Source organism: Pseudomonas sp. NPDC088414 (genome assembly GCF_044753325.1).
Taxonomy (GTDB): domain Bacteria; phylum Pseudomonadota; class Gammaproteobacteria; order Pseudomonadales; family Pseudomonadaceae; genus Aquipseudomonas.
Map to the genome: position 1 here is coordinate 1 of NZ_JBIVMY010000016.1, position 113,203 is coordinate 113,203.

The following is a 113,203-nucleotide window of genomic DNA, read 5'->3' on the forward strand; positions in this document are numbered from 1 at the left end:
TCAGTCCGACCACCGAACTGCCGTAGAAACCCGACTGGAGTCGCGTGCGCATCCCGGTTTCGCCGGAAGTCGACCGGATCAAGAGCCTGCTGCGCAAGCACAAGCTGCACAGCGTCTGCGAAGAAGCGTCCTGCCCGAACCTGGGCGAGTGCTTCTCCGGCGGCACCGCGACCTTCATGATCATGGGCGACATCTGCACCCGTCGTTGCCCGTTCTGCGACGTTGGCCACGGTCGTCCGAAACCACTGGACGTCAACGAGCCGGAAAGCCTGGCGATCGCCATTGCCGACCTCAAGCTCAAGTACGTGGTGATCACCTCGGTTGACCGCGACGACCTGCGTGACGGCGGTGCCCAGCACTTTGCCGATTGCATCCGCGAGATCCGCAAGCTGTCGCCGAATGTGCAGCTGGAAACCCTGGTCCCGGACTACCGTGGCCGCATGGACATCGCCCTGGAAATCACCGCCGCCGAGCCGCCGGATGTGTTCAACCACAACCTGGAAACCGTGCCGCGCCTGTACAAGGCTGCGCGTCCGGGTTCGGACTACCAGTGGTCGCTGACCCTGCTGCAACGCTTCAAGCAGATGATGCCGCACATCCCGACCAAATCCGGCCTGATGCTGGGGCTGGGCGAGACTGACGAAGAAGTCATCGAAGTCATGAAGCGCATGCGCGAACACGACATCGACATGCTGACCCTCGGCCAGTACCTGCAACCGTCCCGCAGCCACTTGCCGGTGCAGCGTTTCGTGCACCCGGACACCTTCGCCTGGTTCGCCGAAGAAGGCTACAAAATGGGCTTCAAGAACGTTGCTTCCGGCCCGCTGGTACGTTCTTCGTATCACGCTGACGAGCAGGCGAAACTGGTCAAGGCTGAACTGCTCGGTTCCTGATTCAGCGCTGACAGCCTGCAGAAAATACCCGCTTCGGCGGGTATTTTTGTTTCGGCCTGAGAAAACCTGTGGCGAGGGAGCTTGCTTCCGCCAGGGTGCGACTCAGTCTCAAAAAACTTGGGGTCGCTGCGCAACCCAGCGGGAGCAAGCTCCCTCGCCACAGTTTATTGGTGATCCCGCCTCTTTTGTTTGTCTTTGTACCTGACTACTGTGTGTGCATGATTTCACAGGGAGCCCCACGGATGACTGTTCGACCGACTCACACCCTCTTTGCCCATAAACCCGTGCCGGCGCTGCCGTCCGAAGGGCTGATCGGCGTGATCGCCCCCGCCGGCCCCGGCGCGCTGGACACCGACAAGGCTGTGCAGTGGATGCGTGCCCGCGGCTATGCGCTGAAAGTGTTTCCGGGTGTCTACGCGAAGGAAGGCTATCTGGCCGGCAGCGATGACGTGCGCCTCAACGACCTGCACGCCGCTTTCGCCGATCCCGAAGTCGACGCGATCATCTGCCTGCGCGGCGGCTACGGTACGCCGCGCCTGCTGGACCGGATCGATTACGATCTGCTCAGCCGCCACGCCAAGCCGTTTGTCGGCTACAGCGACATCACCGCGCTGCATCTGGCGATCAGTCGCTACGCCGGGTTCGTGACCTTCCACGGCCCGCTGCTCAACGCCGATTTGCTGGGCGACAAGGAGCCGCCGACTGTCACTTCATTCTTCGCCATGCTGCGCGGTCAGTTGAAGGCGGGGAGTGTGTTGAGCCATCCGGTGGCTTATCCGTTGACCACGGTCGAACCGGGCATCGCCCATGGGCGGCTGCTGGGCGGCAATCTGGCAATGATTGCCTCGACATTGGGTACGCCTTACGAGATCGACGTGGAAGGCGTAATCCTGTTAATCGAGGATGTCAACGAGCCGCTGTACAGGATCGACCGCTTGCTCACGCAGATGCGTCTGGCCGGCAAACTGGCGAGATTGCGGGGCGTGCTGGTCGGGGATGTGGCGGGAGTGGATGTCGATGCACTGAATCGTTTGCTCAAACAGACCTTCGAACCGTTACGGATTCCGGTGCTGTCGGGATGGCGCAGCGGCCATTGCGACCCGAACCTGACGCTGCCGATGGGCGCGCTGGTGCGGCTGGATGCGGGGAAAAAGGAGTTGATGCTGGAGCAGGATGTAGTCACCCGATAAGAAAGCAAAAAAGATCGCAGCCTGCGGCAGCTCCTACATGGGATGGGTGTTTACCCTGTAGGAGCTGCCGAAGGCTGCGATCTTTTGATCTTGCTTTATTGAGTACGCAGGCTCTCAAGCAATTTATGCGTCGGATACCCGTCCGCCGGCCAGCCAAACGCTTGCTGCGCGCTGCGAATCGCCTTGCGCGTATTGGCGCCGATAATCCCGTCCGCCGTGCCCGCATCGTAGTTACGCGCGCTCAGCAGGTTCTGCAATTCAATACGCTCGGTGCGGCTCAATGGCAGGTCGTCTTTCGGCCAGGTGCCGTTGATCAGGCCTGCGCCATTGAAGCGCTCGGACAACAGACTGACTGCCAGTGCATAGGACGACGAGTTGTTGTACTTGAGGATCGCCCGGAAGTTATCGAGGATCAGGAACGCCGGGCCACGGTAGCCGGCCGGCAGCAGCAGGGCGGCGGACAGTTGATCCGAGCCGGCCGGGGCCTGACCGCCATTCGGCAGAATCACCCCCAGTTGACGCCATTCGGCAACAGTCTTGCGCATCGCGCCATCGGCCAGGGTGTAGTTGAAGCCGCTCGGCAGCTGCACTTCAAAGCCCCACGGTTGACCACGCTGCCAGCCCGAGCTTTGCAGGTAGTGCGCGGTGGAGGCCAGGGCGTCGGCCGGGCTGCCCCAGATGTCTCGGCGACCGTCGCCGTCGAAATCCACGGCATGGGTGTTGTAGGTGGTCGGAATGAACTGGGTCTGGCCCATCGCGCCGGCCCACGAGCCCAGCATCTTCTCAGGCGTGATGTCGCCCTGTTGCAGGATCTGCAGCGCCGCGATCAATTGCGCATGGGCAAAGCCCGGACGCCGGCCTTCGTAGGCCAGGGTCGCCAATGAGTTGATCACCGACTTGGTGCCCTGGAACTGACCGAAGTTGCTTTCCATGCCCCACACCGACACCAGCGCCTGACGATCAACGCCATAGCGCTGCTCGATGCTTTGCAGGATGTCGGCGTACTGACTGATCAGCGCCTGACCTTTGCGCACCCGCAGCGGTGACAGGGCGCCATCGAGGTATTCCCACACCGGACGGGAGAACTCCGGCTGGCTGCGGTCGGCTTTGATCATGCTGGCATCGAAGCTGACATTGGCAAACGCGCGGTCGAACAGATCGGCGCGGATCCCGGCCGCCAAGGCATCCTTGCGGAAACCCGCCTGCCATTCGGCAAAGGTCTGGGTGGGCTGAAGATCAAGCGGGTCGGCGGACGGCACTACCGGCGGGATGATTGCCGGGGCTGTTGCGACAGGGGCGGCTTGAAGAGGTTGCGCATCGGCAGCGGTAGGTTTTTCCGCGCAGGCGACAAGCAGAATGAAGCTGGAGGCAGCGATCAGTTGGCGAACGGGCCAACGACGGGAAAGACTAAAGGGCATGCACGGTTCCAGGGGATACGATTCAGGTACAGACCTTAACATGCCCGGGGGGTAGTGTGCTTCAGGCAGCCAGAAAGTAAGAAGCCTCCCAGCTTTTAGACTGGAAGGCTTCGCGGCGGTAGCTGCCTTTGCCCTTGGTCGGTCGTTCCTGGCGACTGCGGAACAGGGGTTGGGCGATGATGGATTTGGCCTTGTTCGGGCCATGTTTCGATGGCTTTTTGCGCATGATGGATCTCTCGGTGAGTGGGTGTTGCGGGGGCAATAATCTGCCGATGTCGGGCATCTGTCTATAGGACAGTTGGCGAGGCGATGTGTGGGAAAAAAGATCAAAAGATCGCAGCCTTCGGCAGCTCCTACAGGGATCGGTGTAGGAGCTGCGGCACGCTGCGATCTTTTGCTTTTATTCAGCAGGAAGAGTCAGACGCTGCCCCGCCATCAACAACGCCAATCGGCTCAGGCTCATCCACGGCGAACCGGCGGCCTGGCCTTTGATCTGCGCATCGATGCGCTGGGCTTCGAGCAGCAACTGTGCCCAGCGTTGCGCTGTGTAGCGCTGAAGGGCTTTGCTCATCAACGGTTTGCGCTTGTCCCAGACCGGCGGTTTCGCCTGGCTGAAGCACTTGTCCAGCGGTGTGCCCTGGCTGTACTGCAGCGAGATGTTGGCCAGCAGGCGCAACTCCCGCGCCAGTGCCCAGAGGATCACTGGTGGCTCGACGCCTTCACCGCGCAGGCCTTCGAGCATGCGCAGCGCATGAGCCGGTTCGCCGTTGAGCACGGCATCGGTCAGGCCGAACACGTCGAAGCGCGCACTGTCGGCCACGGCGGCCTGCACGGTTTCGACGGTGATCTGCCCACCTTCGGCCATCAGCTTGAGCTTTTCGATTTCCTGCGCGGCGGCGAGCAGGTTGCCCTCCACGCGTGCGGCGATCAGTTCGACCGCGTCCTGGCTGGCCGACAGCCCGGCCTGTGAGAGACGCTGACGAATCCAGCTCGGCAACTGGTTGGCATCCACCGGCCAGATCTGGATGAACTGGGTCTGCTGCCCTTCGACCAGCGCCTTGCCCCACTTGGTCTTCTGCGCACTGCCGTCGAGCTTGGGCAAGCTGATCAGCAGTACCGTGTCTTCAGCGGGGCGCGAGCAATATTCGATCAGCGCGGCAGCGCCCTTGTCACCGGGTTTGCCAGAAGGCAACCGCAGTTCCAGCAGGCGCTTTTCAGCGAACAACGACATGCTGGCGCCGGCCTGCAACAAGGTACCCCAATCGAAATTGGCGTCGGCGGCGAACACCTGGCGTTCGTCGAAACCTTGCTGGCGGGCAGCGCTGCGGATAGCGTCGGCGGCTTCCTGGCACAACAGCGGGTCATCGCCGCTGATGATATAGACGGGCGCGAGCGCGCCTTGCAGGTGTTTGCCGAGTTGAGCGGGAGCGAGCTTCATAAGAGAGGGCGAACGGGGCGCCTGAGCGCCCCGTACGTCTTACTGCTGCGGCAGTTCGAGCGGCGACTGACGCGGGGTTTCCGCTTCAGCCTTCTGTGCCGCCTTCAGCGCGTCGGCTTCAGCCCGGGCACGGTCGTTGGCCGCTTGCTGCAATTGCTGCAGTTGGCCCGGCGTCAGCTGTTGCAGGCGCAGCATCATGCGCTGAACCAGTTCGCGACGGGTTTCGCGACGGGCGTCGTTGGCTTCCTGATCGGAGCCGATGAGGTTGTTGCCGTCGTGAATGAACACTTTCTGTACTTCAAGCTTGTCGCTCAACAGGTTCAGATTGTGTTCGCCTACGATGTCGTAGTTCAGCACGGTGGTCACTTGGTACTCGCCCGTACGACCGGCACCGGCGTAGCTGAGGATGCGCTGGTTTTCCTGCTCGTCAGCCAGATACAGCTTGTACGGTGCGCCGCTGTAAACCTTGACGCCGCTGGACTCGAGCACCTGACGCAGCTGGGTGACGGTCTCGCCATAAGCGTTACGGGCGCTCAGATCGAGCTCCTTGATCGACAGTTCGTTGGTGCCGGTGCCACGCAGCTGGAAACCGCAGGCGCTCAGCAGAACGGCGAGGCCCATCACCAGCAGATTGCGTTTGATCATTGTGTTGCTCCCCTTGAAACCAGGTGGGCCGACCCTGCGGCCCGAAAGGTTTTACAGGGCGTCAGGCGAACCTGACGCCCAATCCAATTTAGCTGGCGACGATGTTGACCAGTTTCCCCGGTACAACGATCACTTTGCGAATGGTCAGACCGTCGACGAAACGCAGCACGTTTTCGTTGGCGCGGGCAGCCGCTTCGACTTCTTCACGGGTGGCGCTGGCCGGCATTTCGATCTGGCCACGCAGCTTGCCATTCACTTGAATGACCAGTTGCAGGCTGTCCTGTACCAGTGCGCTTTCATCGACCGCAGGCCAGCCCGCATCAATCACCGGGTCAGCGTGGCCCAGTTGATTCCACAGCTCATGGCTGATGTGCGGCGTGATCGGAGCCAGCAGCAACGTCACGGCTTCCAGACCTTCGTGAATCAGCGCGCGGTCCTGCTCGGTGCCTTGCGCAGCTTTTTCCAGCACGTTCATCAGCGTCATCACTTGAGCGATGGCGGTGTTGAATTTGTGGTTCTGGCCGACGTCATGGCTGGCCTGTTTGATGGCCAGGTGGATGGCGCGGCGCACGGCTTTCTGCTCGTCGTTCAGGCCGGCGATGTCCAGCTTGCCCGGCAGGCCCTGGGTGACGTGGGCCTGCGCCAGACGCCAGACGCGCTTGAGGAAGCGGTGCGAGCCTTCAACGCCGGAGTCCGACCATTCGGCGCTCATGTCAGGCGGCGAAGCGAACATCATGAACAGGCGGCAAGTGTCGGCGCCGAACTGATCGATCATCGACTGTGGGTCGACGCCGTTGTTCTTCGACTTGGCCATTTTTTCGGTGCCACCGATTTCCACCGGCAAGCCGTCGGATTTCAGTTTGGCGCTGATGACCTTGGCCTTGCTGTCACGCTCGAGTTCCACGTCCGCCGGGTTGAACCAGGTGTAGGCACCGTTGGCTTCGCGGCGGTAGTAAGTTTCGGCGATCACCATGCCCTGGGTCAGCAGGTTCTTGAACGGCTCGTTGGAGCTGACCAGACCTTCGTCACGCATCAGCTTGTGGAAGAAACGCGCGTACAGCAGGTGAAGAATGGCGTGTTCGATACCACCGATGTACTGATCCACCGGCAACCAGTGGTCGGCCGCGGATTTTTCCACCAGGCCACCTTCGAAGTGCGGCGAGGCGTAACGGGCGTAGTACCACGAGGACTCGACGAAGGTGTCCATGGTGTCGGTTTCACGCTTGGCAGGCTGGCCGCATTTCGGGCAGCTGCACTCGTAGAATTCCGGCATGCGCGCCAGCGGCGAACCGGCGCCGTCCGGCACCACGTCTTCCGGCAGCACCACCGGCAACTGGTCTTCCGGCACCGGCACGTCACCGCAGGTGGCGCAGTGGATGATCGGGATCGGACAGCCCCAGTAGCGTTGACGGCTGATGCCCCAGTCGCGCAGGCGGAACTGGGTGCGCGAGGCACCGAGGTTTTTCTTGATCAGGGCGACTTCCATGGCGTCGAAGGCGCCGCTGAAGTCCAGGCCGTCGAACTCGCCGGAATTGATCAGCGTGCCGTGCTCGCCGTAGGCGTCTTGCCACGGAGCCGGGTTGCTGTCACCGGAGCTGGTGCGCACCACCGATTTGACCGGCAGGTCGTACTTGTGGGCGAATTCGAAATCGCGCTCGTCGTGCGCCGGGACCGCCATCACCGCGCCGTCGCCGTAGTGCATCAGCACGTAGTTGGCGACCCACACCGGGAGTTTTTCGCCGGTCAGCGGGTGCTCGACGAACAGGCCGGTCGGCAGGCCTTTCTTCTCTTGAGTGGCGACGTCGGCTTCAGCGACGCTGCCGCCCTTGCATTCGGCGATGAACGCTTGCAGCTCGGGGTTGTTCTGCGCGGCCTGGGTCGCCAGCGGGTGCTCGGCAGCCACGGCAACGTAGGTCGCGCCCATCAGGGTGTCCGGACGGGTGGTGAAAACCTTGAGGGTGCCTGCTTCGCCGATCGAGTCGACGTTGTACGGGAACTGCACTTCCATGCCGCGGGATTTGCCGATCCAGTTGCGCTGCATGGTCTTGACCTGTTCCGGCCAGCCAGTCAGTTCGTCGAGGCTCTCCAGCAGTTCATCCGCGTAAGCGGTGATCTTGAAGTAGTACATCGGGATTTCGCGCTTTTCGATCAGCGCGCCGGAACGCCAGCCGCGACCGTCGATCACCTGCTCGTTGGCCAGTACGGTCTGGTCGACCGGGTCCCAGTTCACGGTGCCGTTCTTGCGGTAGATCACGCCTTTTTCGAACAAGCGAGTGAACAGCCATTGTTCCCAGCGGTAGTAGTCCGGCTTGCAGGTGGTCACTTCACGGGACCAGTCCACCGCCAGGCCCAGGCTGCGCAGCTGGGACTTCATATAGGCGATGTTTTCGTAGGTCCACTTGGCGGGTGCGACGTTGTTCTTCATCGCGGCGTTTTCCGCCGGCATGCCGAAGGCGTCCCAACCCATCGGTTGCAGAACGTTCTTGCCTTGCATGCGCTGGTAGCGGGAGATCACGTCGCCGATGGTGTAGTTGCGCACGTGCCCCATGTGTAGCTTGCCGCTGGGGTAAGGGAACATCGACAGGCAGTAGTAGGTTTCCTTGCCTGGCTGTTCACTGACTTCAAAGGACTTTTGCTCGTCCCAGAACGACTGGGCGGCGGCTTCGATTTCACGGGGCTGATATTGTTCGTGCATGGCTACTTTTGTACTGGATAGGGGTGGCCTAATCCTCTTCAACGCGCCTTCCGGGGATGCTCCGGACAAGCTGGAAGTGGAATGACAGGAAGCGCCGTAGCATACATGACCGCGCTTGGCCTAGGGAAACCCTGATTACAGCTGTCTGGCCCCGGAAACCCGTGGCGAGGGCCGTTGGTCGCGGCGTTCAGCCGGTTTGTGCAGCGAAGCTAAGCTCTTATTGGGGAGTGAGTCTTATCTTCAATGAGGTGAGGGATGGTGGAGCAACGGCAGAAAAACGTGACGAAACCCGAGTTGTACGAACGGTTGATGGATCGTCTGGGCATGGCGCTCGACGCTGCAAAAACCGCTGGCCGGCTGCGCGACGAGCGCCCCGTGGAACTGGAATTGCGTGGCTTGAGCCCCGCCGAGTTCAAACTGGTCAAGGCCTATCTGGATCGTAGTGAACGTGAGTCGCATGGCAGCTTGTCACAGGCAGTGAAGCAGCTCGATGCACCACAATCGGCCAAGGTCATCTGGCTCAAGGACAAGGCGCCCGGCAAAGACACCGTCAAGGTTCGCTCTTTGCAGGCCAAATAAGCGCAAGGCGGCAAGAAACGGATCTTTTTCAACAGGATCCGACCCTATCGGTTGTAACGCTCTATTAACACTCTTAGGCTTCGGGCATCTCTGGAGATGCCCCGATGCCTTTGCGTTACTTCATCAAACAACTTCTATTGCCGCCTGGCATTCTTTTACTGCTGTTACTGGTCGCCTGGTGGCTGCGCCGCTCCCGGCCGCGGCTGGCCGCTGCGTGTTTCGCCCTTGGCCTGGGTGGTTTCTGGCTGATGAGCTTGCCGGTGGTGGTGCAGTGGGGGGCCAAGGCGCTGGAGCGCGAGCCGCCGCTGCCCCGTGACGCCTGGTCGATGCTGGCGCAGCGCGCCGATGCCATCGTGGTGCTGGGTTCCGGGCGCGAGCGCGGCGATCTGGCCTGGGGCGAGGACCAGCCAACCGGCGTGGGGCTGGAGCGTCAGCGCTATGCGGCGCGATTGGCCAAAGCCTCCGGGCTACCGATTCTGACCAGCGGTGGCCTGCATTACGGCACGCCGCCGACCGAGGCGAAGCTGATGGCCGATTCGTTGCGCGATGATTTTGGCGTGACCACGCGCTGGCAGGAAGGCGAGAGCCGTACCACCTGGGAAAACGCCAAATTCAGCGCCGACATCTTGTTGCCCCAAGGCATCAAGCGCGTCGTGGTGGTGACGCAGGCCTGGCACATGCCGCGTGCCGTGTGGTGTTTCGAGCAGGCAGGGTTTGAAGTGGTGCCGGCGCCCGTGGGTTTTCTCGGGACCGACAATGCACGACCGTTTGGTGGCTGGCTGCCGGAATTCAAATCGATCTGGCAGAGCGGGCAGTTGCTGAATGAGGCGGTGGGGCAGGTGGGGTATTCGCTTTTTTACCGCTAAATCACTCAGTGGCAGTGCGGCCTTTTGTGGCGAGGGAGCTTGCTCCCGCTGGCCTGCGCAGCAGGCCTGATCCAGGTAAACGCACTGTCTTGGACAGATCGCGTGCGCTGGATTTACGACTGCTTCGCAGCCGAGCGGGAGCAAGCTCCCTCGCCACAGGTCAGTGACCTGCTTTTAAAGGGTTTTCGACATCCGGCTCGCCATCAGCGCCCAGCCGAACAGCAGCACACAGACGATGATCAGCGGCCACGAACGCCATTCAAGATAAGGCGTCAGGTTGTGCATCGGCACCACTTCGCCATACAGGATGCCTTGCTCGAACTGCGGGATCTGCTCGGTGATCTGCCCGAACGGGTTGATCAGTCCGGTCACGCCGTTGTTGGTGGCGCGGATCATCCAGCGGCCCGCTTCAAGCGCGCGCATCTGCGCCATTTGCAGGTGTTGCAACGGGCCGATCGAGGTGCCGAACCAGGTGTCGTTGCTGATGGTCAGCAGCAGGTCACTGCGTGCCGACAGACTGGCAGCGAACTCCGGGTACACCACTTCGTAGCAGATGAACGGCGCAATCTGATAACCCTTGGCCTGCAGCAACGCTTGATCCGCCGGCCCACGAGCGAAGTCGGACATCGGCAAGTCAAAGAACGCGATCAAGCCGCGCAACAGATCCTGCAAAGGCACGTACTCACCGAACGGCACCAATTTCTGCTTGAGGTAGGTGCCATCGCCTTCGCCGACCACGGTGATGCCGTTGAAGAAGCGTTTTTCATGGCGGACCGTCTCGCGGATCGGCACGCCGGTGATCAGCGCCGATTTACGCTCGGCGGCGAAGTTGCCCATCATGTTCAGGTAGCCCTCAGCGGACTCCTTGAGCACCGGCACGGCGGTTTCAGGCCAGATCAGCAGATCCACCGGCTTGGAGCGAAAACTCAGATCGCGATACAGCGCCAGTTGCGCATTGAGCTGCGCCGGATCCCACTTCATGCTCTGTTCGACGTTGCCCTGAATCGCGGCGACGCTCAGTGCCGGGCCGGACGGACTGGTCCAGGCATGGCCCTTGAGCGCAATACCGGCTACCCAAGGCCCGACCAGTAACAGCAAACCGGCCGCGATAAAGCCTTTGCGACCGGATTGCAGCAAGCGCGGCGCGTTATAGATCAGTGCCGCAGTCAGCGCCAGAACGAACGACACCAGCCACATGCCACCGACCGGCGCGAGCCCGGCCAACGGGCCGTCGAGCTGACTGTAACCGGAATACAGCCAAGGGAAACCGGTGAGGAACCAGCCGCGAAACGCTTCCTGACCGACCCACAGCGCGGCGAACGCCAGTGCATCGGCCAGCGGTGCTTCATTTCGGCGCAACCAGCGCGCCCAGACCCAGGCGGGCAGGGCGAAGAAAAACGCGATCGCTGCGGTGAACAGCAGCATCAGGAACCCGGCCAGCAGCACCGAGGCGCCACCGAAGTGGTGAATGCTGTAGTAGATCCAGCTGGTCCCTGCGCCGAACAGGCCGAAACCGAAACACCAGCCACGCCCCAGCGCCTGACGCGGTTTCAGCTCGCGCAGCCCGGCGTAGAACAGGCCGACCGCGAGCAAGGCCAGCGGCCAGATGTTGAACGGGGCGAGGGCGAAGGTGGTGATTGCACCGGCCGCCACGGCCAGCAGGTTACCGGGCCAGCCGGGGCGGGTTGTCCAGCGCAGGGGGTATGTCATCAGCTATTTCCTGTATCGCGCCGGGTCTGCTGTTACGCAGGGCAAGGCGCGAGGAGTGAAGTTTGGTTTTTCAAATGAACGACGAGCAACGCAGCCCTGCGTAACAGCAGGCCCGGCCCTCCGGGTTGCGCCTGAAAGCGGGCCATGCTGCGTTGCAGTCCTTGGAAAGGGAATGCCATTCCCTGCGGACTGCGCCTTGCCTGGCCCGCTTTCAGGCGCAACGCGATACAGGAAATAGCTGATGACATACCCCAATCCTTAAATTTACCGGGCGATAGGGGTCAGTCGCAGCAAATGAATCCGACGGCTGTCGGCGTTCAGGATGCGGAAACGATAGGCGCCGATTTCAGTGATTTCGTTGCGTTTTGGCAAGTGCCCGAACGCGCTCATCACCAGACCGCCAACGGTGTCGAACTCGTCGTCGGAGAATTCGCTGTCGAAGAACTCGTTGAAGTTCTCGATCGGCGTCAGGGCCTTGATCAGGAAGTCACCGCTGGGCAGCGGCTTGATGTAGCTGTCTTCTTCGACGTCGTGCTCGTCTTCGATGTCGCCGACGATCTGTTCCAGCACGTCTTCGATCGTCACCAGACCGGCCACGCCGCCGTACTCGTCGATGACGATGGCCATGTGGTTGTGGTTGGCGCGAAATTCACGCAGCAACACGTTCAGACGCTTGGACTCCGGCACGAACGTGGCCGGGCGCAGCAGGTCCTTGATGTTGAAGCTGTCGCCGTTCTCCTTGAGGATCAGCGGCAGCAGATCCTTGGCCAGCAGCACGCCCATCACGTCGTCGTGGCTTTCGCCGATGACCGGGTAGCGCGAGTGGGCCGAGTCGAGCACGGCGGGCAGGAATTCACGAGGGGTCTGGGTCGCCTTGATGCTGATCATCTGCGAGCGCGGGACCATGATGTCGCGCACTTGCAGGTCAGCCACCTGAATGGCGCCTTCGACGATTGCCAGCGCTTCGCTGTCCAGCAGTTTGTTCTGATGTGCATCACGCAGCAGCTCAAGCAGCTCCTGACGGTTCTTCGGCTCGTGGGCAAAAGCCTGGGTCAGTTTACCCAGCCATGACTTCTGCCCGTTGCTCGATCGATCTTCGCTCATAGCGATTACTCTGAATCCTTTGTTGTAACGATAGGGGAGGTTTCGGTTTCGTCGTCCGCGTACGGATCGGGGTAGCCCAGTTCAGCAAGCAACTCGCGTTCCAGCGCTTCCATTTCCTCGGCTTCGTCGTCATCTATATGGTCGTAACCGAGCAGATGCAAGCAGCCGTGAATGACTAGATGTGCCCAATGGGCCTGGAGTTCCTTGCCTTGTTCGGCAGCTTCGCGCTCGACCACCGCGACGCAGATCACCAGATCGCCGAGCAGCGGGATGTCGAGAAACTCGTCCGGGACTTCCGCCGGGAACGACAGGACGTTGGTCGCGTAATCCTTGTGGCGCCAGGTGTGATTGAGTTCGCGACCTTCTTCCTCGTCGACCAGGCGAATGGTCATTTCCGAGTCGGCGCTGCGCTGGCGCAGAGCCAGTTCGCACCATTGGCGGAAGTCGGCTTCACTCGGGGCGTTCGCTTCGGTAGCGATTTGCAGATCCAGCTCAAGCATCGCGCGAGGTTTCCTTGGCGGCTTCGGCACGGGTCTCGAAGCGCTCGTAGGCCTCGACGATCCGTTGCACCAACGGATGACGCACAACGTCTTTGGGCTGGAAATGGGTGAAGCTGATGCCCGGAACGTCCTTGAGCACTTCGATCACATGATGCAGGCCGGACTTGGTCCCGCGCGGCAGGTCGACCTGGGTGATGTCGCCAGTGATGACTGCAGTCGAGCCAAAGCCGATCCGGGTCAGGAACATTTTCATCTGCTCGACGGTGGTGTTCTGGCTTTCGTCGAGAATGATGAAGCTGTTGTTCAGCGTACGACCACGCATGTAGGCCAGCGGCGCGACTTCGATCACCTGGCGCTCGATCAGCTTGGCCACGTATTCGAAGCCGAGCATTTCGTAGAGGGCGTCGTACAGCGGGCGCAGGTACGGGTCGATCTTCTGGGCGAGGTCGCCGGGCAGGAAGCCGAGTTTTTCACCCGCTTCGACCGCCGGACGCACCAGCAGGATGCGGCGGATCTGCTCGCGCTCCAGGGCATCGACGGCGCAAGCCACGGCCAGATAGGTCTTGCCGGTACCGGCCGGACCAATGCCGAAGTTGATGTCGTTACCAAGGATTTCCTTCACGTAGCGCAGCTGATTCAGGCCGCGTGGGCGAATCATGCCTTTCTTGGTGCGCAGAGCGACGGAGGCTTCGGCGGGAGCGTGGTTGTCCAGTTCGACGACGGCCGATTCCTGGAGGAACAGGTGCACCATGTCCGGCGACAGCTCGGTACCCTTGGTTTCCCGGTACAGGCGGCGCAGCAGGTTTTCCGCAGACGTGGTGTGCTTGGGGTCGCCGATCAGTTCGAACTGGTTTCCGCGGTTGCGGATCTCGATGGCCAGGCGCTGTTCGATCAAGCGCAGATGCTCGTCGAATTGCCCGCACAGATTGGCGAAGCGGCGAGCCTCAAAGGGCTCGAGGATAAAACGATGTGGTTCTATGGGTGCGTTCAAGGTCGTATTTAGCCGCCCTGGGGCAATTAAGATGAAATCAAGGATAACGCCAGTGGCGTGGGTGCGAAAGCTCTTAAAACAGTCTCACTGGATAACTGTTGCGAGGGAGCTTGCTCCCGCTGGAGTGCAAAGCGCTCCCAAATCCTCCAGCCTCGGTCATTCAGGATGATCGAGGTGTCTGGTTTGCGGCTGCTTCGCAACCGAGCGGGAGCAAGCTCCCTCGCCACAGCGGCACTCTGACGCCTTGCGTTTACTGGATCAGCGAACCGCGCAGCGAGTGCGGTTGCGCCGCGTCGATGTGCACGTCAGCGAACTGGCCGATCAGGGTCGGATTATCGCAGCGGAAGTTGACGATACGATTATTCTCGGTGCGCCCTTGCAGCTCGCCCGGGTCTTTCTTCGAATAGTCGGTGACCAGAATGCGCTGGACCGAGCCGACCATCTGTCGGCTGATTTCGAACCCTTGCTGATTCAGACGATGTTGCAAGGCGTTCAGGCGTTCTTTCTTCAGCTCTTCCGGGGTGTCGTCGGCCAGATCGGCCGCCGGGGTGCCCGGGCGCTGGCTGTAGACGAACGAGTAGGAAAAATCGAAACCGACATCGGCAATCAGCTTCATGGTTTGTTCGAAGTCTTTTTCGGTCTCGCCGGGGAAGCCAACGATGAAGTCCGAGCTGATGCAGATACCCGGCACGGCGGCGCGCAATTTGCGCAACTTGGATTTGTACTCCAGCGCGGTGTGGTTGCGCTTCATCGCCGCCAGAATCCGGTCAGAACCCGACTGCACCGGCAAGTGCAAGTGTTTGACCAGCTCCGGCACTTCGGCGTGGGCCTGGATCAGGCTGTCGGAGAACTCCAGCGGGTGCGAAGTGGTGTAGCGAATACGGTCGATGCCATCGACGGCGGCGACCACGCGGATCAGCTCGGCCAGATCGGCCAGGCGCCCATCGTGGGTCAGGCCGCGATAGCCGTTAACGTTCTGCCCGAGCAGGGTCACTTCACGCACGCCGTTTTCGGCGAGGTGGATGATCTCGGCGATCACGTCATCGAACGGCCGGCTGACTTCTTCGCCACGGGTGTAAGGCACTACGCAGAACGTGCAGTACTTGCTGCAACCTTCCATCACCGACACGTAGGCGCTCGGGCCATCGATGCGCGGCTCGGGCAAATGGTCGAATTTTTCGATTTCCGGGAATGAGACGTCGACTTGCGGCAGCTTGCTGCTGCGTGCGGCGTCGATCATTTCCGGCAGGCGGTGCAGGGTTTGCGGGCCGAAGACCACATCGACGTACGGCGCGCGATCACGGATCGCCGCGCCTTCCTGGCTGGCCACGCAACCACCGACGGCGATCACCATGTCCGGGTTGGCCAGTTTCAGTTCGCGCCAGCGGCCGAGCTGCGAGTACACCCGGTCCTGAGCGCGTTCGCGGATCGAGCAGGTGTTGAGCAGAATCACGTCGGCGTCTTCGGCGCGGGCGGTGACTTCCAGGGCCTGATGTTCGCCCAGCAGATCGACCATGCGCGAGCTGTCGTACTCGTTCATCTGGCAACCGTGGGTTTCGATGTAAAGCTTCTTGGCCATGGAGTAAGGTCGTCACCTGATTCAAAGAACCGCGCATTATAGGGAACAAGCCCTCAGGTTCCTACCGCTGTGCGTCCGGCGGCTATGCTATAGTTTGCGCCCTCATTTTTATCCCCGATGTTATCCCCCCGCCATGACCAAACGCGAAGCTCCAATCTATAAGGTGATTTTCCTCAACCAGGGCCAGGTGTTCGAAATGTACGCCAAGCAGATCTATCAAAGTGATCTGTGGGGTTTTCTGGAAGTGGAAGAGTTCGTCTTTGGCGAGCGCACGCAAGTGGTGGTCGATCCGAGCGAAGAGAAGCTCAAGGCGCAGTTCGAAGGTGTGGTGCGCAGCTTTGTGCCGATGCATTCGATCGTGCGCATCGACGAGGTGGAGCGTCTGGGCACCCCGAAAATCAGCGAGGCCCGTGGCGCGGTCGGCAATGTGATGCCGTTTCCGATGCCGATGCCTGAGAAGTAAGCCCTGATCTGGATTTGAAATGATTTGTGGCGAGGGGATTTATCCCCGATCGACTGCGAAGCAGTCGCAAGTCCATTCAGCAAGGTATGTCAGAAGGAGCTTGATTGCAGGGTTTTGGGGCTGCTTCGCAACCCATCGGGGATAAATCCCCTCGCCACAAAAGCGCTTATGGCAATGGCGAAAACGGCGTACGCCCATCGGCGCTCTGCAGTTCCATCAAGTATTTACGGAAAATTTGCCCGAGCACCTGGGTCGCGGTTTCGAGGTCTTCGCGGGACATTTTTTCGGAGACTTCGTCAGCGGTGTCCAGCGCATCTTCGGCGCCGTTGACCGCGGCCATCTTCAGCACGATGTAGGCCTGAATGTTGTTGGCCTGCACGCCTTCGCCGTGGAAGAACATGGTGCCGAGCTTGAACTGTGCCTGAGCGTGGCCTTGCAGCGAGGCCTTTTCGAAATAGCTCAGGGCTTGATTGAGGTCGCGTGGCGCATTCTTGCCGTCGTAGTAGAACTCACCCAACTCGTATTGCGCTTGCGCATCCCCTTCGTCCGCCGCTTTCTGGCAGGCGGCCAGTGCCTGCGTGACGTCTTGCGGCTGAGTGTTGAGGGTGCAACGACCCATCGCCGGGATCAACAACGAGTTGCCGCCTGCTTGTGCATGCGCGAGCAGGGGCTGAAGGAGCAACAGGCAGCCCAAGGCAAGGGTGCGGCCGGTGCGGTTCATGGGAATCGACTTACCTCTGAAGGGCACGCGGACCCATCGAGGGATCCAATAAGCGCGCATTATGAAATAAGCAGGGCCAACCTTACAAAGTCTTTACTCGTTTTTCTGCTGCGCGGGGAATATATCGGCCACTTTCCGGCGGATTTTTAGCAGAGGCGTGGGAAAAAGTGCGTGGGTGTAGGTGAAAGCTGACGCTGGCCATGGCCAACGTCAGCGCTACGGCGATTACTTCAGGGCAGCGAAGGCGCGTTCGGCAGCGTCCAGGGTGATTTTCAGCTCGGCTTCGCCGTGGGCGATCGAGGTGAAACCGGCTTCGAATGCACTCGGCGCCAGGTACACGCCGCCTTCCAGCATCAGGTGGAAGAAGCGACCGAACAGCGCAGCATCGCTGGCCATCACGTCTTCGAAGGTGACGATGTCGTCGGCACCGCTGAAGTACAGACCGAACATGCCGCCGGCCTGAGTGGTCACGAACGGAATGCCCGCGGCATCGGCGCGTTGTTGCAGACCGTCGAGCAGGCGCGTGGTGTAGTCGGTCAGCTCGGCGTGGAAACCCGGACGGCTGATCAGACGCAGCGTGGTCAGACCGGCGGCCATCGCCAGCGGGTTGCCCGACAGGGTGCCCGCCTGATACACCGGGCCCAGTGGCGCGATGCGTTCCATGATTTCGCGCTTGCCGCCGAAGCAGCCGACCGGCATGCCGCCGCCGATGATCTTGCCGAAGGTGGTCAGATCCGGGGTTACGCCGTAGTACGCCTGAGCGCCACCGAGGGCGACGCGGAAACCGGTCATCACTTCGTCGAAAATCAGCACCACGCCGTGCTTGTCGCACAGCGCGCGCAGGCCTTCGAGGAAACCCGGCGCCGGCGGTACGCAGTTCATGTTGCCAGCGACTGGCTCGACGATAATGCACGCCACGTCCTGACCGACTTCGGCGAGCATCTTCTCCACGGCGTCGATGTCGTTGAACGGCAGGGTCAGGGTGTGTTTGGCAAACGCTGCCGGTACACCGGCGGAGCTTGGCACGCCCTGGGTCAGCGCGCCGGAACCGGCCTTGACCAGCAGGCTGTCGGAGTGACCGTGGTAACAGCCTTCGAACTTGATGATGCTGTCACGACCGGTGTAACCACGGGCCAGACGAATCGCGCTCATGGTCGCTTCGGTGCCGGAGCTGACCATGCGCACCATGTCCATCGACGGCACCAGCGAGCAGACCAGGTCGGCCATCTCGGTTTCCATCGCGGTCGGCGCGCCGTAGGACAGGCCGTGTTGCAGCTGATTGCGCACCGCGTCGAGCACGTCCGGATGGCTGTGGCCGAGGATCATCGGCCCCCACGAACCGACGTAATCCACATAACGCTTGTCGTCTTCGTCAGTAACGTAAGCGCCTTCGGCATGCTTGAAAAACAGCGGTGTGCCGCCCACGCTCTTGAACGCGCGAACCGGCGAGTTCACGCCACCGGGAATGTGTTTCTGGGCATTGGCAAACAGGGTTTCGGAACGAGACATGATCGGGCTCTCAAATCAGATTTTCAGAAGTTCGTTGAAGGCGCGGGCGCGGCGGGTCACTTCGGCGGTGCTTTCGGCACCGAATAAACCGTGGACCACCGCCAGCAGGTCGACCCCATGGGCCACCAGCGGCGCGGCGTTGTCGAGGGTGATGCCGCCAATCGCGCAGACCGGCAGGTGCAGCTTGCGTTTGGCCTCGTCGAGCAGGTCGAGGCTGCAGCTCGGTGCGCCGGGTTTGGTGTTGGAGTTGAAGAAGCGACCGAAGGCGACATAGCTCGCGCCTTCTTTGGCGGCCTGTTCAGCCAGTTCGAGCTGCGCATGGCAGGTCGACCCGATGATGGCTTTGGAGCCGAGCAGGGCGCGGGTCGGCGACAGCGGGCCGTCGGTCTGCCCCAGGTGCACGCCAACGTTGAGGCGCGCGGCCAGTTCGGCGTCATCGTTGATGATCAACTGCGTCTTGTAGCGTTCGCACAGATCACGCAGGGCTTCGGCCTCGCGCAGGCGGCGGGCCTCGTCGCTGCTTTTGTCGCGGTATTGCAGCAGGGTGACGCCGCCTTCCAGCGCCGCTTCCACGTACGACAGAAACTTGCCCGCCAGCAATTGGTTGTCGGTGATGGCGTACAGGCCACGGAGTTTCATCAGGCAGACCTCACGACGTTACGAGCAAAAATCCAGCGGCAGGCGACGCGGCACGAACTGGCCTTTGCCCAGTTGTTCGGCATCACGCAGGGTACGCCAGGTGTAATCCAGTGCAGTGCGCACGGCGCTGGCGAGGTTTTCGCCTTGGGCCAGCCGCCCGGCCAGTGCGCTGGCCAGCGTGCAGCCGGAGCCGTGATAACTGCCCGGCAAACGCTGGCAATAAAAGGTTTCCCGCAGGCCGTCACGGCTGTACAGGCGATTGTGGATTTCAGTTTCGTCGCCATGGCCGCCGGTGATCAGCAGGTTTTTGACGAACGGCAGGAGTTTTTCCGCGCACTCGTCCGCAGTGCCTTCGGGCAATTCGGCGAGAATTCGCGCTTCGGGAAGGTTGGGGGTGGCAATGATCGACAGCGGCAGCAGACGCTCGCGCATCGCGTAACCGACTTCGTCCTTGCCCAGGCGTCCGCCGCCGCCGGCACGCAGCACCGGGTCGCAGACCACTGGCAGGTGCGGGTGCGCCGAAAGCAGTTCGACCACGGTGTCGACCATTTCCAGCGAACCGAGCATGCCCAGTTTGACCGCAGCGACTTCGGAGTCGTTGAGCACGGCATTGGCCTGGGCCAGTACCCACTCACGGTCGAGGACGCGGAAGTCAGTGACGTTGACGGTGTCTTGCACGGTCAGGGCGGTGACGGCCGGAGCCGCATGGCAACCCTGCGCAAGCAGGGCTTCGATATCTGCCTGCAAGCCGGCGCCACCACTGGGGTCGTGGCCGGAGAGACAGAGGACAACGGGGCGGGAGCTGTAGATATTCATGGTGCGCGAGCTTACCACCAAACCTGATTTTGGGGTTCAGTCCTGACGGTGTTTGCGAGCAGATTGTCGGACAACGCTGCAGCTACCATTGTGGCGAGGGAGCTTGCTCCCGCTGGGTTGCGAAGCAGCCCCTGCATTTATTCAGGCACAGCGCATTTACAGGTTTTACGACTGCTGCGCAGCCGAGCGGGAGCAAGCTCCCTCGCCACAAAAGCGGATCGCAATGATTGAGTTGACCAACTCAACAGCTCTAGCCCGCAGCTTTGCTCTGAAACGCCCGTTCTAGAGCCTTTGTAGGAAAAATTTCGATGGTGCTCAATGGCCATCAACGGCTATGCTAGTCTGGATCCAAACCAATAACAGGTAATACCGGTTTTACGTCTACTCAAAGGGAATGGGGGGCTTCCTGACACAACCGGACGAGCCACGCTGGGGCTTCAATGCGCTATTTGCTGATGTTGCTGTTCTGCTTGCCCCTCCTCGCAAGCGCCGTCGAGTTCGACGAAAATACCCAGAACCTTCCCCTGGGGCGCTCCCTGCAGGTGTTCGAAGACCCGAGCGGTCAGGCGAGCATCGCCGACGTCCGCGCTCAAGCGGCGGCGGGCAATTTCAAACCCCACGACAAAGCCACGCTCAATGCCGGTTACTCGCGTTCGGCGTTCTGGCTGAAGATCGACCTGCATTACCGTCCGAACAACCCGGTCGCGCAACGCACCTGGCTGTTGGAGCTGGCGTATCCGCCGCTCGATCACCTCGACCTTTATATGGCCGATGCCAATGGTGACTATCGGCTGATCCGGCAGACCGGCGACGCCTTGCCCTTCGCCAGTCGCGAGATCCGCCAGAACAATTACCTGTTCGACCTGACCTTCACCCCTGACCAGCAAAAAACCGTGTATTTGCGCCTGGCCAGTGAAGGCTCGATCCAGGCACCGGTGACGCTATGGTCGAGCACCGCGTACCTCGAGGATCAACCGGTGCGCCTGTATGTGCTGGGGATCATTTATGGCGTGCTGCTGGGGATGCTGGTCTACAACCTGTTCATCTACCTGAGCGTGCGCGACACCAGCTACCTCTATTACATCTTCTACATCGCCTCGTTCGGCCTCTATCAACTGTCGGTGAACGGCGCGGCGGTCGAGTATTTCTGGCCGGACAACCCGTGGTGGGCCAATGCCGCCACACCGTTTTTCATCGGTTGCGCGGGGCTGTTCGGCAGTCAGTTCGCGCGCAGTTTCCTGCAGACCCGAACCCACAGCCGCTGGCTCGACTACCTGCTGATCGCCCTGATCGCGTTCGGTGCGCTGGTGGTCGGGTTGTCGCTGATGACTAGTTACGCGTTGTCGCTGCGCCTGGCGACCCTGCTGGCGCTGGTGTTTACCGTGGTGATTTTCGCTGCGGGGATCCTCGCCTGGTGGCGCGGATTGCGGGTGGCGCGTTATTTCATCATTGCCTGGTCGGCATTCCTGCTCGGCGGCATCGTCAATACCCTGATGGTGCTGGGCCTGCTGCCGAACGTGTTCCTGACCATGTACGCCAGCCAGATCGGTTCGGCGATCGAAGTCGCGCTGCTGTCGCTGGCGCTGGCCGACCGCATCAACGCGATGCGCGAGCAACAGGCGCAAACCCTGTTCGATGCCGGGCATAAACTCGAAGTGCTCAACCAGCAACTGGCCCACAGCAACAAACTCAAGGATGAATTCCTCGCGACCCTGACCCACGAATTGCGCACGCCGATGAACGGGGTGATCGGTTCGCTGGAGCTGATGCAGACCGTCGAGCTGGAGCCTGAACTGGAGCAATACCAGCAAACTGCCGCCGGTTCCGCGCGGGACATGATGCGCATGGTCAACGGCATCCTCACCCTTACCGAATTGCAGGCCGGCAAGCTCAAGGCGACGCCGGGCAGCTTCAGCCTGCGCGCGGTGGTCGAGGCCTTGCGCGTGCAGTTCGACGGCAACGCGGCGAGCAAGTCGCTGGACTTCAAGGTCGAAGTGCTGCCGACCCTGCCGGATCGCTTGCATGGCGACAGCGCCAAACTGGCGCAGTGCCTGGAGTGCCTGCTGGACAACGCGATCAAGTTCACCCGGGTCGGCGGCCTGGCGCTGCGGGTCACCGGCAAACCGGCGGCGGACAACCGCTTGGCCCTGTCGTTTGCAGTGATCGACACCGGCATCGGTTTCACCGATCTGGGCGAGGCGACGATGTATCAGCGCTTCTTCCAGCTTGACGGCTCGATGACCCGCGAATATGGCGGCCTTGGCGTGGGGCTGGCGATCTGTCGGCAACTGGTCGAACTGCTCGGCGGCAAGCTGACTCACCGTTCCGAGCCGGGGCGCGGCAGCCGTTTTCAGCTGGACGTCGAATTCGAGTTGCCGGCGGTCGAACCCGCGCCAATCCCCGAACCTTCGCGAGATAGCGCACGCGCACCGCAGGACTGCACGGTGTTGCTGGTGGACGACAACAGCGTCAATCAACTGGTGATGCGCGGCATGCTGCTCAAGCTCGGTTTCCGTGTGCGCACGGCGGACAACGGCGCGGCGGCACTCGACTGCCTGCAACGGGAAACCTTCGACGCGGTGCTGATCGATTACCAGTTGCCTTCTCACGAAGGGGCGTCCTTGTGCTGCCAGATCCATGCGCTGCCGGGCTGCGCCAATCTGCCGGTGTTCATGCTGGCGCTGGGCACGGATCGCGAGCACTGCGCGCCGGGTACGCGCATCGATTACCTGAACAAACCGGTGAAATTCGAAGACCTGCAGACGGCGCTGGAGCGTCGGGTACTTAGCGCCTGACAGGGTGAAAGCGCCGACAGTTCGGCGCATATGACACTTTGATCAGCCACGGGCCGGTGCTTAACTGAATCCCTTGGCTGACCAAAGGAGCCCCGTCATGAACCTGCATCAGTTCGCCGAAACCCACGAAGTCACCAACCAGCCACCGTCGCTGGATGGCGCCAACCTGTACCGCATCGATCTGCCGCTACAGGAGTGGTCGCGCCGCTTTGGCGCCGGTTGGGCCGAGTCGCGAATCGATGCCTACGGTGCGCTGGCCGGCGGGCCGTTGATGGAGGCCGGGTTCCTCGCCAACCAGAACAAACCGGTGTTCAACAGCCACGACCGCTACGGTCATCGCATCGATCTGGTGGAATTCCATCCCGCTTATCACGAGCTGATGCGCACCGCGATCGAACATGGCCTGACTTCATTGCCATGGGCGCATCCGCAGGACGGCGCGCATGTCGCCCGAGCCTCAATGAGCTATTTGCACAGCCAGGCCGAGGCCGGTAGCGGTTGCCCGTTGACCATGACCTTCGCCAGCGTCCCGGCCATGCGCTTGCAGCCGGATCTGGCCGAGCTGTGGCTGCCGAAAATACTCGCCACCGAATACGACCCGCGCAACGTCGGCATGGCGCACAAGGCCGGCGTGACCATCGGCATGGCGATGACCGAGAAACAGGGCGGCACCGATGTGCGGGCCAACACCACCAAGGCTTATCCGGTCGGCGCCAGTGGGCCGGGCCAGGCCTATGAACTGGTCGGGCACAAATGGTTCTGCTCGGCGCCAATGTGCGATGCGTTTCTGACCCTGGCGCAGACCGACAAGGGCCTGACCTGCTTCCTGCTGCCGCGCCATCGCCCCGACGACACGCGCAATCAGTTCTACATCCAGCGCCTGAAAAACAAACTCGGCAACCAGTCCAACGCCTCCAGCGAAGTGGAGTTTCGTGGCGCTTTGGCATGGATGGTTGGCGAAGAAGGGCGCGGCGTGCCGACCATCATAGAGATGGTGGCGATGACCCGTTTCGATTGCATGGTCGGCTCCAGTTCATTGATGCGTCAGGCGCTGACCCAGGCCAGCCATCACTGCGCGCACCGTTCGGTCGGCGGCAAGCTGCTCAGCGAGCAACCGTTGATGCAGAACGTGTTGGCCGATCTGGCGCTGGAAAGCGAGGCCGCGCTGGCGTTGAGCCTGCGCATGGGTAAGGCGCTGGATCATCTGCAGGATTCGCAGGAAGCCAGATTCGCCCGGCTGGTGACCGCGGTGGGCAAATACTGGATCTGCAAACGTGCCCCCGGAATGATCAATGAAGCTGCCGAATGCATGGGCGGCGCGGGGTATGTCGAGGAGAGCATCCTGCCACGGCTGTATCGCGAGGCGCCGGTCAACTCGACGTGGGAAGGCTCGGGCAACGTGCAGTGCCTGGACGTGTTGCGTGCGCTGTCGAAAGAGCCGGGTGTGCTCGACGTGTTGTTCAGCGAGTTGGGCGATGGCCATGGTGACAAGCGTCTGGCTGCGCATATCCAGCAGTTGCAGGCGCAGTTCAAAGACACCAGCGATATTCAGTATCGGGCGCGGCAGTTGACCGAGGATATTGCCTTGGGGCTGCAGGCCAAGCTGTTGCTGGAGGCCGGTAATTCGGCGGTCAGCGATGCGTTCATTGCCAGCCGTCTGAGCGGTGGCGGCCGGGTCTATGGCGCATTGCCGCGCGGACTGGACGTCGAAGCCATCGTCGCCCGCTCAACCCCCCAGGGTTTCTGATTTCACACAAATCCCCTGTAGGAGCTGCCGCAGGCTCGGGCCGCGATCGGACGATCTTTTGATCTTGCTGTTTATAAGATCAAAAGATCGCAGCCTTCGGCAGCTCCTACAGGGGACCGTGTGTGACCGACATATTGTGCGGTTGCCAACATGCCACTGTTCCCGTGAGACCACGATGCAGGCAAGATGAAGCTCTGCAAGTCAGAACACAGGAAGCTGATCGTGACCGAAGCGTTTATTGTCGTTCAAACCGCCGAACAAGCCGTGGATCGTCTGGCCGAGCTGCATGAGCGGGCCACCACTGCGCTGAACTCGGCGCTCAAGCGGTATCTCAAGGATCGCGTCGAGCCTGACGCCGAACAGCGTGCCCTGTTTCGTTATCCCGAACTGCGTCTGACCTACCTGTGTCAGGGCGAGGTCCCGCAGACCACCCGCGCCTACGCCAAGGTGCAACTGCCGGGCACCTACAGCGTCACCGTCACCCATCCCAAGGCGTTTCGCAAATACCTGCTGGAACAGCTGGTGCCGTTGATGCACGACTTCACCGTGACCGTGGAAGTCGGCGTCAGTCAGCAGAACATTCCCTATCCGTACGTGGTCGAGCAGGGCGATGAACTGGCCGGCTCCGGCGTCACCGCGGCGGTGCTGGCGCGGGTGTTCCCGAGTACCGACCTGTCCGCTGCCACCGATGGCATTGCCGACGGTCTCTACGATTGGGAAAACACCGACCCGCTGCCACTGGCGCTGTTCGACGCCGCACGGGTCGACTTCTCCCTGCGTCGTCTGGTGCATTACACCGGCAGCGACTGGCGCCATGTGCAGCCGTGGATTCTGCTGACCAACTATCACCGCTACGTCGACCAGTTCATCGTTCATGGCCTGGAGCAACTGCGCAACGACCCGCGTTTCGTGCGCATGGTCCTGCCGGGTAACGTGATCATCGAGAAGGGCATGGATCACGGCGAAGCCTCGGCGATTGCCGCTGGCGTGGTCTGGCACCGCTACCAGATGCCGGCCTATCACCTGATCGCCAATGACGGCCACGGTGTGACCCTGGTCAATATCGGCGTCGGCCCGTCCAACGCCAAGAACATCACTGACCACCTGGCGGTGTTGCGTCCGCATTGCTGGCTGATGATCGGTCACTGCGGCGGCCTGCGTCAGTCGCAGACCATCGGCGACTACGTGCTGGCTCACGCCTACATGCGTCGCGACGGGATTCTCGACCGCGTGGTGCCGCCGAACATTCCGATCCCGGCGCTGGCCGAGGTGCAACTGGCGCTGCAGCAAGCCGCGGCCAATATCACTGGCGAGAAGGGCGAGGAGCTGAAAAAGCGTCTGCGTACCGGTACCGTGCTGACCTACGACGACCGCAACTGGGAACTGCGCTGGGCGCAGGAACGTCCGCTGATCAACCTGTCCCGCGCCGTGGCGGTGGACATGGAAAGCGGCACCATCGCCGCACAGGGTTATCGCCTGCGGGTGCCGTACGGCACGTTGCTCTGCGTTTCGGACAAACCGCTGCACAGTGAAATCAAGCTGCCGGGCTCGGCCAACGCGTTCTACGAGCGCGCGGTCAGCCAGCACTTGAAGATCGGTATCGAAGCGGTGGACCTGCTGCGCACCGAACTCAACTCGCTGCACTCGCGCAAACTGCGCAGCTTCGACGAGCCGCCGTTCCGCTAACGGTTAGTCGTGGTCATTTGGCGGTCGGGGCACTAGCATTACCAGCCCTGATCGCTGAATGTCTGTTCTCTTATGTCCCGTCCCCCGCGTCCACCTTCCCGCCGTCCAGGCGCAAAGCCTCAGTCGTCCTCACCGCGCCGTGTCGCCAAGGCGCCGCCGGCCGAGCCGAAGTTGATTCTGTTCAACAAACCGTTCGATGTGCTGACGCAGTTCAGCGATGAAGGCGGGCGGGCGACGCTCAAGGATTTCATCGATCTGCCTGGCATCTATCCGGCCGGACGCCTTGATCGCGACAGCGAAGGTTTACTGCTGCTGACCAACGACGGCCAGTTGCAGGCGCGGATTGCCGACCCGAAACACAAGTTGCCGAAGACGTACTGGGTGCAGGTCGAGGGCGAGCCGACCGCCGAGCAACTGCAGCAACTGCGCGACGGTGTTGAATTAAACGACGGCATGACCCTGCCCGCCGAGGCGCGGCAACTGGACGAGCCGCAACTCTGGCCGCGCAATCCGCCGGTTCGCTTTCGCAAAAGCGTGCCGACCAGTTGGCTGGAGCTGGTGATTCGTGAAGGGCGCAACCGTCAGGTACGGCGGATGACTGCGGCGGTGGGGCTGCCGACGTTGCGGCTGGTGCGGGTACGGATTGGCGACTGGACGCTAGAAGGGCTTGATCAGGGCCAGTGGAAGGAAGTGCCGGCGCGGTTATAGAGCGCCGGACTCGATCAGGCCGATCACCACACTCTTGATGATGAACGCGGCCACGCCCAGGCCCAGCACGAAGAATAGAATGAACGAGCCGAAACGCCCGGCCTTGGACTTCTTCGCCAGATCCCAGACGATGAAACCCATGAAAATGATCAGGATGCTGACCAGGCCGGTCATCATCCACTCTTCGAATACTGCAGGATCCATTAGAGTTCTCCGGCATGCGCGCGGCTAAAAGGGCGCGGCGATTATATGCCAAGGTTCGTTGGGTGGCATTGATCTGGGTCTGATCCGAAGCCTGGCCCTCACCCTGGCCCTCTCCCAGAGGTAGAGGGGACTGACCGTGCGATGCTCACGAGTTACACCGACCTGATCTTGCGTCTGTGAATCCATAATCGACTCGAAGGTTCAGGTCGATGGATGATGCCAGACGCCTCGGTCGGCCCCCTCTCCCTCCGGGAGAGGGCTGGGGTGAGGGGCTTTTGATTAGCTGCGCAGATGCGTCAGCGGCAATTCAGTGCTGTTGAGCACTTGATTGAGCACAAAACTCGAACGCACGCTGGTCACCCCTTCAATCCGGGTCAGATGCCCCAGCAACAGCTTCTGATAGTGATCCATGTCCGGCACCACCACTTTCAACTGATAGTCGGCATCCACACCCGTCACCAGACTGCACTCCAGCACCTGCGGCAGAGTGCGGATGGCCGCTTCGAAGTTCTCGAAACGCTCCGGTGTGTGCCGATCCATGCCGATCAGCACGTAGGCGGTCAGGCTCAGGCCGAGCATCTTGCGATCGAGCAGAGCGACCTGGCGCGAAATGTAGCCGTCGTCCTCCAGTTGCTTGACCCGGCGCGAGCAGGGGGAGGGCGACAGACCGATGCGCTCGGCCAGTTCCTGGTTGGAGATGCGGGCGTCGCGCTGCAATTCCGCCAAAATACTCAGGTCGTAACGGTCGAGTTTGCTCATGAATCAGTCCTTGGTTGTAACTATTGCGGCGGATTATCTATCCAGGGTTAAAAATTGCGCAAGCAGTGTTTATTTGAGCAATCTTCGCAATCCTCTGTCGCGCCTTGCGGCCTATTCTTATCACCAGAATCACTGCTCGGTAACACAGTCCACTGCGGCCCGCCCAATCAGGCCCGCCGCGGCCGCCACCCCCACCGGGGATGTGCCGGCCCCCGAGCTGCACACTGTCCAGAAGACGGCGTGAGGTGAGCCGACGTCAAAAGCGTCGAGCCAGGACGAAGTTCTCTAGAAGGGAGGCCGACGGGTCTCCCTTTTTTCTTGCCGGCGATTTTTGTGCCTTGCTGCCCGGCGATCCTCAATAAATAAGTCTCGTGACTGATAACCTGTCGCAGAACCCGGTGTGCAGATTCCCGGTCTTAGCTACAAGCCCTCTTAATACCCGCAGTGAGGAAAAGCATGAAGTCGCGCATCTGGCGTCTGGCCGGTGTTGGTTTGCTGTGTGTGAGCGTCGGTGCGCAAGCGCTGGCCGACGAGCCACAGAATCGTGGCCCCGAGAATAACGGGCACGGCGGTGAGCATCAGGGCAATCAGGGTCGTGGCGGCGATCATCAGCCCCGCGGGCAGAACAATCCGCCGCCGCAAAATCAGCCGCGGCCGCAGAATAACCAAATCATTCGGGGCGACAACAGCCGCCAGTTCGAACACAACGGCCAGCAGCACAACAACGGCCAGTGGCAGAACCAGAACCGCGCGCCCAATCAGCCTGCACCGGTGCATCAGGCGCCACCGTCGAACAACCTGCCGATCCAGCCACGGCCCGACACCGTGCGTCAGACTCAGGAACCGCGCCAGGGTTACTACCGCGACGAGCGGCCGCAGAATGGTTACCACAACCAGCAATGGCAAACCGGCAACCGGCCCAATGACAATCGCTGGCCGGGTCGCCCGGACGGGCATGGCAACGGTTGGGGTCCAGGCCCGCAATACCGCCCGGGGCATGTGATCGACCGTTTCCCGGATCGCGAATACCGCGTGCCGTATCGCGGCCAGGATTACTTCTATTCCGGCGGCTACTGGTATCGCCCGCAAGGCCCGCGCTACATCGTCGTGCAGCCGCCACGGGGGATTCGCACTCACTACCTGCCGGACTACGCCCGTGAAGTGTGGATCGGCGGTGCGCTGCTGTTCCTCGCTGCCGGTTCCTACTATGCCTACGAGGAAGCCACTCAGGATTACGTCGTGGTCGAACCGCCGGTGCAGCAACCGCCGCCACCGCAGCCGCAATCCCAGGGCTATGACGTCGAGGCCTACCCGGCCAACGGTCAGTCGCCGGAACAGGTGCAGCAGGACGGTTACCAGTGCTACCAATACGCCGTGCAGCAGAGCGGTTTCGATCCGCGTACCGCGACCTATCAACCGGCGCCTGAAGTGGTGCAGGCTTACCGTCAGGCTCAGGGCAACTGCCTGAGCAGTCGCGGTTATCAGGTGTCTTACTGAATCCGGGTTTGCGCCCGTTCGGCCCTGACCACTTCCTGCGGGTCGGCGTGCACCAGCACTTCGGCTCGCGGGTAGGCGGCGTGAATCGCATCGGCCGCCTGATCGCTGATGCCGTGAGCCACTGACAGGGTCAGCTCGCCCGGCAATTCCAGATGCAACTGCACAAACCAGTGGTTGCCCGAAATCCGCGTGCGCAGGTCATGCGCGCCCAACACGCCGGGTACAGCGCAGGCCAGTTCGAGCATGTGCTGACTGACATCCGTCGGCAGTTCCTCATCCATCAGCACCGAAAAACTTTCCCGGGCGATCTGGATCGCACTCCACAAAATGTACCCGGCAATCCCCAGACCGAACCACGCATCGAGTTGATGAAAGCCCAGGCCGGCGAGAATCAGCGCGATCAGAATGCTGCCGTTGAGCAGCATGTCCGAACGGTAATGCAGCGAGTCGGCGCGTACGGCGTTCGAGCCGGTCTGCTTGATCACCCGATGTTGCAGCGTCAGCAACGCTGCGGTCAGCAGCAGCGAGAACACGATCACGCCAATGCTCAGCCACGGTGCGCCCAGCGGCTCCGGTTGCTGAATACGCTCATAAGCCTGAAACGCGATCAGCACCGCACTGCCACCGATGAACAACGCCTGCGCCATGCCCGCCAGCGATTCGGCCTTGCCGTGGCCGTAACGGTGATCGTCATCGGCCGGGCGCAGTGCGTAATGCACCGCCAGCAGATTGAGCAGCGAAGTCACGCCATCCAGCGCCGAGTCGGTGAGGCCGGCGAGCATGCTCACCGAGCCGCTCAGCCACCAGGCGATGGCTTTGGCGATGATCAGCGTGCAGGCCACCGCCACCGAAGCGCGGGTTGCCAGCCGCAGCAGGCGGGCGTGTTCGGGGCTGGTGGTCATGTAATTTCCTTATGCGGCGGGTTGCAGGCCGAACATCGCCAGTTGTTGCGTGCTGCCTTTGTGCTGGATCAGGCGTGGATCGTCCAGCGGCAGGTTGCGGCCCAGTTCCGTTTCGAGAATAGCCTGCAACTTGAGGTTATCGACCTGACCGTCCGGGCCGACCGCTTGTTTGAGCTTGGCCGGATCGACCTGAGCGGTGTGGCCCGGTTCGAAATAGATCGCGCCAGTGGTGAAGTCGACCGCGAAAGCGATCAGCCCGGGAATGACGTAGAACAGCAGGCCCACGGCGTCGAGCACGGCAATCGCCGGGTCGATCTTGCCATCGATCTGCCCGCGACGATCGGGGTAGAAAATCGAACCGCAGGCCGTGAGTTGAGTGAGCAGGGTGGCGACCAGTACACCGCCGATCAGGCGAGAAGGTAAGCGCATGGAAAATCTCCTGAGTCATCTATTAACGAAGCTTCGTCTTGTGAAGTTAAGACCCTGACGAACGCTTGGCAGTTCGCCGTTATACTCGCCGCTCTGTTTGGGAGCCAGCATGATTTCTTTGCCGATCGATGAAGTTTTACCCGCCCTGCGTGAAGCGTTGGCGACACGCCACGAAGCCGTGCTCGAAGCACCGCCCGGCGCCGGTAAAACCACCCGCGTGCCTTTGGCCTTGCTCGATGAAGCGTGGCTGGCCGGGCAGAGCATTCTGATGCTCGAACCACGGCGTCTCGCCGCGCGTGCAGCGGCTGAGCGGCTGGCCAGCGAACTGGGCGAGAAGGTCGGTGAAACCGTCGGCTATCGCATCCGTCTCGACAGCAAGGTCGGCCCCAAGACCCGTATCGAAGTGGTCACCGAAGGCATTCTCACCCGGCGTCTGCAGGATGATCCGGCGCTGGAAGGCGTCGGTTTGCTGATCTTCGACGAATTCCACGAACGCAGTCTTGATGCCGATCTGGCCTTGGCCCTGAGTTTGAACGGTCGTGAACTGTTCCGCGCTGAACAGCCGCTGAAGATTCTGCTGATGTCGGCAACGCTGGAAGGCGAGCGGCTGGCCGGGTTGCTGCATGACGCGCCGATCCTGCGCAGCGAAGGGCGCATGTACCCGGTGACGATGCGCTGGGGCCGGCCGTTCCAGCCCGGCGAGTACATCGACCAGCGCGTGACCCAGACCGTCCTCGAAGCCCTGCACGATGAAACCGGCAGCCTGTTGGTGTTCTTGCCGGGTCAGGCGGAAATCCGTCGCGTGCATCAGCAACTGAGCGATGCCATCGGCGAGCGTAAAGACGTATTGCTCTGCCCGTTGCACGGCGAACTGGACTTGAATGCCCAGCGCGCCGCCATCGACCCGGCACCGGTCGGCCAGCGCAAAGTGGTGCTGGCGACCAACATCGCCGAGACCAGCCTGACCATCAACGGCGTGCGCGTGGTGATCGACGCCGGGCTGGCGCGGGTGCCGCGTTTCGACCCGGGCAGCGGCATGACCCGTCTCGATACTCAGCGCATTTCCAGGGCCAGCGCCACCCAACGTGCGGGCCGGGCGGGGCGACTGGAGCCGGGTGTGTGTTACCGCTTGTGGTCGCAGGATCAGCACGAGCAACTCGCGGCTTATGGCAGTGCGGAAATTCTGTCGGCGGATCTGGCGAGCCTGGCCCTGCAACTCGGACGCTGGGGCGTGACGCCGGGGGAACTGGTGTGGCTCGATGTTCCACCGGCAGCGGCTTATGCACAGGCGCAGGACTTGTTGCAGCGCCTGGGCGCACTCGAAGGCGAGGCGCTGACCGCGCACGGTCAGGCCATGGCCGAGTTGCCGGCGCATCCGCGCATCGCGCATCTGTTGCTGCGCGGTCAGGCGCTGGGGCTGGCGAACATGGCCTGTGACGTCGCGGCACTGCTCGGCGAGCGCGATATCCTGCGCGGTGCCGGTGCGGATCTGCACAGCCGCCTGGTGCTGCTCTCCGGCGAAGAACGCGCGGCACGCGGTGCACAGGGTGGCGTGCAGCGCGCCCGGCAACTGGCGCGGCAATATCGCGGTTACCTGCGTGGCAAGGCCAGCGCGCCGGTCAGCGATCCCGAACACCCGCGCTGGCTCGGTGCGCTGCTGGCGCTGGCTTACCCGGATCGTGTCGCCCAACAGCGGCGTGCCGGTGGCGCCGAATATCGTCTGGCCAATGGTCGCGCTGCGCTGTTCGCCGAAGCCGACAGCCTGATGAAGGAGCCGTGGATCGTTATCGCCGACCTCGGCAGTCGTCAGGGCCAGCGTGAGGAACGGATTTACCTGGCGGCGGATTTCGATCCGGCGCTTTTCGATTCGGTGCTCGCCGAGCAGGTGCATAACGTCGATCAACTAGACTGGGACGAACGCGAAGGCGTGCTGCGCGCCGAGCGTCAGCGCAAGGTCGGCGAACTGATCCTCAGCCGCGAACCGTTGGCCGGTCTGGACGAGGCGGCGCGCAGTCAGGCGCTGGTCAATCTGGTGCGGCGCAAGGGGCTGGAGTTGCTGCCGTGGACCCCGGAGTTGCGTCAGTGGCAGGCGCGTGTCGCGTTGCTGCGACAACTGGATCTGAACGCCCAGGCCGAAAGCCATTGGCCGGATGTCAGCGACGCGACGTTGCTCAAAACCCTGGAAGAATGGTTGATGCCTTACCTGGGCAAGGTCTCGCGACTGAGTCATTTCGCCAATCTGGACCTGTCGAGCATCGTGCGCAATCTGCTGCCGTGGCCGTTGCCGCAGAAGCTTGATGAGCTGGCGCCGCATCACATCAGTGTGCCGTCGGGGTCATCGATACGTCTGGATTACAGCGAGCAGCCGCCGATTCTCGCGGTGCGTCTGCAGGAGTTGTTCGGCCTTGCCGAGACGCCACGGATTGCCGGCGGCCGGCAAGTGGTCAAGCTGCACCTGTTGTCCCCGGCACGGCGGCCGGTGCAGGTGACGCAGGATCTGGCCAACTTCTGGCGCAGCACCTATGCCGAGGTGAAGAAGGATTTGAAGGGGCGATATCCGAAGCATTATTGGCCGGATGATCCGTTGGTGGCCGAGGCCACGGCGCGGGCCAAGCCGCGCGGCACTTGAAGAGCAAAAGATCGCAGCCTGCGGCAGCTCCTACAGGATTTTTGCGCTCCCTCTGTAGGAGCTGCCGCAGGCTGCGATCTTTTGCTTCTAACTACGCGCCTTGCCCGTCAGTTGTTCCCGGCAATAATCGGCGAACAACTGCGCCGGTTTGGTCAGTTGCCCACGTTTGAGCCACGCCGCCACCAGCCCCGAACCGGTGACATCTTCGACAATGTCGACGCACACCACTTTCTTGCCGTCATAGGTGCATTCTGAGTGCGGCTTCGTCACCAGCACCGAGAAGCCGAACCCCTGGCCGACCATGCCGCGCACCATCTCGATCGACGGCGAGCTGAACTCGATGCGCGGGGTCAGGCCGAGTTCTTCGAACAGGCTGACGAAGTAGGTTCGGCTCGGCTGCACGTCGAGCAGAATCATCGGTTCCAGGCACAGATCGCGCAGCGACACTTGCTTGTACTGGGCAAAGCGATGATCGGCCGGCAGTAGCGCATACGGTCGTTGCGCCGGCATCAGCGGTTCGGTCTGGATGGTGGCATCGAGTTCGTGTTCGTAGAGGATCACCAGATCGAACGTGCCCGAGGTCAGGCCTTGCACCAGTTCCTGCTGCTCGCCGTCGCGGATGCGGATTTTCACCCCGGGGTACAGCGCGGAAAATCCGGCAATCAATTGCGGCAGGTACAGCGGGGCGACGGTTTCGAAGCAGCCGATGTCGATCTGCCCGGCGACGATGTCGTTGTCGGCGAGGGCGTTCTGCTCGAACTCCCGGGCCATGCGCAACAGTTCCTGCGCCTTGCGGAAAAACCGTGCGCCGCTGGGCGTCAGTGACACGCCCTGGGCGTGATGGCGGATCAGCAGTTGCACGGCGAAGCTGTCTTCCAGACCTTTGATCGCCGTGGAGATCGCCGGTTGCGCGATGTACAGCTTGCGCGAGGCTTCGGCAACGCTGCCGCATTCGACGGTGGTGATGAAGTATTTCAGCTGACGCAAATTGTAGGCGGCCACGGCAAACCTCAGGACGAGCGGACTCGACTTCCAAGCAATTTGTGCGCCGCCGCGTCCGCTGCGCGACGATGTTTTTGTCCTTGAACAGTAGTCACCCACAGCGGTTTTGGGGAAACCGATTGAGCAGTTTTTTCATTGTCTGCGAAGACATTTTTACTAATTTTCGCCCGTCCGGGCCTGCGCCAACATCGACTGCACAATAACGTCCAAGGAGCATTCGACGTGTTCGAACTTGCAGAGTGGCAGCGCCAGGCCGTTGCCTTGAAGTTTCCCGATCAAGCCGTGATCAACGGCCAGCATTGCGTTGCGCAATCGGGGCAGACCTTCGCCGCGATCAATCCTGCCACCGGCCGGTTGCTGGCCAATGTCGCCGCGTGTGGCGAGGCGGATGTGGACGCGGCGGTGTGCAACGCGCGACAAGTGTTCGAGGCCGGCACCTGGGCGCAACGCCCGCCCGCCGAGCGCAAGCAAGTGCTGCTGCGCCTGGCCGAGCTGTTGATGGAGCATCGTCAGGAGCTGGCCCTGCTCGACTCGCTGAACATGGGCAAACCGGTGATGGACGCTTACAACATCGACGTGCCGGGCGCCGCCGGGGTGTTTCGCTGGTACGCCGAAAGCATCGACAAACTCTACGACCAGATCGCCCCCGGCGCCGCCAATGTGCTGGCGACCATCACCCGCGAAGCACTGGGCGTGGTGGCGGCCGTGGTGCCGTGGAATTTTCCGTTGGACATGGCCGCGTGGAAGCTCGCGCCTGCGCTGGCGGCGGGTAACTCGGTGATCCTCAAGCCGGCCGAACAATCACCGTTTTCCGCATTGCGTCTGGCCGAGCTGGCGCTGGAAGCAGGACTGCCGGCGGGTGTGCTCAACGTCTTGCCGGGGCTGGGTGAACAGACCGGCAAAGCCTTGGGCCAGCACGCGGATGTCGATTGCCTGGTGTTCACCGGCTCGACCCAGGTCGGCAAATATTTCATGCAGTACTCGGCGCAATCCAACCTGAAACAAGTGTGGCTGGAGTGCGGCGGCAAGAGTGCCAATCTGGTGTTTGCCGATTGCAAGGATCTGGATCTGGCGGCGGAAAAAGCCGCGTTCGGGATCTTCTTCAACCAGGGCGAAGTGTGCTCGGCGAACTCGCGGTTACTGGTCGAGCGTTCGATTCACGATGAGTTTGTCGAGCGCCTGAAGGCTCAGGCCGAACGCTGGCTGCCGGGTGATCCGCTCGATCCGCAAAGCCGTGCCGGGGCGATCGTCGATCAGCGGCAGACGGCGAGCATCCTGCGCGCCATTCGCGGTGCCGAGCAGGCGGGGGCGACCCTGGTGTGTGGTGGTCAGCAGCGGCGCTTCAATGGCTCGGACAACTTCATCGAACCGACGATTTTCACCGGCGTCAGTGCCGACATGCCGCTGTTTCGCGAAGAGGTGTTCGGCCCGGTACTGGCGGTGGTGCCGTTCGACAATGAGGACGAAGCCGTGCGTCTGGCCAACGACAGTGTCTACGGGCTGGCGGCGTCGCTGTGGACCGATGACCTGCATCGCGCGCACCGCGTGGCGCGGCGGCTGCGAGCCGGTACGGTGTCGGTGAATACCGTCGATGCGCTCGACGTGACCGTGCCGTTTGGCGGTGGCAAGCAATCGGGCTTCGGTCGCGATCTGTCGCTGCACTCGTTCGACAAATACACCCAGCTGAAAACCACCTGGTTTCAGTTGCGCTGATTGCGCGTAGACCCAATCGCTGGCAAGCCAGCTCCCACAGGTTTTTGTGGTGTCCGCCAATTCCGGGTACACCAACGATTACTGTGGGAGCTGGCTTGCCAGCGATGGCATTCTCCCAGGCAGTGAAAATTCCTGGCTTGCACCGACCGTGAGCATCCCCGCCAACCCCGCGCTTCAGCGGTGCACGCTAAGCAGTTTTTTCATCATTTGCTGCCAACAATTTCCTGATTTTCCTCAGCCCGCACATGGGCCACCATCGATCTTGCCAGCCCGATGTTTCACGCCAGAGTCCAGCAGAGACCGCAGCGTGGATTCACATCATCGCGGCCGGCCGTACTGCCCATGACAAAACTAAATCAACAGCGTCGGGAGTGCTCCATGATCAAGTCCTTGTGTATCCGTCTCACCCATCCTCTGGCAATCACCGCCCTGGCCGCCACGGTCGCGACCAGCGCGCAGGCCGGCACCTTGTCCATCGGCCATACCACCTGGGTTGGCTATGGCACGCTGTATCTGGCTCAGGATCTGGGCTACTTCAAGGAAAACGGCCTGACCGTCGAATTGCCGGTGGTCGAAGAAGCCTCGATGTACATGGCCGCCCAAGCCTCGGGGCAATTGTCCGGCTCGGCCTCGACCATCGACGAGGTGCTCAAGTACCGCCCGCAGTTCTGCTTCAAGGCTGTGGCGGCGCTGGATGACAGCCACGGTGGCGACGGCGTGCTGGTCGGCAAGGACGTGAAGTCATTGCAGGAACTCAAGGGCCAGGCCGTGGCCGTCAACGAAGGCTCGACGTCGCAGTTCTGGCTGTCGTACCTGCTGAAAAAGAACGGCATGAAAATGAGCGACATCACCGTGCAGAACATGACCGCCGACGATGCCGCCACCGCGTTCATCGCCGGTCGTGTGCCAGCCGCCGTGACCTGGGAGCCGCACCTGTCGATGGTCCGCGACAAGCAGCAGGGCAAGGTGCTGATCGACAGCAGCAGTACACCGGGGGTGATTGTCGATGTGGTCGCGCTCAACTGCAGCGTCATCGAAAAACAGCCGCAGGACGTCAAGGCGCTGGTCGCCGGTCTGTACAAAGCGGTCAAGTACACCCAGGAACACCCGGACGAGGCCTACACGATCATGGCCAAAGGCGTCGGCGGTTATCTCTCCGATCCGAAGGAACTGGCCGCTGCTGCCAAAGGCGTGCGTTTCTACGATCAGGCCATGAGCGAAAAACTGCTCGGCGCGCCGGGCAAACCGGGTGACAGCGCAGCGTTGATCAAGCTCGCCAACGAAACCGCCAGCGAACTGCAAGGCAAACCCTACAACGTCAGCCACGACGATCTGGTCGACAACCGTTTCGTCAGCCCGCTCTAGGAGGTCAGCATGTTCAAGCGCAAATCGTGGCTGAGCCGCTGCCTGACGCCCAAGACCGGTTTGCCGGTGCCAGTGGTGTGGAGCGCCAGCGGCCTGGCCTGGGTGTTGTTGGTCGGACTGTGGGCCGGGCTGTCCTACGGCGGCATCGTCCCGGGGATGTTTTTGCCCACGCCCGGCGCGGTGGTTGAAGCGGCGGTGCGTCTGAGTCGCGACGGTACTCTCGGCACCCACGTGTGGGCCAGTGTCGAAGTGGTGATGGTCGGCTTCATCGTGTCGTCGCTGGTGGCGGTGCCGCTGGGCTTGTTGATGGGCAGCTTTCGCATCGTCCAGGCGTTCCTCGAACCGCTGGTCAATTTCATTCGCTACCTGCCGGTGACCTCGTTCGTACCGCTGTTCATTCTGTGGATCGGCATTGGTCTGGAGCAGCGGGTGTCGGTGATCATCTTCGGCGTGTTCTTCCAGCAACTGGTGATGATCGCTGACGTGTCCAAAGGCATTTCCAAGGATCTGATCAACGCCTCCTACACCCTCGGCTCCAATCGCCGCGATGCGGTGTTGCATGTGATCGCCCCGGCCTCGGTGCCCGGTGTGCTCGACACCTTGCGCGTGACCATGGGCTGGGCCTGGACTTATCTGGTGGTGGCCGAACTGGTCGCGGCGTCGAGTGGCCTCGGTTACCTGAGCCTGAAAGCCATGCGCGGCTTTCAGGTTGACGTGATTTTCCTCGCCATCGCGATCATCGGCCTGCTGGGTCTGGTCACCGATCAACTGTTCCGCTTTCTCCGCTTGAGGGTTGCCGCATGGGCTCAGTAACCGCCGCCAATCATCGTTTCACCGAACCGCGCGCTGCTGCGCCGCAAGCCGCGCCGCGCCTGCAAGTGGACAAGGTCAGCCTGCGCTACAGAAAGCCCGACGGCGGCACGTTTACCGCACTGGAACAGGTGTCGTTCGAGGTGCCGGATCAGCAGTTCGCGGTGCTGGTCGGGCCGTCGGGCTGCGGCAAGTCGAGTCTGTTGTACCTGACTGCCGGCCTCGCCGAGCCGACCTCCGGCGAGATCTACGTCGGCGGTCAGCAAGTGCAGGGTCCGGGTGCTGATCGCGGCATGGTGTTCCAGAGCTACACGCTGTTTCCGTGGCTGACGGTGCGGCAGAACGTCGAGTTCGGCCTCAAGCGGCGCGGCATGCCGGCGGCGCGGCGCAAGGAAATTGTCGATTACTACGTCAATGAGGTCGGCCTCAGCGGCTTCGCCGACAGCTACGCCAAGCAACTGTCGGGCGGGATGATGCAGCGTGTGGCGATTGCCCGGGCGCTGGCCAATGACCCGCAGATCCTGCTGATGGACGAACCGTTCGGCGCGCTCGACAGCCAGACCCGTTTGCAGATGCAGCAGTTGCTGCTGCGGGTCTGGGGCAACAGCAAGAAGACCGTGCTGTTCGTCACGCACGATATCGACGAGGCGATTCTGCTCGGCGACCGGGTCTATGTGATGGGCGCCAAGCCGGGGCGGATCAAACAGATCCTCGACGTGCCGATCGAACGCCCGCGCTCACTGGACATGGTCATGGAGCGCTCGTTCATTGACATGAAGCGCGAGATTTTCGGCTTGCTGCATGACGACCTCGAGGAAGTCCATTGATCACATGACCCCCCTTCGGCAGCTCCTACAGGGGTAATTGGTGATCAGGGGGTGGCGGGCAGCAGGAACCGCGCAATCACCGGCAAGTGATCGGAAATGCGCAAGGTATCGTCCTGGCGCACCCTCGCTTCGACCCGTTTGATCTTCGGGCTGTAGAACAGATAGTCGACGGTGCGATCCGGGCCATTCAGGCCGGGGTCGTTGGGGTAGTGGGTCAGCCAGTGGGCGCGGTCGATGCCGCTGGCTTCGTTGTTGGTCGGGATCATCGGGTACTTGTCCCACAACAGGTGCAGCGCACTGTCGATGGAGTAGGGCGTGCGCTGCTCGGCGGGCAGGCGTTGATACTGGCCCAGCGGCAACAGGTTGAAGTCGCCGCCGATCAGCCACGGCAGGCCCTGGCTTTCGTACTTGTCGAGCACTTTGGCCACCGCCGTCACTTGCGCCTGCAAGGTGTCGTCCGGTTGGCTGGCGCGGTCCAGATGGGTGTTGAACACCGTCAGTTGCCCGCCGTCGCTCAGCGGCAGCTTGGTGGCGAGCAGAGCATCCTTGGGTTCGAACTGGCGCGAGATGAAATTCGCCGGCGGCACCGGCAATTGCAGGCGTTCGGCGTGTTCGATGCGATAACGGCTGAGGGTCGCCAGTTGCCGGCCAACGCTGCCGAAGATGTGTGGATCGGGAACGAAATCGGCCTTCCAGTCGAAGGCGTGGGTGCTGCAGGGGTAGAGGTCTGACACCCGTTCCTGCAGCAATTTGAGCTGATTCTGATAGTCACTGGCCTTGGCACCGTCATCCAGCTCCTGCAACAACACCACGTCGGGCTGCTCGTCGCGAATCACCCGCGCCACTTCGTCGAGGCTGAAGGCCATGTCTTCCGGGGTGGGCGCTTCATCGGTGCCCTGGGCCAGATCGTTCCAGAACACGTAGCGCTTGCCCGCGAGGTACTGCACGTTCCAGGTCATGACTTTCAGCGCTTGCCCGGGCACCAGGGTCGGCGGCGTACCGCTGCAGGTAACGGGCAGGGTTTCCCGCGCGCCGGGGCGCCAGGTCAGGCTGTAGAGCAGCCCGCCAATCAGGGCGATGGCGAGCGCAATCAACAACAGGGTGTAGCGCAGTAGACGGGGCATGGCTCGGCTTATCGCGTTACAAAAGTGGCTCCGAGCATACCTGACCGCAGAGCCTTGGCCCAAGGGCCGTGAAGTCAGACCGCTCCGTCACGTTTGTCAGGCAATTCGCTGATCAGCATGAACAGGCGGAACAGCACCACGCTGGTGAACAGCTGCAGGAAGCTGTGCGCGCTGTCGATCAGTACCGCGATCAGCGGATTCTGCGGGTCGGGGTACGCCGCCAGGGTCGCGCCCTTGAGCAGCCACAACGGCCCCATCACACACAGAATGCACAGCAGGATCCGCCAGAAATGCCCACGGGTCAGGCGCAGGCTTTCCTTCATTGCCTGCAACGGCCCCATGCCGCGCAACACCAACAGGTATTCAGCGAATGCGAGCATGACCATCAGCATCAGGCCCGGCAGGAAATACAGCGACAGCCCCAGCAGAATCAGCAAGGTATTGAGCGCCGTGAGCAGGGCGAAACGCGGCCACAGGCGCGCGGACATCGCCAGCAGATCGAGGTTGCGCGGGGCTTCGCCACGGGTGCGGGCGTCGAGAAAAAGGATCAGCGCGGCGGTGTACAGCGGATACACCAGCAGACCGACCACCACGCTGGCGGCGGAGAAACTGTCCGGGTCGGTGACGTGATCCACCACTTGCTGCAACGCCGCTTCGAAGATCACCAGCGGCAGGCACAACTGCACGATGCTGTTCAGGTGGCGTTTGAAAAAATACAGAGAGTCGCGCAGTACATCGAAGGCATTCATCAGTCGGTATCGCAGGTCGAAAACAGTGGCTCACTTTAACCGATGATGGGCGGGCCGACACAAACGTAAACATTCGGTAAAGGTCGTTGAAACATCCTGTCACTGCCTCCATTACAGAGGTGCGCCATGTCCACCGTGGACACGGGCAACGTTATCCCCGGCAATCTACGAGGTCGCCATGAACAGCGAAGAGCAAACCCTGATCGATGGACTGTTTTCCCGGCTGCAACAGGCCGAAACGGAGGCAGCCCCGCGCGACGCCCAGGCCGAGGCGCGGATCAAGGAACACCTGACCCGCCAGCCGGCGGCAGGTTATTTCATGACCCAGGCGATTCTGGTGCAAGAGGCGGCCATCAAGAGCCTCGACGAACAGAACAAGCAACTGACCCAGCAAGTTCAGCAATTGCAGGCTGAACTGCAGGCGGCCAAGTCGCAGAGCGCGGCCCCGGCACCCAGCGGCGGCGGTGGTTTCCTGTCGAGCATCTTCGGCGGCGGCAGCTCGCGTCCAGCGCCGACCCAGAGCGCTCCGGCTTCCACCGGCGGCTGGCGTGAACCCGCACCGCAGCAGAACTTCGGTGCGCCAGCGCCACAACAGAACTATGCCGCACCACCGCCCAACTACGCGCAGCAAGCAGCCCCGGCCGCGGGCAGCAGCTTCCTCGGCGGCGCCCTGAAAACTGCCGCTGGCGTGGCCGGTGGCGTGATGCTGGCGCAGGGCATCAGCAGCCTGTTCCATCACAACCAGCAGCCCGAAGAAATCGTTGAAGTGATCAAGGAAGAGCCGGCGCAAGTGGCTGACCAGAGCGGCAACGACTGGGGCAATGACCAGCGTGTGGCCGATAACGGTTTCTCTGGCAATGACCAGGGCGGATTTACCGACACTGATTACAGCGATGACAACTCGTCGTTCTTCGATGACGATGATTCGTTCGTCTGACTAACGGTCAGGCATCGAACCTTGTGGCGAGGGAGCTTGCTCCCGCTGGACTGCGCAGCAGGCCCTTCTTTTAAAAGACAGGGTCGCTGCGCAACCCAGCGGGACGGTGCGACGATTCGACAAGCTCCCTCGCCACACTGCTTTTTACTGGCATACTGAGCGCCTTTTTCGGGCCCGGCGCCTGATCCCGCTTCGTGCGCTATGCGCTCACAGGAATCCCGGTGAAAAAAATCGCAGTGTTCGCCGACGTGCAGAACCTCTACTACACCGTGCGTCAGGCCTATGGTTGCCATTTCAACTACGCCGCGCTGTGGGCTGACATTAGCAAGCAAGGGCAGATCGTCGAGGCCTATGCCTACGCGATCGACCGTGGCGACAGCAAGCAGCAGCAGTTCCAGCAGATCCTGCGCAACCTCGGCTTCACCGTGAAGCTCAAGCCCTACATTCAGCGCAGCGACGGCTCGGCCAAGGGCGATTGGGACGTGGGCATCACCCTCGACATCATGGACGCCGCCGACCACGTCGACGAAATCGTCCTGGCCTCCGGTGACGGTGACTTCGACATGCTGCTCGAACGCATCATCAGCAAACATGGCGTGCAAGCGGTCGCCTATGGCGTGCCCGGCCTGACCGCCAACTCGCTGATTCGCGCCGCCAGCCGTTATGTGCCGATTGAAGGCGCGCTGTTGCTCAAAAATTGATTTTTGTACGGAGTTGAACCCGGTTTGGAACGCATTGCAGTCATCGACTTTGAAACCACCGGCCTGTCGCCGAACAGCAGCTGCCGCGCCACGGAAATCGCTGTGGTCATGCTGGAAAACGGCCGTATCGTCGAGCGTTACCAGAGCCTGATGAACGCCGGCGTGCGCGTCCCCGCGTTCATCGAACAACTGACCGGCATCAGCAACGCCATGCTGCGCACCGCACCTGCGGCGGAGCGGGTCATGGAAGAGGTCAACGAGTTCGTTGGCTGCACGCCGCTGGTCGCGCACAACGCCTCGTTCGACCAGAAGTTCTGGGACTTCGAGCTGGGGCGAATCAAACGCACCCGATTGCAGAACTTCGCCTGCTCGCTGCTGCTGGCCCGCCGCCTGATGCCGGCGGCGCCGAATCACAAGCTCGGTACGCTCACCACTTTCGCCCGCCTGCCACACACCGGCCAGGCGCACAGGGCGATGGCGGATGCGGAGATGGCGGCGAATTTGCTGGCGCATCTGGCGGATGAGTTGCGGCAGAAGCATGGGGTGCGGGAGCTGAATCACGACCTGCTGTGCAAACTGCAGAAAGTCCCGGCGGCCAAAGTCAGCGAGCACCTGCAGCGCTACCGCTGATCCCAAGAACGCTAGAAATCCCCTGTAGGAGCTGCCGTAGGCTGCGATCTTTTGATCTTGCTTTTAAAAGTCAAAGTCAAAAGATCGTCCGAACGCGGCCCGAACCTTCGGCAGCTCCTACAGGGGCGTTTCGGTGGGGCTGATTACTTGCCGTTGCTTTCGATATGGCTCAACGGCACGCGCTTCTCGATCGCGCTCGACAACACAATCGAGGTCTTGCTGAAGCCGAACTTCGCCACCCGATTGATCAACTCTTCCAGCTCCGTCATCGAGCCCACCGCGCCTTTCATCATCACGCACGGATCGCCGGTCACTCGAAAGCATTCGGTCAGTTGCGGGATTTTCACCAGTTCGTCGTAGACCTTCTGGCTGCCGTTCTGGTGCAGGCGCAGTTCGATCATGCACTGGATCGGCAAGCCGATTTTCGACAGGTCGATGTTCGCCTGATACCCGGTGATCACCCCGGCCGCTTCAAGCTTGGCCACGCGCTCGGCCACGGCGGGGGCGGACAGGTTCACCTTGCGCGCCAGGTCGGCGTAGGACGCGCGGCCGTTTTCCAACAGGGCGCTGAGCAGCATGCGGTCGTATTTGTCCAAGGCCGGACTCCTGAAATTGCCAGACTTTCGAAATCACGGTTTAGCCCGTCGATCTCCGTTGTTTCAAAAGTGTACCGGCGCGATAAACAGGTTTTGTAGCTTATTTTTGCTCGCGGGCCTTTCTAGAATAATTCACACCCTGCCTCTGACTGTCGAGCTGCCCATGCCTGCCTTGCGCCGTTTTTCCTTGCCGTTGATCGCCGCGTTTTTTGCGCTGTACGTGATTTGGGGATCGACCTATCTGGTGATCCGCCTCGGCGTCGAATACTGGCCGCCGCTGATGCTCGGCGGAGTGCGCTTTGTGATTGCCGGCAGCCTGATGTACGCCTTCCTGCGCTGGCGCGGGGCGCCGGCGCCGACCTGGGCACAGTGGAAATCGGCGGGGATCATTGGGATCTTGCTGCTCAGTTTCGGTAACGGCGCGGTCAGTGTCGCCGAGCACACCGGCGTGGCGTCCGGCGTGGCGGCACTGGCGGTGGCGACGGTGCCGTTGTTCACGTTGCTCTTCGGCTATTTCTGGGGCGCGCGCAATACTCGCCTGGAGTGGGCCGGGGTGGCGTTGGGAATTGTCGGCATCGCCATGCTCAACATGGGCTCGAACCTGCAATCGAGTCCGCTGGGTGCGGCGCTGCTGATTTTTGCGGCGGCGACCTGGGCGTTCGGTTCGGTGTGGAGCAAACATCTGCCATTGCCGCAGGGAGCGATGGCCAGTGCCGTGGAGATGCTGGTGGGCGGCGTGGTGCTGCTGATCGGCAGCGCGGTCAGCGGCGAACACCTGCAAGCGTTGCCGCCGGTGGAAGGCTGGCTGGCCCTGGGCTACCTGATTTTCTTTGGCTCGATCATCGCCTTCAATTCCTACATGTACCTGCTCAAGCACGTGCGTCCGGCGGCGGCCACCAGTTATGCCTACGTCAACCCGGCGGTGGCAGTGTTGCTGGGGATCGTGTTTGTCGGCGAGACCATTGGCATGGAAGAAGCGCTGGCGATGCTGGTGATCATCAGTGCGGTGGTGCTGATCGGTCTACCGCAATGGCGGCGGCCGGCGCAGCCGCTCGTCGTGGAGCCGGCGAAGACCGTCGTCGCAGCAGAACAGCGTACGAATTAGGGTAAACTGCGCGCCATTGCACACTCGTGTCGCACAATTGCGCTGAATTTTTCCTACGGTACTCCCATGACTTTCGCCACTCTTGGCCTGATCGAACCCTTGCTGCGCTCCCTCGAGAAGCTCGGCTACCAGACTCCAACGCCGGTCCAGGCGCAAGCCATTCCGGCCGTTCTGGCCGGTCGCGACCTGATGGCTGCGGCCCAGACAGGTACCGGCAAGACTGCCGGTTTTGCCTTGCCGCTGCTGCAGTTGCTGGCCATGGAAGGGCCGAAAGTGGCCGCCAATTCGGCGCGTGCACTAATTCTGGTGCCGACCCGCGAGCTGGCCGAGCAGGTTCATGAGTCGGTGCGCCAATACGCTGAAAACCTGCCATTGCGCACGTATGCGGTGTACGGCGGCGTCAGCATCAACCCGCAGATGATGAAGCTGCGCGGCGGCGTTGATGTGCTGGTCGCCACGCCGGGTCGCCTGATTGACCTGTTCCGGCAGAACGCGTTGAAACTCGATCAGTTGCAAACCCTGGTACTGGATGAAGCCGACCGCATGCTCGACCTGGGCTTCTCCGAAGAACTGGCGAACATTTACCGCATGCTGCCGAAGAAGCGTCAGACGCTGCTGTTCTCTGCGACTTTCTCCGATGACATCCGCCTGCTGGCCGGGCAGATGCTCAACGATCCGCTGAGCATCGAAGTCAGCCCGCGTAACGTCGCAGCCAACACCGTCAAGCAGTGGGTGGTGACGGTGGACAAGAAGCGCAAGCCGGAACTGTTCGTGCACCTGATGCGCAAGAACAAGTGGAAGCAGGTGCTGGTGTTCGCCAAGACTCGCAACGGTGTGGATGCGCTGGTGGAAAAACTCCAGGGCCTGGGTGTGAATGCCGACGGCATCCACGGTGACAAACCGCAGGCCACCCGTCAGCGTGCACTGGATCGTTTCAAACTCAGCGAAGTGCAGATTCTGGTGGCGACCGACGTCGCCGCGCGTGGTCTGGATATCGAAGATTTGCCGCTGGTGGTCAACTTCGACCTGCCGATCGTCGCCGAGGATTACATCCACCGTATTGGTCGTACCGGGCGTGCCGGTGCGACCGGTGAGGCGATTTCGCTGGTGTGCGCGGATGAAGTGAACATGCTCTCGGCGATCGAGATGCTCACGCGTCAGACCTTGAAGCGCCAGAACGAGCCGGACTTCGAGCCTGAGCACCGCGTGCCGGATACCGACGCCAGCGGTCAGGTGATCAAGAAGCCGAAGAAACCGAAAAAGCCGAAGACGTCCGGCGGCGGCGGTGGCGGCAAGCGCAATCTGGGCAAGTGGGTCGACAGCGGTGAGACTCAGGCGCCGGAGCCTTCGATCAAGCCTGTGCGTAAAGTGCCGGTGTTCAATACCGGGCCGCGCAAGCGCAAGCCTTAAAGCCAAAAGCCCCTCACCCTAACCCTCTCCCGGAGGGAGAGGGGACTGATTGGGGGATGCTTGAATTCTACGCCGACCTGATTCTGCTGCTGTGAATCCACAATCGACTCGGGCTTTCAGGTCGATGTGTTACGCCAGACACCTCGGTCGGCTCCCTCTCCCTCGGGGAGAGGGTTGGGGTAAGGGTTCAGGCAGGCACCTCGGACTTGAGCCACTGCAACATTCCAATCCCCGCCGCCCGCCCGCTGGCAAAACACCCGGTCAGCAAATAGCCACCTGTCGGCGCTTCCCAATCGAGCATCTCCCCCGCACAAAACACCCCCGGCAACGCCTTGAGCATCAAGCGCTCATCCAGCGCCTCGAACGTCACTCCACCGGCACTGCTGATGGCTTCGTCCAGCGGCCGCGCTTTCACCAACGTCAGCGGCAACGCCTTGATCGCCCGCGCCAACAACGCCGGATCAGCGAAGGTTGCCGCGTCAGTCAGTTCACGCAACAACGCCGCTTTCACCCCATCAATTCCGACCTGACTGTGCAGATGCTTGGCCATCGAACGCGAACCGCGCGGTTTGCTCAACGCTGCCTGCAATTTATCCACAGGTCGGCCGGGCAACAGGTCGATGTGCACCGTGGCTGAACCCTGCGTATTGATCGCCTCGCGAATCGGTGCCGACAGCGCATAGATCAGGCTGCCTTCAACTCCGGTAGCGGTAATCACGCATTCGCCCAAGCGCGGGATATCGTCGTTCAAACCGATGGCGACATTTTTCAGCGGTGAGCCGGCGAATTTGCTGACAAGGAACTCGCTCCAGGCCTGCACCTCGAAGCCGCAATTGCTCGGCTGCAATGGCGCCAGTCCTACGCCGCGTTGCTCCAGGGGCAGCATCCATGCGCCATCCGAACCCAGCCGCGACCAACTGCCGCCGCCGAGGGCGAGCAGGGTGGCGTCGGGTTTGACGGTGATTTCGCCTTCGGCGCTGGCGATGCGCAGTGCGCCGTGTGCATCCCATCCGAGCCAGCGATGGCGGGTGTGGATCACCACGCCGCTGTCGCGTAGGCGTTTGAGCCAGGCGCGCAACAGCGGGGCGGCTTTCATGTCGGTGGGGAACACCCGGCCGGAGCTGCCGATGAAGGTCTCGATGCCCAGCTCATGAATCCAGCTGCACAACGCGTCGGCGTCGAAGCCGCGCAGCAAGGGCGCGATCTGCGGTGCGCGCTCGGCGTAGCGCGCGAGGAACGCCGGGTAAGGCTCGGAGTGGGTGATGTTCATGCCGCCGACCCCGGCCAGCAGAAACTTGCGCCCCACCGAGGGCATGCCGTCGTACAGATCGACGCGCACGCCGGCCTGGCTCAGCACTTCGGCGGCCATCAGGCCGGCGGGGCCACCGCCGATGATGGCGACGTGAGCGGGGTGGGGGGCGGAGTTCTGGGTCATGGCGTGCGCTGCGGTATGGCGGGATAAGGCGCGCATTCTAACAGCGCAGACCTTTGTAGGAGTGAGCCTGCTCGCGATGGCGGTTTATCAGGCGACATAAGTGCTGAATGTTGGTCCGCCATCGCGAGCAGGCTCACTCCTACAAAGAGATCGAGGTGAATTCAGTATGTGGTTAAAAAACAACCATCGCGCTGTACGCCATGCTCGGTGTGGCCTGTAGTCCCTTTCGCTCAGGTTATCCACAGGCCGTTCCACAGCCATTGTGGGTAACGCAGCACAGCTTAGTGACAACCGTGTGACGTCCAGACCCGTTGCGCGCTGTGATGCAGAATGCCGTGGCGGCGGGCGAGGGCGTGGCGATCCTTGCTGTAGCCGCCGCCGATCACGCCGACCACCGGGATGTCGCGGCCCAGACAATGGCGCATCACGCTTTCATCGCGGGCGGCGACGCCTTCGTCGGTCAGTTGCAGATAACCGAGGGCGTCGTCCTTGTGCACATCGACCCCGGCGTCGTACAGCACCAGGTCCGGTTGATACAGCGGCAGGAGGTAGTTGAGCGTGTCATCCACCACCTGCAGATAATCGGCATCGCCCATGCCGTTGGGCAGCGGAATGTCCCAGTCGCTTTCGGCCTTGCGTGCCGGAAAGTTCTTTTCGCAGTGCAGGGAAACGGTAATGGCCTCCGGCGTGTCATGCAGGATTCGCGCGGTGCCGTCGCCCTGATGCACGTCGCAATCGAAGATCAGCACACGGTTCACCCGACCGCTTTGCAGCAGGTAATGGCTGATGATCGCCAGGTCGTTGAAAATGCAGAACCCGGCCGGATAGTCGTAGTGGGCGTGATGGGTGCCGCCGGCGAGGTGACAGGCCAGACCATGCTCGAGGGCTTTTTCCGCCGCCAGAATCGAGCCGCCGACCGCCCGCACCGTGCGCCGCGCCAGTGCTTCGTTCCACGGCAGGCCGAGGCGCCGCTGGTCTTCGCGGGACAACTCGCCGCTCATGTAGCGTTCGATATAGCGACGGTCATGGGCCAGGGCGAGGATGTCGTTGGGGCAGATCTCGGGACGCAGCAGGTCGGCATCGCGGGTCAGGCCGCTGTCGACCAGGTGGTCGCGCAGCAAACGGAACTTGTCCATCGGAAAGCGGTGATCCGCCGGAAACTCGGGGCTGTAGTCTTCGTGGTAGATCAGCGGCAGTGGCATGGCAACTTCATTCAGGAACGATGGAAAGAGTGAACGATCCTACCAGCGATGTAGACTTGCGGCATGGAAACGGAGGGGCATGATGGAGCCGATACTGCAACTGGAAAGTGCGCGATTACTGATGCGCCAATGGCAGGACGAGGATTTGCCGGCATTTGCGGCGATGTGTGCCGATCCGCAGGTCATGCGTTACTTTCCACAGCCCCTGAGCCGTCTGGAAAGTGCGTCGATGATCGGCCGGGTGCGCGGGCATTTTGCCGAGCACGGTTTCGGTCTGTGGGCGCTGGAGCGCAAGGACAGTCGTGAGTTCATCGGTTTTACCGGTCTTGGCGTGGTCGGCTTCGATGCGCCGTTCACCCCGGCGGTGGAAATCGGCTGGCGTCTCGCCAAGGAGCACTGGGGCCTGGGCTATGCCAGTGAAGCGGCGTGGACCGCTCTGCGTTGCGGCTTTGACCGATTGTCGCTGAAGGAAATCGTGTCTTTCACCGCGCAGAGCAATCTGCCGTCGGAGAAAGTCATGCAGGCGATTGGCATGCAGCACGATCCGGCCGATGATTTCGATCACCCCAAACTTGCCGTCGATCACCCGTTGCGTCGGCATCTGTTGTACCGGATTACCAGGGAGCAATGGCTGCAAACCCTGCATGGCTAAGCCGACACGGACGTTTACAATGGCGCGACAATGGCTCGCGCCAGAACCTGAATGGGCCGCCGCAGCCAAGACTGCGCGGCATAGCGTTGTGTGAGGAGAGTCTGAATGAGCCAAGTGTTGGAAGATCTGGTCGACCTGCTGACCCTGGAACCGATCGAGGAAAACCTGTTCCGTGGCCGCAGCCAGGATCTGGGTTTCCGTCAGTTGTTCGGTGGTCAGGTACTCGGTCAGTCGCTGTCGGCGGCCAGTCAGACGGTTGAAGAGGCGCGCCACGTGCATTCGATGCACGGTTATTTCCTGCGTCCGGGCGACGCCAAGTTGCCAGTGGTGTATTCGGTGGATCGCGTGCGCGATGGCGGCAGTTTCAGCACTCGCCGGGTCACGGCCATCCAGAAGGGCCATCCGATCTTCACCTGCAGCGCTTCGTTTCAATATGACGAGGCAGGCTTCGAGCACCAGAGCCAGATGCCGGTGGTGGTCGGCCCGGAAAACCTGCCGTCGGAGCTGGAACTGACCCAGCAACGCGCGCACCTGATTCCTGAGCACATGCGCGAAAAACTGCTGTGCCCGAAACCGATCGAAGTGCGCCCGGTCACCGAAAAAGATCCGTACAACCCGCAACCGGCCGATCCGGTGAAGTACGTGTGGTTCCGCGCCGACGGTGCGCTGGCCGACATTCCGGCGCTGCACAAATACCTGCTGGCCTACGCTTCGGACTTCGGTTTGCTGACCACGTCGATGCTGCCCCACGGCAAGTCGGTCTGGCAAAAAGACATGCAGGTCGCCAGCCTCGATCACGCGTTGTGGTTCCACAACGATCTGCGCGCCGATGACTGGCTGCTCTACGCGATGGACAGCCCGTGGGCCGGCAATTCCCGGGGTTTCTCCCGTGGCAGCGTGTACAACCGCGCCGGGCAACTGGTGGCGTCGGTGACCCAGGAAGGCTTGATTCGGCACCGCAAGGACTGGGCATGAGCCTGAGCGATGTGAAGCACTGGGTGTTCGACATGGACGGCACCCTGACCGTCGCCGTGCATGATTTTGCGGCGATCCGTGTGGCGCTGGCGATTCCGCCCGAGGACGACATTCTTACGCATCTCGCGGCACTTCCCGCCGAGGAAGCCGCGGCGAAACATGCCTGGCTGCTGGAGCATGAGCGCGATCTGGCGCTGGGTTCAAAACCGGCGACGGGTGCAGTGGAGCTGGTGCGCGATCTGCACGGGCGCGGCTATCGCCTGGGCATCCTGACCCGCAATGCGCGGGAGCTGGCGCATGTGACGCTCGACGCCATCGGCCTGGCCGACTGCTTCGCCGTGGAAGATGTGTTGGGCCGCGATGAAGCACCGCCGAAGCCGCATCCCGGCGGGTTGCTGAAACTGGCCGAAGCCTGGAGCGTGCCAGCCCGCGAGATGGTGATGGTCGGGGATTACCGCTTTGATCTGGATTGCGGCCGGGCGGCCGGGGCACGGACGGTGCTGGTGAATCTGCCGGACAACCCGTGGCCGGAGCTGACGGATTGGCATGCGCAGGATTGTGTCGAGTTGCGGCGGATGCTTTTGGCCTGAGATCTTTATTGTCTGATCTGGCCTCATCGCGAGCAGGCTCACTCCTACAATTGGAATGCGTTTCCCCTGTAGGAGTGAGCCTGCTCGCGATGGCGCCTCAACAGTCACCACAAGTCATTAATCAAACAGCGCTTTCAGCCCCTCCGGCGACGTCAACATCCCATCGCCGTTATGCCCGACCCCGGGCACTTCAACCAGCCGCTGATTGACCCCTTCCGGATGCCGGCGCAGCAGGTAGCCGAAAAACAGCTTGCCGCGCTCCAGCCGATACGCGCCCTGGGCCTCGGCGGCGCAACTCTTGTCCAGCGCCGGATGTTGCGGGTCTATATCCTGCTGCCCCAGAAGATAAATCACTTCGCGTTTGATGTAGCTGCTCTCAAGCTGCAACGGCGTTTGCCCACCGGCGTATACCGGCATGTCTGCCAGACCGTACTTCCAGCGATTGAAACCCGGGCACTGTGCGTGATCGAACGCCACCGGTCGCTGTTCATTGAAATAAGCGTACGACGACGGATTGGCCACCACATAGCGCAGGCGAATGCCAGTGGCCTTCAGCGCCGGCTGATCCTTGGCCAGCAGGGCGTAGCGCTGCACCACCTGGCCGCCACCGGAATGGCCGAAAATCACGATCTGCTTCACGTCCGGAAACTGCTTGCGGTCGCTGACCCGGGCGACGATAGCGTCGAGTGCGGCGTAGGAACTCAGCGGCTTCGGCCCTGTGGATAACCCGCCGCCCATCCACTCGTTGCCGTTCCAGCGCAGCAATGTGTTGGGCAGGGAGTACAAAGCGACATCGCTTTCGTTGAGAAACTGTGGCGCGATCACCAGCGTGTGCGCGGTTTGCCCGGCCAGTTCGGTGGCGCGCTCGGCACTCTTGCGATACGTCTCTGCGTTGCGCAGACGACCATGAATGACGATCAGCACTCGTTCGATTTTCTCCGGTGCCGGGCTGATGCCGACGGCCATTTCGCCGGCCTCGAATTGCAGGCGCCCCGGGCTGATCGCATCGACGCCCGCCGCGTGCGCGCTGCCGCCGATGATCAGTAAAGCGAGAAGCCATTTGCGCATTTACAAATTTTTCGCCGCGAAGGTATCGCACTGGCCGACCTGGCCCTGGGCGAAACCGGTTTTGAACCAGCGCACCCTTTGCGCCGACGTGCCATGGGTAAACGAGTCCGGCACCACACGGCCCTGACCCTGTTGTTGCAGGCGATCATCACCGATGGCGTTGGCCGCATTCAAGGCCTCTTCGACGTCACCCGGTTCCAGCCAGTTCAGGCGCTTCTGCGCATGGTAGGCCCAGACGCCGGCGAGGCAGTCGGCCTGCAATTCCTGACGCACCAGCAAACCGCCGTCGCCTTCCATCTGCCGACCTTGCTGACGAGCCGTCTGAATTTTCGCCGAGACACCGAGCAGCGTCTGCACATGGTGGCCGACTTCGTGCGCGATCACGTAGGCCTGGGCGAAGTCGCCGGCGGCCTTGAAGCGCTGGGCCATTTCCTGGAAGAAAGCCATGTCCAGATAGACTTTCTGATCCGCCGGGCAGTAGAACGGGCCGGTCGCCGACGTCGCCAGACCGCAGGCGGAATTCACCCGGTTGCTGAACAGCACCAGGGTCGGATCCTTATATTGGCGGCCGGCCTGCTGGAAAATGGCGCCCCAGGTGTCTTCGGTATCGCCGAGGATCGAACGCACGAATTCGGCCTGCTGGTCGTTGGCCGGTGGCGTCTGGCGGGTTTGCGTCGAGGCCGGTGCCGATTGCTCGGTCATTTGCCCGGTGAGCTGGCCGAGGATCTGCAACGGATCCTGGCCGGTGATCCAGCCGATGCCGACGATCAGCAGGATCGCCCCCAGGCTCAGGCCTTTGCCGCCACCGAACCGCATGCCACCGCCGCCGCCGCTATCATCGCCACGGGCATCGACGACGTTGTCACTGCGTCGGCCTTTTTTCCATAGCATGTGGGAATCCTCTTTCTGTACGTGGTGATGAGTGTTGCCGGTGTGTGAGTGTGGCGCCAGTCCGGTCGTCCGTCTATTGGCGTGCACGCAAACAGGCCCGGCCTCGGGTGACGAGGGTGGGCCTGTTATTGACGAGCGCGTGCGCGACTAATTCAATCCGTTGACGGATTTCTCTCGGCGCGCTGTGCCTTAGCGATCGAAGGCATCCCACACCGGGGCGAAATCCGGGCTGACCTGACGCTGATTCTTCGGCAGGGCGGCGATCAGTGCGCGGTCTTCAGCGTCCAGTTCAACCTGCAGCGAAGCCAGGTTCGCCAGTTGATTGGTGCGGCTGCTGGCCTTGGGAATCGCCGCGACGTTGGGCTGATCCAGCAGCCATTTCAATGCGACCTGAGTCGGCAGCACGCCGTGTTTTTTCGCGATCTGCTGAATCTGCGCAATGTCCGAGACCTTGTTGCGCGCCAGCGGTGTGTAGGCGGTCAGCGCCAGGTCGTGTTGGCGCGCATAGTTGAGCAGGGCGTTCTGGCCGAGGAGGACGTGGTACTCGACCTGGATCGCTGACAGAGGGATGCCGTATTCCTCGACGACTGTGCGCAGCAACGGCAGCGGAAAATTCGCTACACCGATGTTGCGCGCCAGACCCTGCTCCTTGAACGAAGCGAGGGTTTCAAGGGTGCGCGGCAAGTCCCAGTCAGTGCTCGGCCAATGGATCATGAACAGGTCGACGTACTCGCTGCGCAAAGCCTTGAGGCTTCGTTCCATCGAGTGGCGCATGGCGTCGGGTTGCAACTGGTCCCACCAGACCTTGGTGGTGACATGAATCTGCTCGCGAGGTGTCGGTGTGTTCGCCAATGCTTGTCCGACCGCGTCTTCGTTGTTGTAGGCCGCCGCCGTGTCGATGTGCCGATAGCCGAGTTCCAGCGCTTGCTCCACGGCGCGGGTGCATTCGTCGCCGAGCATCGGCCAGGTGCCGAGGCCGAGTTTCGGCATGTTCAAACCCTGGGCGTTAACGATGTGCTGCATGGTCGATCTCCTGTTCGAAAGCAGTAATGCCAGCGATATGCCGGGCGGCGATGTAGCCAAAAGTCAGCGCCGGGCCGAGGTTGATCCCGCCCGCCGGATAGTGCCCGCCCATGATGCTGGCCATGTCGCCACCGGCGGCGTAGAGCCCGGCGATGGGCTGGGCATGGGCGTCGAGCACTTGCGCCTGCGGGTTGACCTTGAGCCCGGCGAAGGTGCCGAAGCAGCCCGGTTGGACTTTCACGGCGTAAAAAGGGCCGGTTTCTATTGGGGCAACGCAAGGGTTGGGAAGGTTCGCCGGATCGCCTTGCTTGCGGTTGTAGGACGTTGAACCGCGACCGAACAACGGGTCTTCGCCAAGGCGAGCCTGCAGGTTGTAGTGATCCACCGTGCGACGCAAACCCCCGGGGTCGATGCCGCAGGCGCTGGCCAATTCTTCCAGGGTGTTGCCGGTTTTCAGATAGCCGCTGCGGATAAATCCTGACACCGGAACGGGAAATGGCCGCGACATGCCCAGGCCATAACGCCGTTGAAAGGCGCGGCTGCAGATCAGCCATGAGGCGACTTCCTCGCCTTCAGGGGCGGCGGCAACCATGGCGCTGACGTAGTCGTAGTAACCGTTGGCTTCGTTGACGAAGCGCTGGCCGTTGCGCAGTACGCCGATGATCCCCGGTTTGCCGCGTTCGATGATGTGCGGGAAATGGCCGATGCTGCCGTCGGCATGCGGCACTTGCGAGACCGGCGCCCAGGCCACGGGCGACGCCAGGTCGGTGTTGACCGTGGCGCCGACGCTTTCGCCCAGACGCAGGCCGTCGCCGTTCACCGCCAGCGGTGGCAGTGCCCAGTGTTCATGACCCGTGGGCGTGCGCGGAAACAAGGCCTTGCGCCGCTCGATGTCGTTGGCAAAACCGCCGGCGGCGAGCACCACGGCTTTGCGTGCATGAATGCGGATCGGACCTTTGGCGCTGCTGACCACTGCACCGCAAACCCCTGCTTCATCGCGCAGCAGTTCGGTCACGGGTGCCGACTCCCAGAGCAAGACGCCAAGGTCCTCGGCGGACTTCGCCAGCCTTGCGACCAGCGCTACACCGTTGACCAATTGCATGGCCCTGCCGTGCACCGCCAGATCGAGCAAGTGTCGGGTAAAACGCCGCGTTACATGCCACGCGGCCTTCAGTGATCGGCTGAGATTAAGGAACGCCGAAAGGTCAGCGCCGGCCATGATCGGCATACCCATGAAGGACGTTTCGCGCATGGTTGTACGCAGGCGCCTGAGCAGGCGTCCGACTTTTCGTCCGTCGTAAGGCGCCGCGATCACCGAGCGACCGCCCGTGCCGGCGCCGGGTGTATCGCCATGAATGTCGGCAATGGCGTTGCCATCGGCGAATTGCAGAGCAGTGTGCTGTTCGAAGAACGCGACCATGTGTGGCCCGGCAGTGAGGAAAGCGTCGACCATTGCCGGGTCGTAATGCTCGCCGAGTTCATGGCGCAGGTACGTGCGCGGTCGCTCGACGTCTTCGACGATGCCGGCGCGTCGGGCCAGCGGATTGCACGGCACCCATGCCCAGCCGCCGGACCACGCAGTGGCACCACCGAACACCGGATCTTTTTCCACCACGATGACCTTCAGACCATGCCACGCCGCAGTGACCGCTGTGGATAAACCGGCGGCACCGGAGCCGACGACCAGAACGTCGCAGTCGATTTCGGGAAGTTCGGCAGGCATCAGGCAAAGCTCCGCAACTGGGTTTATTGGAATTAGATTCCAGAAATTAACCAATGAAGTTCAGCTGCAACAAGGCATGTTTCAGTAAAGTGGGCGGTTATCGCACGGCCAGTTCCGGATTTCGCTTTGTCTCGGATGTCTTCTAGAATCGGCAAAATTTCACTTGGACCTTCCCATGGCCGGCAGTCAGATCGAACGGGTTTTCAGTGTGCTGGAAAGCCTCACCAGTGAGCCCCGCGGGCTGCCGATGCAGACCTTGGCCGAGCAACTGGACATCCCGAAAAGTGCCACGCACCGGATGCTCGCGGAGCTGATTCGGCTGGGCTACGTGCGGCAGAATGCCGACACTTTGCGCTATCACCTGTCGACCAAACTGGTGGCGATGGGGTTTCAGTACCTGTCGAGCAGCGGTGCCGACATCGTGCAACCGGTGCTGGATCGACTGGCTCAGGAAACCGGCGAGCTGGTGCGTCTGGGGGTGATCGATGGCGAGCGCCAGACCTGGATCGCCAAGGCGCAGGGCGCACGGACGGGCCTGCGTTATGACCCGGACATGGGCCGCGACGCGCCGTTGTTCTACACCGCTTCCGGGCACGCGTGGCTGGCGTGCATGAGCGACGCTGAAGCCTTGTCGCTGGTCGAGCGCCAGGGCGTGGAAGTGCCGGTAGGCGTCGGGCCGAATGCGCCACGTTCCAATATCGAACTGCTGGAGCGCCTGCGTCTGGCGCGGGAGCAGGGTTATGCCTGTGTCGAGGAAAGTTCGGCGGTGGGCACCTCGGCGATTGCCGCGGTGGTCAAGCATCCTGTTGACGGGCGGGTGATCGGTGTACTGAGCATAGCCGGGCCAAGCGCGCGGATGCCCGGCGCGCGGCTGCACGAATTGGCGCCGTTGCTGCTGACGTTCACTGAGGAATTGTCGGCGGCGAGTCTGGCATCGGAATTGTTCGTGTGACCGGTCCCCTGTAGGAACTGCCGCAGGCTGCGATCTTTTGATCTTGAAAATCAAAGTCAAAAGATCGCAGCCTGCGGCAGCTCCTACAGGTTGAGCGTCGTGTATGGATTTGTGCGGTGTTCGCACGGTTTTCCCGTCACCGGGTGTTGAATTGTGGAACGCGGTTCTAAATTGTTGCTGGAGTGACATTTCCAACAACAATCACAAGAGGATCGCGCCTTGACTTCGCCCCTTCGTATCGCCCTGATCGGCGCTGGCAACATGGGCCAGCAGCATTATCAGCACCTGCAAACCCTCAACGACGCCCGCTTGTGCGCAGTGGCCGATCCCGGCCCGCAGGCGCCCGCGCTGGCGGCGCAGTGGGGCGTGGCGTATTTCGCTGATCATCGACAGATGCTGGAGCAGGTACGGCCAGACGCGGTGATCGTGGCCAATCCGAATAGTCAGCACGTCAGCACCGCCCTGGATTGCCTCGCCGCCGGAGTTGCGGTGCTGCTGGAGAAACCGGTGGGCGTGCATCTGGACGAGGCGCGCGAACTGGTGGCGGCCGTCAAACACAGTGGCGTGCCGGTGTTGGTCGGCCATCATCGGCGGCACAATCCGTTGATCGTGCGCGCCCACCAATTGCTGCGCAGCGGCGCGCTCGGGCGCCTGACCACGGTTACCGCGCTGTTCCAGTTACGCAAACCTGACCGTTATTTCGAGGTCCCGTGGCGCCGTGAGCCGGGGGCGGGCCTGTTGCTGACCAATCTGATTCACGACCTTGATCTGCTGCGTCACCTGTGCGGTGAAGTGCAGGCGGTGCAGGCCGTCACCGACAACGCAGTGCGTGGTTTTGCCAACGAAGACAGCGTGGCGCTGTTGCTGCAATTTGCCGACGGTGCACTCGGTACGCTGAGCGGTTCCGATGCAGTCGCCGCGCCGTGGAGCTGGGAGCTGAATTCCGGGGAGAACCCGGTCTATCCGCGCCAGGTCGATCAGCCGTGTTGTCTGCTGGCGGGTACCGCCGGGGCGCTGAGCCTTCCGCAACTCAAGCGCTGGCATTACCCTGCCGATCAAGTCGATGCCGGTTGGCACGAACCGTTGATTGCGGTGCAAGAACATTGCGCGACCGGGGATGCTTTGCGGTTGCAGCTGGAGCATTTTGTGCAGGTCGCGCGGCGTGAAGTCGAACCCTTGGTCAGTGCCGCCGATGCCGCGCGAACATTGGCGCTGGTCGAGGCGATTCGCGAGGCGGCGGCCAGCGGTCGTGCCTGTTCCCCTGCAGCGGTCGAGGCGTGAGCATGAACGAACGAATTCTGTCCCTGGCCAGTCTCACCGTACTCGAGTTGTCGCCACCGCAAATGGTCGAGGTGGCGGCGCGTGCCGGTTACAGCCATGTCGGCCTGCGGCTGGAGCCGGCGACGCCTGAGGAATATCACTTTCCATTGGTGGCCGATCGCGGTTTACGGCGTCAGACGCTGGCGCGTTTGCGCGACACGGGCATTGCCGTGCTCGATGTGGAAATCCTGCGGCTGAAAGCGCAAACCGTGGTCGCCGATTTCGACAAGCTGCTGGCCGTCGGCGCGGAGTTCGGCGCCAGTGAATTACTGGTCGCCGGCAATGATCCTGACGAGCAACGGCTCACCGACAACTTTGCCGCGTTGTGTGATCTGGCGGCGCCTTACGGTTTGCATCCGCATCTGGAGTTCATGCCCTGGACCGATGCGCGCAACCTTGAGCAGGCGCTGCGCATCGTTGCCAGTGCTGACCGGGAAAATGCCGCGGTGCTGGTCGATGCCTTTCATTTCGATCGCTCCGGTTCACGGCTGGAGGACCTGGCCAGCGTTGCGCCCGCGCGCCTGCGTTATGCACAACTGTGTGATGTGGCGGGGCCGAGACCGGCAGACATGGCCGAGATCTTGCGTCAGGCGCGCAATGAGCGGCGGTTTCCCGGCGAGGGCGATTGTGACCTGCACGGTTTGTTGCGCAGTCTGCCAGCTAATATTCCACTGAGCCTGGAGATCCCCACGGTAAAACTGCTGGAGCAGGGTGTAAGCGGATTGCAACGAGCGCAGATGGCGCTCGACAGGACGCGGGAATTGTTGGCGCAGTTGTAAGTCAGTTTTTGTGGCGGGGCGCCAGCGTCCTCGCCACTGTTTATTTTTCCTTCAGAGATATCCAATGACCGTCAGCACCCCGCTCTCCGGTGTCAACCAACCCTTCAAGGGGATCTTGCTGATTGTCGTGGCGACTTTCCTGTTCTCCAGTCATGACGCGCTGTCGAAATACCTCTCGGGTTTCTACCCGATCGTCATGGTGGTCTGGGCGCGGTATCTGGTGCACACCTTGCTGATGGCGGGGATTTTCCTGCCGCAGTCCGGGCTGCGCGTGCTGCGCACCAAACGGCCGTTGTGGCAGTTGGCGCGGGCGTTGTGCCTGCTCGGCACCAGTCTGTTTTTCACCACGGCGCTGCTGTACATCCCGCTGGCCGAAGCCACCGCGGTCAACTTTCTTGCGCCGGTGCTGGTGACGGCGTTGTCGGTGCCGTTGCTCAAGGAACGGGTGACGCGCGGGCAGTGGATCGCGGTGATTTGCGGATTCATCGGCGTGCTGATCATCGTCCATCCGGGAGGCGAGCTGTTCACCCCGGCGGTGCTGCTGCCATTCTGTTCGGCGTTGTTCTTCTGCTTTTATCAACTGCTGACGCGCAAGCTCAGTGAGGTCGACAGTCCGACCACCAGCAACTTCTTCGCCGGTCTGTGCAACACGCTGGTGATGAGTGCGCTGGTGCCGTTCTTCTGGCAGGTGCCGACCTTGTCGCACGCCGTGTTGATGCTGGCGCTGGGCAGCTGCGGGATGACTGCGCACCTGTTTCTGACCCAGGCGTTTCGCCACGCAGCACCGGCCCTGCTGGCGCCGTTCGGTTATTGCCAGATCGTGTTCGCGGGGCTGCTGGGGTGGGTGGTGTTCAACCACACGCCGAGTCTGCTGACGGTGATCGGGATTGCTGTGATCTGCTGCAGCGGCCTGGCGGCGGCTTGGCAGCAAAGCCGTCGCTGAAGGATCCACAAATTCCTGTGTAGGAGCTGCGGCACGCTGCGATCTTTTGATCTTCAAAATCAAGATCAAAGGATCGCAGCGTGCCGCAGCTCCTACAGGGGGGATGGGGTAGGCCGGTTATTCGGTGACGTCTGGAATCTTGCGCGGGGCCATGAAGTACATCCAGGTCAGCGCCACGAAGTACATCGCCGGGATCAGCGTAAACAGTACCGTGTAGTTATTGTTGGTGACGGTCAGGATGTGGCCGACGATCTGGGTCATGAACATCCCGCCGATCGCTGCGCACATGCCGCCGAAACCGAACACCGTGCTCATCATGTGCTTGGGCGTGTAGTCCATCACCAGGCTCCAGATGTTCGCAGTCCAGGCCTGATGCGCGCCGATGGCCAGAGAGATTGCCGCGACGGCGACCCACAGATTGCTCGAACCGGCGGCCATGACCACGCCGATGATGCAGCAGGCGAACAGGAACATCGACAGCAGTCGCGCCTTGATCGAGTTCATGCCGCGACCGATCAGGAACGAAGACAGAATGCCGCCACCGACGCTGCCGAAGTCGGCCGTCACGTAGATGATGATCAGTGGAATACCCATCTGGGTCACGTTGATGCCCAGGTTGTATTGCTGATTGAGAAACGGCGGCAACCAATACAGGTAGAACCAGAACACCGGCGCGGTCAGCGAATAGGCGAGGGCGAAGGCCCAGGTGCCGCGCATGCGCAGGATGCGTGAAAACGGTACGCGGGCTTGTTCCGGTTCGACTTCCTGCTGGATGTAGTCGAGTTCGGATTTTTTCACCCGTGGATGGTCTTCCGGGTTGAAGTATTTCAGGCCCCAGAACAGCAGCCAGATCCCGCCCAGTGCCGACATGCACAGGAACGCCGCCTGCCAGCCCCACACGTGGAGAATCAGTGGTAGCAGCATCGGCGTGAACATCGCACCGACGTTGGTCCCGGCATTGAAAATGCCGGTGGCCACGGCGCGTTCACCGGCCGGGAACCACAGGCGCGTGGTTTTCACGCAGGCCGGGTAGTTGGCCGCTTCGGTCAGGCCGAGAATAAAGCGGCAGACCATGAAGCCGACCGCCGACGTTGCCAGACCGTGAGCGCCGGTGGCCAGGCTCCAGAGCAGCACCGCGCAGAAGAACACGCGTTTGACGCCGACGCGGTCGATCAGCCGTCCTTGCAGCACGAAGCCGATCGCGTAGCCGACCTGAAACCAGAAGTTGATGTTGGCGTAATCCATCGCCGTCCAGCTCATTTCCTTGGCGAGGATCGGCTGCATGACGCCGAGGGCGGCGCGGTCGATGTAGTTCAGGGTCGTGGCGAAAAACACCAGCGCCAGCATGCCCCAACGGGTCTTGCCGACAGCCATGGCGCCGCGGATCTTGTCGCCGATGCCACCCGTGGCAGTGCTCATGGCCGGGGCCATGCGGGAAGTCTGTGAAGGAATCATTGTTCCACCCGTTTTTGAATTTGTTATGTGGTGTTGTTTGCACGCACTGCGACCGAAGGTTCATTTCCGGACTCAATGTGAAGTCGATGGTGGGCAGTGGACGAAAAATCGTCAATTCGCCGAAACGCCATAGTGTTCGATAATCGCACGCAAAACTAACCGGCTGGTACACTTTAAATTGCTGCTGAAGACGATGCAGCCAATAATTTCCTCACGATAAAAAACGGGCCTCTGCAGGAGCTGCCGAAGGCTGCGATCTTTGTTTGTGAAGATCAAAGGATCGCAGCCTTCGGCAGCTCCTACAGGGACGCGTGACAAGACGATCTCCATCGGGAGTAGAAACATGCAGCGTTCCATTGCCACCGTTTCCCTGAGCGGCACCCTGCCGGAAAAGCTTGAAGCCATTGCCGCCGCCGGGTTCGACGGGGTCGAGATCTTTGAAAACGATCTTCTGTATTACGACGGCAGCCCGCGGGAAATCAGGCAGATGTGCGCTGACTTGGGGATCGCCATCACCCTGTTCCAGCCGTTCCGCGATTTTGAAGGCTGCCGCCGTGATCGGCTGGCGCGCAATCTGGAACGGGCCGAGCGCAAATTTGACCTGATGCAGGAACTGGGCACCGATCTGGTGCTGGTGTGCAGCAACGCCTCGGCGGACAGCGTCGGCGACCGGCAGATTCTCGTCGATGACCTGCGGCTGCTGGCTGAACGTGCCGGCGCTCGCGGGTTGCGCATCGGCTATGAAGCGCTGGCCTGGGGCCGGCACGTCAATACTTATCAACAGGTCTGGGACATCGTCCGCCAGGCCGATCACCCGGCACTCGGCGTGCTGCTCGACAGCTTTCACACTTTGTCGCTGAAAGGTGATCCAGGCGCGATCGCCGACATTCCCGGCGACAAGATCTTCTTTGTGCAAATGGCCGACGCGCCGATCCTCGCCATGGATGTCCTGGAGTGGAGCCGGCATTTCCGCTGCTTCCCGGGGCAGGGCGAATTCGATCTGCCGGGGTTCCTCGCGCCGATCATCCAGAGCGGTTACACCGGGCCGTTGTCGCTGGAAATCTTCAACGATGGCTTCCGCGCCGCGCCGCCACGGGCCAATGCCGCCGATGGTCTGCGTTCGCTGCTGTATCTGGAGGAGAAAACCCGCCAGCGTCTGGAGCAGCAGGTAACGCCGGTGAGTAACCGCGACATCCTCTTCGAAACGCCAAAGGCCAGCGAGTACAACGGCATCGAGTTTCTCGAGTTCGCGGTGGACGAAGCACTCGGCGCCAAACTGACGAACTGGCTGGAACGTCTGGGTTTCGTCAAGGCCGGGCAACACCGCTCCAAGAGTGTGAGCCTGTTGCGTCAGGGCGATATCAACCTGATCCTCAACGCCGAACCGTATTCGTTCGGCCACAGTTTCTTCGAGGCCCATGGCCCGTCGCTGTGCGCCACTGCCGTGCGGGTCAAGGATAGCGCCAGCGCCCTGGCCCGCGCCGTTGCCTACAAGGGGCAGCCCTATCGCGGGCTGGTCGGCCCCAACGAACTGGAACTGGCCGCCGTACGCGCGCCGGACGGCAGCCTGATTTATCTGGTGGATGAAGCGGCGGACGTTTATGGCACCGACTTCAATCTGCTGCCGAACGCTCAGGCCCGTGGCGGCCTCAAGCGCATTGATCACATGGCCATGGCGTTGCCGGCGGACAGCCTCGACAGTTGGGTGCTGTTCTACAAGAGCCTGCTGGACTTCGAGGCCGATGATGAAGTGGTACTGCCCGACCCTTACGGCCTGGTGAAGAGCCGCGCGTTGCGCAGTCGCGACAGTTCGATTCGCTTGCCGCTGAATATCTCGGAGAACCGCAATACCGCGATTTCTCACGCGCTGTCGAGTTATCGCGGTTCCGGTGTGCATCACATCGCCTTCGATTGTGATGACATCTTCGCCGAAGTCAGTCGCGCCAAAGAGGCTGGAGTGCCGCTGCTGGATATCCCGCTGAACTATTACGACGACCTCGCTGCGCGCTTCGATTTCGATGACGAATTCCTCAGCGAGCTGGCGTACTACAACGTGCTTTATGATCGTGACGCACAGGGCGGCGAGCTGTTCCACGTGTACACCGAGCCGTTCGAGGGACGCTTCTTCTTCGAGATCATCCAGCGTAAAAACGGTTATGCCGGTTATGGTGCGGCGAACGTCGCGGTGCGCCTGGCGGCGATGGCCAAATCACGCAGCGGCGCGGTGCGCCAGGCGAAGTTGTAGGAAATTCGTAAACGCGGGATTAAACACGGGTCGCGCAGCTTCCTTAGCGCAGTTGTGCGGCCCATAATCGCCAGCCTGTGCAGTGATGGCCGTGAGCCCGCAATGACAATGACTTCAGAACTTCCCGCCGCTCCCGTCGAATCCGGCATCGAGCCGCGCAAGAGTCGCAAGAACAACCCGGAAAAGACCCGCGAGAACATCCTGCAGGAGGCGATCGTCGAGTTCGTCCAGCAGGGCTTGTCCGGCGCCCGCGTCGACGCGATCGCCGAGCGTATCCACACCTCCAAACGCATGATCTATTACTACTTCGGCAGTAAGGAGCAGTTGTACGTCGAGGTACTGGAGAAGCTTTACGGCGACATCCGCAGCACCGAAAACCGCCTGCACCTGGCCGAGTTGCCGCCGGTGGTGGCGATCCGCCGACTGGTGGAATTCACCTTCGATCACCACGACCGCAACGTCGATTTCGTGCGCATCGTTTGCATCGAAAATATCCACAACGCCGAGTTCGTGAAGCGTTCGGATGCGATAAAGGCGATGAACAATACGATCCTCGATTCACTGGGCGAGATTTTGCGTCGCGGTGCCGAGGAGGGTGTGTTCCGCGCCGGGCTGGACGCGCTGGATGTGCACTTGCTGATCAGTTCGTTCTGTTTCTACCGCGTTTCGAACCGCCATACGTTCGGTGAGATCTTTCAGATCGACCTGCCGGATGAAAGCATCAAGCAGCGTCATCGCGAGATGATCTGCGAGTCGGTGTTGCGCTACTTGCAGCCGTGACAAGCAAAAGATCGCAGCCTTCGGCAGCTCCTACACAAGGCCCTGTAGGAGCTGCCGAAGGCTGCGATCTTTTGATCTTTTAAACGTTCATGCTTTGAAAATGCGCCAGCATGCGCTGCGCATCCGGCACCACGCCGCTGAACAGCTCAAACGCCTTAACTGCCTGAAACACCGCCATGTTGCCGCCGTCCAGCGTGCGGCAACCCAGCGCGCGGGCGTTGCGCAGCAGCTCGGTTTCCAGCGGGAAGTAAACGATCTCCGCGACCCACAGTTCCTTGCGCAGCAACTCCACCGGCACCGGCATCCCCGGCAGTTTGGCCATGCCCATCGGCGTGGTGTTCACCAGGCCATCGGCCTGATTCAACGTACCCGGCAGATCACGCCCGGCCAGCGCGCGGCCTGAGCCGAAATGCTGGTTGAGGTTGTTCGCCAGACTCTCGGCGCGTTCGCGGTCGACGTCGAAAATGCTCAGCTGCTGTACGCCTTCACTCAACAGCGCGTGGGCCACCGCCGCCCCTGCTCCCCCGGCGCCCATCTGGACCACACGTTCACGCGCAGCGTCCTTCAGGCCCCGACGAAAACCTTCGGCAAAACCCAGGCAATCGGTGTTGTGGCCGATGCGCTTGCCATCCTTGAGCACCACCGTGTTGACCGCGCCGATGCCTTGGGCTTCCGGCGACAGCTCATCGAGCAGCGGGATGATCGACTGCTTGCACGGGAAAGTGATGTTCAGGCCGGTGTAGTTCATCCGTTCGGCGGCCTGCAGCAAGTCGGGCAGGGCATTTCTGTCCAGATGCAACTGATCGAGGTCGATCAGCCGATACAGGTAACGCAGGCCTTGGGCATCGCCTTCGTGTTCATGCAGGGCTGGCGTGCGCGAGGCCTGAATGCACGCACCGATCAGTCCGGCGAGTATTACGTTCTTGCGAATCATGCTGCACGCCCCTTCAGTCGTTGACTGAAATGCTCCAAAGCCAGGCGATAGCCATGACTGCCGAAGCCGCACATCACCGCCGTAGCGATGGCAGAAACGAAGGAGTGATGGCGGAACGGCTCACGCGCATGCACGTTGGACAGATGCACTTCGATCACCGGCAACTCACTGGCCACCAGCGCGTCGCGGATCGCCACCGAGGTGTGCGTCCAGGCTGCCGGGTTGATCACGATCCCGGCGCAACGCCCGCGTGCCGCATGAATCCAGTCGAGCAATTCGCCTTCGTGATTGGTCTGGCGAAACTCCACCGTCAGGCCGAATTCTTCGGCGGCACGCCCGCACAGTGCAGAGATATCGGCCAGGGTTTCGTGACCGTAGGTCGCCGGTTCACGGGTGCCGAGCAGGTTCAGGTTCGGGCCGTTGAGCACCAGAACGATAGGGGGCATGGGGGCAAACTCCACTTATTGTTTTTGGCTTGGGCCGAGGGTTTCAGCCTGTGGAGGTAAAATGTACCAGATGGTTACCGCGGTCAATTGAACGGCGTTGCGTCCGACGTTTTATGTTCGGTGATCGCACAAGAGCCACATTGCATTCGGATTTTTCGAATTGTATCGACAGTTTTGCTTACGTTTTTTCTCGAAGATGCAGCGCTTCCTCATCCGTGCCGACGCTAGTCTGCATGTGGTGAAAGGCGTTGAGGTGCAGTGCAGCACCGGCCGTCGGATTTGAAGGGAAAATCGAATCCTGAAACTTATTAACCTAACGGATGGGTTAGCATGAAAGTATGCAACTACAAGGGATTGTCGATAAGCATCATGTTGCGAGATGAGCATTGCCCGCCACATGTTCACGTTAATGCAGGCGCCTGGAATGCCCGATTTCAGTTCAGTTTCTGGCACAACGACATTGACCTGTGGGATGTCGTGCCGCTTTCACGTCGACCGCCGCTGGCGGTGCTGGAAGGATTGTGTCGATCACTGGGGCAACCTGCTCATCTGCGTCGCGCACGAGGGATCTGGTGGTCAGTCTTGCAGACAGTTTGTCTCGACAATCAGGTGTGGGACTGCGAGTCAAACGAAGTTCCCGTGATGAAACCGGTCACCGCTACGACCTACAGGATCAGTTCGGCGCGTTATGAGCCAGAAGCAGACAAGACTGTTCTGACATTGCTCGGCAAACTGGCAGGAGTTGAAATCGATTTATGAAAGTCATCAAGGCAAAGCCGTCCGAACATCGTCCGCTGACGGAAGAAATGCTTGATGCCGCGATAAAACGTGGCGAAGCGCGACAAGCTAGCAGCTTGCAGGCTGTTTCCGTGACCTTTGAAAACCCCTCTCTGGTCATTCGTTTTGAAGACGGCAGCGGTGTGTTGCTACCGGTGAGCCAGTATTCGGAGTTCGACGGGTTTGATTCAGACGATTATGCGAACCTGACAGTCGGCTATGCAGGCACTGCGCTTTGCCACGAGGGCAAAGACCTCGACGTTTCCATCTCCGGAATGATTTCGGCGAGCCCGTCACTCATGAGGATGGCGGCTTCGGTGGTTGCGTCGCGCAACGGTCGTCAAAGCAGTGCGGCAAAATCCGAAGCTGCACGAGCAAATGGCAAGAAGGGCGGGCGTCCACGTAAGACCGACACTGCACCGTAAGCAGGAACAAAAAAGCCGTCAATCAAGACGGCTTTCTCGTATCCGGCATTCGCCATCAGCGCCGGGTCAGCAACACCCCGGACTCCATGTGATGCGTCCAGGGGAACTGGTCGAACATCGCGCAGCGGGTGATGCGGTGCGTGTCGTGCAGCTGGGCGATGTTGGCCGCGAGGGTTTCCGGGTTGCACGAGATGTACAGGATGTTGTCGAAGCGCCGGGTCAGCTCGCAGGTGTCCGGGTCCATGCCGGCGCGTGGCGGGTCGACGAATACGCTGCCGAACTCGTAGCTTTTCAGGTCGATGCCTTGCAGGCGACGGAACGGGCGCACTTCGTTGAGCGCTTCGGTCAGCTCTTCGGCGGACAGGCGTACCAGCGTGACGTTATCCACAGCGTTTTCGCTGAGGTTGCTCAGTGCGGCGTTGACCGAAGTCTTGCTGATCTCGGTGGCCAGTACTTTGCGCACACGGGTCGCGAGCGGCAGGGTGAAGTTGCCGTTGCCGCAGTACAGCTCCAGCAGATCGTCAGGACGATCGCCCAGCGCTTCGAATGCCCAGTTGAGCATCTTCTGGTTCACCGTGCCGTTGGGCTGGGTGAACGCGCCTTCCGGCTGGCGATAGCTGAACGTGCGGCCGCCGACTTCGAGTTTCTCCACCACGTAATCGTGGCCGATGACTTCGCGCTTGCCCTTGGAACGCCCGATGACGCTGACGTTGAGATCAGCTGCCAACTTCGACGCGGCCGCATGCCAGTGCTCGTCCAGCGGACGGTGATAGCACAGGGTAATCATCGCATCGCCAGCCAGGGTGGTGAGGAACTCCACCTGGAACAGCTTGTGGCTCAGCGCCGAACTGGCCTGCCATGCCGCCTTGAGCTGCGGCATCAACTGGTTGATGCGCAGGCTGGCAATCGGGAACTCTTCGATCAGGATCGGCGTGCGTTTGTCGTCCTGGGAGAACATCGCGTAGTGCCGCTCGCCGGCCTCGCGCCACAGGCGAAATTCCGCACGCAGGCGGAAGTTCTGCAGCGGCGAGTCGAATACCGTCGGCTCCGGCGCATCGAACGGGGCCAGCAGGTCACGCAAGCGCGTGACCTTTTCTTCGAGCTGTGTGGCGTAGGCCTGGGAATCGAAAGTCATGCGTTGAACCAACCCAGCTTGATCACGAACAGAATCGACAGAATCACCAGCGCCGGGTTCAGCTCACGGGCGCGGCCCGACAGCAGCTTGATCACGGTCCAGGAGATGAAGCCGAAGGCGATGCCGTTGGCGATCGAGTAAGTGAACGGCATCGCCAGCGCGGTGACCACGACCGGTGCGGCGACGGTGATGTCTTCCCAGTCTATTTCCGCCAGACCCGAGGTCATCAGCACGGCGACGAACAGCAGCGCCGGTGCGGTGGCGAATGCCGGAACGCTGGCCGCCAGCGGCGAGAAGAACAGCGCCAGCAGGAACAGGATCGCCACGACGATGGCCGTCAGACCGGTGCGACCGCCAGCACTCACGCCGGCAGCCGATTCGATGTAGCTGGTGGTGGTCGAAGTGCCCAGCAGCGAACCGGCCATCGCGGCGGTGCTGTCGGCGATCAGTGCACGACCCATTTTCGGCATATGGCCGTCCTTGCCCATCAGGCCGGCACGCTTGGCGACGCCGATCAGGGTGCCGGAGTTGTCGAACAGGTCGACGAACAGGAAGGCGAAGATCACGCTGACCAGACCGATGTCCAGTGCGCCCTTGATGTCCAGTTGCATGAAGGTCGGCGCCAGCGAAGGTGGCATCGAGGTCACTCCGCCGAACGGGGTGAAGCCCATGGCGATGGACACGATGGTCACCGCCAGAATGCCGATCAGCACCGCGCCGCGTACTTTCAGCGCTTCGAGGGCAACGATCAGGGCGAAACCGAGGGTGGCGAGAATCGGCGCCGGGGCTTTCAGATCACCGAGGCCGACCATGGTCGCCGGGTTGCTGACCACGATGCCCGCGTTATGCAGGGCGATCAGCGCCAGGAACAGGCCGATACCGGCGGCAATCGCCGAGCGCAGCGGCAGCGGGATGCTATTGATGATCCATTCGCGGATGCGGAAGATCGACAGCAGGAAGAAGCACACCGCCGAGATGAACACCGCGCCCAGCGCCACTTGCCAGGTGTGGCCCATGTGCAGGACCACGGTATAAGTGAAGAAGGCGTTCAGGCCCATGCCCGGCGCAAGCGCGATCGGGTAGTTGGCGATCAGGCCCATGATGGTCGAGCCGATGGCGGCTGCCAGACAGGTGGCGACGAACACCGCGCCCTTGTCCATGCCGGTCTCGCCGAGAATGCTCGGGTTGACGAACAGAATGTAGGCCATGGCCAGGAAGGTCGTGACGCCCGCCAGAATCTCGGTACGCACGTTGGTGTTGTGTGCCTTGAGTTGAAACAGCCTTTCCAGCATGTCTGCTCCCCGTGGCGCGCGTGGCGCCGTGAATGTATCGACCTCAACAGCAAAGCACAGACCGTCGCAAGCGCCTGGGAATTTGTGGTGGGCCGGAAAAAGCCGCGCATCATACCAGCAGCGTGAGGAATATGGCGGTTGTTGGTGCCGAACGTCGTCGAAGTTTTGCCGCAGGGCCAACTGCGCCATACTGCGCGCTGAATTTTTCGGGGAAACGCGATCACATGGGCAAGCGCTGGATGAAGGCTTTCGGGTTAGTGGCCGGGCTGATGGCCGGGTCGACGGCGGCGCTGGCAGCCTCGGCACCACCGTTGACGCAAGTGAAAGTGATCAAGGTTCAATCGCCAGCCTGTGGTCTGGAAGACATCGGCGATAATCAGCCGCAAACCCAGTGCAATCACAGCGGCCCGAGTATCAAGGTGTTTGTGCTGGAAATCGGCTACGGCCAGAACCAGCCGCACGCCACGCTGGATGGTTTTGAAGTGAATGGGACCCGCGCGCCGGTGTGTGCTTTTGATAACGGCAATCTGACCGAGTGCACGCCCGGCAGCAAAACTGTCGGCTCGCTGTATACCTTCGATCTGGTGGGCAAACAGGAAGGCACGTTCAGTTTCAGCAATACCTCGATCAACGCGCCACGCAACACCCTGTCGACCCAGCTTTACATCAAGTAACGGCTGTCACCGAACAGGGCAGGGCAAAGCTGACTACGCTTTAAAGATCACCCAGCGGATGGCGGCCATGACCTCTAGAGCCCTGATTACCCTCGCCGAGGGCATCGATGATCTGCAAAGCGTGACCCTGATCGACGTGCTGCGCCGCGCTGGGGTCGAAGTGGTGGCGGCCAGTATCGAAGGCCGGCGCATGCTGACCTGCGCGCGCGGCGCACGCCTGACGGCGGATGGCATGCTGGTCGATGTGCTGGCGCAGACTTTCGACTTGATCGTCCTGCCCGGTGGTGTTGTCGGTGCACAACATCTGGCGGCGCATCAACCGCTGCAACAATTGCTCAAGGACCAGGTCAGCGCCGGGCGCCTATTCGCCGCCATCGCCGAATCCCCGGCCATCGCCCTGCAAGCTTTTGGCGTACTGCGTCAACGGCGCATGACCTGCCTGCCGAGTGCCAGCCATCAATTGTCGGGCTGTACGTTTGTTGATCAACCGGTGGTGGTCGACGGCAACTGCATCACCGCCCAGGGCTCCGGTGGCGCACTGGCCTTTGCCCTGACGCTGGTCGAGCAACTTGGTGGCAAAGCGTTGCGGACGAAAGTGGCGGGGGAGATGTTGGTGTGATGGCTTCAGGCGTGGGCAGCGATAGGGGTAATGGCTGGTTGCTCCCGATGCTCTGCTTGCCACAGATCGTAATCGGTTTGAACGCCTAGCCACACGCGCGCCTTGCCAATGCCTGCTCGCTCCAGCCGTACCGCCAGATCCGGGCTGATCGGTGCATGGCCGTGCAATACGCGGGAAAGGTGAGGGCGCGCGAAGCCCAGATGTCTGGCCAATTCACTCACGCTGATGCCTAACTCCGGCAAGACATCCATGAGCAGTGTTTCACCGGGGTGTGGCGGGTTGTGCATGGGAAGCCTGCAGGATTTGATCATGGCGGCGAGTGTAAGGCGATACATTACACTCTGTGCGGTAACTTTGTACCGCACCTTTTCAATCAATTTGTGCCTGGCCTGTTGATTTGACTGATGTGACCTAGACCTTCGCCTCTTCCACCGGCACATGCATCCGGTCGCGTTTGGCCAGGGTCGGGAACAGTTTGATCCAGGTGCCGGTGACCACCAGCGTGCCGATCCCGCCCATGACCACGGCCGGCACGGTGCCGAACCAGTGCGCAGTGAGGCCGGATTCGAATTCCCCCAACTGGTTCGAGGCGCCGATGAACAGGCCGTTCACCGCGCTGACCCGGCCGCGCATCTCGTCCGGGGTTTCCAGTTGCACGAAGGAGGCGCGGATGACCATGCTGATCATGTCCGCCGCGCCGAGCACCACCAGCACCGCCAGCGAGAACCAGAACGAGGTCGACAGGCCAAAGGCGATGGTTGCCACGCCGAATACGCCGACCGCGGTGAACATCACCCGGCCAACGTTGCGCTCGACGGCAAATCGCGCCAGAAACAGTGACATCCCCAACGCGCCAACCGCTGGCGCCGAGCGCAGCAGGCCCAGGCCCCACGGCCCGGTGAGCAGGATGTCCTTGGCGAACACCGGCAGCAATGCGGTAGCGCCACCGAGCAACACCGCGAACAGATCCAGCGAGATCGCTCCGAGAATGTCCGGCCGACTGCGAATGAAGCGGATACCCGCCAGCAACGAATCCAGCGTGGCTTTGCCCTTGTTCAGCGGCGTTTGTCGCGCGGGCAGGTTGAGCATCAAGGTGCAGGCGATGACGTAGAGCAATACCGTCGGGCCGTAGACCCAGACGCTGCCGAACGCGTAAAGCAAGCCACCGAGGGCTGGAGCGACAATAGTGGCTGACTGTTGAGCCGATTGCGCGGCGGCGACCGCCCGTGGAAACAGGGCGCTGGGCACGATGCTCGGCAGCAGCGCCTGGGTCGTCGGCATTTCGAAGGAGCGCGCCGCACCGAGCAGGAAGGCGAGGATAAAGATCATTTCCCGGGTGACGTGATCGGTCGCACTGCCGATGGCCAGCGCCAAGGCAATCAACGCCTGCAACGACTGACAGATCGCCGCGACCCGACGCCGGTCATAACGGTCGGCGACATGCCCGGTGTGTAGCATGAACAGCACCCGAGGCGCGAACTCGACCAGCCCGACCAGACCCAGGTCGAGCACGTTGCCGGTCAACTGATACAGATTCCAGCCGATCGCCACGGTGAGCATCTGAAAACCGCTGGCGGTGAAGATCCGGGCGAACCAGAACGCGAGAAACGGACGATGGTGACGTAACAGCAGGGGCTCTTGGCTGGGCATCTGAAGGCAGGTCTGGCTCAGGAGGGGAACGGCGAGGTTATCACCAGTCTGTAACAGGAAGTTGCTATGACAGAAAATTTAGTTAGCCAGACATCGATCATCCGGATACCCCTCTCTCTGTGGCGAGGGAGCTTGCTCCCGCCGGGTTGCGAAGCGGCCCCAAGCCAGCGCAATCCTGCTTTCAGGCAAGCGCTGGAAAACCTTTTTACGACTGCTGCGCAGCCGAGCGGGAGCAAGCTCCCTCGCCACAGAGGGTTTCTCGGCTCTGGGATATCTGTTTCAGAGCGTTGCCCAGGCAATGAGGCAACTTGTCACGCGGCAAACGACCACGCCGTCCTTCGTCGGAAATGGGACTACTCTTTTAACGTTGCTTGATCCAGATCAAGACCCTCGCGGGCCATGGTCTGGTGGCCCGATGGCCAGACTCCCTGCGTTGCGATGGTTATTAAAAAAGAACGAATCAGAATTCGCCGCACTCGATATCCGTGGGGGCAGTAGGCAGGGGCCACAAGCCCCAATGCCGGTATTACCTGACAGAGGAAGCCATATGTTCGGTTTAGAGGCACTCGATCTCGCCCGAATTCAGTTCGCGTTCACCATCTCGTTCCACATCCTGTTCCCGGCCATCACCATTGGTCTGGCGAGCTACCTGGCGGTGCTCGAAGGGCTGTGGTTGAAAACCCATAACGACACCTACCGGGACCTCTACCACTTCTGGTCGAAGATCTTTGCCGTCAACTTCGGCATGGGTGTGGTCTCCGGTCTGGTCATGGCCTACCAGTTCGGTACCAACTGGAGTCGTTTCTCGGACTTCGCCGGTTCCGTCACCGGACCGCTGCTGACCTACGAGGTGCTCACGGCATTCTTCCTCGAAGCCGGTTTCCTCGGGGTGATGCTGTTCGGCTGGAACAAGGTCGGACGCAAACTGCACTTCTTCTCCACAGTGATGGTAGCGATCGGCACGCTGATCTCGACATTCTGGATTCTCGCTTCCAACAGCTGGATGCAGACGCCGCAAGGCTTCGAGATCGTCAACGGTCAGGTGATCCCGACCGACTGGCTGGCCATCGTCTTCAACCCGTCGTTCCCTTATCGCCTGATGCACATGGCGACCGCTGCGTTCGTTGCCACAGCGTTCTTCGTTGGCTCGTCGGCGGCCTGGCACCTGCTGCGCGGCAAGGACAACCCGGCGATCCGCACCATGCTGTCGATGGCGATGTGGATGGCGCTGATCGTCGCGCCGATCCAGGCGGTTATCGGTGACTTTCATGGCCTGAACACCCTTGAGCACCAGCCGGCGAAAATCGCCGCGATCGAAGGTCACTGGGAAAACAAAGGCAACGAAGCGACCCCGTTGATTCTGTTCGGCTGGCCGGACATGAAGGAAGAGAAAACCAAGTTCGCCGTGGAAATCCCCTACCTCGGCAGCCTGATCCTGACCCACTCGCTGGACAAGCAGGTGCCGGCACTCAAGGAGTTCCCGCCTGAAGACCGGCCGAATTCGACCATCGTGTTCTGGTCGTTCCGGGTCATGGTCGGCCTCGGCTTCCTGATGATCTTCACCGGTCTGTGGAGTCTGTGGCTGCGCAAGCGCGATTCGCTCTACACCTCGCGGCCGTTCCTGTATCTGGCGTTGTGGATGGGGCCGTCCGGCCTGATCGCGATCCTCGCCGGCTGGTTCACCACCGAAATCGGTCGTCAGCCGTGGGTGGTCTATGGGCTGATGCGCACGGCAGATGCTTCGTCCAACCACAGCTTCATGCAGATGAGCATCACCCTGATCATGTTTGTCGTGGTGTATTTCGCGCTGTTCGGTGCGGGGCTCGGCTACATGATGCGTCTGGTGCGCAAAGGACCGAAAACCGACGAAGGCAAGGAAACCAACGACGGTGGTCCTGGCCAGAAACGCACACCGGCTCGGCCGTTGTCCGCCGCCGATGACGAGGGCACTGACGCTGGTTCGCATCGCAGCCTGGAAAAGGAGATTTGACTCATGGGTATTGATCTTCCGCTGATCTGGGCCGTGATCATCATCTTCGGCATCATGATGTACGTGGTCATGGACGGCTTTGACCTGGGGATCGGGATTCTCTTCCCGTTCATCCCGGGCAAGACCGACCGTGACGTGATGATGAACACCGTCGCCCCGGTGTGGGACGGCAATGAAACCTGGCTGGTACTGGGCGGCGCGGCATTGTTCGGCGCGTTCCCGCTGGCCTATTCGGTGGTGCTGTCGGCGCTGTACCTGCCGCTGATCTTCATGCTGATCGGCCTGATTTTCCGCGGTGTGGCGTTCGAGTTCCGCTTCAAGGCCAAGGATGACAAACGCCACCTGTGGGACAAGGCGTTCATCGGTGGTTCGGTGGCGGCGACGTTCTTCCAGGGCGTGGCGCTCGGTGCCTTCATCGACGGCTTGCCGGTGGTCAATCGGCAATACGCTGGCGGTTCACTGGACTGGCTGACACCGTTCACTCTGTTCTGCGGCGCCGCGCTGGTGGTGGCCTATGCCTTGCTCGGCTGCACCTGGCTGATCATGAAGACCGAAGGCAAGTTGCAGGAGCAGATGCACAACCTGGCGCGGCCGCTGGCGTTCGTGCTGCTGGCGGTGATCGGCATCGTCAGTCTGTGGACGCCGCTGGCTCACCCCGAGATCGCGACACGCTGGTTCAGCATGCCGAATCTGTTCTGGTTCATGCCGGTACCGATTCTGGTGCTGGTGACGCTGTACGGCTTGATTCGCGCGGTGGCGCGCAACGCCAACTACATGCCGTTCCTGCTGACCCTGGTGCTGATTTTCCTCGGCTACAGCGGTCTGGGCATCAGCCTGTGGCCGAACATCGTGCCGCCGTCGATCTCGATCTGGGACGCCGCCGCACCGCCGCAGAGCCAGGGCTTCATGCTGGTCGGTACGCTGTTCATCATCCCGTTCATCCTGGGTTACACCTTCTGGAGCTACTACGTGTTCCGCGGCAAGGTCACCCATGAAGACGGTTACCACTGATCTCTCGCTCTGCTCACCTGTGGGAGCGAGCCTGCTCGCGATGGCGTCCTTGGCGACGTCATCGCCTGATGGAGGAACGATGCAATGAACGGCAAACATTCCCTGCACGAGATTGAAGAAGCCGAAAAAAAACCGCTGTGGCAGCGGCTCGGCTGGTTGGCACTGATCTGGATCGGTAGCGTCGGCGCGCTGTTCATTGCCGCCAGCCTGATGCGCCTGTTCATGAACGCGGCCGGTTTGACCACGCACTGATACATCCCGTCCCGTGGCCCTTGGGCACGGTTTACAACCCTCTGTACCGCGGAGGGTTTTTTTTGCCTGAGGTTTTACTTGCGGGCCTTGAGAATCACGAATTTCGGCGTGGCCGCCACTTGCTCGACGCCACGGAACAGCCGCGCCAGTTTGCTGTGATAACCCAGATGACGGTTGCCGACAATGTACAGCGCACCGCCCACCACCAGCGCTTCACGGGCCTGCTGAAACATGCGCCAGGCGAGGAAGTCACCAACCACCTGCTGCTGATGGAACGGCGGATTGCACAGCACCACGTCCAGCGATTGCGGCTCTTGACCGGCCAGGCCATCGCCGGCACGCACGATCACTTCGCGCTCGCCCAGCGCGGCACGCCAGTTCTCGGCGGCCGATTGCACGGCCATGAACGATTCGTCGACCAGCGTGTAATGCGCCTCAGGGTTGTGCAGGGCGCTGGCGATGGCCAGTACGCCGTTACCGCAGCCGAGGTCGGCGACGCGGGCGCTGCCGAGGTTTTTTGGCAGGTGTGGGAGAAAGGCTCGGGTGCCGATGTCCAGACCTTCACGGCAGAACACGTTGGCGTGGTTGAGCAATTCGATGGCCGGCTCGTCGAGCTGGTAGCGCGAAGGATAGGGCGAGGTCGCCGGGGCTTTGGCCTCGGGCGTGGCGATCAGCAGGCGCGCCTTTTTCACCGCCAGTGAGGCCTGTACCGGACCGATGTAACGCTCCAGCAGATCACCGGCAGCACGCGGCAAATGCTTGACCATGGCCGCTGCCACCACTTCGGCGCCAGGTGCCAGTTGCCCTTGCAGGCGAATCAGTTGTTCTTCCAGCAATGCCAGCGTCTTGGGGACGCGGATCAGCACTCGGTCGAACGGTCCGACCAACGGCTCACTGGCCGCAATCCCGCGCACCGCATCAAATGCCAGGCCGTTGCGTACCAGGTTCTTTTCCAGCCCCTGGAATGCGAGAAACGAGTCGCCACTGCTGCTGACCTGTACCTTGCCCGCCAGACTTGCCGCCAACGCTCCGAAGCTGTCATTGAGTACCAATACCCGGGTGTCTGCCGTCGGTTGCTGCGCGGCCAGATGATTGAGCAGGTATTCGTCAGCCGCGTCGAACGCTTGCAGCGGTTCGTTCTGCTGTTCTGGCTGACGGATCAGGTCGAGTTGGGCGAAGGGCGTATCGAGCAAGGGCATGGTACGGGAACTCTGGTTAATCAACGGGTGGCCCGCAGCCCAGGGTGTCGCGCAGCGGAACCGTCCGAGTGAAATACAACGTCAAGGTTCACGTCATCACTCAGGAAGGTCGCAAATGGTACGTTTTTTTCTGTTGAATTACTCGTGGCTTTAGGCGATCGGGGCATCGAGAAGGCCACAGCGGCTGGCAGCGATGACCGCCGAAATCTTGTTACAGACGTTCAGTTTGATAATCACGTTTTGCACGTGGTAATTCACGGTCCGTTCGCTCAGGCAGAGGATTCTGGCGATTTCATAGGCCGTTTTGCCGAGCGCCGAGAGCTTCAACACTTCCAGTTCACGTGGTGAGAGGTGCGGGTGCTGCGGCTTTTTCGGTGCTCTGGGCAAGGTTCTGGCGAACAGATCGCTCAGATGGCTGGTTGCGTAAAACATGTAGCCAAAATGCTCGTACAACTCCAGCGGGCTCAGTGGGCCATTTTTTCTGACAAGGCTGAGCGTGCTGCACAGGCCGCTGGCTTCATGGTGAAACGACTGCGACCAGCCGTGGCGCAACCCATGTTTCTGTTGGGCACCCCATAGCGGCAGGGTCTGCGAGAACACGTCCTCGGTCCAGACAATCGGCAGCATCGAGTGATTGCAGTGTGCTATTACCGGATCGATTTTGCTGTAGCACTGTTTTTCATAAAGTTGATTCCACTCCATCGGATAGTTATTGATTTGCAAGGCTTTGAAGTCAGCGTTCCGATTCATTGATGTTAATGAGATAGCACAAAAATTGAACCCAATATTTTGAGCGAATCGCAGCAGGATCGGATAAGCGGTCTCTATTTCTCTTGCGAAAGTCAGTTGCTTTAATTGCGACTCCTTCCACATTTCCATCACAAACTCTCCATGAGTTGTTTTCGGGGGTGCTTGCTTGGATCCAATCGGATCCTGCACGCAACGGAGTGTAGGACAGGTCCTACAAGAGGCGTTGAATTTTTTTGCTCTTATAGGGGGCGGTTAGTTGCTGGAAAAGTTATGACTCATCAATAACTCATTGTATGTAGCCTGTCATTCAATGTGCTTATGGATAGTGTTGTATTAACTGTATATGGGTCTACTTCTCATTGAGCTGGGCTCCGTGAATAGGAAGTCATTACAAAATCAGTGGTGTTTTATGCTCTGGGTTTGCGCGAGACTGTAAGGGACTTTTCAGTGGAGTGCCCCATGACTGTCAGCGCAGAGAAGTTTACCGCCCAGACCCTGCTCGACGTGCAGCCCTTGACCCCCAGCCTGTTTACCCTGCGTACCACACGCGATGCGGGTTTCAGGTTTCGCGCAGGACAATTCGCCCGCCTGGGGGTGACCAAGGCTGATGGCAGTACGGTGTGGCGTGCCTACTCGATGGTCTCTTCGCCTCATGACGAGTTTCTAGAGTTCTTCTCCATCGTGGTTCCGGGTGGCGAATTCACCGGTGAACTGAGCCGGCTGCAGGTCGGCGATACCCTGCTGGTGGAGCGCCAGGCGTTTGGTTACCTGACGCTGGATCGGTTTGTCGACGGTCGGGACCTGTGGCTGTTATCCACCGGGACCGGTGTTGCGCCGTTCCTGTCGATTCTGCAGGACTTCGAAGTGTGGGAGCGATTCGAGCGGATCATTCTGGTGTACAGCGTGCGCGAAGCGCGGGAACTGGCCTATCAGCCGTTGATTGCAGAACTGTCCAGGCGTGATTACCTGGCTGAACATGCCCATAAGCTGCGGTTTATCCCCACGGTTACCCGCGAACAATTGCCGGGCGCCTTGCACGGTCGCATCACCACGCTGATTGAAAACGGCGAGCTGGAACGTGAAGCCGGCGTTGAACTGACCCCCGAGCACTCGCGCGTCATGCTGTGCGGCAATCCGCAGATGATCGATGACACCCGGGCACTGCTGAAACAACGCCACATGAGCCTGAGCCTGACGCGGCGACCGGGGCAGGTGGCGGTGGAAAACTACTGGTAAAAAAACGGCGCCATCAGGCGCCGTTTTTATTCATAAAGCAGTCAAGGCCGGTTGTTCTGGGCTTTGAGCAGATCGCGGATCTCACCAAGCAACTCTTCTTCCTTGGTCGGAACTGGTGGCAGGGAAGGGGCTACGGCTTCTTCGCGTTTCAGACGGTTGATGGCTTTGACACCCATGAAAATCGCGAAGGCGACGATCACGAAGTCCAGAATGCTCTGGATGAATTTACCGTAAGCCAATACCACGGCAGGGGCGTTGCCCTCGGCGGCTTTTAGCGTAATGGCCAGATCACTGAAGTCCACCCCTCCGATCAGCAGGCCGATTGGCGGCATGATCACGTCGCCGACAAACGACGAAACGATTTTGCCGAAGGCGGCACCGATGATGATACCGACGGCCATGTCGACCACATTGCCTTTGACCGCGAAGGCCTTGAACTCACTTAGCACGCCCATAGGTTATTTCCTTGTTACAGATGAGTTTGGTGTACGCAGTGTAAATCAGCAAAACGCGTCCTGCGCGAAACACCTTCTTACAATGCCCGTTTTTATCGACACATGAATCGACGATTAGTTTGCAAAGTGCCACTAATCGCGCGCGAAATACGCCGTAAATCGCTGATCGCAAAGCCATTTTTTTCAATCGTCGGGTTGTGAACTTTCTATTTATGTTCACCGGCGTAGCCCTCTAGCCTCTGGTTGGCGCACCTGGATGCGCCCAAAAAAACCAGAGGAACCTGATATGAATTCCACTCTTGGACTGGGGGCTTTTCCCCATCGCCGTACGCTCGGCGTGCTTACCGCCAGCTTGCTGACCTTCTCCGTGCACGCCGCGCCCCTGACCCGGGATAACGGCGCGGCGGTCGGCGATAATCAGAATTCGCAGACCGCCGGCGCCACCGGCCCGGTGCTGCTGCAGGATGTGCAACTGATCCAGAAGCTCCAGCGTTTCGACCGTGAGCGCATTCCTGAGCGCGTGGTGCATGCCCGCGGTACCGGTGCCCATGGCACCTTCACGGTGACCAACGATCTCAGCGACCTGAGCAAGGCCAAAGTGTTCGCGGCTGGGCAGGTGACGCCAGTGTTTGTGCGCTTCTCCGCAGTGGTGCACGGTAACCACTCACCGGAAACCTTGCGTGATCCACGGGGTTTTGCCACCAAGTTCTACACCGCCGATGGCAACTGGGACCTGGTGGGCAACAACTTCCCGACCTTTTTCATCCGCGATGCGATCAAGTTTCCGGACATGGTCCACGCCTTCAAGCCCGATCCACGTACCAACCTTGACGATGACTCGCGTCGTTTCGACTTCTTCTCCCATGTGCCGGAAGCTACTCGCACGCTGACCGAGCTGTATTCCAATTCGGGTACTCCAGCCAGTTATCGGGAGATGGACGGCAATGGCGTGCATGCCTACAAGTTGGTTAACGCCAAAGGCGAAGTGCACTATGTGAAGTTTCACTGGAAAAGTTTGCAGGGCATCAAGAACCTGACACCTGAGCAAGTCGAGAAAGTTCAGGGCAAGGATTACAGTCATATGACTAATGATCTGATCAGCCATATCAACAAGGGTGATTTCCCGAAATGGGACTTGTACATCCAGGTGCTGAATCCGCAAGATTTGTCCAAGTTTGATTTCGATCCATTGGACGCTACCAAGATCTGGCCGAATGTTCCTGAGCGAAAAGTTGGACAAATGGTGTTGAACCGTAATCCAGCCAACGTGTTCCAGGAAACCGAACAAGTGGCGATGGCTCCGGCCAATGTTGTGCCGGGTATCGAACCTTCAGAAGATCGTCTGTTGCAAGGCCGAGTGTTTTCTTATGCCGATACGCAAATGTATCGTCTGGGAGCCAATGCCCTGCAGTTGCCGATCAACGCGCCAAAAGTTGCCGTCAACAATGGCAATCAGGACGGTGCGATGAACTTCGCAGCCACGCAGTCTGGCGTGAACTATCAGCCAAGCCGCCTGCAACCGCGTGAAGAGCCGCAAAGCGCGCGTTACAGCCAACTGGCACTGTCGGGCAGCACCCAGCAGGCGAAGATTCAGCGTGAGCAGAACTTCAAACAGGCCGGTGATCTGTATCGCTCGTTCAGCCAGCAGGAACGTCAGGACCTGATCGCCAGTTTCGGCGGCTCGCTGGCGACCACCGATGACGAGAGCAAGCACATCATTCTGTCCTTCCTTTATAAGGCCGATCCGGAATACGGCACTGGCGTAACCAAAGTGGCCAAGGGTGACCTTGGCCGGGTCAAGGCGCTGGCAGCGAAACTGGTCGACTGATCTCGATGCCCTGCCACGCGGGGCCTGACTCAGGCCCCGTTCTGCTCAAGGAGAAGGCTGATGCGATTTTGTCTGTTATTGCTGCTCGGTTTCCTGTCATTTACAGCGCTGGCCGAACAGAACCCCGAGGCGATCAAGGCGCAGTTGCAGGATTACTATTTCGATGCCGCACGACGTGGCGATGTGCCGATGCTCGAGACCTTTATCGAGTCCGGTTATTCCCTCGATACCCGCGACAGCAAGGGCTACACCGCTTTGATTCTGGCGGCGTATCACGGCCAGGGCGCGGCAGTTGACCGGTTACTGGCGGCGGGCGCTGATGCCTGCGCGCAGGACCAGCGTGGTAACACGGCGTTGATGGGCGCGATTTTCAAAGGCGAGATTCAGATCGCCCGACGGTTGATGGCCACCGATTGCAGCCCCGATCAACGCAACGGCGCGGGTCAGACTGCGGCGATGTACGCCGGGTTGTTCAAGCGCGTCGAACTGCTCGATGCGCTCAAGGCCAAGGGCGCCGACCTCAATGCCGAGGATCGGCTGGGCAACAGCGCCGCGCGTCTGGCCAACGGCGAAATCCACACCGCCGCGCCGCGCTGAGCGGTGGCTGCGTTATCATCGCGGTTTTTGCCGGGGGATCCAGATGGCCAAGGCCAAGCGCATGTACGGCTGCACCGAGTGCGGCGCAACCTTTCCCAAGTGGGCGGGCCAGTGCGGCGAGTGCGGCGCCTGGAACACCCTGACCGAAACCATGATCGAAAGCGGCGGGGCCACGGCGCCCACCGGACGTACCGGCTGGGCCGGGCAGCAGGCGCAGATCAAGACCCTGGCCGAAGTCAGCATCGAGGAGATTCCGCGCTTCTCCACCGCGTCCGGTGAACTGGACCGGGTTTTGGGCGGCGGTCTGGTCGACGGCTCGGTGGTGCTGATCGGTGGCGACCCGGGCATCGGCAAGTCGACGATTCTGTTGCAGACCCTGTGCAACCTCGCCAAGAGCATGCCGGCGCTGTACGTCACCGGCGAAGAATCCCAGCAACAAGTGGCGATGCGCGCCCGGCGCCTGGGTCTGCCCCAGGATCAACTGCGGGTGATGACCGAAACCTGCATCGAAACCATCATCGCCACCGCCCGTCAGGAAAAACCCAAGGTGATGGTGATCGACTCGATCCAGACCATTTTCACCGAACAGCTGCAATCAGCGCCGGGTGGCGTCTCGCAGGTACGTGAGAGTGCGGCGCTGCTGGTGCGTTATGCCAAGCAGAGCGGCACGGCGATTTTCCTCGTCGGTCACGTCACCAAGGAAGGCGCGCTCGCCGGCCCCAGGGTGCTGGAGCACATGGTCGATACCGTGCTGTATTTCGAAGGCGAGTCCGATGGGCGTCTGCGCTTGCTGCGGGCGGTGAAGAACCGTTTCGGTGCGGTCAACGAACTCGGCGTGTTCGGCATGACCGACAAGGGCCTGAAAGAAGTCTCCAACCCTTCGGCGATTTTTCTTACCCGTGCCCAGGAAGAAGTCCCGGGCAGTGTGGTGATGGCGACTTGGGAAGGCACCCGGCCGATGCTGGTGGAAGTGCAGGCGCTGGTCGATGACAGCCATCTGGCGAATCCGCGCCGGGTGACGCTGGGCTTGGATCAGAATCGTCTGGCGATGTTGCTGGCGGTGCTGCACCGCCACGGCGGCATTCCGACCCACGATCAGGATGTGTTCCTCAACGTGGTCGGCGGGGTGAAAGTGCTGGAAACCGCTTCTGACCTGGCGCTGATGGCGGCGGTGATGTCGAGCCTGCGCAACCGGCCGTTGCCGCATGATCTGCTGGTGTTTGGCGAAGTCGGTTTGTCCGGCGAGGTGCGCCCGGTGCCGAGTGGGCAGGAGCGTCTGAAGGAAGCGGCCAAGCATGGCTTCAAACGCGCGATCGTGCCCAAGGGTAATGCGCCGAAAGAAGCGCCGGCAGGGTTGCAGATCATAGCTGTGACGCGGCTGGAACAAGCGCTCGACGCACTCTTCGAGTGACTGCTTACGCTCTCTCCAGCCGCAAATACTGCCCATTCGGCAAAAATAATCTGTGGCGAGGGAGCTTGCTCCCGCTGGACTGCGCAGCAGTCCCTTGCTTTTTTTAGTGAAGAGCAGGGGCCGCTTCGCGACCCAGCGGGAGCAAGCTCCCTCGCCACAGTGGCAGCGTCACCCGTACCTGAGCAGCATTATTTTAGATTTCGATCAGTGCGCCGAGTTCGCGCTCCAGTTCGGCCTCATCCGCCAGATTCAGCTCGATCAACCGTCGCAAGCGCTGGATCGATTCCAGGCTTATATGCCGGCAGACGAAGCCCAACTGGCCGTTTTCTTCATGAGCCAGATGCACATCCATTTCGATTTCGACGTCCGGACTCAAATGGATCCTGACGAAAAAGTCTTGCGCTGCATCGCCCAACCACGGCTCTGGCATTTCGATCAGCAACCCCTTGAGCGACAGATCGATCAGCTTCACTGGCCAGATGTATTGGCCCTGACTCAGCTCGGTTCTGGCATCGAACGCAATACGTTTGAAGCGACGACGGTTGGCTGGGTGCTCGCTCATGGCGCAATCCTCGGGAGAGTTCGCTGACTATAGACCCGACCATTGGGTGGCTGCCAATCAACAAGCCGTCTAGACCTATGTCGGGGTATGGTCTTTACCGCCAGTAGCGCTAAACTCGAGGTGGCTGTCTTTCTTGTCCACCCTGGCTGGAATAATAAAATGAAAAATAATAATAGCCTGCTACGCCACTTACCCTGGCTAGTGCTGGCAATCGTAGGAGCGTGCGCCCTGGGCGTAGTGGCATTGCGCCGAGGAGAGGCGATCAACGCCTTGTGGATCGTGGTCGCAGCAGTGGCCATTTATCTGGTTGCGTACCGTTACTACAGTCTGTTCATCGCCAACAATGTGATGCAACTGGATCCACGTCGGGCCACCCCCGCCGTGCTCAACAACGACGGTCTGGACTACGTTCCGACCAACAAACACATTCTTTTCGGTCACCACTTCGCGGCAATTGCCGGCGCAGGTCCGCTGGTCGGCCCGGTATTGGCGGCGCAGATGGGTTACCTGCCCGGCACGCTGTGGCTGATTGCCGGTGTGGTGCTGGCGGGCGCGGTGCAGGACTTCATGGTTCTGTTCATGTCGACCCGGCGCAACGGCCGTTCCCTGGGCGACATGGTCCGTGAAGAAATGGGCCGTATCCCCGGCACGATCGCGCTGTTCGGCTGCTTCCTGATCATGATCATCATCCTTGCGGTGCTGGCGCTGATCGTGGTCAAGGCACTCGCGGAGAGTCCATGGGGCATCTTCACCGTGATGGCGACCATCCCGATCGCGATGTTCATGGGCATCTACATGCGCTACATCCGTCCGGGCCGCATCGGCGAGATCTCCGTGATCGGCGTGTTGCTGCTGCTCGGTTCGATCTGGCTCGGTGGGCAGATTGCCGCTGATCCGGTGTGGGCCAAGGCCTTCAGCTTCACCGGCGTGCAAATCACCTGGATGCTGATCGGTTATGGCTTCGTTGCCGCCGTGCTGCCGGTGTGGCTGATCCTCGCGCCACGCGACTACCTCTCTACCTTCCTCAAGATCGGCACCATCATCGCTCTGGCGATCGGGATTCTGGTGACCATGCCCGAGCTGAAAATGCCGGCGCTGACCCAGTTCGTCGACGGTACCGGGCCGGTGTGGAAGGGCGGTCTGTTCCCGTTCCTGTTCATCACCATCGCTTGCGGTGCGGTATCGGGTTTCCATGCGCTGATCTCTTCGGGCACCACGCCGAAGCTGCTGGATAACGAAACCAATGCGCGTTACATCGGTTACGGCGGCATGCTGATGGAATCGTTCGTGGCGATCATGGCGATGGTTGCCGCTTCGGTGATCGAGCCGGGCGTGTACTTCGCCATGAACAGCCCGGCTGCCGTGGTCGGCGGTGACGTCGCATCGGTGGCGCAAATGGTCAGCAGCTGGGGCTTTGCGATCACGCCGGAGGCGCTGCAAGCCGTGGCGCATGACATCGGCGAAACCACCATTCTGGCCCGTGCCGGCGGTGCGCCGACCCTGGCGGTCGGTATCGCGCAGATCCTGCACAGTGTCCTGCCGGGTGAAAACACCATGGCGTTCTGGTACCACTTCGCGATCCTGTTCGAAGCGCTGTTCATTCTGACTGCTGTGGACGCCGGCACCCGTGCCGGGCGCTTCATGCTGCAGGACCTGCTCGGCTCCTTCGTTCCGGCGCTCAAGCGCACTGAATCGTGGACCGCCAACCTGATTGCCACCGCCGGTTGTGTGGCGATGTGGGGCTGGTTGCTGTATCAGGGCGTGATCGATCCACTGGGCGGTATCAACACCCTGTGGCCGCTGTTCGGTATCTCCAACCAGATGCTCGCCGGTATCGCGCTGATGCTCGGCACCGTGGTCCTGATCAAGATGAAGCGCCAGCGCTACATCTGGGTCACCCTGCTGCCAGCCGCCTGGCTGTTGATTTGCACCACCACTGCAGGCTTCATCAAGCTGTTCGACGCCAACCCGGCGATCGGCTTCCTGTCGCTGGCCAAGAAGTACAGCGATGCGCTGGCCGCCGGCCAGGTGATTGCCCCGGCTAAGAGCATCGAACAGATGCAGCACGTGATCTTCAACGCCTACACCAACGCAACGCTCACCGCGCTGTTCCTGTTCGTGGTCTTCAGCATCCTGTTCTATGCGCTCAAGGTCGGCATCGCCGCCTGGGGCAAAAAAGAGCGTACGGATAAAGAATCGCCATTCCAGGCCCTGCCGGACGCGTAACCAGAGGATTGCACCATGTTCAATGACCTGAGTCGCCTCGGTAAATACCTCGGTCAGGCCGCGCGCCTGATGGTCGGCATGCCCGACTACGACACCTACGTCGAGCATATGCAAACCAAACACCCGGACAAACCGGTGATGAGCTACGAGATGTTCTTCCGCGAACGTCAGGAAGCGCGTTACGGTGGCAAGGGTGGGCCGAAGTGCTGTTGAGCTGACAGCACAAGGTTGAGGTCATCCCCTGTGGGAGCGAGCTTGCTCGCGAAAGCGGTGTGTCATCGAGCAATGATGTCGACTGGCACGACCCCTTCGCGAGCAAGCTCGCTCCCACATTTGTTTTGTGTTTGTTTCAGGAGATCGTGTTTTGTCTTCTCCCATACCCGTAACGGTACTCAGCGGTTTCCTCGGTGCCGGCAAGACCACCTTGCTGCGCCATCTGCTTAAAGCCGAGCACGGCCTGAAGATCGCCGTGATCGAAAACGAGTTCAGCGACGCCGGCATCGACACCCAGTTGCTCGGCGACGAACCGGTGCAAGTCATGACCCTGGCCAACGGCTGCGTCTGCTGCACCATTCACACCGATCTGACCAAGGCGCTGTACCTGCTGCTCGAACGCCTGGACAGCGGCGAAATCGCCTTCGACCGGCTGGTGATCGAGTGCACCGGGCTGGCCGATCCGGCTCCGGTGGCGCAGACCTTTTTCATCGATGAAGAATTGCGCGAGCGTTATCTGCTCGACGGCATCATCACCCTGGTCGATGCCGCCCACGCCGACCTGCACCTGACCCAGACCATCGCCCAGGCGCAGATCGGTTTCGCCGATCGCCTGCTGGTGAGCAAGACCGATCTGGTGGATGAGACTACGTTCAACGCACTGAGCGAACGCCTGACGCGAATCAACCGGCGCGCGCCGATCCGCGTGGTCGAGCACGGCAACATCGATCTGGCTGAGCTGCTCGATGTGCGCGGCTTCAATCTCAACGCCGACCTCGGTGGCGGGGTGAGCCTGCGCCCGGTGAGCAAAGCGCCCTCCATCGACCGTATCTCCAGCCTGGTGCTGCGCACAGACCAGCCGCTGGATATCGATCAGCTCAGCGAGTTCATGAATGAGCTACTGGAAGAACATGGCAAGCAGTTGTTGCGCTACAAGGGCGTGTTGAACATTGCTGGTGAGGATCGGCGTCTGGTGTTTCAGGGCGTATTGAAACTCTATGGTTTCGACTGGGACACCGAGTGGGCTGAGGGTGAGGCGCGGGAGAGTGTGATTGTGTTTATTGCCGATGATTTGCCGGAAGAGAAGATTCGGACTGGGTTTGCCCGGCTGGCTATCAATTGAAAGTTTGAGTTTCATGGCGAACGATGCTCGTTGTTTTTTGCAGCGAGTGTTGAATTTGGTGGGACTCTGTAGTGTGACTTTTTAAAAGTTACAGAATATTGATAATGTAAGTTTATGCATGGTTTTCATTAGTGCTGGACACATTCGGTTGTTTTTTTCAAGTAGGAATTTTATGCTCCTGTGTTAATTTTGAAATGTGCCATTCAAGGGCATATATCAATTTAATAAAAGGAAAATTATATGAAAGATAAAGTTCTGGAAATGTCTGGTGATTTCGCCGGCGATTTTGAAGCTTATGTAAAGGCAGGCGTCAACAAGATGGCCGGTGTTGAAGTAATGGCAACGACTGCTATCACCTGCGAGAGCCTGGGTTGCACGTTCGGCTGTTAAGGCCTTCTGTAACATATGGCGGATGGATAATCCGCCATACTGCTCAAGGTGGAGAAAATGCTAGCTGACATTCTGACGTTTCAAGAGCGCAAATCATCGGGTTCTGGAGGTGGCGTCGATATTGACAATCTGCGTAGTACTCTGGAGATGTTGCATAAAGACGATCATGCCCTGCAGCGCTATTTCGGTATGGGCAAAAACGGCCTGATTGAATGGTTTGAAAATAACGCCAGACAACCTGTGCTGGAAAAGCCATGTGCGTCTCTCCAGAGGCTTGAGGCGAAAGTTCGACTGATTATGTCCATGTCTGAAAAAGACTGGATATGCAAAGCAGGGGACGAACCATTTTCAGGCTTTTATGATTGCATGTTTAGTTACTTTGAATATGCGTTTCAAAACGACAGTAGATACAAGCTGATTCATGAGTGGTGTAATCCGGGAACATTGATATCAGGTGTCAGGCATTATGCGCTGGCCTGTGTTAAACGCCTCTCTGAAAAATCCCTGGTACACTTCCTTAATACTCGATTGTTCGAGGGCATTGATTCCGATCTGGAATCGTTCGAGCAATATTTAAGCGCGGGTGGATCAGGCCAGTTCCTTTTGGACTATCCGGTGGTTGCCGACTTGCTGTTCAAGCAGTTGGAAGGTATCGCAAGTTATCTCTATAACATCATTTCTCACTTTGCTGACGATGTGTGCATGCTCGCCAGCTTGTTTGGTTTGTCTGGCCGGCGAATCGACTCGATCGAACTTGGAATGGGAGATCCCCACGCCAATGGTGAAACGGTTTGCGCAGTACGGATCGGGAGCCAAGCGCTGGTTTACAAACCACGAGCGAATAGAGAAGCGCTGCTCTATAGCTCGCTGCTGGCGCTGCTGTACGAAAAAAGCGCTGATGAAGGCTTTTCCGCTCGTGCCCCGCTGTTGGTATGTATGAAAGATCATAGCTGGATTGAGTACATCGATAATCGCGCCTGCGAGAGCAAGGCGGATCTGGCTCTGTTCTACAGGCGCGCAGGTGCGCAGGTAGCCCTTGTTCACGCTTTGAACGGCATCGACTTTCATTACGAAAACATCATGGCGTGCGGGAGCAGTCCCGTCTTGATCGATCTCGAGTGTCTATTCACTGCCTCCATGATCGATCTGCAAGATAATCTTCCCGGCAATGGCGCTTTGTTCAAAACCCTCAAGCTCAATAGCCTCTCAGTCTTTAGCAGTGGTTTTGTTCCCTATTCGCCGAATTCGGACAACGATTTCAGTGGCCTGACATCTCAAAAACAATTCAGCACGACGGCCAGGCAACTGGTCCGCGAGCAAGGCTTGTACCATCTGAAACGCATACAGGTCAGCAAAACCCCGATTATCAAACATTTGCCGATTTTCAACGAGGTCACGTATTCGGTAGAGCTTTTTCAGGAGGCTTTTCTGAAGGGCTTTGAATGTGCCTACGATGAGGTAATGAAACATCAGGCAGCAGTGCTTGACTGTATCCGGCACCACGCTCCCCAGTTGAAAACACGCGTGTTGCTCAAAAATACCCAGCGTTATATAGACTTTCTTGAACTGACACTGCACCCACGCTTCACGCAATGCATGCTCCAGAGGCAACTGTTGCTGGCGACCCTGTGGTCGGAGTCGAATGCATCGCTCATTGCAAAAAATCTGGCCGCCTACGAGTTGGGGGATTTGCAGATTGGCAACATTCCAAGTTTCACCATGCCTATCGCCTCGAACTGGATACACGATTCTCACGGGACCTTTGTGGCCGCGCTCGACATCGAAAGTCCCCTGGAAAGCTGCCGACGAAAACTGAGCGCGTTGTGCCCTGCAGACAGGACGTTCCAGACCTTTATTCTGAAGGAGTGCCTGTTCCCTTCGGGAAGTGGGGCGATGCCGATGCACCGGCGACATATCGCCAAAGGCGTACCGAGCCTGCAGCCGGCGCAATATCTGGAGGGCGCTCTCAAGGTCGCCGCGGTCATAGAGCGGTTTCGTATTGAAGGCGCCGAAGGGGACGTGGCGTGGGGTTTCCTGAACGAGCACCCGACAACCCGGCGTAAATACCTGTCACCCATGACCAACAGTCTCTACGGCGGCATGGGCGGGCTCGCGGTTTTTTATATGAGCCTGTACCGCGTCAGTGGCTGCGCAGAGCACTTGGCCAAGGCTGATCAAATCGTCGATTCCATGGCCAGGACCCGCGAGCATTTTGACAGTGACATGGCCGTCAGTGCCTATTTTGGCCTGGCGTCGCACCTCTATGTGCTGATCAATCATGAGCGAGTGACGGGGCGGGATATCCACCGTGCGACGATCGATGAGTTAATGCACAGGCTTGATGATTATCCACAGCCGGGGGATGCCTTCGATTTCCTTAACGGTTGGTGCGGGACCGTCACGCTACTGGCGAATCTTTATCTGCTTCAGCCGCAAAAGCGCTTGATTCCCTTGATCGAAAGGCTCTCGACCGCCATCCGGGCGGAACTGGCAATTGACGGTGGGCGATTTGTGCGCAAGGCCTGTTCCACCCCGTTGCTGACCGGATTCTCCCATGGGATTTCGGGAATAATCCATGCGCTCTCCAAAGTCTATGAAGTCACAGCTGACGCGACGTTGATTGCGCTGATGAAGGACCTTCTGGAGGACGAAAATCGTCAGATGAATCATGGGTTCTGGCTGGATTTACGTGAACCGTCGCAACCCGCCCACATGAGCAAATGGTGCCACGGCGATGCCGGAATTCTGATCGCCAGGCTGCAGCTCAGGCATTCGCTCAAAGACGTGATGGAGGCCGAACACCTGGAGACGCTCGAGCGCGATATCCGCCGATGTGAAATCAACCTCTGGAGCCATGGCCTGGGCTCCGGTTACAGCCAGTGTCACGGTGATTTCGGCAATCTGATGTGTCTGTTGTCACTGTACCGCCGCACTGAAAATCATCAGGGTATCGCGAGAACCTTGCAGGCATTTTCCGAGACCGCCGACAACTTTTTCAATGAAGATCTGATTTCGCAAGACAATGTGCCTGTGCTGGGGATGATGTTGGGCATCGCCGGCGTCGGTCAGGCATTGTTGAGTGCGATTGATTCGTCGTTGCCCGATGCGCTGGCACTGACGTTCTTCACGGCGCCAGACCCAGCAGTTGCTGTTCAAGATCGCTCAGATGTCGATTCATCAGACGAACCGCGGCATTGACGTCATTGCGCTCCACTGCATCGACAATGGCGATGTGTGTTTGCACCGTCGTGTCCCTATTGGTCTGCTGTCGACATTGGGCCAGCGCCAGAGACGTCATGGGCACCAGGCTGCCAAGAAAGTGCGCCAGGGGAGCATTGCCTGCCAGTTTGGCCAGTTGCAGGTGGAACTCGCCGGATAGCCGAATGGCGGCTCCGTGTTGGTCAAGGGCGCGGAGTCGACGCTGTTTTTCAATCAGTTCGCGCAGTGCTTCAAGTCCGGCAGATTGCGGCTGCTGGCAGGTAAGCTCAATCAGCATGATTTCGGTCAGGCGCCGTGCGTGGAGGATCTGGCGGGTGTGTTCGGGGGCCGCCATGGCAATTTTCGGGCGCTGATGCGTGCGCAGGATGACGACCTGCTCATGGGACAGCTGGGTCAGCGTCCGACGTATCTGGCTGCGGCTCGCACCGAACATCTGCGCCAGACTTTCTTCTGTGAAGCGACTGGCCGCGGTGAGGCGCTGATCCAGGATTGCTTCAAATACCTGCGGGTAGGGGTCGTCCTCCGGTGCTTCGTGGCGAAGTTTCCGGGCAAACGGCTGGGCGGCAGGGGGCTCGCGATCATATTGCAGTGAAGCGAAGCTGTTCATGGCCGGTCTCCAGTTCGAGTGCATCAACGGCTGAGGTTGTCATCCGGAATGTTCAATTCAACGCCCATGCGTTGGCCTTCGCGCAAAATGTGCCGACGCATTTCGGCGCTGGCCTGGGCGCTGTTCTTGCTGCGGATTGCGCGCACCACCGCTTCGTTTTCTTCCAGGCGTTCGGCCAGGTGCTCAGGCGAATTGCGCAGCACTTCGGCGCTTTGCTTGAGGGCATTGCTCGTTTGCTGCACCACGCTCTGGAAAATCGGGTTCGAAGTCAGAGTGAACAGCTCCTCGTGGAAGGCGATGTAGGCGCTGACCCCGGCTTCACTGTCGCCTGCCTCAAGGGCTTCGCGCATGTCCATCAACGTCAGGCGCAATTGGCCGACTTCCTTGCTGCTGATCGACTGCGCCACCAGACCGACGATGAACGGCTCAAGGGTGTAGCGCAGTTGCAGCACGTCTTCGAGGCTGGCACCGGCCACCGCGCTGTCGTGGCTCTGGCTGTCACTGAGCTGTGCGTCGAGCACCACCACGCCTTTGCCCGGCATCGAGCGCACCAGGCCAAGGGTTTCCAGGACGATCACTGCTTCGCGCAGGCTCGGGCGGCTGATGCCCAGTTGTTCGGCCAGTTCGCGCTGGCCCGGCAGCATGTCGCCGGAGCGCCACTGACCGCGGGCGAGGGCGGCGCGCAGTTTTTCTACGACTGAGTTGACGACGGTTGATGTGGTGATCACTTGTCTTGCTCCATGTGCCCGTAAGGAGCCGGCAAGCGAAGATCAAAAGATCGCAGCCTGCGGCAGCTCCTGCGGGGTTGAAAATCAGAACTCTTGCTGGTGCGCCGGAGTTCCGGTTTTACGCGGTTGAAAGGTGTAGCCCTGCTGACCGCTGAGTACTTTGTTTGCGCGTTGTACGTCGATGTCCTTTTCCCAACGGGCGATGGCCACGGTAGCGACGCAGTTGCCGATCAGGTTGGTCAGCGCCCGACCGATGCCCATGAACCAGTCCACTGCCAGTACCAGCACCAGACCCACTACCGGAATCGCCGGGATCGCCGTCAGCGTCGCCGCGAGAATCACCAGTGCTGAACCGGGAATACCATGGGCACCCTTGGAGGTGATCAGCGACACCAGCAGAATCGTCAGCAAGTCGGTCATCGCCAGCGGTGTGCCGGTGGCGTTGGCGATGAACACGATGGCCAGGGTCAGGTAGATTGAAAAGCCGTCGAGGTTGAACGAGTAACCGGTGGGAATCACCAGCCCGACCGTCGAGCTGCCAATGCCCAGGTGTTCGAGTTTGCGCATGATCTGCGGCAGCACGGCATCGGAAGACGCGGTGCCCATGACAATCAGCAGTTCTTCACGCAGGTACTTGAGCAGCGGCCATAGGCGCAGGCCCGAGGCGCGCATTACCACGCCGAGGATCACGCTGACGAACGCCATGCAGGTCAGGTAGAACAGGCCGACCAGACTGCCCAGATGTTGCAGCGAATCAAGGCCGTATTTGCTGGTGGTGAAGGCGATGGCGCCGAACACGCCGATCGGCGCCAGGCGCACGATCATGCCCATAATCCGGAAGATCACATGGCTCAGCTCGTTGATCAGCCGCGAGATCCCGGAAGCCGCTTCGCCCACCAGGTTCAGCGCGCTGCCGAACAGCACCGAGAACAGCAGCACTTGCAGAATGTTGTTGTCGGCGAAAGCACCGAGCACCGAGGTCGGAATCAGGTCCATCAGGAACTGAGTGGTGGTGTGCATGTGCTGGCCGCGTTCGGCGATGTCGCCCATGTCGGCGGCGGACAGCTGCTCCAGATGGATATTCGCGCCGCTGCCGATTCCGGTGCTGAAGGCGAATACCAGGCCGATCACCAGCGCGATGGTGGTGAGCACTTCAAAGTAGATTACCGACTTGAGGCCAATGCGTCCGACCTTCTTCAGGTCGCCCGCGCCGCTGATACCGCTGACCACCACGCAGAACACGATCAGGCCGATGAGCATCTTGATCAGTTTGATGAAGCCGTCGCCCAGCGGTTTCAGCTGAGCGGAATATTCGGGAAGGGTCAGCCCGCAGACGATGCCGAGCACCAGTCCGAGAACCACTTGGAGGAAGATTGAACGCGAGCACCATCTGAGCATGGGAGGAATCCTGGTCGGTGTCCTGGCTGCCGTGTGCGGAGCACATCAGATTCAGGACTTAATTATTGTGGTCTTACCGGTATGTCCAGTGCGGGTGCAGTCTACGCTCGGTTTTTTCGGGATGACAAGTGAAAATCATGTATTTGGCATGACCGGTCTGACCAGTGGTGATCCGTCATGCGATGAAGTGGTTTGAACGTGACGACGCCCGGCTATCTTGCCGGGCGCCTGGGGTTGTAGCGGGTGATTAGCGCTAGCGCGCCGCATGCCCCGGTGACAATGCGGTCAGTACGGAACATTGCGTTGCAGGATGTTCATTTTGAACTCCAGGACGGCGGCGCTGCGAGACGCAAGGGTCCGCACAAAGGTGCCAACCTTCGGGTCGTACTTGTTGCGGCTCAGACCTGCCTGCAACAAGCGGCCGCTTCGGGTCTGGATTCTGACGGTGGGGGTGTTGCTGTCGATTTCATCCAGCGTGATGATTTTGCCTTTGGCATCCAGAAGATTGAAAGTCGTCTGGTCACCGTCGTCAGGGCTATAGGCATTCAGGAAATCCTCCTCCTCTTTGCTGACGGTCATGTAGTGATAAGTGCCAGGGGTAAATATATACATCGTGTAATAGTCATCGATACACCGGAAGTAAAACGTCAGTGCATCAGGTGCAACATCCGGCTTCAAAAACAGATAGTTGGAAACATCAATATGGTGGGAGAAGCTGAAGAACTCGTAGTCGGGGCGAGGAGTGGTCACTTTTCTACCATAGGTCAGTCTCGGAAAGTGTGGATAACCAAACCGAGTGCTCAATGTCGCCGTAAAGGATTTTTCCTGGTTTGTACTCATGATGTTGCCTTGTCAAGTATTGGGAGTTAACGCTGAATGGCCAATAAGCCATAACGTGATGGAGTGTTCCCGTGAGCGGTCAGATCTCGTCCGGATTACTCAGGAACGATGCGTTGCGTTCGATGATGCGTAACTTGAAAACCACACCCTCTCCATCGAGTTCAGACAGATAGAGATAAGGCGCGCCCTTGCGGCGGATAATGCCGATGGCCTTCGAATTACGAGCCTTGAGTCGAACACGCTGAATGCCGCCCTTCATTTCTTGCAGGGTAACCATCCGGTTTTCAAGGCTCATCAGGTTGAAGGATGTCGTGTCACCGTCGTCCGGCAGATAGGCACCCAGTACCTTTTGGGCACTCTTGCTGATGCAGTGCCCGGTGTAAGTCGGGTGTGAGCGGATATAGAGATGGTAGTAATCGTCCGTGCAGCGAAAATAAACCGTCAAGGGTGCATGCAACGCAATCTCTTGAGCGGGACGACATCCCAGCAGATGTGAATCGTCCCGGACTGTTGGCGCGCCGGTAAAGAAACCGCCTGAAAATGTTCTGTCGTTGCGCAGAGCCGGAGTGCCATTCAGTTGGCCAAGAAAATCGACGTGTTGATTGTCAAGTTCCAGTGTCGCAATAAAAGAATTCTGCCTGTCGGTAATCATGAACTCATCCTTGAATTCCTTGTGGTCAACTTTTTAGAGTGTGTTTTTAACCGATTTAATTATGGGTTCTTCATTCTGGTATTTGGTTTGGGTGGAGCTTTTTGTTGTGTTGTGTGGCAGCAACAGTACCAGCTAAGTTGTGGCATGAGTCTGTTTTTGTCGGCGCTTATTGTTTCAGGCTTTTTAATTGTGTTATCCAGACAAGGGTTGCGATATTTATTCAAGCGAAAAAAAACCGGCCATCTCTGGCCGGTTTTTCATGCTGCGGATTTAACGTCACATCAAGCGCCGTACACCGGCAGTTTCTTGCAGATGGCTTTGACTTTCTCACGAACGGCGTCGATCACCGCTTCGTTGTTCAGGTCAGCCAGGATGTCGCAGATCCAGCCGGCCAGCTCTTTGCACTCGGCTTGCTTGAAGCCGCGAGTGGTCACAGCCGGAGTACCGAAGCGCAGGCCGGAAGTGACGAACGGCGAGCGTGGATCGTTTGGTACCGAGTTTTTGTTCACGGTGATGAACGCTTTGCCCAGAGCAGCGTCGGCGTCTTTACCGGAGATGTCCTGCTTGATCAGCGACAGCAGGAACAGGTGGTTCTTGGTACCGCCGGACACCACGTCGAAACCGCGCTCGATGAACACTTCGGCCATGGCCTGGGCGTTCTTCACCACTTGTTCCTGGTAAGCCTTGAACTCAGGCTGCAGCGCTTCCTTGAAGCAGATCGCTTTAGCGGCGATCACATGCTCCAGCGGGCCACCCTGGGCGCCCGGGAATACCGCGGAGTTCAGCTTCTTCTCGATCTCGGCGTTGGCGCGCGCCAGGATCAGACCGCCACGTGGACCGCGCAGGGTCTTGTGCGTGGTGGTGGTGACCACGTCAGCGAAAGGCACTGGGTTCGGGTAGACGCCAGCGGCGACCAGACCGGCCACGTGCGCCATGTCGACGAACAGGTAGGCGCCGACTTTGTCAGCGATGGCGCGGAAGCGCGGGAAGTCGAGAATCTGCGAGTAGGCAGAGAAACCGGCCACGATCATTTTCGGCTTGTGCTCAACCGCCAGACGCTCGACTTCGTCGTAGTCGATCAGGCCGTTGGCGTCGATGCCGTACTGCACCGCGTTGTACAGCTTGCCGGAGGAGGAAACGCTGGCGCCGTGGGTCAGGTGACCACCGTGGGCCAGGCTCATGCCCAGGATGGTGTCGCCACCTTGCAGCAGGGCCAGGTAGACAGCGGCGTTGGCTTGGGAGCCGGCGTGCGGCTGAACGTTGGCGTAATCGGCGCCGAACAGCTCCTTGGCACGGTCGATGGCCAGTTGCTCAACCACGTCGACGTACTCGCAACCACCGTAGTAGCGCTTGCCCGGGTAGCCTTCGGCGTATTTGTTGGTCAGTACCGAGCCTTGAGCTTCCATCACCGCAGGGCTGGTGTAGTTTTCCGAAGCGATCAGCTCAATGTGCTCTTCCTGGCGCTGAGCTTCTTGCTCCATGGCGGCAAAGAGATCGGCGTCGTACTTGGCAATAGTCAAATCACGGCTGAACATGGCGGTCCTCAAGGATCGGGGGCAGAAAAGGGGGGCATTCTAACCCAATGGGTTTTGGATGGCATATGAAACGACATCATGTCGCAGACAAGTGGCGTTCATGCCAGATGTGCGGTGCTTTTGCCGGCCTGAAAAGATCGCAGCCTTCGGCAGCTCCTACAGTAATCGGGGCTGATTGCGAAGATTGTGATCGACATCAATCCCTGTAGGAGCTGCCGGAGGCTGCGATCTTTTCTTCAGTCGAACATGAACAGGGCGTCGTTACTGAACTGCGCTTCAAACCGGCTCGCCGGCATCGGTCGCCCGAACAGATACCCCTGAACCTCGTCGCAACCATGCTCGCGCAGGAAGTCCAGTTGCTCATGGGTTTCCACGCCTTCGGCGATCACCGCCAGATTGAGGCTGTGGGCCATGGCGATGATTGCGCGAGCGATCTGCGCATCCTGTTCGCCTGACGGCAGTCCGTCGACGAAGGTGCGGTCGATCTTCAGCACGTCGATCGGGAATTGCTTGAGGTAGTTCAGCGACGAATAACCGGTGCCGAAGTCGTCGACCGCGATGCTCAGGCCAAGGTTTTTCAGCCCGGCGAGGATCTGCATCGCCTCGCTGACTTCGCGCATCAGGATACTTTCGGTCAGTTCCAGCTCCAGGCACGCCGGCGGCAGACCGGTTTCCCGCAGAATGGTGGCGATACGCGTACCGAGCTGGCCGTCGGAGAACTGCCGCGCCGAAATGTTCACCGAGACTTTCGGCACGCGCACCCGATTCTGGTGCCAGGTCTTGAGCTGACGGCAGGCTTCGCTGATGACCCAGTCGCCGACGTCGACCACCAGACCCAGCTCTTCCAGCACCGGAATGAAATCCCCCGGCGGCACCAGTCCACGACGCGGATGACGCCAGCGTAGCAGTGCCTCGGCGCCAGTCAGGCGTTTGCCGTCGCCGCTGAATTGCGGCTGGTAATACAGCACGAATTCGTTCTGCTCCAGCGCATGGCGCAGGTCGCTTTCCAGCTCCAGACGTTCCAATGCACTGGCGTTCATGTCGGCCTGATAGAACTGGAAGTTGTTCTTGCCGCGCTCCTTGGCGTGGTACATCGCGGTGTCGGCGTTCTTCATCAACTGGCTGAGTTCGTTGCCATCCTGCGGACTCAGGGCGATGCCGATACTGGCGGTGACAAAGAACTCGCGACCTTCCAGCACGAACGGTCGCACCAGACTGGCGAGAATCTGCTCGGCCACATGAATCGCCCGGTTCAGCGCCATTTCGCGGCTGGAGCGGTGTTGCAGAAGCAAGGTGAATTCGTCGCCGCCCATGCGCGCCACGGTGTCGTCATCGTCGACGCAGGCCAGCAACCGCGTGGCCATGTCTTTCAACATGCGGTCGCCGGCAGCGTGGCCGAGGGAGTCGTTGATCGGCTTGAAGCGGTCGAGGTCGAGGAACATCAGCACCACCCACGACTTCTGCCGTTCGGCCGATTGCAGCGCGGTGTGCAGGCGATCCTGGAACAGTGTGCGGTTCGGCAGGTGGGTCAGGGCGTCGTAGTAGGCGAGGCGGTGGATGCGTTGTTCGCTGGCCTTGCGCTCACTGATGTCGCTGAAAAAACACACGTAACTGGCGAGGTCGCCTTCATCGTCGAGCACCGCAGTGATGCCGACCCACGCCGGGTAATGCTCGCCGTTGCGGCGCTTGAGCCAGACTTCGCCTTCCCAGGTGCTGTGTTGGTGCAATTGCTTGAGCACGTAGCGCAGGTGCGCGTCCTGTTGTTCGTCGACGGTAAGCATGTTCGGCAACTGGTCGAGCACCTCGGACACGGCATAACCGCTGACACGGCTGAACGCCTCGTTGGCTTGCACGATGTAACCGGCCGGGTCGGTGATCAGGATCGCCGAAGTCGAGTGCTCGAATACTGTGGCGGCCATGCGCAGATCTTTTTCGGCGCGGCGCTGCTGGCTGATGTCGCGGCCGACGCCGAGCACGCCTTCGAACGCGCCGTGTTCGTCCCACACCAGCACCAGCCGCAGTTCGATCGGGATCTTGCGGCCGTCGGCGCGCAGGCAGTCGAACAGGAACATCTGCGTCTGCACCTGGCTTCGCAGTTGCGCGAGTTGCTCAGGCTTGTCGAGCGCTTTGCTCACCCGATCCATCAAGGTGTAAATGCCGGATAGCTGTTGCGGGTTGGCAATGGTCGATTGCCAGCCGTTCTGGAAGATCCACTCGGCGTCGTAACCCAGCACCGCCTGCACCGACGGGCTGACGTAGTTCAACGACAGCTTGCTGTCGGTGGAGAAAATCACGTCGCTGATGCTTTCGGCGAGCATCCGGTAGCGCTGCTCGCTGTCGCGCAACGATTCACTGGCCTCGATCTGCTCGGTGATGTCCTTGGCCACACCAATGATTCGCGTGACCTGATCATGCTTGTCGCGGGCCAGCGCCTGCTCACGAATGTCGAAGCGCCGCCACTTGCCGTCGCGATGGCGGAAGCGCAATTGGCACTGCAACAACTGGCTGTAACCGGCGTGCCGCTGCATCTGCCGCGAGCGATGGTAGTAGTCGGCGTCCTCCGGGTGCAGGAGGATTTCCCAGAAGTACTCGCCCATCTGGTGCAGCTCGGAGCGGTTGTAACCGAGGGTCTGGCCGAGGTGGTGGTTGCTGAAAATCATCCGCTGGCTGATCACGTCCTGCACATACAGATGATCCGGCACGGTGCGCACCACGTCCGACCAGAAACCTTCGCGCTCCAGCAACGACAGTTCGATCAGCTTGCGGCTGGTGATGTCGTTGATGCTCAGAATCACCGCTTTATAGTCGTGCTGTTCCTCGGGCAGGCGCAGGACCATCCACAGGTGCTGATCGCGGCCGTTGATATCCGGCAGTCTGATTTCCAGTTCCAGCTGCTTTTGCTGCTGCAGAACGGCGTCGAGCACCTGGTTGCCGATGGCGCATTGATGGTGTGGATGTCCGTCGATCAACAACTGCCAGGCGTGCTCGCAGGAATTGACGTTGAGCAGTTGCAGCGCCACCTGATTGACCTCGGTGACGCGCAGTTCCTGCAGCAGTTGCTGGCGCTGGGCCGGTTGGTCGAGCCAGGCCTTGAGCTGGTCGCTGGTCTGGATCTGTGCCTTGTCGAACACCTGCTTGAGGCCGGACAAATCCAGCACGCACAACGCCACGCCGGTGCCTTCGAAAATGTCCTGATAACGCCGGCGGCCTTCGTGCAACTGACGTTGGCGGCGACGCATGTTGAGCAGCGCGATCACCGGCAACATCGAGAACGCCAGGCCCAGCAGGCATTTGCCGATGAACGCTGGCAGCAGTTCTTCGAGCACCCGCTGACGGTCGAACAGCCCGCGCAATTGCCAGTCGCTGCTGCTCAGCGGCACGGTCAGCACGGTGTTGGCCATGTCGTCAGGGCTTAGCACCCCGGGCCTTGCAGAAGACAGCGCTTCGTCGCGGCTGATGATTTGATGGTTGAGACGGTTTTCCACCAGCCACAACGGGCGGATGCCGGTTTCGCCCAGCTTGGTCAGCGAGTCGAAGAAGGTCGGGGTCAGGCGCAATACCCAGTAGCCGCGCGTGCTGCCGCTGGCCTGATGCAATAACAGGTGCACCACCGAGCCGTCATCGGCATTGCTGAAGTAATGCGCCTGGGCGCGGCTGCGGCGCACCAGTTCAGCGAGGTAATCGACGTCGTGGCTGTCGCTGGCGCTGTCGTTGAGGATTTTCCCGGACGGGCTGAGCAGGGCCAGGCTGCGCAGATCGGGCAGCGATTGCTGGAGCTTGCGCAGCAGCGCCTGCTGTTCGTCGGACGACTGCGGTTGTTCGACGATCGGTAGCAGGTTGAGGGCGATTTGCGCATTCAGCGACATGTTCAGGCTGACCTGCGAGGCGAGGTCGGCGGTGTAGTCGATAGTGTACTGACGCTGGTTTTTCTGGGTCTCGCGCAATTGATCGAGCAGTTGCCAGAACAGCAATGCCAGCAGCAAAAGTACCAGCGTCGCCAACGCACCCTTCAAAGTTCCGCGCAGGGGCGAGCCGGTCCCCGGATTGGACGCGCTCACAGAAGCTGGCGGGGTAACGTTGGACAAGCTGTAATCCTGCGGTTTGGCTGGACTGGCGCGACGTGCACTATAAGCCGGACGCCCGAAGGGCGGCTAGCATGCCTTGAGTTGTGGCGAAGTGCCAGCCCCACTCGGCTGGACTGCCTTCCGTCATTCAGGTAGCTTTGCCGGTTACGCGGGAGCGTTCCAGCTCCTAGAATCAGGTTTTTTTAGCGCGCACGCCTTGATGGCCATCAAGTGATCAAGTGAACGACGCGCATCAGCCTGGCCGGGCATCGCCTGCGCTCCAATCATTCATCTGTCACTGACCCAAGGTTCTCCATGGCTCAATACGTCTTCACCATGCATCGGCTGGGCAAAGTTGTTCCGCCGAAGCGGGAAATCCTGAAAAACATTTCGCTGTCGTTCTTCCCTGGCGCCAAGATCGGCGTACTCGGCCTCAACGGTTCGGGTAAGTCCACGCTGCTGAAAATCATGGCCGGCGTCGACACCGAGTTCGAGGGCGAAGCCCGTCCGATGCCGGACCTGAACATCGGTTATCTGCCGCAAGAGCCACAACTTGATCCGACCAAGACCGTGCGTGAAGTGGTCGAGGAAGCGGTCAGCGTGATCAAGGATGCACAAGCGCGTCTGGACGAGGTCTACGCCGCTTACGCCGATCCGGACGCCGACTTCGACAAGCTGGCTGCCGAGCAGGCCAAGCTCGAAGCGATCCTGCAGGCCAGCGATGGTCACAACCTGGAGCGCCAACTGGAAGTCGCTGCCGACGCCCTGCGTCTGCCGGCCTGGGACGCCAAGGTTGAACACCTGTCCGGTGGTGAAAAACGTCGTGTGGCCCTGTGCCGTCTGCTGCTGTCCGCACCGGACATGCTGCTGCTCGACGAACCGACCAACCACCTGGACGCTGATTCGGTGGCGTGGCTGGAGCACTTCCTGCACGACTTCCCGGGCACCGTGGTTGCGATCACGCACGACCGTTACTTCCTAGATAACGTTGCTGGCTGGATTCTGGAACTCGACCGCGGCGCGGGCATTCCTTACGAGGGCAACTACTCGGGTTGGCTCGAAGCCAAGTCCGATCGTCTGGCCCAGGAATCCAAGCAGCAGTCGGCTCACGAAAAAGCCATGAAGGAAGAACTGGAGTGGGTGCGCAAAGGCGCCAAGGCCCGCCAGTCGAAATCCAAGGCACGTCTGCAGCGTTTCGAAGAAATGCAGTCGCAGGAATTCCAGAAGCGTTCGGAAACCAACGAGATCTACATCCCGGCCGGTCCGCGTCTGGGCGACAAGGTCATCGAGTTCAAGAACGTCACCAAGGGCTACGGCGATCGCGTACTGATCGACAACCTGTCGTTCTCCATGCCCAAGGGCGCCATCGTCGGCGTGATCGGTGGTAACGGTGCCGGTAAGTCGACCCTGTTCCGCATGCTGATGGGCAAGGAAACTCCGGATTCGGGCAGCATCGAAATCGGCGAAACCGTGCAACTGGCCTGCGTGGATCAGAGCCGCGAAGACCTCGACGGCAGCAAGACCGTGTTCCAGCAGATCTCCGACGGTTCGGATCAGATCCGCATCGGCAACTACGAGATCCCGTCGCGCACTTACGTTGGTCGCTTCAACTTCAAGGGCGGCGACCAGCAGAAGTTCGTCAAGGACCTGTCCGGTGGTGAGCGCGGTCGTCTGCACCTGGCGCTGACCCTGAAGGAGGCTGGCAACGTCCTGCTGCTCGACGAACCGTCCAACGACCTCGACGTTGAAACCCTGCGTTCCCTGGACGAAGCCCTGCTGGACTTCCCGGGCGCCGCCATTGTGATCTCTCACGATCGCTGGTTCCTGGACCGCGTCGCGACGCACATCCTGGCGTACGAAGACGACTCGCAAGCAGTGTTCTTCGAAGGCAACTACACCGAGTACGAAGCCGACCGCAAAAAGCGCCTCGGCGAAGCGGCGGCCCAGCCACATCGGGTACGCCACAAGAAGCTGGCCTGATTCGGGTTGGTTGGATGAAAAAGAGCGGAGCCTTCGGGCTCCGTTTTTTTTGCCTGGGTTTTTCAGGTGCAACCGAGTCGAGGCCATCGCGAGCAGGCTCACTCCTACAATTGGAATGCGGTCTCCTGTAGGAGTGAGCCTGCTCGCGATATCGGTGTAACTATTGGTGCATCACTTCAATCTTATCTCCCCATTCAGGTGCAAAACCCGCTCAAAAAACCACCTGATTTATATCCTGTGCACCATTTAATTTCATAACTGCGACATTTTGCGCTGTTCCTGTGCGCAATTCGTTTGTTACAGTCCGGCTCAATCGCTTCCAACGACAATAAATTTGCCGAGACTTTTCCCATGATCGAATCCGTCGAATCCTTCCTCGCCCGCCTGAAAAAACGCGACCCGGATCAACCCGAATTCCACCAGGCTGTCGAAGAAGTCCTGCGCAGCCTGTGGCCGTTTCTCGAAGCCAATCCGCATTACCTGACCTCGGGCATTCTGGAACGCATCTGCGAGCCGGAGCGGGCGATTGTGTTCCGCGTGTCGTGGGTCGACGATCAGGGCAAGGTTCAGGTCAACCGCGGTTTCCGCATCCAGATGAACAGCGCCATCGGCCCGTACAAGGGCGGCTTGCGCTTCCATCCTTCGGTGAACCTGGGCGTGCTGAAGTTTCTCGCCTTCGAACAGACGTTCAAGAACTCCCTGACCTCGTTGCCCATGGGCGGCGGCAAGGGCGGTTCGGACTTCGATCCGAAGGGCAAGAGCGACGCCGAAGTCATGCGTTTCTGCCAGGCGTTCATGAGCGAGCTGTACCGCCACATCGGCGCTGACGTCGACGTGCCGGCCGGCGATATCGGCGTCGGGGCGCGCGAGATCGGTTTCCTGTTCGGCCAGTACAAACGCCTGAGCAACCAGTTCACCAGCGTGCTGACCGGCAAGGGCATGACCTACGGCGGCAGCTTGATTCGGCCGGAAGCCACCGGTTTCGGCTGCGTGTACTTCGCTGAAGAAATGCTCAAGCGCCGCGAGCAGACCGTCGAAGGCAAGCGCGTGGCGATCTCCGGTTCCGGCAACGTCGCCCAGTACGCAGCGCGCAAGGTCATGGACCTGGGCGGCAAGGTGATTTCGCTGTCCGACTCCGAAGGCACGCTGTACTGCGAATCGGGCCTGAGCGAGGAACAGTGGCAGGCGTTGCTTGAACTGAAAAACGTCAAACGTGGACGCATCAGCGAATTGGCCACGGCGTTCGGTCTGGAATTCCGCGCCGGTCAGTTGCCGTGGTCGCTGCCGTGCGACATCGCGCTGCCCTGCGCCACGCAAAACGAACTCGATGCCGAATCTGCTCGTACGCTGCTGCGCAACGGCTGCGTGTGTGTGGCCGAAGGTGCGAACATGCCGACTACGCTTGCGGCTGTGGATATCTTCATCGAGGCCGGCACCCTGTTTGCCCCGGGCAAGGCATCGAACGCCGGCGGGGTCGCGGTCAGCGGCCTGGAGATGTCGCAGAACGCGATGCGCCTGCTGTGGACGGCCGGCGAGGTGGACAGCAAGCTGCACGCGATCATGCAGTCGATCCACCATGCCTGCGTGCATTACGGCGAAGAGAACGGACGGATCAACTACGTCAAAGGCGCGAACATCGCCGGCTTCGTCAAAGTCGCCGATGCGATGCTCGCGCAGGGTGTGGTTTAAGCCGGTTCGATGCGAATCACTTCAATCAGCTGATCGCCGGCGGGGCGCTGCCACAGCACTTCGTCATTGAGCCGGGCACCTAGCAGTGCCCGACCCAGCGGCGAAGCCCAGTTGATCAGGCCCTGACTGGCGTCGGCCTGATCCTCACCGACCAGTTGCACCCGACTTTCGGTGTCGTGTTCGTCGGCGTAGGTCACCCAGCTGCCGATCTGCACCTTGTCGGTGGAAGTCGCGGGAGCAGCGACCTGTGCACTGGCGAGGCGTTGGTTGAAGTAGCGCAAATCTCTTTCGAGATCGGCCTGACGCTGTTTGTCGGCTTGTTCGCCCTTGGCCGATTGCTCGGCGTGCAGGGCTTGCAGTTCGGCGACTTTGGCCTGCAACTGCGCCAATCCTTGGGGGGTGACGTAATTGGGCTGCGCACTGACCTGCCGTTCGACGGGCTGATCGGCTTGGGCGGCGGCGTTATCTTCGTTGACGAAAGCGCGACTCATGGTGTCCTCCTGTTATAGGAATTGGGCCATGGTCGCCGGCATTTGGTTTCACTGGATGTCTGGAAGCGACCTATTGCGAGCGATAAGCCCGCCCGGCGTCCTGATCTTTCTGTTGCTGCCAGGCGCGCTCGCGTTCGTCCCAGTGCTCATTGCGATACTCTTCGCGATCCTTGTTTTCCAGCATTGCCTGACACTGGCGGAAGCCGTCGGTCCAGCCTTCGGCGTATTGCTTGTCCTTGAGATAGCGCGGCACGTTCTTGCGGAACTCGCCGCTGATCGAACCGGCGGCTTGCCGGCCACTGATGCAGCCATCGTCAAAACCGTCGGCGAAGGCCGGTGGATAACCTTTGGCGATCAAGTCTTCGTGGGTGGTCTGGCAACCCCCGAGCAACAGCAAAATACCCAGCAAACCCGCACACCGCCACATCGCACTCTCCCGCGCCGATTTTCGGCTTATGGGGAAAGTCTAGAAGGTGATTCGTCGGACGTTGGTGAAAGGCATGTAGGTAATTCGTTGAACACCACAAATCCCTGTAGGAGTGAGCCTGCTCGCGATAGCAATTTACCAGTCACTGTTGCTGTGTCTGACCTACCGCTATCGCGAGCAGGCTCACTCCTACATGGGGCTAGGTTCCGGATCAGTAGTGATACCACTTCACCTCAAGCATCACCTCGGTTTCCGGCGTCGCCACATGACTGAACTCACGCTGCGCCGTCAGGCGCAAACCGAGGTTGCGTGACAGCTCCCACTGCTGGTTCAGGCTCAGGCTGCGGCGTACTTCGCCGTTGGTGAAGTAATCGCCCTTGGCTTCGACGCTGAGATTGCCCAACGGGTTTTTCCACAGCACGCCGGTGTTGAAGCCTGCGGCCGGCGTGACGAATCCGGCGAAGTCATTGTTGTGCTCGATACGCACCGTGCCAAGGGCAAAGCCGAGCGTGTCTTCGCCTAACTGCCAAGTACCGCCACCACCACCGTTGACGTGGCTGACCAGGTTTTCGTCATCATGCTTGCCCGGTACGCGCTCGAGGCCGCCGGTGACTTGCCAAGACAGTGGTTGCAGCAACTCATTGCGCGGGGTCAGCGAGCGGATGGTCGCCAGGTCCAGTTGCTGGAATTGCCACTGATTGCCTTCATACTGGCGCAGCTTCATCTGCAGGATTTCGATCTGCGCGCCAAGGGGGAAGCTTTCGGCGTTGTCGTTGAGATCGTGATAGGCCATGCGCAAACCGTACTCGCCGAAGGCACGATCGCCCCGTGTGCCGACGCCGGCCTGCCAGGTGCGTGATTCGTGGCCGTCTTCGGGCAGCCCCGGTTGCGGGATCTGCAGCTCCGGCGCCGGGTTCTTGTTGATCGCCCGCAGCAGATCGAAGCTGCGCTGCGACCGTTGCGCATCACGCTCCTGACCGTTGGCGCGGTAGCGTTCCAGACGATACGCGGCGTCGATGATCAGCGCCTGACGATCCCGGGGCAGGGCCTTGAAGGTCGGCTCCTGCAACACCTGTTGATCGGCGCTGACTTTCAGCACCCATTGCTGTTCTTCCTTGTTCAACGGCTCGGCGCGGCTGAGCAATTCACGCTCGCGTGACGGGCGATATTCGATGCTTTCCACCAGCCCGGCTTCCTTCACGGCTTTGACCGTGTCGGTGGGGATGGCGGTCAGCGGGAATTGCTCGGTCAGGCGCAGGCTCGGGCGCGCCACCTGCAGCAGTTCGAGCAGGCGATAGGAGCAGTTTTCGTCGAAGAAGAAATAGTCGAACTGGATCTGCTTCAGCTCCCACACATGCTCGACCATGCGTGCGGTTTCTGCTTGTGTCAGGTTCAGCCGGTATTCCCACAGGTCGCGGTTTTCCAGGCTGCGGTACTCGGAGAGTTTTTCCTGGTAGGGCACCAGCGCAAACAGCCCCGGATAGCCGCCCATCAAGCCTTTCCAGGCATATAGGATGCTGTTGTCCGAGCCTTCGATGTAGGCGCCGAAGTTGATCGCATAACTCAGCAGCGAGGTCTTGTCGGCCTGCACGTCGGCCTGATCGATACGCAACAGGGTGTGGCCAAACATTGAAGACGGGCTGTTGAGGTAGGCCGCCGGGAAGATCATCACCGCGCTGTGTGGCGAGACGTCCTTGAACCACTTGTTGAATTCGGCGCAATCGGGGGCGGGCAGGTCGCTGAGGTTGAGCTGCGCTTTCAGCCAGCGGGTGCGCGCCGGGTAGACGCATTGCGCATGCTGCTCGCCGAGACTGGCGGGGGCGTACAGTGCCTGCACGGTGGCAGCCAGTTCATGGTCGGGGTGTTCGTTGCCATCGGGCGCAAGAAAGAATTTCCTGTCGCTGACATAGCTGCGCCAGCCACCAAGCTTGGCGGTTTCGTAATGACCGAGGGAAATCCAGAAGCGGTCGTTGGCCAGTTGCTGCAAACGTTGAGGGTCGATGTGAGGCGCGGCGGACAGCGGGGCGCAGACACAGAGCGCCAGCCAGGCAAGGCGTTTGAGCATAAGTGGCAACTTAAGTCGAAAGAAAGACAAAGACCCCAGGCATTAATGCCGATCAGTCAAACCCGCACCAACCCTGTGGCGAGGGAGCTTGCTCCCGCTGGGGCGCGCAGTGGCCCCGCTTTGAAAACCGGGAGCGCTGCGCACTCCAGCGGGAGCAAGCTCCCTCGCCACAGGGCTCGGCACATGTCACAACTGACTTGCATTGCTCAAAAAGGGTGGGCCATAAAAAAACAAAACCCGCTTCCCGAAAGAAGCGGGTGGGGTCGAGCTTAAGCCTGAGTTGCGTACTTGGCCAGACGTGGGTCTGATTTCAGAACGGCCAGGGTGTTGGTATGCACGTCTTCGGCGGTTACGTCAGCCTTGCTGAAGATCTGCTGGAAGTGCTCGTGAGTGACAGCAGCGAAGTGCGCACGGTCTTCCGGCGCAACGCCCAGTACCACGGCATAGGTCGTCAGCGCTTCGCCGTTGCCCTTGGCCATGTCTTCGGACAGCTCGTTCATCATGCCATTCATGGCGAACCAGGATTTACCGCCGTAGGTCAGCGACGCGTTGGTCGAGCAACCGTTGGTGCCGGAAGTCATACCGAACGTAGCGTTACCGGAGGTGCCGTTAGTGGTGGATGCCAGGAAGTGTGCCGGGGTGCCACGCTGACCTTCGAACAGCATGTTGCCCCAACCGCAATCCGGGCCACCCGGGGCTTGCGCCATGGCGTTGATGGAAACAGCGGTGAAGAGAGTACCGAGAAGAATCCGTTTCATAGCTTTGTTCTCTTTGTGTGCATACCAATGGACAGGGTTCTGACCCCCAGGCTCTGTGATAACAGACCCCTGAAGCGCCAGTGGGCCGGTATTAGTTCCAGCCGCGCAGTTTGGAGTTTAGGCACGTTCCGGGGGTTCCGTGATTTTTTACAAAAGATTTGGCGATAACCCCGGATTCACGGGGGGCGAAGCGGGATGGCCCGGTTGTCTATGCTTTGTCGTGTGGCGCGCCTTGCCAGTGGGGCACGGGCAGCGCCAGAATGCCGCTATCTGCCCCGCCTGATTGTTAAGGAAGCCCGATGCCTGATCCTGTTGCTGCCAGCCTGCGTATAGCGCCCGAAGCGCTGACTCGTCCGTTTTCCGCTGAACAGTTCAGCTTCACTACCACCAATGATCTGGAGCCCTTTCGCGGTGTGCTCGGCCAGGAACGTGCGGTCGAAGCCTTGCAGTTCGGTGTGGCCATGCCACGCCCCGGTTACAACGTATTTGTCATGGGTGAACCGGGCACCGGCCGGTTTTCGTTCGTCAAACGCTACCTGAAGGCCGAAGGCAAACGCCTGCAGACCCCGGCGGACTGGGTCTACGTCAACAATTTCGATGAGCCGCGCGAACCGCGAGCGCTGGAACTGCCTTCGGGAACGGCCGCTGCGTTCATCGGCGATATCAACGGGCTGATCGACAACCTGCTGGCGACTTTCCCTGCGGTGTTCGAACACCCGTCCTACCAGCAAAAGAAAAGCGCCATCGACCGCGCCTTCAACCAGCGCTACGACAAGGCGCTGGACGTCATCGAGCGTCTGGCCCTTGAGAAAGACGTCGCCCTGTACCGTGACAGCAGCAATATCGCCTTCACCCCGATGCTCGAAGGCAAGGCGCTGGACGAGGCCGAGTTCTCGCAATTGCCGGAAGCCGAGCGTGAGCGTTTCCACGAGGACATCTCCGGCCTCGAAGAACGCCTGAACGAAGAACTCGCGAGCCTGCCGCAGTGGAAGCGCGAGTCGAACAATCAGCTGCGTCAGCTCAACGAAGAAACCATCACCCTGGCCTTGCAGCCGTTGCTCTCGCCGTTGTCCGAGAAGTACGCGGAGAACGCCGCGGTCTGCGGCTACCTGCAAGCGATGCAGGTGTATCTGCTGAAAACCGTGGTCGAGCAACTGGTCGACGACAGCAAGACCGACGCCGTGGCGCGCAAGCTGCTCGAAGAGCAATACGCGCCGAGCCTGGTGGTGGGCCATCCGGCCAGCGGCGGTGCGCCAGTGGTTTTCGAGCCGCACCCGACTTACGAAAACCTGTTCGGGCGCATCGAGTACACCACCGATCAAGGTGCGCTCTACACGACTTATCGCCAGTTGCGCCCGGGTGCACTGCACCGTGCCAACGGCGGCTTCCTGATTCTTGAAGCGGAAAAAATGCTCAGCGAGCCATTCGTGTGGGATGCGCTGAAGCGGGCCCTGCAATCGCGCAAGCTGAAGATGGAATCACCGCTGGGCGAGATGGGCCGTTTCGCCACCGTGACCCTCAACCCGCAGCACATTCCGTTGCAGGTCAAAGTGGTGATCATCGGTGCGCGGCAGTTGTACTACACGCTGCAGGATCTGGATCCGGACTTCCAGGAGATGTTCCGCGTACTGGTCGACTTCGACGAAGACATCCCGATGGTCGACGAAAGCCTGGAGCAGTTCGCCCAGTTGCTGAAAACCCGCACTTCGGAAGAAGGCATGGCGCCGCTGACGGCTGATGCGGTGGCGCGTCTGGCGACCTACAGCGCAAGGCTGGCCGAGCATCAGGGGCGTTTGTCGGCGCGGATCGGCGATCTGTTCCAACTGGTCAGCGAGGCGGATTTCATTCGTCACCTGGCCGGTGATGAAATGACCGATGCCGGGCACATCGAGCGTGCGCTGAAAGCCAAAGCCACTCGCACTGGCCGCGTATCGGCGCGGATTCTCGACGACATGCTCGCCGGGATCATCCTGATCGACACCGACGGCGCCGCGGTTGGCAAGTGCAACGGGCTGACTGTGCTCGAAGTCGGTGATTCGGCGTTTGGTGTGCCGGCGCGGATTTCCGCCACGGTGTACCCGGGCGGCAGCGGTATCGTCGACATCGAGCGCGAGGTCAACCTTGGGCAACCGATCCACTCCAAGGGCGTGATGATTCTCACCGGGTATCTGGGCAGCCGTTACGCCCAGGAATTCCCGCTGGCGATCTCCGCGAGCATCGCGCTGGAGCAATCCTACGGTTATGTCGATGGCGACAGTGCGTCGCTGGGCGAGGCGTGCACGCTGATTTCGGCGCTGTCGAAAACTCCGCTCAAGCAGTGCTTTGCGATCACCGGTTCGATCAACCAGTTCGGTGAAGTGCAGGCGGTCGGTGGGGTCAACGAGAAGATCGAAGGTTTCTTCCGTCTCTGCGAAGCCCGCGGGCTGACCGGCGAGCAAGGCGCGATCATTCCGCAGGCCAACGTCGCCACGCTGATGCTCGACGAGAAGGTGCTGGCGGCGGTGCGCGCCGGGCAGTTCCACGTGTACGCGGTGCGTCAGGCAGACGAGGCGTTGAGCCTGTTGGTCGGCGAGCCGGCCGGTGAGCCGGATGCTGACGGTCAGTTCCCTGAGGGCAGCGTCAATGCGCGCGTGGTCGAGCGTCTGCGGGTGATTGCCGAGATGATCAGTGAAGACGATCTGAAAGAGGCCGAGAAGGAATTGGCGCAGGAGGCGTTGGCAGAGGCCAAACCAGCTTAAAAAGTCTGGAGCAAATCCTGTGGGAGCGAGCTTGCTCGCGAAGGCGGCATACCAGTCGACATTTAGTTGCCTGAACATCCGCATTCGCGAGCAAGCTCGCTCCCACAGTTGTTTTCCAGATTGATTTTTGCGGTGATCATCAGGAAAAGTGCCACTACTCTGACGTCAATATTCACACAATGACCATTCGGCGCCTTCTGGTTCCATCCGGCTTGCGCGGCGGACTTTTCTTCTATTCTCAGCTCAAGGACATCGACAGTATCACTGGATCGAAACAGCCTTCGCGTGAAGGCTGAATACAGGTTTTACCGAGGGTCGCCGCCATGTCGCGCAACCTCTGCCTCACCCGTCAATGCCTGGGTCTTGTGACCCGCATCGAATGCGCCATCAAACCGCTGGCCGGCGATAACGGCATGTGGACCTTGCTCTTCGCTGCCGGCATGGCCGGTGAACAACCTTCCGCCATCAAGGCTCAGGGCCCGTTTCACGGGCCGGTCGCCGCCGAGTCGATTCTCGACACCATTGTTGAAAGCCTGACGATGCACGGTTACGAGCTGGCCGACGATCCGCAGATCTGGAGCCTGCACCTGCAAGCCCAGCTGCGCCAGATCAATGGCGGGCGTGGGCGTACGGTCGGCGTGTTCGACCACTAGGCGCAATCATGGCGCGGTGTCGGACTGCTGCGCCTTGTCGAGCTTGACCTCAAAGCCGTATTGAACGGTATTGAGTTCGGTTCTCTGATAGGTCTCCACATGCGTTGGACGGCCATAGAAGTAATGCACGCCGAACAGCGCCGGACCATCCGCACTCGCGTCGTGACTGACCGAAAGAATCTGTTTCAGGTAGTTACCGCTGTCGTCCTTGACGAAGAATCGCCAGGCGTTGGCCGGGAACAGTTTCAAGTCCACCACCAGCATGTTGTTCTTGATCTCCAGGCCTTTGGGCAAGGATCTGGCGTCGTAGGTTTGCTTGTCGACGGTCGCGAGAAACAACGGCATCGAGCCCACGGCAATCGCCGGGGTTTCCGGGAACAGGTTCAAATCGTAAGTGATCGTCGCTTGCAGCGGATCGACCTGATACGCCTCGGGCGGCAGTTCGATCGGCTCATCGAGTTTGCCACTGCGTTTCTCGGTGAAGAAGGTCACGGGACTCTCGCCGGGGCTGAAGTCATCGCCGAGCAGCTCATCGTTGAAGGTTCGACGGTGAGAGAACTCGATGCGTGCAGCGCTCGGATCCTCCACGGACTGATGGATGCGGATGCCGGCCTTCAACGCTTCCTCGGTGAGGCTCGCGCCCTTGAGCCAGTTCGGCGCCAGGTCGTCATAGACGACCACCGCCGGGTCCAGCGGCTGGATGGCTTTTTCGGTGGTGTGCTGACTGAAGGTGCGCACCGGCAGGTCCAGCGCCTTGCGAGTCACGGTTGCCGATGAGAAATCGAGCACGCTGACTTCCAGGGTATCGATGGGGCCATTGAAGTAGACCTTGTTGTAGCGGCGCGGATGCTGCTGCTCGAAGGTCTGCTGTTCGTCCTCGAGCTGTTTTTCCAACGCCTCGCTCCAGGTTTTCTGCTGTTGCAGATGCGCCAGTTGTTTCTCGTAGAAGGCGACTTGTGCCGGGCTCTCGTTGATCGAACCGGCGCGCACCAGGTATTGCCCGCTGGGGTCGCGGGCCTGAACGATGACTGGATTGAGCTGCGCACCCTCGACCTCAGGTGCCAATGGCAGGCTGTTGCTGAATTCGACTTCGGCGTAGTTCTTTTCAAGCTTCAGCAGAGTGACGCTGAGGTTGTCGTCGGTGCGGGTCTGGCCGACATCCTTCTGGTTCAGGTTGAAGCTGAACAAGCGACGCGGCGCGATGACTTCGACTTTGCCTTGCAGGCTCACCGGTTGTGGCTGGCTCTTCTTGTCCACGTCCAACCCTTCGATGAACGGGTAGGTCACGGTCAGGTCATCGGGGTTGTTGACGTTGGAACTGGACGGGCTCAACTGAATGCCGGGATCGGTTTCCGACCACTCCGGCTGATAAGCGATCACGCGCTTGTTGCTTAGGGTCACCGACTGCCATTCCACGCCATGCGGGAACAGGAAACCGCCGGGAATGTTAAGGTTGAAGGGGAACACCGGTTGCAGGTCAGTGAGGTAGTCGGAACTGGCGTCCTTGTGCAGCACGAACAGCCCGTTGATAAAGGTATCGACCAGCGCCTGCGGCGAAGGGTAGTGCTTGAGGATGCCGAGCGTGTCTTCGCCGTAGACGGTTTTCAGCGGGGTGCTGTCGAGCTTGAGCTGCGCGCGTTCGAGCAGCAGCAGCGAACCGCCGAGTTCTGTTACGGCGTCCTTGAGTTTCGGGTCGGTGATGGCGTCCAGTGAGTGTTCGAACGTTGCCGTCTTCGCGTCGAGGCTGACCGAGGGTTTTTTCTCTTCGCCGGGCGAGCAGCCACCCAGCAGCAGAGCGAGGCAAATTCCGGCAGTCGTCAACGGTAATCGCACATGCATTTCCAGTCGTCCTGTCCACTTTCGCTAGGCGGTCAATGGTTTGGACAGTAGCAGAAAAAAAATCACCTACACACGCAGGTTGCAGTGATTGGAGGTGCGAGCCGGGCGGTTTCTGGTCGTCACGGGCGGCTGGTATACTCGCCGCCGATTTCAATCCTTATTGTGTGAGAGTCAATGGAACGCTTTATCGAAAATGCAATGTACGCCACGC

General features: G+C 60.6%; 100 protein-coding genes and 1 pseudogene (1 of these 101 cut by a window edge). 50 read left to right on the plus strand and 51 right to left on the minus strand.

Annotation, left to right across the window (positions count from 1 at the left end):
- Together lipA and ACIP8I_RS15260 are read left to right on the plus strand one after the other, a co-directional pair.
- Positions 1-893: pseudogene (gene lipA / locus ACIP8I_RS15255) on the plus strand (lipoyl synthase); the annotation flags it as partial.
- A 242-nt stretch (positions 894-1,135) separates the two neighbouring features.
- The gene (locus tag ACIP8I_RS15260) at positions 1,136-2,083 is read left to right on the plus strand and encodes an LD-carboxypeptidase (protein ID WP_400762135.1); all 948 of its coding nucleotides are present in this window, start codon (positions 1,136-1,138) and stop codon (positions 2,081-2,083) included.
- A 95-nt stretch (positions 2,084-2,178) separates the two neighbouring features.
- Here ACIP8I_RS15260 and ACIP8I_RS15265 read toward each other — a convergent pair whose 3' ends face one another.
- The 5 genes from ACIP8I_RS15265 to leuS all read right to left on the minus strand — a co-directional run bounded on the left by ACIP8I_RS15265 (position 2,179) and on the right by leuS (position 8,279).
- Positions 2,179-3,501 (minus strand): lytic murein transglycosylase, encoded by a 1,323-nt coding sequence (locus tag ACIP8I_RS15265; protein WP_400762137.1) that lies wholly within the window; start codon positions 3,499-3,501, stop codon positions 2,179-2,181.
- A 61-nt stretch (positions 3,502-3,562) separates the two neighbouring features.
- The gene (arfA, locus tag ACIP8I_RS15270) at positions 3,563-3,727 is read right to left on the minus strand and encodes an alternative ribosome rescue factor ArfA (RefSeq protein WP_400762139.1); all 165 of its coding nucleotides are present in this window, start codon (positions 3,725-3,727) and stop codon (positions 3,563-3,565) included.
- Between the two features lie 174 nt (positions 3,728-3,901).
- On the minus strand, positions 3,902-4,939 hold the full coding sequence (holA, locus tag ACIP8I_RS15275) for a DNA polymerase III subunit delta (protein WP_329695780.1): 1,038 nt from the start codon (positions 4,937-4,939) through the stop codon (positions 3,902-3,904).
- 39 nt (positions 4,940-4,978) lie between these two features.
- The gene (lptE, locus tag ACIP8I_RS15280) at positions 4,979-5,584 is read right to left on the minus strand and encodes an LPS assembly lipoprotein LptE (RefSeq protein ID WP_367085835.1); all 606 of its coding nucleotides are present in this window, start codon (positions 5,582-5,584) and stop codon (positions 4,979-4,981) included.
- 88 nt (positions 5,585-5,672) lie between these two features.
- Entirely contained in the window at positions 5,673-8,279 is a 2,607-nt protein-coding gene (leuS, locus tag ACIP8I_RS15285) for a leucine--tRNA ligase (RefSeq protein WP_400762141.1), read from the minus strand.
- A 255-nt stretch (positions 8,280-8,534) separates the two neighbouring features.
- Between leuS and ACIP8I_RS15290 the strand changes: the two genes are divergently transcribed.
- Positions 8,535-8,858 carry a hypothetical protein gene (locus ACIP8I_RS15290; RefSeq protein WP_007960569.1) on the plus strand — a complete coding sequence of 108 codons (324 nt, stop codon included), beginning with the start codon at positions 8,535-8,537 and terminating at the stop codon, positions 8,856-8,858.
- Between the two features lie 104 nt (positions 8,859-8,962).
- A complete protein-coding gene (locus ACIP8I_RS15295; protein WP_400762143.1) occupies positions 8,963-9,724 on the plus strand; it encodes a YdcF family protein in 762 nt (253 codons plus the stop codon).
- A gap of 174 nt (positions 9,725-9,898) precedes the next feature.
- On the opposite strand, the gene lnt is transcribed toward ACIP8I_RS15295, so the two are convergent.
- The 5 genes from lnt to miaB all read right to left on the minus strand — a co-directional run bounded on the left by lnt (position 9,899) and on the right by miaB (position 15,608).
- Positions 9,899-11,422 (minus strand): apolipoprotein N-acyltransferase, encoded by a 1,524-nt coding sequence (gene lnt / locus ACIP8I_RS15300; RefSeq protein WP_400762251.1) that lies wholly within the window; start codon positions 11,420-11,422, stop codon positions 9,899-9,901.
- Positions 11,423-11,698: 276 nt separating this feature from the next.
- Positions 11,699-12,538 (minus strand): HlyC/CorC family transporter, encoded by an 840-nt coding sequence (locus ACIP8I_RS15305; RefSeq protein ID WP_003228526.1) that lies wholly within the window; start codon positions 12,536-12,538, stop codon positions 11,699-11,701.
- A 5-nt stretch (positions 12,539-12,543) separates the two neighbouring features.
- Positions 12,544-13,038 carry an rRNA maturation RNase YbeY gene (gene ybeY, locus ACIP8I_RS15310; protein WP_367085829.1) on the minus strand — a complete coding sequence of 165 codons (495 nt, stop codon included), beginning with the start codon at positions 13,036-13,038 and terminating at the stop codon, positions 12,544-12,546.
- Positions 13,031-14,029 (minus strand): PhoH family protein, encoded by a 999-nt coding sequence (locus tag ACIP8I_RS15315; protein ID WP_095139208.1) that lies wholly within the window; start codon positions 14,027-14,029, stop codon positions 13,031-13,033. The genes ybeY and ACIP8I_RS15315 overlap by 8 nt, the downstream gene beginning before the upstream one ends.
- A 250-nt stretch (positions 14,030-14,279) precedes the next feature.
- On the minus strand, positions 14,280-15,608 hold the full coding sequence (gene miaB, locus ACIP8I_RS15320; protein ID WP_400762146.1) for a tRNA (N6-isopentenyl adenosine(37)-C2)-methylthiotransferase MiaB: 1,329 nt from the start codon (positions 15,606-15,608) through the stop codon (positions 14,280-14,282).
- Between the two features lie 133 nt (positions 15,609-15,741).
- On the opposite strand from miaB, the gene ACIP8I_RS15325 reads away from it, so the two are divergent.
- The gene (locus tag ACIP8I_RS15325; RefSeq protein WP_003185742.1) at positions 15,742-16,071 is read left to right on the plus strand and encodes a DUF1820 family protein; all 330 of its coding nucleotides are present in this window, start codon (positions 15,742-15,744) and stop codon (positions 16,069-16,071) included.
- 166 nt (positions 16,072-16,237) lie between these two features.
- Here the strand turns inward: ACIP8I_RS15325 and ACIP8I_RS15330 are convergent, their stop codons facing one another.
- The 4 genes from ACIP8I_RS15330 to ACIP8I_RS15345 form a co-directional block, all read right to left on the minus strand.
- The gene (locus ACIP8I_RS15330) at positions 16,238-16,792 is read right to left on the minus strand and encodes a tetratricopeptide repeat protein (protein ID WP_003228518.1); all 555 of its coding nucleotides are present in this window, start codon (positions 16,790-16,792) and stop codon (positions 16,238-16,240) included.
- A gap of 225 nt (positions 16,793-17,017) precedes the next feature.
- The gene (gene hemL / locus ACIP8I_RS15335; RefSeq protein ID WP_329695785.1) at positions 17,018-18,301 is read right to left on the minus strand and encodes a glutamate-1-semialdehyde 2,1-aminomutase; all 1,284 of its coding nucleotides are present in this window, start codon (positions 18,299-18,301) and stop codon (positions 17,018-17,020) included.
- 15 nt (positions 18,302-18,316) lie between these two features.
- On the minus strand, positions 18,317-18,940 hold the full coding sequence (gene thiE / locus ACIP8I_RS15340; protein WP_400762148.1) for a thiamine phosphate synthase: 624 nt from the start codon (positions 18,938-18,940) through the stop codon (positions 18,317-18,319).
- A gap of 18 nt (positions 18,941-18,958) precedes the next feature.
- Positions 18,959-19,756: a hydroxymethylpyrimidine/phosphomethylpyrimidine kinase gene (locus ACIP8I_RS15345; protein WP_007960553.1), complete on the minus strand. Its 798-nt coding sequence runs from the start codon at positions 19,754-19,756 to the stop codon at positions 18,959-18,961.
- 440 nt (positions 19,757-20,196) lie between these two features.
- On the opposite strand from ACIP8I_RS15345, the gene ACIP8I_RS15350 reads away from it, so the two are divergent.
- The 4 genes from ACIP8I_RS15350 to ACIP8I_RS15365 all read left to right on the plus strand — a co-directional run bounded on the left by ACIP8I_RS15350 (position 20,197) and on the right by ACIP8I_RS15365 (position 26,692).
- Positions 20,197-22,551 (plus strand): 7TM diverse intracellular signaling domain-containing protein, encoded by a 2,355-nt coding sequence (locus ACIP8I_RS15350; protein WP_400762150.1) that lies wholly within the window; start codon positions 20,197-20,199, stop codon positions 22,549-22,551.
- Positions 22,552-22,648: 97 nt separating this feature from the next.
- The gene (locus ACIP8I_RS15355) at positions 22,649-24,298 is read left to right on the plus strand and encodes an acyl-CoA dehydrogenase family protein (RefSeq protein ID WP_400762152.1); all 1,650 of its coding nucleotides are present in this window, start codon (positions 22,649-22,651) and stop codon (positions 24,296-24,298) included.
- A 186-nt stretch (positions 24,299-24,484) separates the two neighbouring features.
- Positions 24,485-25,984 (plus strand): AMP nucleosidase, encoded by a 1,500-nt coding sequence (amn, locus tag ACIP8I_RS15360; protein ID WP_177434769.1) that lies wholly within the window; start codon positions 24,485-24,487, stop codon positions 25,982-25,984.
- Between the two features lie 72 nt (positions 25,985-26,056).
- Positions 26,057-26,692, plus strand: a complete 636-nt coding sequence (locus ACIP8I_RS15365) for a pseudouridine synthase (RefSeq protein ID WP_400762154.1) — start codon at positions 26,057-26,059, stop codon at positions 26,690-26,692.
- Here the strand turns inward: ACIP8I_RS15365 and ACIP8I_RS15370 are convergent.
- Together ACIP8I_RS15370 and ACIP8I_RS15375 are read right to left on the minus strand one after the other, a co-directional pair.
- On the minus strand, positions 26,687-26,896 hold the full coding sequence (locus ACIP8I_RS15370; protein WP_003228500.1) for a DUF2788 domain-containing protein: 210 nt from the start codon (positions 26,894-26,896) through the stop codon (positions 26,687-26,689). The genes ACIP8I_RS15365 and ACIP8I_RS15370 overlap by 6 nt on opposite strands.
- Before the next feature lie 279 nt (positions 26,897-27,175).
- A complete protein-coding gene (locus ACIP8I_RS15375; RefSeq protein WP_007909658.1) occupies positions 27,176-27,655 on the minus strand; it encodes an Lrp/AsnC family transcriptional regulator in 480 nt (159 codons plus the stop codon).
- Between the two features lie 456 nt (positions 27,656-28,111).
- On the opposite strand from ACIP8I_RS15375, the gene ACIP8I_RS15380 reads away from it, so the two are divergent.
- Positions 28,112-29,152 carry a DUF6515 family protein gene (locus ACIP8I_RS15380; RefSeq protein WP_400762156.1) on the plus strand — a complete coding sequence of 347 codons (1,041 nt, stop codon included), beginning with the start codon at positions 28,112-28,114 and terminating at the stop codon, positions 29,150-29,152.
- On the opposite strand, the gene ACIP8I_RS15385 is transcribed toward ACIP8I_RS15380, so the two are convergent.
- Positions 29,146-30,054 (minus strand): cation diffusion facilitator family transporter, encoded by a 909-nt coding sequence (locus ACIP8I_RS15385; RefSeq protein ID WP_400762158.1) that lies wholly within the window; start codon positions 30,052-30,054, stop codon positions 29,146-29,148. The two genes, ACIP8I_RS15380 and ACIP8I_RS15385, sit on opposite strands and share 7 nt — an antisense overlap.
- 9 nt (positions 30,055-30,063) lie before the next feature.
- Complete coding sequence (locus ACIP8I_RS15390; protein ID WP_003228492.1) at positions 30,064-30,483, minus strand: hypothetical protein; 420 nt, start codon at positions 30,481-30,483, stop codon at positions 30,064-30,066.
- A gap of 109 nt (positions 30,484-30,592) precedes the next feature.
- Here ACIP8I_RS15390 and hrpB point away from each other — a divergent pair, with 109 nt between their 5' ends.
- A complete protein-coding gene (gene hrpB, locus ACIP8I_RS15395; protein WP_400762159.1) occupies positions 30,593-33,112 on the plus strand; it encodes an ATP-dependent helicase HrpB in 2,520 nt (839 codons plus the stop codon).
- A gap of 87 nt (positions 33,113-33,199) precedes the next feature.
- Here the strand turns inward: hrpB and ACIP8I_RS15400 are convergent, their stop codons facing one another.
- Positions 33,200-34,114: a LysR family transcriptional regulator gene (locus ACIP8I_RS15400; RefSeq protein ID WP_367085821.1), complete on the minus strand. Its 915-nt coding sequence runs from the start codon at positions 34,112-34,114 to the stop codon at positions 33,200-33,202.
- Positions 34,115-34,336: 222 nt separating this feature from the next.
- Between ACIP8I_RS15400 and ACIP8I_RS15405 the strand changes: the two genes are divergently transcribed.
- From ACIP8I_RS15405 to ACIP8I_RS15420, 4 genes are all read left to right on the plus strand, one after another.
- Positions 34,337-35,827: an aldehyde dehydrogenase gene (locus ACIP8I_RS15405; protein ID WP_400762161.1), complete on the plus strand. Its 1,491-nt coding sequence runs from the start codon at positions 34,337-34,339 to the stop codon at positions 35,825-35,827.
- Between the two features lie 378 nt (positions 35,828-36,205).
- Complete coding sequence (locus tag ACIP8I_RS15410) at positions 36,206-37,192, plus strand: ABC transporter substrate-binding protein (RefSeq protein ID WP_400762163.1); 987 nt, start codon at positions 36,206-36,208, stop codon at positions 37,190-37,192.
- 9 nt (positions 37,193-37,201) lie between these two features.
- The gene (locus ACIP8I_RS15415; RefSeq protein ID WP_108590011.1) at positions 37,202-38,005 is read left to right on the plus strand and encodes an ABC transporter permease; all 804 of its coding nucleotides are present in this window, start codon (positions 37,202-37,204) and stop codon (positions 38,003-38,005) included.
- A complete protein-coding gene (locus ACIP8I_RS15420) occupies positions 37,993-38,829 on the plus strand; it encodes an ABC transporter ATP-binding protein (protein WP_400762165.1) in 837 nt (278 codons plus the stop codon). Before ACIP8I_RS15415 ends, ACIP8I_RS15420 begins: the two co-directional genes overlap by 13 nt.
- A 44-nt stretch (positions 38,830-38,873) precedes the next feature.
- Here the strand turns inward: ACIP8I_RS15420 and ACIP8I_RS15425 are convergent, their stop codons facing one another.
- A complete protein-coding gene (locus ACIP8I_RS15425; protein ID WP_400762166.1) occupies positions 38,874-39,953 on the minus strand; it encodes an endonuclease/exonuclease/phosphatase family protein in 1,080 nt (359 codons plus the stop codon).
- A gap of 74 nt (positions 39,954-40,027) precedes the next feature.
- Positions 40,028-40,702 (minus strand): YciC family protein, encoded by a 675-nt coding sequence (locus ACIP8I_RS15430; RefSeq protein ID WP_400762168.1) that lies wholly within the window; start codon positions 40,700-40,702, stop codon positions 40,028-40,030.
- A gap of 178 nt (positions 40,703-40,880) precedes the next feature.
- Here ACIP8I_RS15430 and ACIP8I_RS15435 point away from each other — a divergent pair, with 178 nt between their 5' ends.
- From ACIP8I_RS15435 to ACIP8I_RS15445, 3 genes are all read left to right on the plus strand, one after another.
- Positions 40,881-41,639: a DUF2076 domain-containing protein gene (locus ACIP8I_RS15435; RefSeq protein ID WP_400762170.1), complete on the plus strand. Its 759-nt coding sequence runs from the start codon at positions 40,881-40,883 to the stop codon at positions 41,637-41,639.
- A gap of 221 nt (positions 41,640-41,860) precedes the next feature.
- The gene (locus tag ACIP8I_RS15440) at positions 41,861-42,340 is read left to right on the plus strand and encodes an NYN domain-containing protein (protein ID WP_007963710.1); all 480 of its coding nucleotides are present in this window, start codon (positions 41,861-41,863) and stop codon (positions 42,338-42,340) included.
- 24 nt (positions 42,341-42,364) lie between these two features.
- Entirely contained in the window at positions 42,365-42,970 is a 606-nt protein-coding gene (locus ACIP8I_RS15445) for a PolC-type DNA polymerase III (RefSeq protein ID WP_400762172.1), read from the plus strand.
- Positions 42,971-43,113: 143 nt separating this feature from the next.
- Here ACIP8I_RS15445 and ACIP8I_RS15450 read toward each other — a convergent pair whose 3' ends face one another.
- Positions 43,114-43,566: an Lrp/AsnC family transcriptional regulator gene (locus ACIP8I_RS15450; protein WP_123588902.1), complete on the minus strand. Its 453-nt coding sequence runs from the start codon at positions 43,564-43,566 to the stop codon at positions 43,114-43,116.
- A gap of 163 nt (positions 43,567-43,729) precedes the next feature.
- On the opposite strand from ACIP8I_RS15450, the gene yedA reads away from it, so the two are divergent.
- Positions 43,730-44,671: a drug/metabolite exporter YedA gene (yedA, locus tag ACIP8I_RS15455; RefSeq protein WP_400762174.1), complete on the plus strand. Its 942-nt coding sequence runs from the start codon at positions 43,730-43,732 to the stop codon at positions 44,669-44,671.
- A gap of 66 nt (positions 44,672-44,737) precedes the next feature.
- Positions 44,738-46,081 carry a DEAD/DEAH box helicase gene (locus ACIP8I_RS15460; protein ID WP_400762176.1) on the plus strand — a complete coding sequence of 448 codons (1,344 nt, stop codon included), beginning with the start codon at positions 44,738-44,740 and terminating at the stop codon, positions 46,079-46,081.
- A 187-nt stretch (positions 46,082-46,268) separates the two neighbouring features.
- Here ACIP8I_RS15460 and ACIP8I_RS15465 read toward each other — a convergent pair whose 3' ends face one another.
- Together ACIP8I_RS15465 and ACIP8I_RS15470 are read right to left on the minus strand one after the other, a co-directional pair.
- Positions 46,269-47,516: a TIGR03862 family flavoprotein gene (locus tag ACIP8I_RS15465; RefSeq protein WP_400762178.1), complete on the minus strand. Its 1,248-nt coding sequence runs from the start codon at positions 47,514-47,516 to the stop codon at positions 46,269-46,271.
- A gap of 281 nt (positions 47,517-47,797) precedes the next feature.
- Entirely contained in the window at positions 47,798-48,718 is a 921-nt protein-coding gene (locus ACIP8I_RS15470) for a histone deacetylase (protein ID WP_097089303.1), read from the minus strand.
- A gap of 82 nt (positions 48,719-48,800) precedes the next feature.
- Here ACIP8I_RS15470 and ACIP8I_RS15475 point away from each other — a divergent pair, with 82 nt between their 5' ends.
- The 3 genes from ACIP8I_RS15475 to ACIP8I_RS15485 all read left to right on the plus strand — a co-directional run bounded on the left by ACIP8I_RS15475 (position 48,801) and on the right by ACIP8I_RS15485 (position 50,935).
- The gene (locus tag ACIP8I_RS15475) at positions 48,801-49,370 is read left to right on the plus strand and encodes a GNAT family N-acetyltransferase (RefSeq protein ID WP_400762252.1); all 570 of its coding nucleotides are present in this window, start codon (positions 48,801-48,803) and stop codon (positions 49,368-49,370) included.
- A gap of 105 nt (positions 49,371-49,475) precedes the next feature.
- Positions 49,476-50,345, plus strand: a complete 870-nt coding sequence (gene tesB / locus ACIP8I_RS15480; RefSeq protein ID WP_003228466.1) for an acyl-CoA thioesterase II — start codon at positions 49,476-49,478, stop codon at positions 50,343-50,345.
- Positions 50,342-50,935, plus strand: a complete 594-nt coding sequence (locus ACIP8I_RS15485; RefSeq protein ID WP_400762180.1) for an HAD family hydrolase — start codon at positions 50,342-50,344, stop codon at positions 50,933-50,935. Before tesB ends, ACIP8I_RS15485 begins: the two co-directional genes overlap by 4 nt.
- Before the next feature lie 117 nt (positions 50,936-51,052).
- Here ACIP8I_RS15485 and ACIP8I_RS15490 read toward each other — a convergent pair whose 3' ends face one another.
- The 4 genes from ACIP8I_RS15490 to ACIP8I_RS15505 all read right to left on the minus strand — a co-directional run bounded on the left by ACIP8I_RS15490 (position 51,053) and on the right by ACIP8I_RS15505 (position 55,640).
- Positions 51,053-52,003, minus strand: coding sequence for an alpha/beta fold hydrolase (locus tag ACIP8I_RS15490; protein WP_400762182.1), 951 nt, complete (start codon positions 52,001-52,003; stop codon positions 51,053-51,055).
- Complete coding sequence (locus ACIP8I_RS15495; protein WP_400762183.1) at positions 52,004-52,894, minus strand: neutral zinc metallopeptidase; 891 nt, start codon at positions 52,892-52,894, stop codon at positions 52,004-52,006.
- Positions 52,895-53,083: 189 nt separating this feature from the next.
- The gene (locus ACIP8I_RS15500; RefSeq protein ID WP_400762185.1) at positions 53,084-53,917 is read right to left on the minus strand and encodes an aldo/keto reductase; all 834 of its coding nucleotides are present in this window, start codon (positions 53,915-53,917) and stop codon (positions 53,084-53,086) included.
- Positions 53,901-55,640 carry an FAD-dependent oxidoreductase gene (locus ACIP8I_RS15505; RefSeq protein ID WP_400762187.1) on the minus strand — a complete coding sequence of 580 codons (1,740 nt, stop codon included), beginning with the start codon at positions 55,638-55,640 and terminating at the stop codon, positions 53,901-53,903. The genes ACIP8I_RS15500 and ACIP8I_RS15505 overlap by 17 nt, the downstream gene beginning before the upstream one ends.
- Before the next feature lie 175 nt (positions 55,641-55,815).
- Between ACIP8I_RS15505 and ACIP8I_RS15510 the strand changes: the two genes are divergently transcribed.
- The 4 genes from ACIP8I_RS15510 (at position 55,816) to ACIP8I_RS15525 (ending at position 59,634) form a co-directional block, all read left to right on the plus strand.
- Entirely contained in the window at positions 55,816-56,592 is a 777-nt protein-coding gene (locus tag ACIP8I_RS15510; RefSeq protein ID WP_400762189.1) for an IclR family transcriptional regulator, read from the plus strand.
- A gap of 219 nt (positions 56,593-56,811) precedes the next feature.
- Positions 56,812-57,873, plus strand: coding sequence for a Gfo/Idh/MocA family protein (locus ACIP8I_RS15515; RefSeq protein WP_400762191.1), 1,062 nt, complete (start codon positions 56,812-56,814; stop codon positions 57,871-57,873).
- A gap of 2 nt (positions 57,874-57,875) precedes the next feature.
- Complete coding sequence (locus ACIP8I_RS15520; protein ID WP_400762193.1) at positions 57,876-58,691, plus strand: sugar phosphate isomerase/epimerase family protein; 816 nt, start codon at positions 57,876-57,878, stop codon at positions 58,689-58,691.
- Positions 58,692-58,755: 64 nt separating this feature from the next.
- Positions 58,756-59,634 carry a DMT family transporter gene (locus ACIP8I_RS15525; RefSeq protein ID WP_007963736.1) on the plus strand — a complete coding sequence of 293 codons (879 nt, stop codon included), beginning with the start codon at positions 58,756-58,758 and terminating at the stop codon, positions 59,632-59,634.
- A gap of 117 nt (positions 59,635-59,751) precedes the next feature.
- On the opposite strand, the gene ACIP8I_RS15530 is transcribed toward ACIP8I_RS15525, so the two are convergent.
- Positions 59,752-61,089 (minus strand): MFS transporter, encoded by a 1,338-nt coding sequence (locus tag ACIP8I_RS15530; RefSeq protein WP_400762194.1) that lies wholly within the window; start codon positions 61,087-61,089, stop codon positions 59,752-59,754.
- Between the two features lie 343 nt (positions 61,090-61,432).
- Between ACIP8I_RS15530 and quiC the strand changes: the two genes are divergently transcribed.
- Both quiC and ACIP8I_RS15540 read left to right on the plus strand, forming a co-directional pair.
- On the plus strand, positions 61,433-63,334 hold the full coding sequence (quiC, locus tag ACIP8I_RS15535; RefSeq protein WP_400762196.1) for a 3-dehydroshikimate dehydratase QuiC: 1,902 nt from the start codon (positions 61,433-61,435) through the stop codon (positions 63,332-63,334).
- A gap of 102 nt (positions 63,335-63,436) precedes the next feature.
- Entirely contained in the window at positions 63,437-64,114 is a 678-nt protein-coding gene (locus ACIP8I_RS15540) for a TetR family transcriptional regulator (protein WP_007963740.1), read from the plus strand.
- A 79-nt stretch (positions 64,115-64,193) separates the two neighbouring features.
- Here the strand turns inward: ACIP8I_RS15540 and ACIP8I_RS15545 are convergent, their stop codons facing one another.
- Positions 64,194-65,048, minus strand: a complete 855-nt coding sequence (locus ACIP8I_RS15545) for a shikimate dehydrogenase (protein ID WP_400762198.1) — start codon at positions 65,046-65,048, stop codon at positions 64,194-64,196.
- The gene (aroQ, locus tag ACIP8I_RS15550; RefSeq protein ID WP_003228440.1) at positions 65,045-65,494 is read right to left on the minus strand and encodes a type II 3-dehydroquinate dehydratase; all 450 of its coding nucleotides are present in this window, start codon (positions 65,492-65,494) and stop codon (positions 65,045-65,047) included. Before aroQ ends, ACIP8I_RS15545 begins: the two co-directional genes overlap by 4 nt.
- A 330-nt stretch (positions 65,495-65,824) precedes the next feature.
- On the opposite strand from aroQ, the gene ACIP8I_RS15555 reads away from it, so the two are divergent.
- Positions 65,825-66,253, plus strand: a complete 429-nt coding sequence (locus tag ACIP8I_RS15555) for a hypothetical protein (protein WP_007963743.1) — start codon at positions 65,825-65,827, stop codon at positions 66,251-66,253.
- Positions 66,250-66,696, plus strand: a complete 447-nt coding sequence (locus ACIP8I_RS15560; protein WP_367085798.1) for a DUF2442 domain-containing protein — start codon at positions 66,250-66,252, stop codon at positions 66,694-66,696. The genes ACIP8I_RS15555 and ACIP8I_RS15560 overlap by 4 nt, the downstream gene beginning before the upstream one ends.
- Before the next feature lie 55 nt (positions 66,697-66,751).
- On the opposite strand, the gene trmA is transcribed toward ACIP8I_RS15560, so the two are convergent.
- Both trmA and ACIP8I_RS15570 read right to left on the minus strand, forming a co-directional pair.
- The gene (gene trmA / locus ACIP8I_RS15565) at positions 66,752-67,831 is read right to left on the minus strand and encodes a tRNA (uridine(54)-C5)-methyltransferase TrmA (protein WP_400762201.1); all 1,080 of its coding nucleotides are present in this window, start codon (positions 67,829-67,831) and stop codon (positions 66,752-66,754) included.
- Positions 67,828-69,123 (minus strand): NCS2 family permease, encoded by a 1,296-nt coding sequence (locus tag ACIP8I_RS15570; protein WP_108590034.1) that lies wholly within the window; start codon positions 69,121-69,123, stop codon positions 67,828-67,830. Before ACIP8I_RS15570 ends, trmA begins: the two co-directional genes overlap by 4 nt.
- 224 nt (positions 69,124-69,347) lie before the next feature.
- Between ACIP8I_RS15570 and ACIP8I_RS15575 the strand changes: the two genes are divergently transcribed.
- Both ACIP8I_RS15575 and ACIP8I_RS15580 read left to right on the plus strand, forming a co-directional pair.
- Positions 69,348-69,797 (plus strand): DUF4879 domain-containing protein, encoded by a 450-nt coding sequence (locus ACIP8I_RS15575; RefSeq protein WP_400762203.1) that lies wholly within the window; start codon positions 69,348-69,350, stop codon positions 69,795-69,797.
- A gap of 67 nt (positions 69,798-69,864) precedes the next feature.
- Positions 69,865-70,416, plus strand: coding sequence for a DJ-1 family glyoxalase III (locus ACIP8I_RS15580; RefSeq protein ID WP_400762205.1), 552 nt, complete (start codon positions 69,865-69,867; stop codon positions 70,414-70,416).
- Between the two features lie 5 nt (positions 70,417-70,421).
- Here the strand turns inward: ACIP8I_RS15580 and ACIP8I_RS15585 are convergent, their stop codons facing one another.
- Positions 70,422-70,703, minus strand: a complete 282-nt coding sequence (locus ACIP8I_RS15585; RefSeq protein ID WP_400762207.1) for a HigA family addiction module antitoxin — start codon at positions 70,701-70,703, stop codon at positions 70,422-70,424.
- A gap of 124 nt (positions 70,704-70,827) precedes the next feature.
- Positions 70,828-72,066, minus strand: coding sequence for an MFS transporter (locus ACIP8I_RS15590; protein WP_222018277.1), 1,239 nt, complete (start codon positions 72,064-72,066; stop codon positions 70,828-70,830).
- Positions 72,067-72,613: 547 nt separating this feature from the next.
- Here ACIP8I_RS15590 and ACIP8I_RS15595 point away from each other — a divergent pair.
- The 3 genes from ACIP8I_RS15595 to ACIP8I_RS15605 all read left to right on the plus strand — a co-directional run bounded on the left by ACIP8I_RS15595 (position 72,614) and on the right by ACIP8I_RS15605 (position 75,319).
- Entirely contained in the window at positions 72,614-74,056 is a 1,443-nt protein-coding gene (locus tag ACIP8I_RS15595) for a cytochrome ubiquinol oxidase subunit I (protein ID WP_007963752.1), read from the plus strand.
- Positions 74,057-74,059: 3 nt separating this feature from the next.
- Positions 74,060-75,067: a cytochrome d ubiquinol oxidase subunit II gene (gene cydB, locus ACIP8I_RS15600; RefSeq protein ID WP_007963753.1), complete on the plus strand. Its 1,008-nt coding sequence runs from the start codon at positions 74,060-74,062 to the stop codon at positions 75,065-75,067.
- 84 nt (positions 75,068-75,151) lie between these two features.
- Entirely contained in the window at positions 75,152-75,319 is a 168-nt protein-coding gene (locus ACIP8I_RS15605; RefSeq protein ID WP_007963754.1) for a DUF2474 domain-containing protein, read from the plus strand.
- A 74-nt stretch (positions 75,320-75,393) separates the two neighbouring features.
- On the opposite strand, the gene ACIP8I_RS15610 is transcribed toward ACIP8I_RS15605, so the two are convergent.
- Together ACIP8I_RS15610 and ACIP8I_RS15615 are read right to left on the minus strand one after the other, a co-directional pair.
- Positions 75,394-76,518 (minus strand): class I SAM-dependent methyltransferase, encoded by a 1,125-nt coding sequence (locus ACIP8I_RS15610; protein ID WP_367085791.1) that lies wholly within the window; start codon positions 76,516-76,518, stop codon positions 75,394-75,396.
- 150 nt (positions 76,519-76,668) lie between these two features.
- The gene (locus tag ACIP8I_RS15615) at positions 76,669-77,397 is read right to left on the minus strand and encodes an autoinducer binding domain-containing protein (RefSeq protein ID WP_400762210.1); all 729 of its coding nucleotides are present in this window, start codon (positions 77,395-77,397) and stop codon (positions 76,669-76,671) included.
- 330 nt (positions 77,398-77,727) lie between these two features.
- Here ACIP8I_RS15615 and ACIP8I_RS15620 point away from each other — a divergent pair, with 330 nt between their 5' ends.
- The gene (locus ACIP8I_RS15620; protein ID WP_367085788.1) at positions 77,728-78,504 is read left to right on the plus strand and encodes a ferredoxin--NADP reductase; all 777 of its coding nucleotides are present in this window, start codon (positions 77,728-77,730) and stop codon (positions 78,502-78,504) included.
- Between the two features lie 41 nt (positions 78,505-78,545).
- Here the strand turns inward: ACIP8I_RS15620 and mscL are convergent, their stop codons facing one another.
- Entirely contained in the window at positions 78,546-78,959 is a 414-nt protein-coding gene (gene mscL, locus ACIP8I_RS15625) for a large-conductance mechanosensitive channel protein MscL (protein ID WP_007963760.1), read from the minus strand.
- A gap of 286 nt (positions 78,960-79,245) precedes the next feature.
- Here mscL and katB point away from each other — a divergent pair, with 286 nt between their 5' ends.
- The 3 genes from katB to radA are packed head-to-tail and all read left to right on the plus strand — an operon-like array spanning position 79,246 to position 82,795.
- The gene (gene katB, locus ACIP8I_RS15630; protein WP_400762213.1) at positions 79,246-80,787 is read left to right on the plus strand and encodes a catalase KatB; all 1,542 of its coding nucleotides are present in this window, start codon (positions 79,246-79,248) and stop codon (positions 80,785-80,787) included.
- A gap of 60 nt (positions 80,788-80,847) precedes the next feature.
- Positions 80,848-81,384, plus strand: coding sequence for an ankyrin repeat domain-containing protein (locus tag ACIP8I_RS15635; RefSeq protein ID WP_400762215.1), 537 nt, complete (start codon positions 80,848-80,850; stop codon positions 81,382-81,384).
- Positions 81,385-81,427: 43 nt separating this feature from the next.
- Entirely contained in the window at positions 81,428-82,795 is a 1,368-nt protein-coding gene (gene radA, locus ACIP8I_RS15640; RefSeq protein ID WP_003228407.1) for a DNA repair protein RadA, read from the plus strand.
- 193 nt (positions 82,796-82,988) lie between these two features.
- Here radA and ACIP8I_RS15645 read toward each other — a convergent pair whose 3' ends face one another.
- The gene (locus tag ACIP8I_RS15645; protein WP_123588923.1) at positions 82,989-83,357 is read right to left on the minus strand and encodes a PilZ domain-containing protein; all 369 of its coding nucleotides are present in this window, start codon (positions 83,355-83,357) and stop codon (positions 82,989-82,991) included.
- Between the two features lie 159 nt (positions 83,358-83,516).
- Between ACIP8I_RS15645 and ACIP8I_RS15650 the strand changes: the two genes are divergently transcribed.
- The 5 genes from ACIP8I_RS15650 to lanM all read left to right on the plus strand — a co-directional run bounded on the left by ACIP8I_RS15650 (position 83,517) and on the right by lanM (position 90,507).
- Positions 83,517-85,583 (plus strand): carbon starvation CstA family protein, encoded by a 2,067-nt coding sequence (locus tag ACIP8I_RS15650; protein ID WP_007963766.1) that lies wholly within the window; start codon positions 83,517-83,519, stop codon positions 85,581-85,583.
- A 15-nt stretch (positions 85,584-85,598) separates the two neighbouring features.
- A complete protein-coding gene (locus tag ACIP8I_RS15655) occupies positions 85,599-85,796 on the plus strand; it encodes a YbdD/YjiX family protein (protein WP_003228401.1) in 198 nt (65 codons plus the stop codon).
- 151 nt (positions 85,797-85,947) lie between these two features.
- Complete coding sequence (gene yjiA, locus ACIP8I_RS15660) at positions 85,948-86,919, plus strand: GTPase (protein WP_400762218.1); 972 nt, start codon at positions 85,948-85,950, stop codon at positions 86,917-86,919.
- Positions 86,920-87,159: 240 nt separating this feature from the next.
- Positions 87,160-87,309: a hypothetical protein gene (locus ACIP8I_RS15665; protein WP_158558385.1), complete on the plus strand. Its 150-nt coding sequence runs from the start codon at positions 87,160-87,162 to the stop codon at positions 87,307-87,309.
- Between the two features lie 57 nt (positions 87,310-87,366).
- A complete protein-coding gene (lanM, locus tag ACIP8I_RS15670; RefSeq protein WP_400762220.1) occupies positions 87,367-90,507 on the plus strand; it encodes a type 2 lanthipeptide synthetase LanM in 3,141 nt (1,046 codons plus the stop codon).
- Here the strand turns inward: lanM and ACIP8I_RS15675 are convergent.
- The 7 genes from ACIP8I_RS15675 to ACIP8I_RS15705 all read right to left on the minus strand — a co-directional run bounded on the left by ACIP8I_RS15675 (position 90,434) and on the right by ACIP8I_RS15705 (position 100,373).
- Entirely contained in the window at positions 90,434-91,135 is a 702-nt protein-coding gene (locus tag ACIP8I_RS15675; RefSeq protein WP_400762222.1) for a GntR family transcriptional regulator, read from the minus strand. The two genes, lanM and ACIP8I_RS15675, sit on opposite strands and share 74 nt — an antisense overlap.
- A 23-nt stretch (positions 91,136-91,158) precedes the next feature.
- Positions 91,159-91,863 (minus strand): FadR/GntR family transcriptional regulator, encoded by a 705-nt coding sequence (locus ACIP8I_RS15680; RefSeq protein ID WP_400762224.1) that lies wholly within the window; start codon positions 91,861-91,863, stop codon positions 91,159-91,161.
- An 84-nt stretch (positions 91,864-91,947) separates the two neighbouring features.
- The gene (locus tag ACIP8I_RS15685) at positions 91,948-93,261 is read right to left on the minus strand and encodes a C4-dicarboxylate transporter DctA (RefSeq protein ID WP_007963773.1); all 1,314 of its coding nucleotides are present in this window, start codon (positions 93,259-93,261) and stop codon (positions 91,948-91,950) included.
- A gap of 285 nt (positions 93,262-93,546) precedes the next feature.
- Positions 93,547-94,101: a hypothetical protein gene (locus ACIP8I_RS15690; protein ID WP_400762226.1), complete on the minus strand. Its 555-nt coding sequence runs from the start codon at positions 94,099-94,101 to the stop codon at positions 93,547-93,549.
- Between the two features lie 79 nt (positions 94,102-94,180).
- Positions 94,181-94,753, minus strand: coding sequence for a hypothetical protein (locus ACIP8I_RS15695; RefSeq protein ID WP_400762228.1), 573 nt, complete (start codon positions 94,751-94,753; stop codon positions 94,181-94,183).
- Between the two features lie 281 nt (positions 94,754-95,034).
- Positions 95,035-96,288, minus strand: coding sequence for a serine hydroxymethyltransferase (gene glyA, locus ACIP8I_RS15700; RefSeq protein ID WP_007963781.1), 1,254 nt, complete (start codon positions 96,286-96,288; stop codon positions 95,035-95,037).
- Positions 96,289-96,524: 236 nt separating this feature from the next.
- Positions 96,525-100,373: an EAL domain-containing protein gene (locus tag ACIP8I_RS15705; protein ID WP_400762230.1), complete on the minus strand. Its 3,849-nt coding sequence runs from the start codon at positions 100,371-100,373 to the stop codon at positions 96,525-96,527.
- 294 nt (positions 100,374-100,667) lie between these two features.
- On the opposite strand from ACIP8I_RS15705, the gene ettA reads away from it, so the two are divergent.
- Together ettA and gdhA are read left to right on the plus strand one after the other, a co-directional pair.
- Positions 100,668-102,332, plus strand: a complete 1,665-nt coding sequence (gene ettA, locus ACIP8I_RS15710; protein WP_400762232.1) for an energy-dependent translational throttle protein EttA — start codon at positions 100,668-100,670, stop codon at positions 102,330-102,332.
- A gap of 351 nt (positions 102,333-102,683) precedes the next feature.
- Positions 102,684-104,021, plus strand: a complete 1,338-nt coding sequence (gdhA, locus tag ACIP8I_RS15715; RefSeq protein WP_400762234.1) for an NADP-specific glutamate dehydrogenase — start codon at positions 102,684-102,686, stop codon at positions 104,019-104,021.
- Here gdhA and ACIP8I_RS15720 read toward each other — a convergent pair.
- From ACIP8I_RS15720 to ACIP8I_RS15735, 4 genes are all read right to left on the minus strand, one after another.
- Positions 104,018-104,512 carry a GreA/GreB family elongation factor gene (locus ACIP8I_RS15720; protein WP_400762236.1) on the minus strand — a complete coding sequence of 165 codons (495 nt, stop codon included), beginning with the start codon at positions 104,510-104,512 and terminating at the stop codon, positions 104,018-104,020. The two genes, gdhA and ACIP8I_RS15720, sit on opposite strands and share 4 nt — an antisense overlap.
- A gap of 70 nt (positions 104,513-104,582) precedes the next feature.
- Positions 104,583-104,939 (minus strand): hypothetical protein, encoded by a 357-nt coding sequence (locus ACIP8I_RS15725; protein ID WP_400762238.1) that lies wholly within the window; start codon positions 104,937-104,939, stop codon positions 104,583-104,585.
- Positions 104,940-105,150: 211 nt separating this feature from the next.
- Complete coding sequence (locus ACIP8I_RS15730; protein WP_400762240.1) at positions 105,151-107,004, minus strand: DUF4105 domain-containing protein; 1,854 nt, start codon at positions 107,002-107,004, stop codon at positions 105,151-105,153.
- A 269-nt stretch (positions 107,005-107,273) separates the two neighbouring features.
- The gene (locus ACIP8I_RS15735) at positions 107,274-107,762 is read right to left on the minus strand and encodes a DUF3015 domain-containing protein (protein ID WP_007909797.1); all 489 of its coding nucleotides are present in this window, start codon (positions 107,760-107,762) and stop codon (positions 107,274-107,276) included.
- Between the two features lie 299 nt (positions 107,763-108,061).
- On the opposite strand from ACIP8I_RS15735, the gene ACIP8I_RS15740 reads away from it, so the two are divergent.
- Entirely contained in the window at positions 108,062-110,500 is a 2,439-nt protein-coding gene (locus tag ACIP8I_RS15740) for a Lon protease family protein (protein ID WP_400762242.1), read from the plus strand.
- Between the two features lie 323 nt (positions 110,501-110,823).
- Positions 110,824-111,153: a hypothetical protein gene (locus tag ACIP8I_RS15745; protein ID WP_007963794.1), complete on the plus strand. Its 330-nt coding sequence runs from the start codon at positions 110,824-110,826 to the stop codon at positions 111,151-111,153.
- Positions 111,154-111,159: 6 nt separating this feature from the next.
- On the opposite strand, the gene ACIP8I_RS15750 is transcribed toward ACIP8I_RS15745, so the two are convergent.
- Positions 111,160-112,992 (minus strand): hypothetical protein, encoded by a 1,833-nt coding sequence (locus tag ACIP8I_RS15750; protein WP_400762244.1) that lies wholly within the window; start codon positions 112,990-112,992, stop codon positions 111,160-111,162.
- 174 nt (positions 112,993-113,166) lie between these two features.
- Between ACIP8I_RS15750 and ACIP8I_RS15755 the strand changes: the two genes are divergently transcribed.
- Positions 113,167-113,203: the start of a TIGR00645 family protein gene (locus tag ACIP8I_RS15755; RefSeq protein WP_007963798.1), read on the plus strand. Its footprint extends 452 nt past the window's final position; 37 of the gene's 489 nt are visible here — the first part of the coding sequence; the start codon lies at positions 113,167-113,169; the stop codon falls past the right edge of the window.

Excerpts from the sequence above, each read along its gene's own strand:
- ACIP8I_RS15260 (WP_400762135.1), top strand. The coding sequence starts at position 1,136 with ATGACTGTTCGACCGACTCACACCCTCTTTGCCCATAAACCCGTGCCG.
- ACIP8I_RS15265 (WP_400762137.1), bottom strand. The coding sequence starts at position 3,501 with ATGCCCTTTAGTCTTTCCCGTCGTTGGCCCGTTCGCCAACTGATCGCT.
- arfA (WP_400762139.1), bottom strand. The coding sequence starts at position 3,727 with ATGCGCAAAAAGCCATCGAAACATGGCCCGAACAAGGCCAAATCCATC.
- holA (WP_329695780.1), bottom strand. The coding sequence starts at position 4,939 with ATGAAGCTCGCTCCCGCTCAACTCGGCAAACACCTGCAAGGCGCGCTC.
- lptE (WP_367085835.1), bottom strand. The coding sequence starts at position 5,584 with ATGATCAAACGCAATCTGCTGGTGATGGGCCTCGCCGTTCTGCTGAGC.
- leuS (WP_400762141.1), bottom strand. The coding sequence starts at position 8,279 with ATGCACGAACAATATCAGCCCCGTGAAATCGAAGCCGCCGCCCAGTCG.
- ACIP8I_RS15290 (WP_007960569.1), top strand. The coding sequence starts at position 8,535 with ATGGTGGAGCAACGGCAGAAAAACGTGACGAAACCCGAGTTGTACGAA.
- ACIP8I_RS15295 (WP_400762143.1), top strand. The coding sequence starts at position 8,963 with ATGCCTTTGCGTTACTTCATCAAACAACTTCTATTGCCGCCTGGCATT.
- ACIP8I_RS15305 (WP_003228526.1), bottom strand. The coding sequence starts at position 12,538 with ATGAGCGAAGATCGATCGAGCAACGGGCAGAAGTCATGGCTGGGTAAA.
- ybeY (WP_367085829.1), bottom strand. The coding sequence starts at position 13,038 with ATGCTTGAGCTGGATCTGCAAATCGCTACCGAAGCGAACGCCCCGAGT.
- miaB (WP_400762146.1), bottom strand. The coding sequence starts at position 15,608 with ATGGCCAAGAAGCTTTACATCGAAACCCACGGTTGCCAGATGAACGAG.
- ACIP8I_RS15325 (WP_003185742.1), top strand. The coding sequence starts at position 15,742 with ATGACCAAACGCGAAGCTCCAATCTATAAGGTGATTTTCCTCAACCAG.
- ACIP8I_RS15330 (WP_003228518.1), bottom strand. The coding sequence starts at position 16,792 with ATGAACCGCACCGGCCGCACCCTTGCCTTGGGCTGCCTGTTGCTCCTT.
- hemL (WP_329695785.1), bottom strand. The coding sequence starts at position 18,301 with ATGTCTCGTTCCGAAACCCTGTTTGCCAATGCCCAGAAACACATTCCC.
- thiE (WP_400762148.1), bottom strand. The coding sequence starts at position 18,940 with ATGAAACTCCGTGGCCTGTACGCCATCACCGACAACCAATTGCTGGCG.
- ACIP8I_RS15345 (WP_007960553.1), bottom strand. The coding sequence starts at position 19,756 with ATGAATATCTACAGCTCCCGCCCCGTTGTCCTCTGTCTCTCCGGCCAC.
- ACIP8I_RS15350 (WP_400762150.1), top strand. The coding sequence starts at position 20,197 with ATGCGCTATTTGCTGATGTTGCTGTTCTGCTTGCCCCTCCTCGCAAGC.
- ACIP8I_RS15355 (WP_400762152.1), top strand. The coding sequence starts at position 22,649 with ATGAACCTGCATCAGTTCGCCGAAACCCACGAAGTCACCAACCAGCCA.
- amn (WP_177434769.1), top strand. The coding sequence starts at position 24,485 with ATGAAGCTCTGCAAGTCAGAACACAGGAAGCTGATCGTGACCGAAGCG.
- ACIP8I_RS15365 (WP_400762154.1), top strand. The coding sequence starts at position 26,057 with ATGTCCCGTCCCCCGCGTCCACCTTCCCGCCGTCCAGGCGCAAAGCCT.
- ACIP8I_RS15370 (WP_003228500.1), bottom strand. The coding sequence starts at position 26,896 with ATGGATCCTGCAGTATTCGAAGAGTGGATGATGACCGGCCTGGTCAGC.
- ACIP8I_RS15375 (WP_007909658.1), bottom strand. The coding sequence starts at position 27,655 with ATGAGCAAACTCGACCGTTACGACCTGAGTATTTTGGCGGAATTGCAG.
- ACIP8I_RS15380 (WP_400762156.1), top strand. The coding sequence starts at position 28,112 with ATGAAGTCGCGCATCTGGCGTCTGGCCGGTGTTGGTTTGCTGTGTGTG.
- ACIP8I_RS15385 (WP_400762158.1), bottom strand. The coding sequence starts at position 30,054 with ATGACCACCAGCCCCGAACACGCCCGCCTGCTGCGGCTGGCAACCCGC.
- ACIP8I_RS15390 (WP_003228492.1), bottom strand. The coding sequence starts at position 30,483 with ATGCGCTTACCTTCTCGCCTGATCGGCGGTGTACTGGTCGCCACCCTG.
- hrpB (WP_400762159.1), top strand. The coding sequence starts at position 30,593 with ATGATTTCTTTGCCGATCGATGAAGTTTTACCCGCCCTGCGTGAAGCG.
- ACIP8I_RS15410 (WP_400762163.1), top strand. The coding sequence starts at position 36,206 with ATGATCAAGTCCTTGTGTATCCGTCTCACCCATCCTCTGGCAATCACC.
- ACIP8I_RS15415 (WP_108590011.1), top strand. The coding sequence starts at position 37,202 with ATGTTCAAGCGCAAATCGTGGCTGAGCCGCTGCCTGACGCCCAAGACC.
- ACIP8I_RS15420 (WP_400762165.1), top strand. The coding sequence starts at position 37,993 with ATGGGCTCAGTAACCGCCGCCAATCATCGTTTCACCGAACCGCGCGCT.
- ACIP8I_RS15425 (WP_400762166.1), bottom strand. The coding sequence starts at position 39,953 with ATGCCCCGTCTACTGCGCTACACCCTGTTGTTGATTGCGCTCGCCATC.
- ACIP8I_RS15430 (WP_400762168.1), bottom strand. The coding sequence starts at position 40,702 with ATGAATGCCTTCGATGTACTGCGCGACTCTCTGTATTTTTTCAAACGC.
- ACIP8I_RS15435 (WP_400762170.1), top strand. The coding sequence starts at position 40,881 with ATGAACAGCGAAGAGCAAACCCTGATCGATGGACTGTTTTCCCGGCTG.
- yedA (WP_400762174.1), top strand. The coding sequence starts at position 43,730 with ATGCCTGCCTTGCGCCGTTTTTCCTTGCCGTTGATCGCCGCGTTTTTT.
- ACIP8I_RS15460 (WP_400762176.1), top strand. The coding sequence starts at position 44,738 with ATGACTTTCGCCACTCTTGGCCTGATCGAACCCTTGCTGCGCTCCCTC.
- ACIP8I_RS15465 (WP_400762178.1), bottom strand. The coding sequence starts at position 47,516 with ATGACCCAGAACTCCGCCCCCCACCCCGCTCACGTCGCCATCATCGGC.
- ACIP8I_RS15470 (WP_097089303.1), bottom strand. The coding sequence starts at position 48,718 with ATGCCACTGCCGCTGATCTACCACGAAGACTACAGCCCCGAGTTTCCG.
- ACIP8I_RS15475 (WP_400762252.1), top strand. The coding sequence starts at position 48,801 with ATGGAGCCGATACTGCAACTGGAAAGTGCGCGATTACTGATGCGCCAA.
- tesB (WP_003228466.1), top strand. The coding sequence starts at position 49,476 with ATGAGCCAAGTGTTGGAAGATCTGGTCGACCTGCTGACCCTGGAACCG.
- ACIP8I_RS15485 (WP_400762180.1), top strand. The coding sequence starts at position 50,342 with ATGAGCCTGAGCGATGTGAAGCACTGGGTGTTCGACATGGACGGCACC.
- ACIP8I_RS15490 (WP_400762182.1), bottom strand. The coding sequence starts at position 52,003 with ATGCGCAAATGGCTTCTCGCTTTACTGATCATCGGCGGCAGCGCGCAC.
- ACIP8I_RS15495 (WP_400762183.1), bottom strand. The coding sequence starts at position 52,894 with ATGCTATGGAAAAAAGGCCGACGCAGTGACAACGTCGTCGATGCCCGT.
- ACIP8I_RS15500 (WP_400762185.1), bottom strand. The coding sequence starts at position 53,917 with ATGCAGCACATCGTTAACGCCCAGGGTTTGAACATGCCGAAACTCGGC.
- ACIP8I_RS15505 (WP_400762187.1), bottom strand. The coding sequence starts at position 55,640 with ATGCCTGCCGAACTTCCCGAAATCGACTGCGACGTTCTGGTCGTCGGC.
- ACIP8I_RS15510 (WP_400762189.1), top strand. The coding sequence starts at position 55,816 with ATGGCCGGCAGTCAGATCGAACGGGTTTTCAGTGTGCTGGAAAGCCTC.
- ACIP8I_RS15520 (WP_400762193.1), top strand. The coding sequence starts at position 57,876 with ATGAACGAACGAATTCTGTCCCTGGCCAGTCTCACCGTACTCGAGTTG.
- ACIP8I_RS15525 (WP_007963736.1), top strand. The coding sequence starts at position 58,756 with ATGACCGTCAGCACCCCGCTCTCCGGTGTCAACCAACCCTTCAAGGGG.
- ACIP8I_RS15530 (WP_400762194.1), bottom strand. The coding sequence starts at position 61,089 with ATGATTCCTTCACAGACTTCCCGCATGGCCCCGGCCATGAGCACTGCC.
- quiC (WP_400762196.1), top strand. The coding sequence starts at position 61,433 with ATGCAGCGTTCCATTGCCACCGTTTCCCTGAGCGGCACCCTGCCGGAA.
- ACIP8I_RS15540 (WP_007963740.1), top strand. The coding sequence starts at position 63,437 with ATGACAATGACTTCAGAACTTCCCGCCGCTCCCGTCGAATCCGGCATC.
- ACIP8I_RS15545 (WP_400762198.1), bottom strand. The coding sequence starts at position 65,048 with ATGATTCGCAAGAACGTAATACTCGCCGGACTGATCGGTGCGTGCATT.
- aroQ (WP_003228440.1), bottom strand. The coding sequence starts at position 65,494 with ATGCCCCCTATCGTTCTGGTGCTCAACGGCCCGAACCTGAACCTGCTC.
- ACIP8I_RS15555 (WP_007963743.1), top strand. The coding sequence starts at position 65,825 with ATGAAAGTATGCAACTACAAGGGATTGTCGATAAGCATCATGTTGCGA.
- ACIP8I_RS15560 (WP_367085798.1), top strand. The coding sequence starts at position 66,250 with ATGAAAGTCATCAAGGCAAAGCCGTCCGAACATCGTCCGCTGACGGAA.
- trmA (WP_400762201.1), bottom strand. The coding sequence starts at position 67,831 with ATGACTTTCGATTCCCAGGCCTACGCCACACAGCTCGAAGAAAAGGTC.
- ACIP8I_RS15570 (WP_108590034.1), bottom strand. The coding sequence starts at position 69,123 with ATGCTGGAAAGGCTGTTTCAACTCAAGGCACACAACACCAACGTGCGT.
- ACIP8I_RS15575 (WP_400762203.1), top strand. The coding sequence starts at position 69,348 with ATGGGCAAGCGCTGGATGAAGGCTTTCGGGTTAGTGGCCGGGCTGATG.
- ACIP8I_RS15580 (WP_400762205.1), top strand. The coding sequence starts at position 69,865 with ATGACCTCTAGAGCCCTGATTACCCTCGCCGAGGGCATCGATGATCTG.
- ACIP8I_RS15585 (WP_400762207.1), bottom strand. The coding sequence starts at position 70,703 with ATGCACAACCCGCCACACCCCGGTGAAACACTGCTCATGGATGTCTTG.
- ACIP8I_RS15590 (WP_222018277.1), bottom strand. The coding sequence starts at position 72,066 with ATGCCCAGCCAAGAGCCCCTGCTGTTACGTCACCATCGTCCGTTTCTC.
- ACIP8I_RS15595 (WP_007963752.1), top strand. The coding sequence starts at position 72,614 with ATGTTCGGTTTAGAGGCACTCGATCTCGCCCGAATTCAGTTCGCGTTC.
- cydB (WP_007963753.1), top strand. The coding sequence starts at position 74,060 with ATGGGTATTGATCTTCCGCTGATCTGGGCCGTGATCATCATCTTCGGC.
- ACIP8I_RS15605 (WP_007963754.1), top strand. The coding sequence starts at position 75,152 with ATGAACGGCAAACATTCCCTGCACGAGATTGAAGAAGCCGAAAAAAAA.
- ACIP8I_RS15610 (WP_367085791.1), bottom strand. The coding sequence starts at position 76,518 with ATGCCCTTGCTCGATACGCCCTTCGCCCAACTCGACCTGATCCGTCAG.
- ACIP8I_RS15615 (WP_400762210.1), bottom strand. The coding sequence starts at position 77,397 with ATGGAAATGTGGAAGGAGTCGCAATTAAAGCAACTGACTTTCGCAAGA.
- ACIP8I_RS15620 (WP_367085788.1), top strand. The coding sequence starts at position 77,728 with ATGACTGTCAGCGCAGAGAAGTTTACCGCCCAGACCCTGCTCGACGTG.
- mscL (WP_007963760.1), bottom strand. The coding sequence starts at position 78,959 with ATGGGCGTGCTAAGTGAGTTCAAGGCCTTCGCGGTCAAAGGCAATGTG.
- katB (WP_400762213.1), top strand. The coding sequence starts at position 79,246 with ATGAATTCCACTCTTGGACTGGGGGCTTTTCCCCATCGCCGTACGCTC.
- ACIP8I_RS15635 (WP_400762215.1), top strand. The coding sequence starts at position 80,848 with ATGCGATTTTGTCTGTTATTGCTGCTCGGTTTCCTGTCATTTACAGCG.
- radA (WP_003228407.1), top strand. The coding sequence starts at position 81,428 with ATGGCCAAGGCCAAGCGCATGTACGGCTGCACCGAGTGCGGCGCAACC.
- ACIP8I_RS15645 (WP_123588923.1), bottom strand. The coding sequence starts at position 83,357 with ATGAGCGAGCACCCAGCCAACCGTCGTCGCTTCAAACGTATTGCGTTC.
- ACIP8I_RS15650 (WP_007963766.1), top strand. The coding sequence starts at position 83,517 with ATGAAAAATAATAATAGCCTGCTACGCCACTTACCCTGGCTAGTGCTG.
- ACIP8I_RS15655 (WP_003228401.1), top strand. The coding sequence starts at position 85,599 with ATGTTCAATGACCTGAGTCGCCTCGGTAAATACCTCGGTCAGGCCGCG.
- ACIP8I_RS15665 (WP_158558385.1), top strand. The coding sequence starts at position 87,160 with ATGAAAGATAAAGTTCTGGAAATGTCTGGTGATTTCGCCGGCGATTTT.
- lanM (WP_400762220.1), top strand. The coding sequence starts at position 87,367 with ATGCTAGCTGACATTCTGACGTTTCAAGAGCGCAAATCATCGGGTTCT.
- ACIP8I_RS15675 (WP_400762222.1), bottom strand. The coding sequence starts at position 91,135 with ATGAACAGCTTCGCTTCACTGCAATATGATCGCGAGCCCCCTGCCGCC.
- ACIP8I_RS15685 (WP_007963773.1), bottom strand. The coding sequence starts at position 93,261 with ATGCTCAGATGGTGCTCGCGTTCAATCTTCCTCCAAGTGGTTCTCGGA.
- ACIP8I_RS15690 (WP_400762226.1), bottom strand. The coding sequence starts at position 94,101 with ATGAGTACAAACCAGGAAAAATCCTTTACGGCGACATTGAGCACTCGG.
- ACIP8I_RS15695 (WP_400762228.1), bottom strand. The coding sequence starts at position 94,753 with ATGATTACCGACAGGCAGAATTCTTTTATTGCGACACTGGAACTTGAC.
- glyA (WP_007963781.1), bottom strand. The coding sequence starts at position 96,288 with ATGTTCAGCCGTGATTTGACTATTGCCAAGTACGACGCCGATCTCTTT.
- ettA (WP_400762232.1), top strand. The coding sequence starts at position 100,668 with ATGGCTCAATACGTCTTCACCATGCATCGGCTGGGCAAAGTTGTTCCG.
- gdhA (WP_400762234.1), top strand. The coding sequence starts at position 102,684 with ATGATCGAATCCGTCGAATCCTTCCTCGCCCGCCTGAAAAAACGCGAC.
- ACIP8I_RS15720 (WP_400762236.1), bottom strand. The coding sequence starts at position 104,512 with ATGAGTCGCGCTTTCGTCAACGAAGATAACGCCGCCGCCCAAGCCGAT.
- ACIP8I_RS15725 (WP_400762238.1), bottom strand. The coding sequence starts at position 104,939 with ATGTGGCGGTGTGCGGGTTTGCTGGGTATTTTGCTGTTGCTCGGGGGT.
- ACIP8I_RS15730 (WP_400762240.1), bottom strand. The coding sequence starts at position 107,004 with ATGCTCAAACGCCTTGCCTGGCTGGCGCTCTGTGTCTGCGCCCCGCTG.
- ACIP8I_RS15735 (WP_007909797.1), bottom strand. The coding sequence starts at position 107,762 with ATGAAACGGATTCTTCTCGGTACTCTCTTCACCGCTGTTTCCATCAAC.
- ACIP8I_RS15740 (WP_400762242.1), top strand. The coding sequence starts at position 108,062 with ATGCCTGATCCTGTTGCTGCCAGCCTGCGTATAGCGCCCGAAGCGCTG.
- ACIP8I_RS15745 (WP_007963794.1), top strand. The coding sequence starts at position 110,824 with ATGTCGCGCAACCTCTGCCTCACCCGTCAATGCCTGGGTCTTGTGACC.
- ACIP8I_RS15750 (WP_400762244.1), bottom strand. The coding sequence starts at position 112,992 with ATGCATGTGCGATTACCGTTGACGACTGCCGGAATTTGCCTCGCTCTG.